Source organism: Rhizobium sp. GW821-FHT14E12 (assembly GCF_058803745.1).
On record NZ_JBXAPH010000001.1, the window covers coordinates 1,332,986 to 1,444,882 of the forward strand.

Below are 111,897 nucleotides of genomic sequence, written 5' to 3' on the forward strand. Positions count from 1 at the left end.
GCGATTGACCGGCGTTTAGCCTGATAAGCTTACGCTTCGGCATTATCTTCCCCCAGATCGACCACGACGATTTCCGGCGGTACGCCGAAGCGAACAGGCACCACCGAACAGCCGAGGCCGCCGGAGACGATGAGATGACGGCGCTCCTCGATGATATGGCCATAGACGTACCGATCGCCATAGCGCGACGGCAGATAGGGCGACCAACCGAGAATCCGGACCTGCCCGCCATGCGTATGGCCGGACAACGTCACCGACACCCGCGACGGCACGGTCGGGAAGATATCGGGCTCATGGGCAAGCAGGATAATGGGCGCAGCGTCATTGACCTGCGCCAGCGTGCCGTCGAGATCATCAAGCCCCGTGGTCACTGGACGCCTCCAGCGGATGCTCCGGCGCAGAGCGAGCTGATCTTCGAGACCCGCCAGCCAGAAGCCGTGTCCATCCTTTTCCAGGCGCGCCGCGCGATTGGAATAGACCGGAATTCCGACATCGGCCAATGCTTTATGGCTGAAGGTCGGGCCATGGCCACTCTTTTGCGCGGCCGCGTCATGCCACCAGTCATGATTGCCGATAATGGCGTGCACGCCGAGCGGTGCCTTCAAGGCCGCCAGTTCCGCCGACCAAATGCGATGGTCGACGCGGCCGGTCACAAACTCCGTCCCGGAGGTATAATCGCCAAGCAGGACGATCATGTCGCCGCCAAGACTATTGGCATGTTCGCAAATGGAGGCGATGCGATCGGCTGTCATCCACGGCTCGCAGGCATGAAGATCCGTGAGGACGACGATCTTCAGCTTCAGCCCCGGCGTCCAGCCCGGCGGCGTCAACTGGTAGCGGGTCACGTTCAGACGGACGATCGGCTCAAATCCGAAGGCATAGCCGCCAAGTGTCATCAGCCCGGCGATACTGCCGCCGAAAAGCTTCAGGAAGCCGCGACGGCTGATCACTCAGCGTCCCCTTGGAACAGCCCGAACTGCGCCGCTTCCAGGTCCCTCGGCGGCTGCATATCAAGATGTTTCCAGGCAATCGCCGTCAGCACGCGGCCGCGCGGCGTGCGCTGGATGAAACCCTGCTGGATCATATAAGGCTCGATAATATCCTCGATCGCGTCGCGCGGTTCGGAAAGGCCCGCGGCGATGGTTTCGATACCGACCGGGCCACCGCCGAAATTCACAGCGATCATGTTGAGATAGCGCTTGTCGAGCTGATCGAAACCGACATTGTCGACCAGCAAACGCGTCAGGGCTTCGTCTGCAATCTCGCGGGTCACGGCTTCGGCTTTCGCGACCTCGGCGAAATCGCGCACGCGGCGCAACAGACGACCGGCGATGCGTGGCGTGCCGCGAGCGCGCCTGGCAATCTCGCGCGCGCCCTCTTCGGTGATGCCAAGCCCCATCAGCCGCGCACCGCGCCTGACGATCAGTTCCAGTTCCTCGACCGTGTAGAAGCTCAGGCGGACCGGAATGCCGAAACGATCGCGCAGCGGCGTCGTCAGCAGGCCGAGACGGGTGGTGGCGGCGACCAGCGTGAATTTCGCCAGATCGATCTTGACCGAGCGCGCCGCCGGGCCTTCGCCGATGATCAGATCGAGCTGGAAATCCTCCATGGCCGGATAGAGGATTTCCTCGACGGCCGGATTGAGGCGATGGATTTCATCAATGAAGAGCACATCACGCTCTTCGAGATTGGTCAGCAGCGCGGCAAGATCGCCCGCCTTGGCAATGACAGGGCCGGAGGTGGAGCGGAAATTGACACCGAGCTCCTTGGCCATGATCTGCGCCAGCGTCGTCTTGCCGAGACCAGGCGGCCCGACGAACAGCACATGGTCCAGTGCCTCGCCACGCCCCTTGGCGGCTTCGATAAAGACCTTCAGATTGGCGCGTGCCTCCGCCTGGCCGGTGAATTCGTCCAGCGACTGCGGCCGGAGCGTCACATCCAGGTCTTCGCCCCGCTTTTCCGGCGATATCAGACGCGCGGCTTCACTCATGTCAGACGTTCCATTCCCGGTATGCGTTTCGCGGCTTTAGTATCGAGAGTCACGGCGACGGCACCATGGTCTACCCCTCCGTGATCATCGTTCTGCAAAAGAGCAGCACGAGTCGATCCCCTTACTTTGAGACAATAGTAAGGAATGGGGAAAGGTGCAAAGAATCACCGCGACAGTTCCTTCAAACCCAGCCGGATCAGCTTGGCGCTATCGGCCTCGTCTCCGGCCACCTTCATCGCTGCCGCGATGGCATTCGCGGCCTGATCGCGGGAATAACCGAGATTGGTAAGCGCTGATACGGCATCGGATACCGGCGCCGAGGCGACGCCCTCGCCCAACTCCTGTTTGAAGCCGATATTCGTCGCCTCGCCGGCAAAGGCCGGCACCTTGTTCTTCAGTTCGGTGACAATCCGCATGGCCACCTTCGGCCCGACGCCCGGCGCCCGCGATACGGCCGTGCGATCCTGGAGCGCGATGGCATTGGCAAGCTCCGACGGCGTCAGCGTCGACAGTAGCGCCAGCGCCACCTTGGCGCCGACGCCCTGCACGGTCTGCAGAAGGTTGAACCATTCCCGCTCCAGCACCGCCATGAAGCCGAAAAGCCGGATCTGGTCCTCACGGACATAGGTCTCGATGAACAGAATGCAGGCCTCGCCGACCGAGCCGAGCTTCGACAGCGTCCGCGCCGAGCAATAGGCGACGTAGCAGACACCATGCACATCCACGAGCGCATAGTCCTCGCCGATCTCTTCGATAGTGCCTTTCAACTTGCCGATCATGAATAATGTCCGTCAGGGATGGGTTTCGGGAGTGATGAGGTCAAGTGAAGGAAAGTAGGAACGATAACGAGAGGCATCCCGCGTCAACAGCCTGTGCCTTCGCCACTCGGCATGGGCACCAATGAGGAAGTCCGGAAGAGTCCGCTCCCGCTGACCGCCGGCAAGCCGATAAAGCCGGTGGGCCTTGCCGGCACGAAAAGCGGCTTCAAAGGGCATGGCTTCGCGCTTCATATCGAGCCAGGACAAAACAACCGTCAACTCCTCCTCGCTCAAAGGCGAAGCGGCGAGTTCCGACCAGACGATCGGGCTCATAACGAGATCCCCTTCGCCGACACATTGCTTCAGCAACTTCGCGGACCACTGCCGATGGTTCGATGCCGGACCAAGAATATCGATGAAGATGTTGGTATCAACGAGGGTCGACGTCGTCACGCGGACCTCTCAGAAACTCCATAAATTCATCCGTCGTCATGCCACCCAGGTCCATCGTACCCCCGACACGCTCCAGCCAGTCGTCGAAATCACGAATAGCCGGATCCGATGCCTCGGCGATCTTGACGAGCATCGCCCCGCTGCCGGAAGCGATGAAATCAACTTCCGAGCCTGGACCGATGCCCAGCCTGTCTCGAATTTCCTTGGGGATGGTCACCTGACCTTTTTCCGTAACACGCATGGTAATACCTCTTCAGTATTACTTAGCGATCAAAACAGAACAAGTCAAGAACAAACTACCCTGCCAACGCCGCCTGCCGTAGCCGGTTGGCACCGCGATTGTGGGCGTGACAGATAGCAATCGCGAGCGCATCGGCGGCGTCGTTGCCTTTGAACTCCGCTTTCGGCATCAGGATCTTCAGCATCATGTGGATCTGCTGCTTCTCGCCGTGGCCAACACCGATCACCGCCTTTTTGACGGCATTCGGCGCATATTCGGCGACCGGCAAGCCGGCGCGCGCGGGCACCAGCATGGCAATGCCGCGCGCCTGGCCGAGCTTCAGCGTCGCCACCGCATCCTTGTTGACGAAGGTCTGCTCGACCGCCGCCTCGTCCGGCTTGTAGCTATGAACGATATCGGCAAGTCCGTCGTGAAGCTGGCAGAGGCGAGAGGCGAGATCCATATCGCCATCCGAGGTCACCGTTCCCGAGGCAACGAAGCGCAGCGAATTGCCGAGCGTGTCGATCACGCCCCAGCCGGTGCGGCGCAGGCCCGGATCGATGCCGATGATGCGAATCGTGTTTTGCATGGGGTCAACCTATCTTTCGAGGTTGAGATGTGCCAGCAAAATGTGAACAAAACAAAAACATCTCACAGCCAAGTACCCAATTCCGGTACTTTGAAAGCGCGGCAAGAAAATCGGCAAGGCGGGGTTTGGAATGACGTGTCCGCGCTCCTACATGGGAAGCATCAAACCTCCCTTTCACCACGCAGGTCTCTTGCCATGGTCCCCTTTTCGATTCTCGATCTTTCGCCCGTTGCCGAAGGCAGCACCGTCAGCCAATCCTTCGAAGGCTCGAAGCGCATGGCACAGAAGGCGGAGGAGCTTGGCTACACCAGGTTCTGGCTGGCGGAGCATCACGGCATGCCGGGCGTTGCCAGCGCCGCCACGGCGGTCGTGATCGGCCATGTCGGTGCCGCGACCTCACGCATCCGTATCGGCTCAGGCGGCGTCATGCTGCCCAACCATGCGCCGCTGGTGATCGCCGAACAGTTCGGCACGCTGGAAGCCCTGTTCCCCGGCCGCGTCGATCTCGGCCTCGGCCGGGCTCCGGGCACGGATATGCGGACCGCCCAGGCGCTGCGCCGCAATCTCGACGCCGGCGCCCAGAGCTTCCCCAACGATATCATCGAGCTGCAACACCTCTTCAGCCCCGCCGACGAGAACCAGTCGATCCTCGCCGTGCCCGGCAACGGCGCCAAGGTGCCGATCTGGCTGCTCGGATCAAGCCACTACAGCGCCCATCTCGCCGCCATGCTCGGCCTGCCCTATGCCTTCGCCTCGCATTTCGCTCCGGAGGCCCTGCTCGACGCCGTCGCCATCTACCGTGATCGCTTCACGCCCTCGGCAACGCTCGACAAGCCCTATGTCATGGTCGGCGTCATGGGTTCGGTGGCTGATACGGATGAGGAGGCGCAATATCATTTCACTTCCGCGCAGCAGCAATTCGTCAACCTGCGTCGCAACATCCGCGGCCCCTTCCCCCGCCCACGCAAGGACATGGACGACTTCTGGACGCCGATGGAAAAGCTGAACGTCGAGCACACGCTGCGCTACGCCGTCGTCGGCTCGCCCGCAACGGCAGAGGCCAAGCTCTCGCAGTTCATCAAGGATACGGAAGCCGACGAGGTCATCATTTCGATGCCGATCCACGATATCGAGGCGCGGCTGAAATCGGTGGAGCTGTTCGCCACCCTCCCGAGTTTCAGACAAGTCTCCTGACTTTCCGTAGCAGACAAAACACCCGATGAGCCGACTTTGCTTGGTGGCGGCTCCTCGGGTGTTCTCAGTCGATCAAGATGCGAGATTCATCTTCCAGTAGCGTTGGATGACCGTATCCAGAGACAGCTTGCCGGCGCCGGCGACGATCAGCACAAGCATTCCGCCTGATATCGCCAGATCCTTTTCGAAGTGCAGGAGTTCATTGTGGCTGGCGAAGTTCGTATGAAACAGTAACGCCGTCAGCACGCAGAACAGGCAGAGGCCGAGCGCCGCCAACCGGGTCAACAATCCGGCAACAATGGCAAGGCCGCCGGCAATTTGCAGCAGGATGGTCGCCGTCGCGACGGGTGCGGCAACGCCAAGCTTAGCCATGGCCTCCAACGCATTGTCGAAATGACTGAGCAGCTCGATACCCTCCTGCAGGAAGAGCAACGACAGCAGCATGCGGCCGAACAGCAGCCCTATGTCAGCCAAATTGACGAGAACGGTACTTTCCTCTTCGAATTCCATGGATGATCTCCCTTGTAACCAGCGCCCAGATATCTTTCGGGGCGGTACCTCCGTGGCTTGAGCCGAACGGAAGCGCCGCCTCGATGATCGGATAACGAGTTCTAGCTTCCTCCCTTGGCAGCGATCGCCTTGGTCAGATCTTCCAGCTCCTCGCAACCGGCCGGGCAGAGCTTGGTGAGTGTGGCAAGCTGCTCGCGAGCCTTGGGCATGTCGCCGGTCTCGACGTAGAGTTCGCCGAGATATTCATGCGCGCCCTTGTGATCGGGCTGCAGTTCCAGCGCCTTGGTGTAGTATGTCAGCGACGTCCGGAAATCACCGGTCTTGCGCAGGGTGAAGCCCATCAGATTGTAGACATCAGCTTGCTGATGCTCCTCGGCGATGTCGCGAAGCTCGGCAAGCGCACCGGCATAATCCTTCGCATCGATTTTGGCGCGTACCGAGGTTAGATCCGGCGCATCGGTGGATTCCATATTATCGACGGCGAAGGCGACCCCGGCCGTGGCGGCTGGAATGACGATGACGGCACACAGGCCGGCAATTCCGATAATGGCATGTTTCAACATGGCTTCTGCTCCTTCTTTGGCCGTTCAGGCCTGAATGGTGGGGGTAAATCCGTAGGCATTGCCGTCCTTGACGAAGGTGCCGGAGCCCGGGAATGGAAAATGCGAGCCGCAGATCCTGATCTTGTCGGCGATGACGCGGTCGATCAGCCTGCGGCGGGTGGCGACGGCCCTCGGGCCGTCCTGGTCGTAGCTGCCCTCCCATTCGGGATGGGGAGCCAGCAATGCCGGCACGTACATGATGTCAGCGGAAACAAGCAATTGCTCGCTGCCGCCATCGATATGGAAGACCGAGTGGCCAGGTGTGTGACCATACGCCGCCATGATGCGCACGCCCGGCACGACTTCGGCGCCGTCGTCCACCAGTTTCCAGTTCTTCCACTTCGGGAAGACGGAGGCGATGCGTCTGCCGGCGTCCTTCCGCCCTTCTGCCAGCTTGTCGACGCGGCTGGGATCGGTCCACCAATTGTATTCGGTGGCGTTAACGATCAGCTCGGCATTGGGAAAGACCGGCGCATTCGTCCCCTTCTCCATCAGGCCCCAGACATGGTCGGGATGGAAATGTGAGATCATGATCGTGTCGATCTTCTTGTAGTCGATGCCGGCGGCGGCCATGTTGGCCGGAAGATGTGTGGCATTGGTCTGCCATTGTCCGACGCCCGAACCGGCATCCATCATGATCTTGCGGCCGCCAATATCGAGAACGACGACGGTCAGCGGAATGGGCATGAAGTCGGTCGTGAGGCCGGCCTTGGAAAGCGCCTCCTTGGTGTCGTCGACGGAAGCGTTCTTGATAAAGGCCGGATCGTGCGGCTTGTGCCAGATACCGTCATAGATGGCCGTGATTTCGACCGAACCGACCTTGTATTTGTAGAAGCCGGTCGTCGGCTCCAGCGGGGTTGCGGCAAAGGCTTGCGGAATGAATTCAAGTTTCGACGACAGTCCGAAGGCTGCCGCGGCAGCGGCCGTTCCGAGCACGGCACGGCGGGTCATGTCCAACATCGCAATATCTCCTCAGGGTGCTGGCTTTTCAGCCAGACGGAGGACGCTGCAGATTGCTGCCCCCGCTGAGGAAGAAGATCGACGGTCGTGGGGACTTATTCCTAGTCGCAAGAGGAATTCGTTCAAGTATCTGAAAGAAAACGAGCATTTTAAGTGTGAGCTGAGAGGTCGGGCCACAATCCACCGGATGCTGGCCGGCTGGATGCATCGCCTTCGATTTTTTTGCATGCCTACGGGAATAAAATCCGCGCGAGCGTGATCTAGGTCCTAGGCAACATTGCAAGCGCCGGAACCGAGGCTTAAAGTCGGCATCGGCGTTTCGCGGGGACCATGATGACAGACGCCCAGATGATCAGCTCTATTTCGTTCGACCGCCAACTTAATACAGTGACTTTGAGCTGGCTGCGAACGAGCGCGATACGCAGCCTGCAGCAATTGGCAGCCCGATTGGCCGCCATCCTTGCTGGAGAGAGCGGGCGCGGAAACGCAACACCCGCCTATCCCAGCCTCATGACAGCAACCGAGCTGGGCGCTCCCGCCAAGCCGCATGCGCGCACGATCTCATCCGCCGACGAGACCATGCGCCATTTCCAGCGCACCATTATTCCACATCTGGATGCCGCTTATAATTTTGCGCGCTTCCTGAGCCGGGATGCCGATGCCGCACAGGATATCGTGCAGGAGGCGTTCCTGCGCGCCTATCGCGGCTTTGGCGGCTTTCGCGATGGTGATGCCCGCGCCTGGACCTTCACCATTGTCCGCAACTGCTATCACGCCTGGCTGCAGGAGGGGCGACGCAAGACCCGTTACGAACAACCGATGCCCGATGGCGGTGACTCATCAGAAGACCCGCCTTCGCTGGAGGCGGTTTCCGAGGAAGACACGCCCGAGATGGCCCTTGCCCGCAAGACGGAAACGCTGAGGGTGCGTCAGGTCATCAACATGCTGCCCGACACCATGCGCGAAGTCCTGGTGCTGCGGGAGCTCGAAGACCTCTCCTACAAGGAGATCGCCGATATCATCGACGCCCCGATCGGCACCGTCATGTCGCGTCTTGCCCGCGCCCGCCGCGATTTCGGCGCGGCATGGCACAGCCTCGATGAAAAAGGGACTGCTCGATGAGCGAGGAGCAAACCAATGATCACGGCGAGTGGAACGACCTGCTGCACGGCTTCATCGATGGCGAGCTCGATACCACCAACGCCGCCCGTTTCGAGGCGCATCTTGCGACCTGCGCGAACTGCGCCCACGAGATGGAAGAGGCTCTCATAGTAAAGCGCCTTGCCGGCCGTGATGGCGTGAAATGGCAGGCGCCGGATGCGGTCCGCGCACGCGTTCAGACCGCGCTGGCGCTGGAACAGGCGATGATGGCGCGCGCCATGACCGCGACGACCAGCACGGAGAGCCCATGGCGCCGCTTCTGGCGGTTCGTCCGGCAATGGAGCTTCATACCCTCCCTCGCCGTGCTGGGAGCCAGCCTCATGCTGGTCTTGAACGTGCCGCAGCAGAGCCAGACGATCGAAGATCAGCTCCTTGCAAGCCATGTGCGCTCGATGCTCGCCGATCACCTGACGGATGTGCTGACCTCGGATCAGCATACCGTCAAGCCATGGTTCAACGGCAAGATCGACTTTTCTCCGCCGGTGGTTGACCTGGCGACACAAGGCTTTCCCCTTGTCGGCGGCAGGGTGGATTATCTGAATGGCCGGGTTGTTGCGGCACTGATCTACCGCCGGCATGGCCATACCATCAATCTCTTCATCTGGCCCGGCGCGTCCGCAACCCGCAGCATGGCTGAGAAGGAAGGCTATAATTTCGCCGAATGGTATGCGGATGGGCTGGTATTCTGGGCGGTTTCCGATGTTAGCGCCCCCGATCTCATTGCCTTTCGTGATGATTTCACGCGTGCCACCACACCCTAAGGCAAACAAAAAGCCGGCCGCATCGCTGCGGCCGGCTTTTTTAATCAATCACACCGATCAGGCTGACAGCTTGGCCATCACTTCTTCGGAGACTTCGAAGTTCGAATAGACGTTCTGCACGTCGTCGTCGTCTTCAAGGCTATCGATGAGCTTCATCAGCGACTGCGCCTTTTCTTCGTCGACCGGCACATTGTTTTGCGCACGCCAGATCGCCTTGACGGTCTCGGCGTCACCAAGCGTTGCTTCCAGCGCCTTGGCGACTTCGTTCATCGCCTCGAAGCCGCAGATGATGGTGTGGCCGTCTTCGTCGCTCTCGACGTCGTCGGCACCGGCTTCGATTGCCGCTTCCATCACCTTGTCGGCATCGCCGACTGTCGGCTTGTAGGTGATCTCGCCGACATGATCGAAGGAGAAGGAGACCGAGCCGGTTTCACCGAGCGCGCCGCCTGCCTTGGTGAAGATCGAACGAACATTCGAGGCCGTGCGGTTGCGGTTATCGGTCAGAGCCTCGACGATGATCGCCGTGCCGCCGGGGCCATAACCCTCGTAGCGCACTGCATCGTAGTTTTCACCGTCACTACCGGCCGCCTTCTTGATGGCGCGGTCGATATTGTCCTTCGGCATCGACTGTGCCTTGGCGTTCTGGATCGCCAGGCGCAGACTCGCGTTCATGGTCGGGTCGGGCAGACCTGCCTTCGCGGCGACGGTGATTTCACGCGCCAGCTTGGAGAACATTTTCGAACGCACCGAGTCCTGACGACCCTTGCGGTGCATGATGTTTTTAAACTGTGAATGGCCAGCCATGGCACCCCTGTTCACGTCTTTTGTTGGGAATGGGCCGCCTTATAAGAGCGAAGCCGCTTTCATTCAAGCAAAAAGCCAGAAAGAGGCGCCTGGTCCGGCTGTGAGCCCTCGCAAGCCAGGGTTACGCTGATCGGCTCAGAGCCCCTTCAGCACATAGATCAGCGGCTTGCGCGGCAGTGTCTTCAACGACACCGTGGTCGTCGCGCCCGGCGCATAGGCGACATCGAAATCAGGACCGAAAAGAGCCAGGAACTGATCGACCGGCGGTCCCCAGCGGTGCATCGGCAGGATTAGCGATGAGCGCAACCGCTTCACCACCCGGCTCATGCTGTCCGCCCCCATGGTCAGCCCGCCGTCGACCGGAACCATCACGACATCGAGCCGACCGATTTCGGCATATTGCTTGTCGTTGAGCTCGAAATGCAGATGTCCCAGATGGCCGATGCAGAGCCCCGCCACTTCGAAAATGAAGATGGAATTGCCGTTGGGCTCGATGCCACCGGACCACGAGCGGATATCGGTGACCACATTGCGGATCAGCGTATCGCCGACAGTCAAATGGACCTTCGCCGGCTCGCCGGGCGTATCGCTCCAGCCATGCAGTACATATTGGATCGCCGGATCCGGCGCCAACGTGTAATGCGTCGGATGCGCCTTGTTCATGGTGACGGCGGTCGGCGTATAGGGCGGTGGATAGGTGCCGCTGAAATCCGTCGCGATCGAGACGCCACCGGGCGTTTCGATGAAGAAAGTCGCATGACCGAGGAAGGTGATCTTCACATCACCGTTGAGCACATCCTTGGCAAGTGTCGCTTCGGGAGGCGAGAAACTCGCGAATGTCGCCTTCGGCAAAGACTGCGCAATCGCCTGGCATTGGCTGGGCTGCGGGCGGGAAGGTTTCTCCTGAGCGTTCGCGACACTCCAACCCGCCAAGGTCAGCAGGAAGAGCACGGCGAAGACAGGAAATCGCAACATCATGCCACCCCCTCAAGCCTTACGGAAGCGGAGAGGATGCGGCACGGTTGGAGGCAGGTCCAGCGGCAATCCGATGGGGATTGCTCACAATCGCGTCATTGCGGCCGGACGATGAATGATTGGGCAGCAGCTACCGCCAGAACTCCGGAATGGTCTCGGCCAGGCGCGGCCCGAGCCGCAGCGGGGCGATCTTTTCCGCAAGCCCGGTCGCATCCGAAATCTCCACGCCGACACCGCAGATGGTGGCTGGGCCGGAGGCGGCCTCGAAACGGCCCTTCGGCATTTTCGAGATGAAGCGATTGAGCGGCTCTTCCTTCTCCATGCCGAGCGACGAGTCGTAGTCGCCACACATGCCGGCATCCGACATATAGGCAGTGCCGCCGTTCAGGATCTGCGCGTCGGCGGTCGGCACATGTGTATGCGTACCGACAACCAAGCTGGCGCGGCCATCGACGAAATGCCCGAAGCATTGCTTCTCGCTGGTCGCCTCTGCGTGGAAATCGAAGACGATAGCATCGGCCTGTTCCTTCAGCGGGCAGGCATCGAGGATCGCTTCCGCCGACTTGAATGGATCGTCCAGCTCCGGATGCATGAAGACGCGGCCCATAATGTTGGCAACAAGCACGCGGGCGCCGTTGCGGGCATAATAGATGCTCGAGCCGCGACCGGGCGTGCCAGCCGGGTAATTGGCCGGCCGCAGGAACTGGTCGTGGCGCTCGCAAAACACCACCGCTTCCTTCTGGTCCCAGACGTGATTGCCCGTGGTCACCACATCGGCGCCGGCATTGATCGTCTCAAGGAAGATATCCTCGGTGATGCCGAAGCCGCCGGCGGCATTTTCGCCGTTGACGATGACGAAGTCGAGCTTCAGATCGGAAACCAAGCCCGGCAAGCGATCCCATACCGCAACCCGTCCGGTCTTTCCGACCATGTCACCCAGAAAAAGCAGCCGCATTCCCTATCCAATCTCCACGGAAACAAAATTGAGCCCACTCTCGGTCAAAATCGCGTCCAGACGGACATCATGCGGCTCAGCCGGTACTGATGGCACTTCCTGGCAGTCGAATGCAATGCCGATCAGCCGTGGATTCAAGCCTTTTTGATGCAAACGATCGATGGCGCGGTCGTAATGGCCGGCGCCGTAGCCGATGCGATGGCCGGTGTTGTCGAAAGCCGAAAGCGGCACCAGCATGACCTCAGGGTCCAGAACGGCGGCATCAGGTCCCGGCCCCGCCGTACCGAAACCGCTGGGGATCAGCGGCGTACCGGGCACGAGTTCGCGAAAGACGATAGTGAGCTTGTCGAGAATGACCGGCACGCAGAGCCGAGCCCCTCGTTCCCGCAACCGCGCCATCAGCGGCCGAATGTCGGCCTCCGACCGGATCGGCAGGAAGCCGGACACGATCGTCCCCGGCTCGACGTCGATCGCATCACCGGCATAGGCAAGCATCGCCAGCCCCTTCTCGATGCGCTCATCGGGCGGGATCGCGTCGCGGGCGGCAAGGCGCTCGTTGCGATAGCGGGCTTTCAGCTCTTTGGGGGTCATCAGGCTTTCATACATTGGGACAATATCAGGAAAGCATAATGAGCCTGCGGCCTAATGCAATGCGCGAAAGCGACATGGGGTTATCGCCTGCCCGCCAGCGGCTTCAGCCGGCCTTGCGTACCACCGAAAGATGGCCGTTCCCGTCGACATGCGCCCGAACATTCTCATAATTCGGCAGCGTCGGATGACTGGTTTCGAGCGGGTGGGAATGCGTCGCCGTGATCACCACGACATCGGCGCCGGCGGCTTCGCCCGCCTTGATGCCGGCCATCACATCCTCGAAAACGAGGCAATCGGAGGGCCGCAGTCCGAGGCGTTCGGCACCGAGAATGTAGCATTGCGGATCGGGCTTGCCGACCTTGACGTCTTCGGCCGTGACGATTAAGCGCGGAACCGGAATGCCGGCGGCGGCGAGACGCGCATGGGCAAGCCGCAGTGGCGATGAGGTGACGATCGCCCAGCGGTCCGGCGGCAGCGAGGCCAGGAATTCGATGGCGCCGGGCAACGGCACGACTCCTTCCAAATCGGTAATTTCCGCCTCCATGATCAGTGCCGACTCCGCGACCGGATCGACGCCGGGCAGGTTGAGCTTGCCGATCGTGTCGATGCCACGCGCGCCATGCATGGTCGGCATGAACTTCTCGACATCCAGCCCCTTGCTGCGCGCCCAATCGCCCCAGACACGCTCGGCGGCGGCGATCGAGTTGATGATCGTGCCATCCATGTCGAACAGGAATCCGGAATAGCTTTTGTCGAAGACGGAAGACGATATGGCGGACAAGGTTCAGTCCCCTCTCGGGTTGGCGGGATCGGGTGGGCGAGCCGGAAGCGACTCGGCGCCGTCTTTCTTCCGACTACCGGCAGCCACGCCAAGAAGCAAACGAATGCTGGTCGGCGGACATGGAAAACAGCGGCGCGTATGGCTGAATAGCTGTTGGAATGTGCGCGGCGGAACAAGCCGCCGCGCGATCAGTGCATCACTCGCCGAGCCTGCTCTTCAGGCCGTTGATGATGTGATTGGCCAAGGCCTGGTAATCGTCGTCGAAATGATGGCCGCCATCCATGGCGATGACTTCGGCGCCCGTACCGGTCAAGACCGGGCAGGCGACATCCTCGTCATCGTCCTTGCCGTAGATGCATTGCACCATCTTCGGATTGATCGACTTGAGGTCATTGGTGGGATCGCCGCCCTTGCCCGCGCTCGTGGCGCCCAGCCAACCCATGACCGAGATCACATAATCGACCTTGCGCGACAGCGACAACAGCGAGATCTGCACGATCTTGTCCTTGTCGGCCTGCTTCAGACGGTTATAGCTCGCCGGCAGCACGTCGGCGCCAAAGGAGTAGCCGACCAGCACCACATGCTTCACCTTGAAGCGCTTGGTGTAATACTGGATCATGCGACCGAGATCGTCGGCGGTCTGCTGCGGATCGCGCTCCGTCCAGAAGTAGTGCAGCGTGTCGACGCCGACCACGGGGATGCCCTGGTCCTGGAGATAGCTGCCGACTTCCTTGTCGATATCGCGCCAGCCGCCATCGCCGGAATAGACGATCGCCAGCGTGTCTTCCGTGGGCTTGGTGTCCATGACATCGACAGGCAGGCCGAGCGGCGATTTTTCACTGTCGATCGTCTTCATCAGATCCGCCAACCCGGTGCTAAGGGTGGCATAGGTGTCGTCATCGTCGGAATCGGTAACCTGAACATCGGGATGATCCTTCTGGATCTCCTCGACATGGTCACGTCCGTCCTTGGGAGCGTTCGACGTGAATGTTGCGACGATCGGGTTCGGCAGCGCGCCTTCCTGCAGGCCGAAGGACACCATGTCGCCGTCGCTCTTCTTCTCGGCGGGCGTGCAGAGCTCCTGCTTCAGCGCAATGCCGGAGGTCGGATCGACGGCGAGCGTGCCGGCGACTGTGGCATCCGGGGTTTGCGCGGCAATCGTCAACGCCATGGCGCCACCCGCGCCGACACCGGCGATGATCGGCAGCTGATAGGTGCTGTCGGCAAAGGAGCGCTGCACCTGCTGGCTGAGCGATTCCAGGTCCGAGACCATGTAGATGCAACCGTCATTCTGACTGACATCATATTTGTTCAGCGACGCCAGGAAGGACGGATAATCGATGCCGATGACCAGCGTGCCGTTGGCGACAAGCTTGTCGGCGACGCCCTTTTCCTTGTCGCCCCAGCCGGCGACATCGGAGATCAGGATGACCTCGCTGGTCACCTTGCCCTGCGGACGCAGGATATGCGGCGGAGAGATCATGCCGAGATCGTATTTGGTATCGTCCTCGTCCGCCCGCGCCGCACCGGATACCAGCAGACCGGCAGATAGCAGCAAAGCGGAAGCCAAGGATGTTGCGTATTTCAAGATCATTTCCTCACGACCCCCTTAAGTCCGCCCCCGATGAGGAATGTGGCATCCATCAGCGCGATCATTGGACTGACACCTCCCGAAACGGCCAGATAGCGTGGCTGCCATTCGGGATGAAACTTGGATTTGAAGGCACGAAGCCCTTTGAAATTATAATAGCGTTCGCCGTGCTCGAACACGGTTCCCCCGACCCTGTCCCACACCGGCGCCGATTCCCGTCTCGACATGCCCGATAGCGGCGCCATGCCCAGATTGAAGCGCTGGAAACCCTGCTCCTTCAGATATTCGAGGATCTGCACGAACAGAAAATCCATCGATCCCTTCGGGGCATCCGGTGAAAAGCGCATCAGGTCGACAGAGCCCTCCTCCCTGGTCTCCGTCATCAGGATATTAGCGAAAGCGACGATCTTACCATCCTTTTTCAGCACGCCAACCGATTGCGAGGCAACATAGTCCGGATCGAAGGCCCCCAGCGAGAAGCCCTTTTCCTTGGCGTTATGATCGGCAAGCCACGATTCCGAAACCTCGGCAAGCTGATCCATGATTTCAGGCACATGCTGCGGCTCGATAACGGCAAATTCTAGTCCGTCGCGCACAGCGCGGCTCGCGGTCTGGCGAAGATTGGCCCATTTGCCGCCCTTCAGCTCGAAATTGGTAAGATTGACCACCGCCAGCTCGCCGAGCTTGAAAGCGCGCAAACCGGCATCGGCGCAATAGGACAAAAGCGCCGGCGATATCTGATAGAAGACCGAACGGCAGCCTGCCGCACGGGCGGTTTCGACAAAGCGCCAGACGAGTTCCGGCAGGGCGTGCTTGGGGCCGATCGGATCGAACAGCGCGATCCAAGAGCGGCCCTGTTTGCCATACATGATGAAGGCATCGCCCTTTTCCGAGAACATGATGCTTTTGTCGCCCATGCGAACCAGATTGGCGTCGGCGACGCCTTGGTTGCGGACGATTTCGACAGCCCGCTCCACGGAATCTTCGGAAACCGGGTCCAGTCGCGGCGTCGCCGGCCGCAACAGGCTAAAGATCGCGATCGCCGACGAGACGATGGAGATACCGAGCACGGCGCGAAGCCCGCGCGGCGCTTCTCCGGTAAATTCGAACTCCCACCAGAGCTGGTTGCTGTATTCGACGTCACGATAGACGAAGAACAGAATGACGATGGCGCCGATGCAGATCACCGCGATCGCCGTCAGCCAGCCCCCTGTCAGAGCCTGGTTCAGCAGCGATGCCGGCCGGGTGAAGAGCTGACGGCTGACGACGAGGCCGAAGATGAGGAAGCCGAGCAACCCGGCCTCGACAATGGCGATGGCCTTCAGCAGCGACAAGAGCAGCGCGAGGACCGCCGAGAAGATCGAGACCCACCAGGCACCATCAAGACGCTGGCCAAGGCCGCGGGCGGCAACGATCATCGCCAGCCCAAGTAGGCTGGACAGGAAATGTGCTCCTTCAACGATCGGCAATGCCAGATAATCGCGGAGGAATTCGAGATTTTGATCCGGTGTCGGCGTCACGCTCGAAAAGACCAGCATCATGCCGAGCAGCAGCGCGAAGGTCGACAGCAGCTGCGGCATGAGGCGGCCGCCGATGCGGCGCATGCTGGAGGCGGCCGGATGATCGACGAAGCGGCGCAGTTCGGCCACGGAGACGGCCAGGATCGCGATCGCCAGCGGGATGACGTTGTAGATGACACGGTAGAGAACCAACGAACCGAGGACCGCGTCGGCATTCACCGAGCTGCCGAGCCAGGCGATGATGATCGTCTCGAACACGCCGAATCCGGCCGGAACGTGGCTCAGCACGCCGAGGCCGACGGCGATGGCATAGATGGCGAAGAAGCCCGGCCAGCCGATGGCCGTATCCGGCAGCAGCACATAGAGCACCGAGGCCGAGGCGGCGATATCGAAGGCGGTCACCAGAAACTGCCGCGACCAGGTGCGCGAATCCGGCAGGCGAACGGCGATCGGCCCGATCTGCACCTCGCGGCCATTGCGGCCGATGACGATCACGACGGCGAGCGCCGCGAGAATGGCGCCGGCGATCAGGCGCAGCCACAGGCCATTGACATTGATCAGCGGGCCGATTTCATCGGCAATGACCAGCAGCGCGATGGCACCGACAGCGGCAAGGCCAAGGCCGAAGGCGAGCGTGACGAAAGCGATGACGCGGGTGATGTCATCAGGCGACAGCCCCATCCTCGTATAGGCGCGATAGCGGATGGCGCCGGCGCTGAGCGCGCCGAAACCAGCCGTGTTGCCGACCGCATAGGCGCTGAAGGAGGTGAGCGCCACATGCGGAAACGGCAAGCGCTTGCCGATATATTCCAGCGCATTCTGGTCGTAGAAGATCAGCGAGGCGAAGCTGAGGCCCGTGAAGAACAGGGCCAGCAGGATGGACGAGAGCTTGGTCGTCTCGAGCGCGTGCACGACATCGTCATAGCGGACTTCGTTCGTCAGATCGAAGATCGCATAAGCGGCGATGCAGAAGACGGCGACGGTGAGGACGGCAACGATCAGCGTGCGATTGCTGTTCAAGAACCCGCTTATCCCACCGCGCTCGCTCAGTTCCTCATCGGCTTTTTCCAGATCGATTGGGGTCGACATGCTCTACCTGTTTGAATTGGCTTTCGCCGGTCCCGTTTGCTCGGATGTGCAGTAACGCTAATATTGCATCTTTATGGTGTCGCCTGCACTTCTGTCCACGGGCTCTTTTTCTCGAGCGCTCCCATGTTTCTAAATTTGGGCAATTTTGGCGCAGGCCGCGTTCCTCTAACAAGGAATCCGTTATTATTAAAAGGAATTTGTCATTCACCAGGAATTTGAGCTTATCCACACAGAAAAGTGAACTGCGTCGCCGGCAAGCAGCGCAGTTCACGATCAGGACATTCAGGCGGGGTCATATTCTCTCGAACCGCACAGCGCGAGGCGCATCAGCCTCGCCTGACCTTCTCAGCGATCCGGCGCCTCGGCGGGCACACCACGCATTTCGCTCAGGAAGAACCCTTCCCGCAGATTGATGCCATATTCGACGAAGGCCTTCATGCAGCAGAGCATCTGGGTCCAGCCTTCGCAATTGAGATAGGTGCCATGACGGCCGGCCACATCCTCACGCCAACCGGATTCCGCGATCGTCACCAGGGTACCACCGTCGTCGAGCGCTTCGAACGTCATCTCCACCTTGGTCCTATAGCGCGCGCCCTCCTCGTCGGCGCCACCATCCCAGTGAAAGACGATACGGCGATTGGGCTCGATCTCGCTGACCTCGACCGGCGCCTTCTCCCACCAGATGACCGTCGTCCCGGCAACGAGCGGCGCGCTGGCGCCGCCGACGGTGGTGAAATAGCTCGAAAGCTTCTGCGGATTGACGACCGCGTCGAAGACCTCCTCCACCTTGCGGCCGATGCGGCCCGAAATACGGATATCCAGCGTCATGGCTTTTCCTCCTCTTTCTGATCGGAATTGTTTCTCCATTGCGATCGACGCCATTATGTTATAAAAACATAACATGTCAAGCGAATCGGATAGCGACCTCATTTTCAAGGCCCTGGCTCACCGTCGCCGGCGCGAAATCCTCGACATGCTCAAGGACGCACCGAGAACCACTGGCATGCTCTGCGAGACCTTCCCGGACATGGACCGCTGCACGGTGATGTTGCACCTGAAGGTGCTGGAGGAAGCCGGACTGGTAATCGCCAAAAAGGAGGGGCGCGAGCGCTGGAACCACCTGAACAGCCTGCCGATCAAACAAATTCACGACCGCTGGATCAGCGCCTATGCCGGCCACGCCCTATCCATTCTCGATAGGCTCAGGAGCAATCTCGAAGGCTGAGATGATAAGAGCTGATGACGCTCGTGAACGGGACGCTATACTGCGCCGCTCCGCCCCAGCAACCCCCTGAGCTTCTCGCTAGTCCCATCGTCGTCGAGCGGTGTGTAAACCACCAGCTTCATGTCGGGCCGGTCGATGACGGCGAGTGCGGTATATTCGAAATTCATCAACCCGCCCAAGGGATGGCGCAAGCGCTTATGGCCCGCCAGCGGTCGCAACACGTCCTGCCGCGGCCACCAGGCCCGAAACTCCGGGCTCGCCTGGGTCAAAGTGGCAATCAACCGTTCGAAATCGGGATCGCCGGCATAGCGTGCGCTATCGGCGCGGAACATGGCGAGCGAGTTTGCCGCCACGATCTCCCAATCGACCAGGAGCTGCCGGTGCGCGGGATCGGTGAACACCCGATGGACGGTGTTGCGCGCATCGCCCTCAAGCAGACCGTAATCGCCGAAAAGCGCGACGGACGCCGCATTCCAGGCAAGCACATCCCAGCGGCGGCCAAGGACATAGGCCGGCTGGCCGGTGAGGCTGGCCAGCATGCGCCGCAGCGCGTCCGGCACATCCTCCGGCCCATGTATCGGAAGTTCCGTCGATGGCCGATCGCTCAAGGTAAAGAGATGCCGTCGTTCGGCTGGATCGAGCAGCAGGGCATCGGCCAGCGCCGACAGCACCTCCACCGAGGCGCGCACGTCCCGCCCCTGCTCCAGCCATGTGTACCATGTGGTGCCGACACCGGCGAGAAGCGCCACTTCCTCACGCCTGAGCCCCGGCGTTCGCCGGCGAAATCCGTCCGGAAGCCCGACGCTCGCTGGCGTCAGCTTCTCCCGCCGAGAGCGCAGGAAAGCCCCGAATTCACGGCGCCGGGCATCTAGAATGGTTTGGTTCTGGCTGATGGTCATGGCTCATCATAGCAGGATGAATACTAGGATAAAGTCAGAACTGTTTGCCGCTTCCACGAACTGCCAAATATCACTCCAGAAACGAGATAGAGGCGATTGCAATGGAGCTGAGCAGCAAGACGATCCTGATTACCGGCTCGACAGACGGTGTCGGCCGCCGGGTTGCCGAGAGGCTGGCGGCAGCGGGCGGAAAGGTGCTGGTGCACGGCCGCGACCAGGCGCGCGCCGAAAGCCTGCTTGCCGGCATTCACGACGCTGGCGGACACGCAGCCTTTTACCCCGCCGACCTTTCCTCGTTGGACGAGGTTCGCGCACTCGCCGACGCCATCGAACGCGATCACGGGCGCCTCGACATTCTGATCAACAATGCCGGGATCGGCACGAGCGGCGGCGAGCCAGGGCGCCAGGTGAGCCGCGACGGATATGAACTGCGCTTCGCGGTGAACTACCTCGCCGGTTTCCTGCTGACACGCCGCCTGCTGCCGCTGTTGAAGGCAAGCGGCCCCGCCCGCATTGTCAATGTTTCCTCGGCCGGCCAACAGCCCATCGACTTCTCGGATGTCATGCTGATGCGCGGCTATAGCGGCGTGCGCGCCTACTGCCAGAGTAAGCTGGCTCAGATCATGTTTACCTTCGAGCTCGCTGAGGAACTGGCCAGCTCTGGTATCACCGCCAACTGCCTACATCCCGCGACCTACATGAACACCACCATGGTCCGCCAGGCGGGCGTCGCGCCGATGAGCACGGTCGACCAAGGCGCTGATGCTATCCTCAATCTGGCGGTAGGCAGCGATCTCGAGGGACACACCGGCCTCTATTACAACGGGCAGCACCCTTCCCGCGCCAATGCGCAGGCCTATGACGCAACCGCGCGTCAGCGCCTGCGCCTCCTCAGCCAGGACCTTACCGGCCTGAGCTGAACACCTTCCACGACCACATCATTATCAACCCAACAAGGAGACAGATCATGTCATCCCAACACGTCGTCATTGTCGGTGGCTCCTCAGGCATTGGCCTCGCGACCGCCGCTCACCTTCTCGAAAAGGGCTATCGGGTCACGATCACCGGCCGCGATGGGGCGAAGCTGCGGGCTGCCGCCGAAAGCCTCAACGGTGATGTCGCCACGGTCATCATGGACGCGGCCGACCTCACCGGCCTTGCCAAGACCTTCGAAACGATCGGACGCCTCGATCATCTCGTTCTGGCGCTCGGCGGCGGCAATGGCGGCGGTCCCTTCGCCACTGTCGATCTCGCCGATCTCAGGAAGGGTTTCGAGCAAAAGACGATGGCGCATTTCGCCTGCGCCCAGGCTAGCCTTCCCTATCTCTCGAAAGACGGCAGCATCACCTTCGTCTCCGCCGTCTCGGCACAGGCAGCCATGCCGGGAACGGCGGGGCTCGCCGCCGTCAACGCGGCAATAGCCGCTCTCGCTCCGGTCCTTGCGGTCGAACTGAAGCCGATCCGGGTAAACTGCGTCTCGCCCGGCGTCGTCGACACGCCCTGGTGGGATTTTCTCGGCGAGGATCAGAAGGCGCCGGCCTTTACCGGATTTGCCGCGCGCACCCCGGTCGGGCGCGTTGGCCGCCCGGAAGACATCGCGGACGCCATTGGCTTCCTGGTCGGCAATGGCTTTATGAGCGGCCACACGCTGATCTGCGACGGCGGCATCCGGCTCGGCCAATAATCTGCAATACGCCATTGCCGGTCATGTCGGCAGCGGCCCCTTCATTTGCCACCAACGCCTGCCTGCAAATGCGTCAGGATATCGATCAACTCTGGCGCCATGTCTCGAATTTCCTGAAGGTGAATGGCGCTAAGTCTGCGCAGGACATCCTCGGATTTTTCCGTCAACTGCAGCGTCTGGCGGCGTTTGTCTGCCGGATCGGGGTGGCGGGTGACATAGCCGGCGTCGATCAGCCGACCGACCAGCTCGGTCGCCGTGTGCGGCGCGACCAGCAGGCGCTCCGCCAGCATACCGATGGTCATTGCCTCGCCGTGCGGATTACCCTTGATCGCCAGCAGCGCCTGATGTTGCTGGGGCGGCAACCCCTCCTGATGGGCAGCGGATGTGCTGAAATCCATGAATTTTCGGAGCGTATAGCGCAGCGTCGCCAGAGCTTCGTAGTCCGCCTGCGACAGCGTCTCCCCCAAATTCTGCGTCACGCTCATCGTCCTCATAAACACAGTTTGTTTTCTGTCGTTGATTTATATCGCATTACGATATAAATGCCATGGCAACGCAATTCCAACCACTTTGCCCGCGCGCTTTAGCACAGAAAGCATCCCATGCAGGATATCAACGCACATCATCGGCCCGCCCATGATTTTTCGGGCGGCGCCTCTCGCAAAGACAATGGCGACTTCACAACGGACAAGCGCGTTCTGGTTCTTGCGGCCATGGCGCTGGTCGTCGGCACCGGCGGCGCCCTGTCCGCCTGGGTGCTGATCAACCTAATCGCCCTCGTCACCAACGCCGTCTGGCTATTCAAGATCAGCGTCGAACCGCTGTCGCTGGGCACCCTCGCACGCTCGCCCTGGATGGTGGCCGCGCCCATTATCGGCGGCATCGTCATCGGCCTGATGGCCCGCTTTGGCTCGGAAAAAATCCGTGGCCATGGCATTCCCGAAGCGATCGAGGCGATCCTGATCGGTGGCAGCCGCATGTCGCCCAAGGTGGCGGTCCTGAAACCGCTCTCCTCCGCCGTCTCGATCGGCACCGGCGGTCCGTTCGGCGCCGAAGGGCCGATCATCATGACCGGTGGCGCCATCGGCTCGCTGTTCGCGCAATTCTTTCATCTAAGCGCCGCCGAACGCAAAACCCTGCTGGTCGCGGGTGCCGCCGCCGGCATGACCGCAATCTTCGGTTCGCCCATCGCCGCCGTTATGCTCGCGGTCGAATTGCTGCTGTTCGAATGGAAGCCGCGCAGCTTCATTCCGGTGGTGATCGCATCCTGCGTCTCCATCGCCTGGAGGCCATTGCTGATCGGTAGCGGTCCACTCTTCCCGGCCCATTTTGACATGCAGATGGGCTGGTGGGGCATCCCGCTCACCGCCGGCCTCGGCATCCTATCCGGCCTGCAATCCGGTCTGCTGACAACGCTGCTCTACCGCATCGAGGACGCCTTCGAGAAACTGCCCATTCATTGGATGTGGTGGCCAGCACTTGGCGGCCTCGTTGTCGGTCTCGGCGGATTGATCGAGCCACGCGCGCTCGGCGTCGGCTACGACATCATCTCCGACCTGCTGAGCGACCATATCGTGGCAGGCACCGTGCTCTCCATCCTCCTGGTCAAGGCCGGTATCTGGCTCGTGGCCTTGTCATCGGGAACGTCGGGCGGCGTCCTTGCCCCGCTGCTCATCCTTGGCGGCGCGCTCGGCTGGCTGGTCGGTCTCGTCCTGCCTGGCGATCCCGGTTTCTGGGCGCTGCTCGGCATGGCTGCGATGATGGGCGGCACGATGCGCGCGCCGCTGACCGGCACCTTCTTTGCCATCGAGCTCACCGGCGACATGCAGGCGCTGGTGCCACTGCTGGCCGCCACCGTCGCCGCCTACGCCGTCACCGTCTTGCTGTTGAAGCGCTCGATCCTGACCGAAAAGATCGCCCGGCGCGGCCAGCACATCACCCGCGAATACGGCATCGACCCGTTCGAACTGACCCGCGTTGCCGATATCATGATCGCCAAGGTGGACACACTCCCCGCTGCCATGCCGGCCGCAGAGGCATTGGCGCAATTGACCGAGAAGACGGATGCCCATCGTTTCTACCCGGTTGTCGAGACCGATGGCCGTCTGGTCGGCATGATCTCGCGAGCGGATGCCCTGCGCTGGCAGAACGAACCTGACCTCGCCGGCCAGACGCTCTACGACCTGATCTCGGACACCTCCATTCCGGTTGCCCATCCCGAAGACACGGTTGGCCGCGTCGCCGACATCATGATCCAGGCCGATACCGGCCGCGTTCCCGTCGTCGACGAACGGACCGGCGTTCTTATCGGCCTCATCGCCCGCAAGGACCTGCTACGCCTGCGCAGCGCCGCCAACCGCTCGGAATTCGAGCGCGGCGCCTATCTCAGAGCAAAACGTTAAGGGGAGGAGGAGCGGCGTCAGCGGGGCAACAATAATCCCGCGACGCTGTCTTTCTTTACTCAGCCGGGAAAAGAGAGCGATCCACGACGACCGATGGATTTTTACGATCCTGGGTGCCTACAAACGTAGGTGGGCGCCATATGACCAAGCCCACGGGCCTGGCCAGGGACAGCTCCCTTTGGATCGAGTATGGCCCCAGGGATTGTGGTTCCTGTCGGGAAGCGCAGACCGCACCTCTATATAAAGAGAATTCTTGCCTTGTACCAGTGGGCGCGGTGCCCAGCACGAGAAATAAACGAAAGTCTTAGTTCGGCTCCGCACCCGGACGCGCCGTCAGCTTCTCGGTGATGCCGCGAATGCGGGTCGCCACCTCGTCGATCACGGTAGCCAGCGTCTCCTCATTGCGGGTGTTGGCCGCAAGCGCGGTGTCACGATTGCTGCGCAGGGTTTCGAGTTCGGCCTCGAGCGCCGAAACACGCCGCGTCAATTCCGACACTTCGTCCATAATCATGATGCCGGCCATCACGGTGACGCGCAGATCGCCGATCTCGCCGAACTGGCTCTTCAGATGCATGACATAGCGGTCGAAGCGGGTGGCGAGATCCGTCAGATGCGCTTCCTGGCCCTCTTCACAGGCCATCCGGTAGGCTTTGCCGTCGATCGTTACCGTTACCTGCGCCATTCGACTTTCCGATCATTGCCGCTGAACGCGACGGCTGCGTCCCAAAGGGGATCAGCGGTCGAGCACGGCTCTTATGGTTTCCATCGCCGTCACAAGCCGGCGCGACACTTCGCGATTGACTTCTTCAAGCCGGTTCGCTCGAAACTCCGCCTGGTCGAGTTCCTGAGCGAGCCGCGAACGATCGGCATGCACCCGGCGAACTTCGCCTTCAACATCGCTTTGCGCGCGCTCGCGTTCAAACCGTCCATCGACGGCACTCTCCAAAGTCGAAAGCGCCTGGCGCAAATGAGTGAGCGCCGCATCCACCGTTTTGCCTGAGGGCTCCATGCCTTTCGAGTCTCCGCGCAAGGCCCGAATCAGAATATCCGGCCACTTGTCTGATTTCCCAACAATATTCAACTCAGCAACTGAACGTCAATAAAGGCGGCCATGCGGCAGGTGGCCTAATCTGTGGATGACGGTCACCTTTGCGACTTACACAGGCCTTGTCTTGCCATTGTCGTCTTTTGTCAAAGTCGACAGGCAAATGTCAAAAAAATGCCAAACCACCCCCGGATCGGCCTGTGGATTTATTGACTTGCGCGCCCTAACTGCTATGTCTCAGCCGCCTGAGGCAGCGCTGAAAGTGGAGTTAGCAGAAGCTTCTCCGCTGCAGCCGCCTTTCAACCGGTGACCCTGCTTTTCAAGCGTGTGGCCATCCCTCGAACCCGGAACATTGCGGAAAAACCCATGATCTCTCGCGAACAACACGACCGGATGGCGAATGCGATCCGTTTCCTTGCCATGGATGCTGTCGAGAAGGCCAACTCCGGTCATCCCGGTCTGCCGATGGGGATGGCCGATGTCGCCACGGTTCTCTTTAGCAAATATCTGCGTTTCGATCCGAAGAACCCGCGCTGGCCGGACCGCGACCGCTTCGTGCTGTCGGCCGGCCATGGCTCCATGCTGCTCTATTCGGTTCTATACCTGACCGGCTACCCCGACATGACGGTCGAGGAACTCTCGCGCTTCCGTCAGCTGGGCTCCAAGACCGCCGGCCATCCGGAATATGGTCACGCTACCGGCATCGAAACCACCACCGGTCCGCTCGGCCAGGGCATTGCCAATGCCGTCGGCATGGCGATCGCCGAACGCAAGCTGCGCGAAGAATTCGGCTCCGATCTTCAGGATCACTACACCTACGCCATGTGCGGTGACGGCTGCCTGATGGAAGGCATCAGCCACGAAGCCATTGCGCTCGCCGGCCACCTGAAGCTCAACAAGCTCATTCTCTTCTGGGACAACAACTCGATCACCATCGACGGCGCTGTCTCGCTCTCGGATTCGACCGACCAGGTCGCCCGCTTCAAAGCCGTTCACTGGAACACGATTGAAGTCGACGGTCACGACCAGGCCGCGATCGCCGCCGCTATCGAAGCCGCTCACAAGTCCGACCGCCCGACGATGATCGCCTGCAAGACGATCATCGGCTTCGGCGCCCCGAACAAGCAGGGCACCCATAAGGTCCACGGCTCGCCGCTCGGCGCCGAGGAAATCGCCGCGACCCGCGTCGCACTGAACTGGCCCTACGAGCCCTTCGTCATTCCGAACGACGTTCTTGCCGATTGGCGCGCAGCTGGCGAACGCTCGGTCGGCACGCGCGAAGCCTGGGAAGGCCGCCTTGCCGCTGCCGAAGTGGGCAAGAAGGGTGAATTCACCCGCCGCTTCGCCGGCGAACTGCCTGCCGGCTTCGACGCCGCCATCAGCGACTACAAGAAGAAGCTTGCCGAAACCAAGCCGACGCTTGCCACCCGCAAGGCTTCGGAAGATGCGCTCGAAATCATCAACGGCTTCATTCCGGAAACGATCGGCGGCTCCGCCGACCTGACGCCGTCGAACAACACCAAGACCAGCCAGATGAAGTCGATCACCTCGACCGATTTCTCCGGCCGTTACATGCATTGGGGCATTCGCGAGCACGGCATGGCGGCAGCCATGAACGGCATCACGCTGCATGGCGGCCTGATCCCTTACTCCGGCGGCTTCATGATCTTCTCGGACTATTGCCGTCCGCCGCTGCGCCTGGCTGCCCTGATGGGCATCCGCGCCATCCACGTTCTGACGCATGACTCGATCGGCGTCGGCGAAGACGGCCCGACGCACCAGCCGGTCGAGCAGGTCGCCAGCCTGCGCGCCATCCCGCACTTCCTGCTGTTCCGTCCGGCGGACGCTACTGAGACGGCGGAATGCTGGCAGATCGCGGTCAAGACGGCCAATCGTCCGTCAGGCCTCGCGCTTACCCGCCAGAACCTGCTCGCCGCGCGTACCGAATACAGCGAGAAGAACCTCTGCGAACTCGGCGCCTATACGCTCGCCGGCAATGCCGACGCCAAGGTGACGATCTTCGCTTCGGGCTCCGAAGTCGAACTCGCCGTTGCCGCCCGCACGGAACTCGAAGGCAAGGGTATCTCCACCCGCGTCGTCTCCGTTCCCTGCACGGAACTCTTCTTCGAACAGCCGGACGCCTACCGCAAGGAAGTGCTCGGCAACTCGCCGATCAAGATCGCCGTCGAAGCCGGCGTTCGCGAAGGCTGGGATGCCTTCATCGGTCCGGAAGGCGCCTTCATCGGCATGAAGAGCTTCGGCGCTTCGGCACCGTACAAGGACGTCTACAACCATTTCGGCATCACCAAGGAAGCGGTTGTCGCCGCCGCCGAGGCAAAGCTTTCCTGAGGGCGCTGACAAGCGCTCTCATTTCCGCTAGATAACCGCCCTGAGTGAACGGGAGTGAATTAAATGACTGTAAAAGTTGCCATCAATGGCTTCGGCCGCATCGGCCGCAACGTTCTGCGCGCCATCGTCGAATCCGGCCGCACCGACATCGAAGTCGTTGCCATCAACGACCTCGGCCCGGTCGAGACCAATGCCCACCTTCTGCGCTACGATTCGATCCACGGCCGCTTCCCGGCTGAGGTGAAGGTCGAAGGCGACACGATCATCGTTGGCGGCGGCAAGCCGATCAAGGTCACGGCGATCAAGGATCCGGCAACGCTGCCGCATCGCGATCTCGGCGTTGACATCGCGATGGAATGCACCGGCATCTTCACGTCTCGCGACAAGGCTGCCGCACACCTGACGGCCGGCGCCAAGCGCGTCATCATTTCGGCTCCTGCTGACGGCGCCGACCTGACCGTCGTTTTCGGCGTCAACCACGACCAGCTCACCAAGGAGCACCTGGTCATCTCCAATGCGTCCTGCACCACGAACTGCCTGGTGCCGGTCGTTAAGGTTCTCGACGACGCCGTCGGTATCGACCATGGCTTCATGACGACCATCCACTCCTACACCGGCGACCAGCCGACGCTCGACACCATGCACAAGGACCTGTACCGCGCCCGCGCCGCAGCCCTGTCCATGATCCCGACCTCGACGGGCGCCGCAAAGGCCGTTGGTCTCGTTCTGCCGCACCTGAAGGGCAAGCTCGACGGCACGTCGATCCGCGTTCCGACCCCGAACGTCTCGGTTGTCGACTTCAAGTTCGTGGCCAAGAAGGCAACGACGGTCGGAGAAATCAACGAAGCCATCAAGGCTGCATCAAACGGCAAGCTGAAGGGCATCCTCGGCTACACCGACGAGCCGCTGGTTTCCCGCGACTTCAACCATGACAGCCACTCGTCGATCTTCGCGACCGACCAGACCAAGGTCATGGAAGGCAACTTCGTGCGTATCCTCACCTGGTACGACAACGAATGGGGCTTCTCCAGCCGCATGTCCGACACGGCCGTCGCGTTTGCCAAGCTGATCTGATCATGGCCTTCCGCCCTCTCCTTCCGACGACAGTTCGCTGGCGTCCGCTGGAAGGAGACGGGCTGGAGCATCTGACGATCGCTCCCATCAATACTGCCACCGGCGTGGCCATTCGCGCCTGTGGCACCATTATCGGTGGCCGTGGCGGCTCGCCCTACGGCGTCTTCTACCGCATCGACTGCACGGCTGAATGGGCCGTCCTCTCTTTCTCGGTCGAAACCACAGACGGCCGGCGCCTCGCCCTCGTCTCGGACGGCAAGGGCCATTGGCAAACCAAAGACGGTCTTGCCCTGCCGCAATTCGACGGCTGCATCGACATCGATCTCTATGGTTCGCCCTTCACCAACAGCCTGCCGATCCGCCGGCTCGAGATGATGCCGGAAGACGGAACCGTGAAGCTCTCGATGCTCTACATTCCCTTCGACAGCTTCGAGCCCGTGCGTGACGGCCAGCGCTACACCTGTATCACCCCGGAAAAGCTCTATCGCTACGGCGCCGAAGACAGGGTTTTCACTGTCGACCTGCCCGTCGATGCGGACGGCCTGGTGATCGACTATCCGATCTATTTCAAGCGCGTGGATCTTTGAGACAGCCGATCAAGCCGCCGCCTCGATATCGAACTCGACGTGGATCCGGTCGTAAGGAAAGACGATCCCACCGTTCGTTTTGTCGATCACTCCATTGCGCAGCAAAAGCTCGACATCCGCATGAACACCCTTGAAGTCTCGCTCCACGCGGCGCGCGACTTCGCGCATGCTGATAGGCCCCTGGCCACTCATGGCCCGCAGGATTTCAAGACGCTTGGGCGCGAGAACGCGGTGCATCATGTCCCATGACGCGAAGGCAAGACTTTCATCCGCCGCAGCCTCCTGACCGGCCTCCACGGTTTTCCATGCCTCCGTCGCACGGGCCAACGTCTCTTCCAGCGTCTCTATTCTGACCTTAAGCGTTGTCATCGAACCATCCTTTCACGTCCTGCATGAAATCGGCGAGCAACTTGTCAACATTCTCGAAGACATATGGCACCTCGACGGCGCCCAAATGTTTGTGATCGCCTTTTCCCGCCTCATTGTCGTAGCGCAAAACACAAACGCCTTCGACGACGAGTGCCAAACGGTACTTCATATTATGGAGGCTTCCGCGTAGAGGAACCGGCACTTGCCAGATCACAATTTCGAAGAATGCCCCATCGCGGAGTTGGCGCCTTATCTTCTGTATCAGCTTCGCTTCCATGATGGAATCCATACCATCAGACAGGCGTGATGTAAATCACTACATCACCTTAAAAACATCTCAAATCTTTCCCTCTCCTGCCCTGCTATGGTCCAGATTTACCTATAAATTTTTGATAGGAATTCTCCCTAGGCATTCCGGAGCCGATTCGTCGTTCTGGCGAAGCGCATCACACCATGAAGTCGCAGTCATCGGAGCGGGTTTCGATCCTAGCGCCCTCCCCGACAATATTTGTTTTACTAATTTCAAACTGCGCGACAGCATACTGGATGGTGGGGGAGAATTGCGATCGATCCGGGCTTTCAGCCCGTGCAGGGGCATACGGGAAAGGGGAAGACCGAGTGGAGGCATTTTACGTCATCGTGCTGGTGTGCACGGTTCTGATCCTGATCGCGGCCTTCTCGAGCCTGCTTGCCTTCCGTTTCGGCGCGCCGTTGTTGCTGCTCTTCCTGGTGATTGGCCTGCTGGCCGGCACGGACGGGCTCGGCATTGAATTCTCCAACAACTATCTCGCCTATATTCTCGGCTCCCTCGCCCTTGCCGTTATCCTCTTCGATTCCGGCTATGGCACGCCAATCCAGGCCTTCAAACTCGCCGCCGCCCCGGCATTGACCATAGCGTCGCTCGGCGTTGTCGTGACGGCGGCATTGTTCGGTCTCGCGGCCACCTGGCTTCTCGGCTTCACCTGGCTTCAGGGCCTGCTGCTCGGCTCGATCGTCGCTTCGACGGATGCGGCCGCCGTCTTCTTCCTGCTGCGCATCGGCGGTATCAACATCCGTGACAAGGTGCGCTCCACGCTGGAGGTCGAATCCGGCACCAACGACCCGATGGCGATCTTCCTGACGCTGGCGCTCGTCGAAGTGCTGGCAAACGGCGAAGGCTATCACGGCATCAATCTTACCATGCTCGCCACCTTCATCCAGCAGATGGGCCTCGGCGTCATTCTCGGTCTGCTCGGTGGCATGATGATCGTGCTGATCGTCGGCAATCTGGAGACCGATCGCGGCCTGACCCCGATCTTCGTGCTGGCGCTGGCCCTCCTCGTCTTCTCCTTCACTGGTGCTGTCGGCGGCAGCGGTTTTCTCGCGGTCTATGTCGCCGGCATCTATGCCGGCAATCGCAAGATGCCCGCTTCGGCCTCGATCAAGCGCTTCCAGGACGGCATGACGTGGCTGGCGCAGATCATCATGTTTCTCGTTCTCGGCCTGCTCGCGACGCCATCGCAATTTCCGGCGATCGCCATTCCCGCCGTGGCGCTGGCCCTCTTCCTGATCTTCGTCGCCCGGCCGATCGCCGTCTGGCTTTGCCTCCTGCCTTTCGACTATACGCAGCGAGAGACCGGCTTCGTTGCCTGGGTCGGCCTGCGCGGCGCCGTCTCCATCCTCCTCGCCATCATGCCGATCCTCGGCAACCTCGAAGCCGGCCAGACCTATTTCAACGTCGCCTTTATCGTCGTACTGGTGTCGCTCCTCCTCCAGGGCTGGACGATCAAGCCGATGGCGCGTCGCCTCAACCTCATCGTGCCGCCGCGCATGGGTGCGGTCGACAAGGTCGAGGTCGACCTGCCGGGCGCGGCCAATCATGAGCTGCTCTCCTACCGCGTCGTCAAGGACAGCCCGGTCCTGCGCGGCGAGCGCATTCCGCGCTGGGCCATGCCGTCGCTCGTCGTGCGGGACGGCAAATCGATGCGCTATCAATATGCCGGCCGGCTGCGCGAAAACGATCTCGTCTATCTCTTCGTCACCCCCAGCTATTCACGCCTGCTCGACCGTCTCTTTGCCAGCCGCGCGCCGGTCGATCCGGAAGACACTGATTTCTTCGGCGCCTTCTCGATCTCACCACTGCGCCCGGCCTCCGACCTCGACGCCGCCTACGGGCCGGGACTTCTGAGCGAGCAGGAAAAGGGCCTGACCATCGCCGAGTTGATGCGCCAGCGCCTCGGCGGCAAGGCAGACTATGCCGACCGCGTCCGTCTCGGCCAGATCATCCTGATCGTCCGCGATCTCGACGAAAACGACCATATCCAGTCCGTCGGCATGTCGCTGGAAGCACTGGAACCGGCAACGGCTCTGCCGATTTTCGTCAACCTGCACGACATCCTGGACGGCATTCGCGGCTACCTGCGCAAGCGCCGGGAGCGCACCGAAGAGGTCGGCAAAAACGACGCCTGACCGCCTTGCGTCTCACATCATCCGTAGTATGGTCGGCGCACTTTACGCCACCAACAACATTGGATTCCTACCCATGGCAGCCTTCAAAACCCTCGACGATCTCACCGACATCACCGGCAAGCGCGTGCTCGTGCGCGTCGACCTCAATGTGCCGGTCAAGGACGGCAAGGTCACCGACGCGACCCGTATCGAGCGCGTCGCCCCGACGATCCTCGAATTGTCCGGCAAGGGCGCCAAGGTCATCCTGCTCGCCCATTTCGGCCGCCCGAAGGACGGCCCCTCGCCGGATCTGTCGCTGTCCCTGATCATCCCGGCCGTCGAGGAAGTGCTCGATCACGCTGTCCTCTTCGCCTCCGATTGCGTCGGCGCGCCGGCAACTGAGGCCGTCGCCAAGATGGGCAACGGCGATATCCTGCTGCTCGAAAACACCCGCTTCCACAAGGAAGAAGAGAAGAACGACGCGGCCTTCACCAAGGCGCTGGCCGCCAATGGCGATATCTACGTCAACGACGCCTTCTCTGCCGCCCACCGCGCCCACGCCTCGACCGAGGGCCTCGCCCACCTCCTGCCCGCCTATGCCGGCCGCACCATGCAGGGCGAACTGACGGCGCTGGAAAAAGGTCTCGGCAATCCGGTCCGCCCGGTCGTCGCCATCGTCGGCGGCGCCAAGGTCTCTTCCAAGATCGACCTCCTGAAAAACCTGGTGCATAAGGTCGATGCGCTGGTGATCGGCGGCGGCATGGCCAACACCTTCCTTGCCGCCAACGGCATTGATGTCGGCAAGTCCCTCTGCGAGCATGATCTCGCCGAGACCGCCAGAGAGATCATCGCCGAAGCCAAAGCGTCGAACTGCCAGATCGTCCTGCCGACGGACGGCGTTGTCGCCCGCGAGTTCAAGGCAGGCGCCACCAACGAGGTGGTCGCGATCGATGCCATTCCGGCCGATGCCATGGTGCTCGATGTCGGCCCGAAGTCGGTCGAAGCCGTGAAGAAAATCATCGAGGGCTCCACCACGCTGGTCTGGAACGGCCCGCTCGGCGCCTTCGAAATCACCCCCTTCGACGCCGCCACCGTTGCGGCCGCCCAGTATGCTGCCGAACGCACCAAGGCCGGCAAGCTCACCTCGGTTGCCGGCGGCGGCGATACCGTCTCCGCGCTGAACCATGCCGGCGTTGCCGACGACTTCACCTATGTTTCGACGGCAGGCGGCGCCTTCCTCGAATGGATGGAAGGCAAGGTTCTGCCGGGCGTAGCCGTTCTTCAGGCCTCTAAGTAAGCAGCAGCATTTGACGACGGGAAGGGCCGCGAAAGCCAAAACTTTCGCGGCTTTCCACAAGATGGTAGGATCACCACACAAACTTTCAAACGTTTGAAATCAATTCAATCGTTTCAATAGCTTAGCTGAGCATTTCCCTCCTTATATACTTCTGTTATCGCCGACCTATATTGATCTCGACGCCGACAGAAAACGCCTTGGAGAACGAAAAATGAGCGAAAGACTTGAAGACATTGCCGTAAAGATGGTTGCCGATGGCAAGGGCCTCTTGGCGGCCGACGAATCCACCGCCACGAACAAGAAGCGCTTCGACACCATCGCTCTCGTTTCCACCGAGGAGAGCCGCCGCGACTATCGCGAAATGCTCTTCCGCGCCGACGACGCCATGAAGAAATACATCTCCGGCGTCATCCTCTATGAGGAAACCCTCTTCCAGAAGGCTGCGAACGGCACGCCCTTCGTCGACATCATCAAGGCCGCTGGCGGCATTCCCGGCATCAAGGTCGATACCGGCGCCAAGCCGCTGGCCGCCTTCCCGGGCGAAACCGTCACCGAGGGCCTCGACGGCCTCGCCGACCGCCTGGCGAAATATTATGACGCCGGCGCCCGCTTCGCCAAGTGGCGCGGCGTGATCTCCATCTCCGACGCGCTGCCGACCTATGGCGCGATCAAAGCCAACGCCCATGCGCTCGCCCGCTATGCTGCTCTTTGCCAGCAGGCCAAGATCGTGCCGATCGTCGAGCCGGAAGTGCTGATGGACGGCGTTCCTGGCACGCACGATATCGACCGCAGCGAGGAAGTCACCCGCTGGACGCTGCAGGTCGTCTTCCAGGAGCTCGCCGAAGCCCGCGTCAGCCTCGAGGGCATGATCCTGAAGCCGAGCATGGTTATCGACGGCAAGAAGCTGCGTAAGGCCTCGGTCGAGCAGGTTGCTGAGCGCACCGTCAAGGTGCTGAAGGAAACCGTTCCTTCCGCCGTTCCGGGGATCGCCTTCCTCTCCGGCGGTCAGACATCGGAAGAGGCAACCGCGCATCTCTCCGCCATCAATGGCTACGACCTGCCCTGGCACGTCACCTTCTCCTACGGCCGCGCCCTGCAGGACGCCGCGCTGAAGGCATGGGATGGCAAGCCGGAAAACGTCGCCGCCGGCCAACGCGCCTTTACCCACCGCGCCGAAATGAATTATCTCGCCGCCAAGGGCAGCTGGACGAAGAACAGCGAAAAGGCTGCTTGATTTAGGTCGATGGTTTGAATGATTGGAAGCCCCGATCGCGATGCGGTCGGGGCTTTTTGCTTTTCGGATACCCCAACTCTCCAAATTGTCACCGCCACAAGTTCCGGCTTTCAGCCACAAACCTCCTGCGGCTAAATCCTGCAAACCTATCCGAACTGGCAGGAGTTACCCATGAACACCGTCGCTTACGTCACCACCGATGTCTTCACCTCCGAGCGTTTCGCCGGCAATCCGCTGGCCGTCATTCCCGATGCGCGTGGCTTGAGCGGCGAGACGATGCAGAAGATCGCGACCGAGTTCAACTATTCCGAAACGACCTTCGTGCTGCCGCCGGAAAATCCCGACAATACGGCGCGTGTTCGTATCTTCACGCCGACCAAGGAAATCCCCTTCGCCGGGCACCCCAATGTCGGCACGGCCTTCGTTCTCGGCCGGCAAGCGGAGATCTTCGGAAAATCGCCGGGCGATAGGTTGATCTTCGAGGAGAAGGCCGGGCTTGTGGATGTACAGCTTCTTCGCACTGGCAACGACGTCAGTGGCGCGAAAATACGAGCACCGGGGGAACTGCAACTCGGCGACACCATCGCCGACGACCTTATTGCCCGCTGCATCCAGGTCGATCCCGCATCCATTCGACATGCCACACATGCCCCGACCTTTGCCTCCGTCGGTTTGGCGTTTGCCTTCGCGGAATTGGATAGTCTCGAGACGCTCGGCGAAGCACGCCCGAACGCCGCCGTCTTCACGGAAGCGGCAGCCCTTCACAAGGAAGACAAGACCGGCTTTTCGCTCTTTCTCTATACCCGCTCGGTCGACAAGCCCTGGCATATCCGCGCCCGCATGTTCGCGCCGCTCGACAACGTCACCGAAGATCCGGCAACCGGCAGCGCCTCGGCGGCCCTCGGCGCCTATCTAACCTCGCTTCTCCCCGCTGCCGATGCAAAGGTGGAAATCACCATCGAGCAGGGCGTGGAAATGGGCCGGCGCAGCCTCATCGGTCTCGATATCAGGAAATCCGGCGGCATTGTTACGGACGCCTTCCTCTCCGGCCAGTGCGTCAGCGTCATGCGCGGCGAAGTCGCATTTTGATCGGCGGATAGGCCTTTGCGAAAATCCATGCCGGCTTTCGGGATAGTGCGCTAAAACGTCTCGTTGATGATCAGCGCGATCGTCCAGACCGCAAAGGCGATAATGGCGATCTTCCAGAAATCAACACGCCGTCTGAGGCCCGGGAGCCCGAGCGGCTTGATGATCTGCACCGCCATGGCCAGCATCAGCAGCACCGCGATCACTTTTGTCACGGTATTTTTCCCCGTTTGCGCAAGAGTGAGCAAGATCCCTTCAAAAACCACTGCGCAGTTTTCGCGATCATGCTCTATTCGTCATAGGACGGACATCTTTCCGCGCCAACAGACTGTTTCTACACGCCGATAGCGGCAATCCGGGGCACAATCAATAGCGAAAACTGGCAGGACTCAGTTCCTGCCTTATCGGTTCTTTAAGCGGAGCCGCATGAAAGTAGGGACATGAAAAGAAATATTCTGCCCGTTCTAGCCCTGCTTTTCGGCACGCTCTTCCTGTTTACGGGAAATGGCCTGCACGGCCTGTTGCTGCCGGTACGCGGCACCGCCGAAGGCTATGCCACGACGACGCTCGGCCTCTTGGGTACGACCTGGGCCACCGGCTTCGTGCTCGGCTGCCTGACGGCGCCGAAGCTCGTCCGGCGCATCGGTCATGTTCGCGCCTTTTCCGGCTTCGTCTCCGTCATCGCCATCATCGCGCTTCTAACCGGCATCATCGTCGATCCCGTCTGGTGGGTGGCCTTGCGCGCCGTCACCGGCTTCTGCACCGCCGGCACCTCGATGATCATCGAAAGCTGGCTCAACGAGCGCGCCACCAATGAGAGCCGCGGTGCGATCTTCTCGCTCTATATCGGCATCACCCTGATCGGCGCCGTTGCCGGCCAGATGATGGTTCCCTTCGCCGACATCCACACGCCCATCCTCTTCATGGTCTGCGGCATTTGCTACTGCGTCGCCATGCTGCCGACGACACTGTCGACTGCCGCATCGCCGCAGCCGCTGAAAACCGTCAGCCTTGACCTCAAGGCGCTCTATCGCAATTCGCCGGTCGCCTCCCTCGGCATCCTGCTGGTCGGCATCGCCAACGGCGCCTACGGCACGCTCGGCGCCGTCTTCGGCGCCAATGCCGGCCTCTCCGATAGCAATATCGCGGTGATGATGAGCTCGACCATCTTTGCTGGTGCAGTGATGCAGTTTCCGGCCGGACGCCTATCGGACCGTATCGACCGCCGCTACGTGCTGGCCGGCATGGCCGCCATTGCCGCGCTCGATGGCCTGCTGCTCTTCCTGATAAAGCCGGGCAACCCGCATTTCCTGATTGCCATGGTGATAATCTATGGCGCCGTCGCCAACACGCTCTATCCGATCGCCGTCGCCCACGCCAACGACTTCGCCGCGCCGGAGGAATACGTCAAGGTTTCCGGTGGCCTACTGCTGCTCTACGGCATCGGCACCATCATCGGCCCGACGCTCGGCGGCCCGGTCATGTCGACGATCGGCCCCTACGCACTGTTCTTCGTCACCGCTATCGCGCATGTGCTGATTACGGCCTATGCGGTCTTCCGCAGTCGACAGCGCGCGGCAAAGCCGGCGGGTGACCGGGACGCCTATACAACCATGCCGTCGGCGAACGCACAGATGATTACGCCGGAGAGCATGTCGCTTGCACGCAGCGAGGCTTCAAAAAAGGATGATAACACTGTAAATTACGGCACCTGAGCCCAAACAGAGGGCAAGGAGGAGCCGAAATGAGCATTTTCGACGACGACCAACCGAAGCAGCCGTCCGCCCACGAGATCGGCAGCGATCTTTCGCTGCTCTCCGTCGACGAGCTCAAATATCGCGTGACGTTGCTGCAAGCGGAGATCACTCGCCTCGAAGACGAGATCACCGCCAAGGCATCGGGCAGGAAGGCCGCTGAAAACCTCTTCCGTTTCTAGAGCAATTCCAGGAAAAGTGCACAGCGGTTTTCCGTCCGGAATTGCGCAACAACAGTCCGCTACCGACGCAAAACCAATGCGCCAGAAACAGGCGCACCGGTATGCTCAACGGAATATTAAGCTTTACGACTTATTACTACATCATCCAGATTTGCTCTGGACTCAGACAGTTCCTCCACTTGTCGAATTGGTCTGATTTTTCTCCCTGTTTTACCTTGAGAGCCGCTTTTGCGGCTCTTCTTTTTCCCCTGTCCCGCGGGCTTTCGACGAAACTGTGGAGATTAACCCTTTCTTAAGAATCGTCTTGCGGATTTCAGTTAAAATCATCATCTTGAAGTCATAAGAACGGATGCCGAGAGTCCTTCTGGACTTGCCCGGTCTTTCCTGAACAAAAGTGTTGCGTGAAGCAGGGATTTCTTCGATGTCAGAACTTGGGTTGAACACGATCAGCTTTGCTGGCCATGCAGCGTCGTCGGCACAGTTCAGGATGCTGTATTCCGAAGGCATGTCGCTGGTCGAGGAAACCGCCGGCTATCTCGATGGCCAGGGCCGCACCGCCTCCAAGGTTCTGCCGCGCATGGCTTCCGTGCTCTACGCCGCCGAATCCATGCGGCTCACCACCCGCCTGATGCAGATGGCCTCCTGGCTGCTGCTGCAGCGCGCCGTCAACAATGGCGAAATGTCGCGCGATCAGGTGCTGGCCGAAAAGAACAAGGTTCGCCTCGACGGCTTCAACGTCGACCGCAACGCGCCCGGCTGGAACGACCTGCCGGAAGCCTTCCGCGACCTCGTCGAACGCTCGCTGCGCCTGCAGAACCGAGTCGCCCTGCTCGACCGCGAAATCTACCGCCCGACGGAACCCCAGATCGTTCCGGACAACCAGAACAGCGTCAAGGCGCAGCTCACCCTGCTGCAGACGGCTTTCGGGGAATAACCGAGAAAACATCATTTTGCGGACGAATTGAACCGGTCGTGCCTTGCGCGGCCGGTTTTGTTTTGCCGAGGAAAGCGATTACCGTGGCAGCTTCATCCTAAAGAGGTGATCATGCGTCCCGACGATGTCCTGAAGCTTTACGAAACCAAGATCAAAATGCAGCGCTTCGACGAGTTGGTGCCGCTGATAGCCGATGATGCCGTCTTCTGGTTCTCCGACGGCTCTCATTGCGGCCTAGACGAGATCCGGGCAGCGTTCGAAAGAACCTGGGAGAAAGCTAAGGATGAAGCCTATTGGCTCGAGGATCTCAGGTGGATCGCTGTCGGTGACAACGCCGCAAGCTGCATCTACACTTTTCACTGGAAAGGATTGTGGGACGGCAAAGCCTTCGAAGGCAAAGGCCGGGGCACGACAGTTCTCCAGAAGAGATCCGGCGAATGGAAAATCACCCACGAGCATCTGAGTCATTTCCCGCGTTAAAAAACGATACAATGCTGGGCCAACGCACCTCAAACCGCGTCGCGCTGCTTCAGCCAAAGTCCGAATTCCTGAATAACGGAGACGATGTTCTTCAGCCTCTTGCCATCCTCCGTCAACGCATACTCCACCTTGACCGGCACTGTGGGATAAACGGTGCGCAACACCAGGCCAGCCTCTTCAAGGGCGCGGAGGTCCAAGGTCAGCATCCTCTGTGATATCCCCGGCACATCACGCCGGAGTTCGTTGAAACGCTTCGGACCATCGACCAGATAGGACACCAGAAGCAGACGCCAGCGCCCACCCAACAGGTGCATTGCTTCCTCGACGGAACAGCCGCTTACATTTTTTCTCATAGACACATCTCCGGACCGCGCTTAGGTATATTTTATGTACCTAGATGTCAAACTAGTGCCTTCTTACTTTTCTATACCACTTCGACTACATGGCCCGAAGCCGCCCTTCAACGTGAAGGCAGGCAATCGAAAATCCGCCATGGAGATTGCAAGTGAAGCTTTATTACATACCCGCCAGTTGCTCCCTTTCCCCCCATATCGTCATCAATGAACTCGGTCTCGATGTGACGCTGCTCAAAGTCGATCATAGCAAGCATACGATCGAAGGCGGTGGCGACTATTACGGTATCAATCCCCTTGGCTATGTTCCTGTCCTCGAACTCGACGACGGAACGAGGCTGCGCGAGGGACCAGTGATCGTGCAGTATCTGGCCGATCTCAAGCCGGAACGAGGTCTGGCTCCGCCAAACGGCACGATGGAACGCTACCGCCTGCAAGAATGGCTCAATTTCCTGGCAACGGAGATTCACAAGGGCTTCATCCCGCTTCTCTATGCGAGGCTGGTTGGCAAATACGTGGAGACCGCGACACCTTCACCGTGGCCGACGCCTATCTGTTCGCGCTCACCGGCTGGGGCCAGGCAGATTGGTTGAAGTCCTACTACAAGGCAGACATCCATTTCGATCGGCTGAACAATCTTAAGGCCTGATATGGCCGCGTGCGTGAACGCGATTCAGTCAAGAAGGCTCTTCGGGAAGAGGGACTGGAATAGCCCTGTCATTGGGCAACCGTGTGCCGTCGCTCATCCGACGGCATTCCCCCGCGAGAAGACAACAAAAAAGCCCGGCAAAAACCGGGCTCTTGTCAAAACGTCGTATCGCGAAGCGATTAGACGCCGAGGCTGCCGAAGCGCTTGTTGAACTTGGAAACGCGGCCGCCGCGGTCCATGAGCTGCTGATTGCCGCCCGTCCAAGCCGGATGCGACTTGCTGTCGATTTCGAGATTCATGGTAGCGCCTTCAGAACCCCAGGTCGAGCGGGTTTCGTATTCGGTGCCGTCAGTCATGACTACCTTGATGGTGTGGTAGTCGGGATGGATGTTGGCCTTCATAACAATCTTCCTGTCATGCCAGGGTCCATTTGTCGCAAGCCATTGCGGCAACCGAACCGATTGAATAAATGAAGCCGCAGTCCGATTAGGCTACGGCTTCCAATTAAGATGGCGTGCCTATACATGAAGGCGGCAAGGATAACAAGGGGCGAAAAAGCGAAGTCCCTTGCTGATATGGGGATTGGAGACGACTTGTCAGAGACTGGCCAGACAGACGACAAAAAACGCGGATCCATCCGCCCCCTCGGGCGGCTGACGCCCTATCTCAAGCGCTATCGCGGCATGGTGGCAGGCGCCCTCATTGCCCTGATCGCTGCCGCCGTCACCTCGCTCGCCCTGCCGCTTGCCGTCAGGCGCATGATCGACCATGGCTTCGATCAGGCCGACCGTGGTCTCATCGACAGCTATTTCGTCGCGATGATGCTCATGGCCGTCATCCTCGCTGTGGCAAGCGCGATGCGCTACTATTTCGTCATCACCATCGGCGAGCGCATCGTCTCGGACATGCGCCGAGAGGTCTTCGACCATGTGACGCGGCTATCGCCCTCCTTCTTCGACGTCAACCAGTCCGGCGAGATCGTCTCGCGGCTGACGGCCGACACGACGCAGATCAAGTCCGCCGTCGGCGCGACAGCCTCCGTGGCATTGCGCAATCTCATCCTCTGTCTCGGCGCTGTCGGAATGATGATCGTCACCAGCCCGAAACTGTCGAGCATCGTGCTCATCGCCATTCCGATCATCGTGCTGCCGCTCGTCAGCTTCGGCCGCTCGGTGCGCAAGCGCTCACGCGCAGCACAGGATACGCTGGCCCAGGCATCGGCCTATGCCAACGAAACCATTGCCGCCAGCCGCACCATTCAGGCTTTCAACGGCGAAGACGCCGCCGCAGAGCGCTATGGCGCCTCGGTCGAAGATGCCTATCAGGCAGCACGCGCCGCGATCAAATCCCGCTCGCTGCTCACCGGCTTTGCCATCACCATGATTTTCGGCAGCATCGTCGCCGTGCTCTGGGTCGGCGCCGAGAACGTGCTTGCCGGCACGATGACGGCCGGAACGCTCGGCCAGTTCCTGCTCTATTCCGTCATCGCCGGTACCTCGCTTGGCTCCCTGTCCGAGGTCTGGGGCGAACTGTCTCAAGCCGCAGGCGCGGCCGACCGGCTGGGCGAGCTTCTGGCGGAGGTATCGCCGATTGCCGCTCCGCCCGATCCCCTGCCCTTGCCCCAGCCGCCGCAGGGCCGCGTCGATTTCTCGGACGTGCATTTCTCCTATCCGTCGCGACCGGGCAGATCGGCGCTGCATGGCCTGTCGCTGTCCGTCAAGCCGGGCGAGACGGTGGCCATCGTCGGCCCCTCCGGCGCCGGCAAGAGCACGATCTTCTCCCTGCTCCTGCGCTTCTACGATCCGCAACAGGGCAGCGTCGCCATCGACGGCATCGATGCCCGCCGGGTCTCCCCGGACGACTTGCGCGACCGTATCGCCATCGTGCCGCAGGACACGACGATCTTCGCCGCCACCATCCATGACAACATCGCCTTCGGCCGACCAGGCGCATCACGCGACGAAGTGCGCGCCGCGGCGATCGCCGCCCAGGCGGATGAGTTCATCCTGCGCCTGGACCAGGGCTACGACACGCAGGTGGGCGAGCGCGGCATCACCCTTTCCGGCGGCCAGCGCCAACGCGTCGCCATCGCCCGCGCCATCCTGAAGAATGCGCCGATCCTGCTGCTCGACGAAGCGACCTCCGCACTCGACGCCGAAAGCGAGACGCTGGTGCAGAAGGCGCTCGACGGCCTGATGGAAACGCGCACCACCCTCGTCATTGCCCATCGCCTGGCGACCGTGCTGAAGGCCGACCGCATCCTGGTGCTCGATCAGGGCCGCATCGTCGAGGAGGGCACGCATCAGAGCCTCATCCATCACGGTGGCATTTACGCCAAGCTGGCACGGCTGCAATTCGACGCCGGCGTCGAAGATCGCATGCTCGTTGTGAAATAACGATAGATTGATCAAGTCATTGCGAATGCAACAGGTGGAAATGGCTTTGAAGTTGCGCTAGATTTCCAATGTTATCTCGCACTGATGCGATTCTAGGAGACGGGAACGATGTATAAATTTGAAGTCTACAAGGATAAGGCTGGCGAATTCCGATTCCGGTTCAAGGCCTCGAACGGCGAAACCATGTTTGGCTCCGAAGGCTACAAGGCAAAGGCTTCGGCCCTGCACGCCATCGAATCGATCAAGTCCCACGTCGGCGCCGCAGTCATCGACGACCAGACCATCGCCACCGCTTAAGACTTCACGTCGAGCGTCTGCTACAACAGTCTTCCACGGCCGGTCGCCTTTTGGTGTGCCGGCCGTTTTTGTTTGACCGCCGGAAAACTTCTGAAAATTTCGCTCCGATCTGTCGAAATCGACCCGGCTCGCGGCTCATTGTATCGGAACGGCATGAAGCCGCTTCACCGGCGGCGTTGCGTATCTTGAGATTTGCTTCTTAGATGCAGCGTCCAGCCCGGAAAACCGCCAACACAGCGAGCAGGAGTTTCCCATGCAATATGCCTTGATCATCCGTGAATCGGCCGAGGATTTTAAGCGGCGCGAGGATCCCACCTACAAAAACGGCTGGATCGCCTACACGCAGGCGCTCGTTCAGGCCGGTATCATGACCGGAGGCGCCGGACTGACAGCGCCGGAAACCGCAACGCTCATCCGCCACCGCGGTGACAATCATGATGTGCAGGACGGCCCCTTCCCGGAGGGCAAGGAGCAACTCGGCGGCTTCTACCTAATCGATGTGCCGAATCTCGACACAGCCCTGGAATGGGCCGTGCGCGTGCCGGTTTCCCAGCAGGGCTCCGTCGAGATACGGCCGCTTCTGCACATGTGAGACGACCATGAACCCCGACGTCGGGCGCGCTACCGAACGGGTGGCGCGTCAATCCTATGGCAAGTTGATCGCCTTTCTCGCGGCACGCTCGGGCGATGTGCCGTCGGCGGAGGATGCGCTCTCCGAGGCGCTTACTGCCGCGCTGAACAGTTGGCCGGGACGGGGCATCCCCGACAATCCCGAAGCCTGGCTGCTGGTCGCCGCGCGGCGTAATCTTTATCGCGCGGCAAGGCATGCGAAAGTCAAAGCCGCCGCCCGCGATACGATCACCGTGGCATTCGAGGAAGCGGAGGAACGCATGAATGCGGATGGCCCAACCTTCCCCGACGAGCGGCTGAAGCTGTTGTTCACCTGCACCCACCCCGCCATCGACCGCTCGGCGCACACGCCGCTAATGCTGCAGACGGTGCTTGGCATCGACGCCAAAACCATCGCGCGGGCCTTTATCGTCTCGCCCGAGACCATGAGCCAGCGGCTGGTGCGGGCAAAGACCAAGATCCGCGAGGCGCACATCCCCTTCACCGTTCCCGATCGCTCCATGCTGCCGGAACGGCTGGCGGGTGTGCTCTCGGCAATCTATGCCGCTTATGGTCTCGGCTGGGACGGGCTTGATGGCGAAGACGGCAAGCGTAGCTCGCTGGCGGACGAGGCCATCTGGCTCGGCCGCGCCCTACTCGCCATCCTGCCGGAGGAGCCGGAAGCAGCCGGCCTGCTGTCCCTGATGCTCTATTGTGAAGCCCGACGCAACGCTCGCCGCAATGCCGAAGGCTGCTATATACCGCTCGACGAACAGGACACCACACGCTGGAACGCCATCATGATCGCCGAAGCTGACAATCTGCTGCGGCAGGCAGGCGCTTACGACCGTTTCGGCCCGTTCCAGTGCCAGGCGGCAATCCAGTCCGTCCACGCCCAACGCCGCCGCTCCGGCGTCACCGACTGGGCGGCGCTCACAACGCTTTATGACGCGCTTGTTCAGATGACACCAACCGCCGGCGCCCACGTCAGCCGGGCCGCCGTCATCGGCCGGGCACAAGGCGCGACTGCGGGATTGCATCATCTGAACCAGATGGTCGAGCGCGATATCGCCAGCTATCAACCTTACTGGGCTGTGCGCGCGCATCTATTGGTAGAGGCGGGAGATACGGAAGGTGCCGTCACTGCCTATCGGACAGCGATCGGTCTCAGCGACAGCGAAGCTGTTCGCGAGTTTCTTTCAGACCGGCTGGCTGCTCTCGAGACATATTGACGTTGAGCGTTCGCCATCTCCACCCCCGGCAGGAAACCCCTCACTTCTCCGTCAGCTTCAGCTCAATACGCCGGTTCGTGGCGTGAGCTTCCGGCGTGTCGCCGGGGGCGATCGGCTGGAACTCGCCGAAGCCGGCTGCAACGAGCCGGTCGGCGGGAACGCCCTGGGCGATCAGGAACTTGACGACGGCGATGGCGCGGGCAGACGACAGCGCCCAGTTGTCGGGATAGCGGCCGTTGCCCGAGAGCGGCACATTGTCCGTATGCCCGTCGACGCGCAGCACCCAGTTGATCTCCGGCGGGATTTCCTTGGAAAGGTCGATCAGCGCGGCGGCGAGCTTGGCCATCTCCGTCTGGCCGGCCGGATTGAGATCGGCAGCGCCTGAGGGAAACAGCACTTCCGACTGGAAGACGAAGCGGTCGCCGACGATGCGGATATTGTCGCGGTCCGAGAGGATTTCGCGCAGGCGCCCGAAGAAGTCGGAGCGATAGCGGTTGAGCTCCTGCACACGCTGCGCCAACGCCACATTCAGCCGCCGGCCGAGATCGGCGATCTTCACCTGCGACGACTGATCCTTGCTCTCCGACGCCTGCAGAGCGGCTTCGACAGCGGCGATCTGGCTACGAAGTGCCGCAATCTGCTGATTGAGGAGTTCAACCTGGCTGAGCGCCCGAGCGCTTGCCTGCTTCTGTTCATCAAGCTGCTGCGTCAGCGTCCCGACCTGCTGCTGGGCGGCTTGGCCATTGCCTGAACCGGCGGTGAGCAAGGCTTGCAGGCGCGAACGTTCGTTCTCCGCCATCGACAGCGACGCTTGCAGATTGGCAACCGAATCCTCCAGATCCTGCTTGCCGTTCTTCTCCAGCGCCAGCTGCTCTACCAGATCGTTGATACGGCTGTTGAGCCGATTGAGCGCCTCGTCTCGGCCGGAAATCTCACGGCTGAGGATGAACTGGCCGAGGACGAACACCGTCAGCAGGAACATGATCGCCATCAGCAGCGTGGACAACGCATCGACGAAGCCTGGCCAATAATCGACCGTTCGCTGATGGCGGCGGTTTCGCGCGAGCGCCATGGCTTACTTGCTCCCGGTCTTCTCGGAATGGCTGATGCGGTCGGCGAGCCGATCGAGCGTCCGGCGCATCGACTTCGCCTCATCCTGCTGCGCTTCGATCCAGTCGCGCAGCATCTGCTGCTCGTTGCGCATGTTCTTGACCAGGCCCTGAATGCCCTCAGCAAGGTTCGCCATCGCCGTCACCGAACGCTGGCCACCACCCTCGTCCGCGATCTTGCGCAGATAGTCCGACAATGCGCGCACATCCTCCGAGGAAGCACCGTTGGTGGCGTCAATGACCGGGCCGAGGTCGGAGCCAACATCGGTGACGGAGGAAAGCCAGTTTTCCAGCTCGGTATAAAAGCGGTTCTGCGCACGGCCGGCCTGCAGGTCAAGAAACCCGAGAATCAGCGAGCCGGAAAGACCGAGCAGCGAAGAGGAAAACGCCGTGCCCATGCCAACCAGCGGGCCGGAAAGACCGGACTTCAGCGCACTGAGAATATCGCTACTGTCGCCCGAGCCGGCATCGAGGCTCTGGATGACGTCGTTGATCGAGCCGATCGTGCCGATCAGGCCCCAGAAGGTGCCGAGCAGGCCGAGAAAGACCAGCAGGCCGATGAGATAGCGCGAGGTGTCGCGCGACTCGTCGAGGCGGGTGGCGATGGAATCGAGAATCGAGCGCAGCGTCGCCGTCGAAAGCTGCATGCCGCGGCGGTTGCCGATCAGCGCCCGCATCGGCGCCAGAAGCCGGGGATTGCGGCCGACCTTGTCGGCGGAATTGCCGACGGCGCGAAAATGATTGAACCAGCGAACTTCCGGCCGCAACATCAGCACATGGTTGAAGACCAGCAGGATGCCGACGGCGAGAACGCCGAGGATCAGGCCGTTCAGGCCGGGATTGTGCATGAAGGCGACTTGAGCCTGACGAAACAGGATCGCCACGATAAAGCCGACGATGACCAGGAAGAGGATCATCGTCCAGAAGAAGGCCATTGGGCTGGAGAGCTTGTAGGTATATCCGCCCGACGCATTGTCGGTCGACCCCAGATCCCCCAGGTTCACATTTTCCATCGCACACTCAGCCTCCGGAGTTTCCGCAGGCGGAGACTAGAGCAACATTGAGCCGAATTGAAGAGATGGAAAGCACAAAACAGCCCGTTGGCAACAGGCAGTTTTGCAACAGGTGATTGGGCTAAGGTCGACCTTACTTCGTCGGGATCGGCCGCTTGACGACCTCGGCGAGCGCCTTGTGAATATGCTCGTTGCCGCAGATGATCGAGCTGGTGGCGAGCATGTCGTTGCCGCCATCGAAATCCGATACGAAACCACCGGCTTCACGCACCAGCAGAATGCCGGCGGCCATGTCCCAAGGCGACAGGCCCACTTCCCAGAAGCCGTCGAAACGGCCGGCGGCGACATAAGCGAGATCGAGGGCTGCCGAGCCGACGCGGCGCACACCGGCGACTTCGCCCATGACATGGCGCAGCTCGACGAGGAACTTGCCGTGATTGCCACGGCCAAGATGCGGAACGCCGCAGCCGATGACGCAGTCCGACAGCACGCGGCGCGAAGCGACGCGCAGGCGGCGATCGTTAAGGAAGGCGCCGCCGCCGCGCTCGGCGGTGTAAAGCTCGTCGGTTGCCGGATTGAAGACGACGCCGGCGACGATCTCGCCGTTGCGCTCAAGCGCGATCGACACGGAGAACATCGGAATGCCGTGCAGGAAGTTGGTCGTGCCATCGAGCGGATCGACGATCCAGCGATGCGCGCCGTCGGTGCCCTTGATATCCTCGTCGGCCTCTTCGCCGAGGAAGCCGTAGGTCGGGCGTGCCTTCAGCAGCTCGTCGCGGATGATCTTCTGCGCCTTCAGATCGGCCTGGCTGACGAAATCGCCCGGTCCCTTCACCGAAACCTGCAGGTTCTGCACTTCGCCGAAATCGCGGCTGAGCGACTTGCCTGCCTTGAGGGCAGCCTGAACCATGACATTGAGAAGAGCAGAACGGGCCATCGGTTTTCCTTGGGTAATATAGAAGGCACTGACCGGACCCGGAGAAGGCCCCGGCGGAGCGGGATCGGCAGCGCAATAAAGATTGGCGGCCTCAAGACCACAAAATCGGGGGAATTTCAAGTGCTGAAGCGAATGCTGACATTGTGGGGCGCCGGCGAGACCGCAACACGCCCGGCGCGCTACCGCGCCCGGCGGAACTTGTTGGCCGCGTCGATCGCGGCCTTCTGCTGATAATCCTCGATGCCCTGGTAGAAATCCTCGAGCTCCGGATCCTTCAGGCCGGCGCGGCGGGAGATGACGTACCATTTGGCCGCCGCCACCGGATCCTGCTTCGTGCCGAGGGCATTGATATAGAGATGCGCCAGCTTGTTCTGGGCGACGACATTGCCGCGATAGGCGGCAACCCGCATCCAGCCGAAGCCCTTTTCCAGATCCTGCTTGCCGCCGGTGCCGTTGATCAGCCAGACGCCCATATCGAGCTGCGCGGTGTCGAAGCCGGCATTGGCGGCGCGCGACAACCATTCACGGGCGCGCTCCTTCTTTTCCGGCGGCAGGTCGGGCATGTTGAGATAGAGCTGCGACACGGCGTACTGCGCGTCGGCAATGCCTTGCTCGGCGGACTTCTCGTAATAGGGAAGAGCCAGTTGCAAACCCTTGATGCCGGGATTTTCGGCCGTCAGCAGCTGGCCTAAGTTGAATTCGGCGGATGCCTGGCCGGCATCGGCTGCCTTCTTCATCCATTCATCCGCCTTCTTCCGGTCGCGCGGCACGTCGCGCCCTTCCATCAGGATGAGTGCATATTTGAACATTGCGGTGGCGTCGCCGCCCTCGGCCGCCTTGCCGTACCAGAAGGCGGCATCCTTGGTGTCGCGCTTGACGCCGAGACCTTGGGTCATCAGTTCGGCAAGCAGGGTCTGTGCGGCCGGATCGCCAAGCTGTGCCCGCGGCAGTGCCCGCTGGAACGCGGTCAGATAATAGCCGCGCTGGAATGCTCCATAGGCTTCATCAACCTTGCCCTTGAAGGGCTTGTCCTTTGGCAGGTCGGGCAGATTAGCGCCCATGCGCTCAAAGACCCCGACACCTTCCGACGGCTTGACATTATCGGCCTTCGGCTCCGCGCCAGGCTGGATCTTCTCGGTCTTGAAAGTGTTGGCCCCCGCATCGAGAGGACGCGTCACGACGCTTTCGCCACGCGCCGAGGCGCCATCGTCCAGCGGCACGTCGGTATCGTCGGCAAGCCCGCCTTCGGCAGGTTTGGCATTCTGGTCCGAGTTATTAGGCTGCGCGGTAATGCCGGGCAGCGCCGTATCGCCCTTGCTCGACTGCGCCACCGCCAGCAACGGCAATGCCGTCAGCCCGACGGCGAGCGCGGCAAGGAAGGAATGGTGACTGAATCGAGGCGTAAACGACATGGTTTGCTATCAATCTTCAAACCGTGGCGCTTTTTCGTCGAGAAGTGCATTCACTTCCGCGACGATGGACGGCGCCGACGCAGGATCGGCAAAAACTGCCATGCGCAGCGCCACGAATTCGGCACCCGACAAAGCCACCTCCAGCGCCGACTTCGGATCGGTGCCACCCATGACGATGCAGGGAATAGCGATCATCGAGGCCCACCACTCGCCGAGCGCCACGTTCTTTGGGTGCGCCTCCGGCTTGATGTCACCGTCGAGCTTGCCGAAGAAAATGTAGTCTGGCCGCAGCTCGCCGATCTCCAGCGCATGGTGCCTGTCCGTGGCATTGCCGCCACCGACGATCAGCTTCGGCACATGTTTTTCCACCGCCTCGGTGAATTCCGCAAGGTTGCCGGTGACGTGCAGGCCGTCGGCCTTGGCGCGGCCGGCCACGCGGCTGTCGCCGGCGATCAGCGCTGCGGCACCTGCCTCCTGCACTAGGGGCACCAGCTTTTCCGCGTGCTTCTGGAAAGTGCTGTCATCAAGCCCGTATTGCGGGATGATGACCGAGGCCACATCCCCGCCCCTCAATGCATCGGCCACCACCTTCGCCTGCTCATCGACATCGGCAATATCGGGAACGATGAGAACGAGGCGGCAGCGATCTTCGGGCGAGGTCATTGAGAGTTTCCATAATTTACGGGTTCATTCGTCAGGGATGGCGCACCCGTTCGATGTTTGTGAGTAAATCCGTTAGGACGGTCTGACAAGGGGCAGGCCGCCGAAACCGCTCCGCAGCCTGAACACCATATCTGTTACGAGGACCCTGCGGAACCTTCCGGCCGGGGTCGGAAACAAAGCGCAATCCATCATTGCATCGCACAATTGACTTGCCGGTCCCCTAGGTTTGACGTAGCTTTTTGCCATGTCGACCATGGACCCCTTCGCTGCCATCGCGGATCCGAACCGGCGCTATCTGCTGGAAGAGCTGCGGCGCGCTCCGAAAACGGTCAACGAACTGGCGCGGGGCTTGCCCATCAGCCGTCCCGCCGTGTCGCAACATCTCAAGGCGCTGCTCGACAGCAATCTCGTTTCCGTCACCTCCGAGGGCACGAAGCGCATCTATGCGGTCAACGGCCCCGGTTTCGACAAGCTCAATTTGTGGCTGGATCAATTCTGGGCCTGAGGGCGGCCCTTAGCGCCTTGAGGCGAACTCCCGTTGCTTCACAAAAAAATGCGCCAGCTTCCACTCGCAACGTGTTGAAGCCGGCGCATTGGTTTTAGCTGGAATGGTTCCCACCTGCGACCGGGGATTTCCCCGGCGCCTTTTTGGCCAGCCTGTCCTCCCAGGCCGTAATCGGTGGTTTTGTCCCTTATGAAAGAACGTTGCGTCAGTGAACTGACGATTTCAGACGGTGGATTTCATCCTTGAGGCGCAGCTTCCGGCGCTTGATGTCGGCTATTTCGGTATCATTGATAGAGGGAGATGTCAGTGCAGAATGCAGCGCCTCCTCGAGAGCGACATGTTTCTTTTCGAGCGATTCAAGATGTGCTTGAACAGTCATATGACCCTTCCTTCCTCTTACGATCCCCGGCTATCCGTCGCCAGAGCTCTAGGTGTCAACCCTACCAGTGTGACATAATATTGAACCCTTGTCGAAGGCGAAAACGTGGCCTTTGGGCGACAAATTCATGATGATGGATAACTTCCCGTCCTCGCCATTTGGTGATAGGAGCTTGCGGAATTCATGAGGCGGGACGAACGCGATTCCGCAAGCATTGGGGAAATAAGCATGGCCGATCAGGAACAGGCGGAAATCAGGCTGATCGTGGCGCGGTTGCGTCAGGAACACGAGGATTACGACGCCGCGATCAATGCCATGATCCAGACGGGCTGCGAAGCCCTTCGCATCCAGCGCATGAAAAAGAAGAAGCTTGTCATCAAGGACAGGCTGACCAAGCTGGAAGACCAGATCATCCCCGACATTATCGCCTGAGGAGCAAGACGCGACGATGATGACAGAAAGACCGCCCGTTGCCATTATCATGGGCAGCCAGTCCGACTGGGAAACCATGAAGAACGCCGCGGATACGCTGGAAGCGCTGGAGATCACCTATGATGCGCGCATCATTTCCGCGCACCGCACCCCGGACCGGCTGGCAAACTTCGCCAAGAGCGCACGCGACGAAGGCTTCAAGGTCATCATCGCCGGCGCGGGTGGTGCTGCCCACCTTCCGGGCATGGCTGCCTCGATGACGCCGCTGCCGGTCTTCGGCGTGCCGGTACAGTCTCGCGCCTTGTCGGGCCAAGACAGTCTCCTTTCCATCGTGCAGATGCCGGCCGGCATTCCCGTCGGCACGCTGGCAATCGGCAAGGCCGGCGCCATCAATGCCGCGCTTCTGGCCGCCGCCGTCCTCGCTCTCAGCGACGAAGAAATCGCCGACCGGCTCGACGAATGGCGCGCCCGGCAGAGTGCCGCGGTTGCCGAATATCCGATGGACGACCTATGACCGCAAAAACGATCGGCATCATCGGCGGCGGCCAGCTCGGCCGCATGCTGGCCATGGCCGCGGCCCGGCTGAATTTTCAGACCCTGATCCTGGAGCCGCAGACAGATTGTCCGGCAGCCCAAGTGGCAAACGAGCAGATCGTCGCCGCCTATGACGATCCCTCCGCCCTTGCCGAACTGGCGAAGCGCTGTGACGTCGTCACCTACGAATTCGAAAACGTGCCGGTCATCGCCGCCGAAAGACTGGCCAAGGATGTCCCGGTCTATCCGCCGCCGAAGGCGCTGGAAATGGCGCAGGACAGGCTGACCGAGAAGCGCTTCATCAACGATTGCGGCATTCCGACCGCTCGCTTTCACGCCGTCGACAGCCAGGCCGATCTTGAAGCCGCCCTGGCCGATTTCGGCGGACAGGGCGTGCTGAAAACCCGGCGCCTCGGCTATGACGGCAAGGGGCAGCGCGTCTATCGCTCCTCCGCTGACAGTGCCGAAGGCGGTTATGCGGTACTTGGCAACGTGCCGCTGATCCTCGAAAGCTTCGTGTCCTTCGAGCGGGAGATTTCCATCATCGCCGCCCGCGGCCTGGATGGCGCGATCGCCTGCTACGATCCGGCGGAGAATATTCACCGCGACGGCATCCTCCACACCTCCACCCTGCCCGCGAGCATCGCCGCTGAAACGGCCGCCGCCGCCCGCGAGGCCGCGGAGAAGATCTTGGCCGAGCTCGGCTATGTCGGCGTTATCGGCATCGAGTTCTTCGCGCTGGCCGACGGCAGCCTGATCGCCAATGAAATGGCCCCGCGCGTGCACAATTCCGGCCACTGGACGGAGGCTGCCTGCGTCGTCTCGCAATTCGAGCAGCATATCCGCGCCGTTACCGGCCTGCCGCTCGGCAATCCCGCCCGTCATTCCAACTGCGTGATGCAGAATCTGATCGGCGACGACATACTTTCGGTCCCCGATTGGCTACGCCGTGACGATGTGCTAGTGCATCTCTACGGCAAGACGGAGTCCCGTCCCGGCCGCAAAATGGGCCATGTCACGCAGCTTCGCCGCTAACAGTACAGGGAAAAAGCCCCTGACGTGGTTGACAGGACCCAGGCGACGAGGTATTTGCTCCCCACCCTAAAGAGCGCGCCCTGAGCGCGCTTTTGATTGTTAAAAGATACGGGCGAATGTGACATTCCCCCTCAGAGATCGCGGATCAGAAAAATGAAGATCAAGAATTCGCTCAAGTCGCTCAAGGCGCGTCACCGTGACAACCGTCTGGTTCGCCGCAAGGGCCGCATGTACATCATCAACAAGCTGAACCCGCGCTTCAAGGCTCGTCAGGGCTGATTTCGCGTGGAGCTCGGTTTGCGAACCGGGCCGGTCGTCAGACGGCCGGATTATGATCTCGCATCATAATCGTTCGGGATGATCACATCAAAATTGTTTTGATCTTCGACATTGGCGGGCTACTATGCCCGCCATGCGCGTTTTTGCTTTGCCATATCCGGCCCTGCCGATTCTCCTTGCCCTGACCGTCGTCGCACCGCATGTCGCGATGGCCGATGATTCTGGTATTGTTGAGAAAAAAGATCCGGGCACCGCCGCTGCCAGCCTGTCGCCGAAGCAGCAGATCGACAATCTCTTCACAGCTCTTAAGCGCCAGCGTGATCCCGATCAGGCAAGCCAGATTGCCGACCAGATCCGCATGGAATTGAGTGATTCCGGCAGCGCCACCATCAATCTTCTGATGCAATGGGCCGACAAGGCCATTCAGGAAAAGCGCAATGCGGCGGCCATGGATTTCCTCGACCAGGTCATCTCGCTGAAGCCGGACTATGTCGAAGGCTGGAACCGGCGTGCGACGCTGAATTACGCCATCGGCGACTATCGCAAGTCGATGGAGGACATCAATCAGGTCCTGCGGATAGAACCACGCCATTTCGGCGCGCTGGGCGGCATGGCCGCGATCCTGAGCGAGACCGGCAAGGACGAGATGGCGCTGAAGGCCTGGGAACGCTTCCTCGAGGTCTATCCGGCGAATCGCGCCGCCCAGGAGCAGGCGAATACGCTCTCGGAAAAGATCGCCGGGAGCCGAACGTGAGATTTATCAACAACGGGCAAGCCTGCGACGGACGAGAGGTCATAAGTGTCGGATAGGCTGACGCCCCAATAGCTGCATCATACCGCAATGATCAATGTGCTGCTCTACGCCCTTGTTTTCATTCTCATCGTCGCCGCAGCTTTCTCGGCCTTCAAGACGCGCGCCATAGAACAGGCCCATCCCAATATCGGCGAGCTGACCGATATTGGCGACCTCCGCATCAATGCCCTGCATCTGCCGCGCCCGGCCACAGCCGACCTGCCGCCCCTGATCTTCATCCATGGCGCCAGCGGCAATCTGCGCGACCAGTTCGAAGCCTTCGCCGGTCCGCTTGCCGGCCGCGCCGAAATGCTGTTCGTCGATCGGCCCGGCCACGGTTATTCCGAACGCGGAGGCCCGGAAAACGCCCTGCCCTCCGGACAGGCCGACGCGATCGCCAGACTGATGGAGAAGCTGGGCATCGAAAAGGCCATCATCATCGGCCATTCCTTCGGCGGCGCGATCGCCGCTTCGTTCGGCGTCCGCCACCCCGACAAAACCGCCGGTCTGCTCTTCCTCGCTCCGGCGACGCATCCTTGGCCGGGCGGCATCGACTGGTACTATACGCTTGCCGCCATGCCGGTCCTCGGCTGGCTTTTCTCGCATCTGCTTGTGATACCGATGGGGCTGCGGCGGGTGGAAAGCGGCACGCGCAATATCTTCCGCCCCAACGAGCGCCCAGTCGACTATGTCGAAAAGACCGCCCCGGAGCTGGTGTTGCGGCCAAAGACCTTCCGCAACAACGCTGCCGATGTCGTCAACCTCTTCGCCTATGTTTCGGCTCAGGCGCCCCGTTATCGCGAGATCCAGGCGCCGACCGTCATCATCACCGGCGACAGCGACGATATTGTTCTGGAGGAGCTGCATTCGCGCGGTCTGGCGCGCGACATCCCCGGCGCGGAACTCATAACCATCCGTAATCTCGGCCACAAACCGGATTATGTGGCAACCGACGTCGCCATCGCCGCGATGGAACGCCTCGCGGGCGCATCACGCGATCTCCAGTCGCTCGCCCGACAGGCGGAAGCGCGCATCGCCAACCTGACGCCGCAACCGTCGACCGAAATCGCCGCGCCGTCTCAGGCGGTCTCGACCTCGTAATCCGGCCTGTCAGCAAAGACCCGCCCCTGCGGCATGGCCTCTACCGTCTGCCGCACCGCTTGCAGCATGATCGATGCCAGCCGTTCCGTCGCCGGACTGGCCTCCGCCTCGGCGCGATGCAGTACGAGATCGAGCTTCGGCAACGGCGGCAGCCCGGCTTCACCAGGCATCAACGGCCGCACTTTGTTCGGCAGGCCCAGCGGCGTTCTCACCGTCACGCCCAAGCCCGCCGCCGTCGCGGCCCAGAGACCGCCAAGGCTCGGGCTAACGAAGGAAATCCGCCAGCCGATGCCGGCGCGATCCAGCACCTTCGTCGCAATCGACCGCAGCAAGCAAGGCGCTTCCAGCGATGCCAGCGGCAGCGGCTCACCACCAATGGCATGCCAATGGATAGGCCCCTCCGCCGGGCCGACCCAGCACATCGGCACCTCGGCGATCCGCTCGCTATGGACGGTGCTAAATCCGTCGCTCCAGGCAAGCGCCAGATCGAGCTTGCCGGATGTTACCCGTTCGACCAGCTCCGCATTGCGAACCACGCGCGCCTCGATGCGGACCTTCGGATGGGCACGGGCGAAACGCCCCAGCACCTCCGGCAACAACGTCTCGCCAAAATCCTCCTGCAGGCCGAGCCGCACCCAGCCCTCCAGATCCCCGCCATGGATCGCGGTTGCCGCCTCGTCGTTGAGATCGAGCAATCGTCGTGCATAGGCGAGCATGGTCTCGCCAGCTTCGGTCAACGCCAGCCCACGCCCGGCCCTGCGAAAGATCGGCGTGCCCGCCTGCTCCTCCAGCTTCTTGAGCTGCGCACTGACAGCCGATGTCGAGCGCCCGAGCCGGTCAGCCGCCTTGGCGAAGCTGCCAAGCTCCATGCCGGTGACGAAACTGCGCAGGACGTCGAGATCGAATATGATTTTCCGCACGACTAACCATCCATATTTTTGGGACTATAAGTCCAATATTTTCTGATTTTCGGCATGATTATCCCGTGACATGGTGAGATCGTCAAGTAGACAGAGAACAGGAGCACATCATGCCCTTCACCAATATCTCCCTTCTCCGCGGCAAGTCGCCTGAATATCTGAAGGCACTCTCGGACAATTTCCACCGCGCCATGGTCGAGACCTTCGACGTGCCGCCCACCGATCGTTTCCAGGCGATCCACCAGCTGGAACCGAACGAACTGATCTTCGACCGCACCTATTTCGGCGGTCCGCGCTCGGACGATTACGTCTTCTTCCACATCACCATCGGCAAGCCACGCTCGACCGAGGTCAAGAAGGCCTTCTACCGCCGTCTCGTCACTCTGCTTGCCGACGCGCCGGGCATGCGGCCCGAGGATGTCATGATCAACATCACCACCACCACGCGCGAGGACTGGTCCTTCGCGGACGGCATCGCGCAGATGATCGAGCAGGATTGACCACGATGAGCCCGAAAACCGCTCAGCGGTCACCCGCGACCCATCGCGCCGGCGCGAGCACCCAACGTTCTCCCGAAGGCATCGCCAGCGCACCCTTCTGGGTGGAGATGCTGGTCGAAAGCAGGGAGGATGGCGGCCTGACCGCCATGCGCTGCTCTCTCGAACCCGGCACCATGACGCAGTGGCATACGCATCCGCACGGCCAGATCCTCTACGTTCTCTCGGGCGTCGGGCTGGCCGAACGCGATGGCGAAGCGGCCGAGGAACTGCGTGCCGGCGACTGCGTCACTTTTGCGCCTGATGAGCGCCATCGCCATGGTGCTACACTGCATAGTACCTTCGCCTATATCAGCATCCAGGCTGTCCTAGGTGGCAGCGCCGTGACCTGGCTCGAGGATTGAACCATGATCGCCATGCAATACATCTTCACCCCGCCCGCCGACTACGACATGACGATCATCGATCGCCGCATTCGTGAGAAAGGTCCCTTGCTCGACAATCTGCCCGGTCTGAAATTCAAGGCCTATCTCACCGCCCGGAAAGGCGATGCGATAACTGACAGCAAGGACAATTTCTACGCTCCCTTCTATGTCTGGAACAAGGACGAGGGCCTGAGTGATTTCCTCTGCGGCCCCGGCTTTGCCGGAGTAACCGAGAGCTTCGGCTGGCCACAGGTAAAGACCTGGGTGGTCTGGCGCGCCGACGCCTCGCCGGATATCCGCAAGGCCCGCTTCGCCACAAGGGAGATCATCCAGACCGAACCCTATGCGCCGCTTGCCGAGATACGCCGGCAGGAGAGCGAGGAAGCAGCCGCTGAGGTGGCCGGTGGCGAAGCGCTCGCCTCCGTCGCCGCCTTCGAGCCGACGAGCTGGACGCGGGTGCGTTTCCGGCTGCTTGCCGATCTGCCAAAGGACGTGCTGCGGTCGGGCGTGCAGGCCTATAATGTCGGCCACCTTTCCGCGCCGGGCGTCAGCTGAAGTGTCACGGGGACAAAGTCGTTGTTTTAAAGCGCTTCGCGGCGTTTTATGGATGGAGAGACTTTCCGCAGCAGAAGAGTGATCCCTCCATGGTCGATATTGCAATGATCGAAGCCGCTCGCGCTCGCATAGACGGGCGCGCGCGGCGCACGCCCCTTCTCTCCTCACCCTTCCTCAACGAGATCGCCGGGCGGCGGCTATTCGTAAAGGCGGAGTGCCTGCAACATACGGGATCGTTCAAGTTCCGGGGCGGCTGGTCGGCGGTTTCGGCGCTGGAACCCTCGGTGCGCGCCAGGGGCGTCATCGCCTTTTCCTCCGGCAACCATGCTCAGGGCGTGGCGCTAGCCGCGCAACTTCACGGCATTCCCGCCGTCATCATCATGCCGTCCGATGCACCGAAGCTGAAGATCGCCAATACCCGCGCATTGGGCGCCGAAGTCGTGCTTTACGACCGCGTGCAGGAAGATCGCGACGAGATCGGCGCACGGCTTTCTAGTGAGCGCGGCTTGACGCTGATCAAGCCTTTCGACGAACCGCAGGTTATTGCCGGCCAGGGAACGACCGGGCTGGAAATCGCCGAACAGGCGGCAGAAGAGGGCATCGATATCGCGACCGTACTCGTCCCCTGCGGCGGCGGCGGCCTGACATCGGGCATCGCGCTGGCGCTCGAAGCGCGCGCGCCCGGCTTCAAGGTCCGCCCCTGCGAGCCCAAGAATTTCGAGGATACCACCCGTTCGCTGGCCTCGGGCCGGATCGAGCGCAACGCCGCGCTGCAGGGTTCGATCTGCGACGCCATCATCACGCCGCAGCCCGGCAACATCACCTTCCCGATCCTGAAGCGCCTCTGCGGTCCCGGTCTGGTCGTGACCGATGAAGAAGCGCTGGACGCCATGGAACTCGCCTTCAAGCGCCTGAAGATCGTTGTCGAGCCTGGCGGCGCCGTGGCGCTGGCCGCCGCCCTATTCCATGGCAAGGAGATCGACGGCGATACGCTGATCGCTGTCACCTCCGGCGGCAATGTCGATACGGATGTCTTCGAGGCGGCTCTGCGCCGTCACTAACCCTTAGTTTGCAGCGCGACGATAAAGCGCCAGCGAACCCGCCAAGGCCAGAAGCGCGCCGCCACAGACGCGCTCCAACCATTTTGCGCCTTCCGCTTTCAGGAACCGCACGGCCTGCGAGCCGAAAACGGCGTAGCCGAACATGATCGCGAAATCGAGCGTGGCGAAGACCAGCGCCAGGATGGCATATTGCGCCATCAGCGGCGCGGTCGGATCGATGAACTGCGGCAGGAAGGCCGAGAAGAACAGATATCCCTTGGGATTGGTCACCGCCACCATGAAGCTCTTCAGCCCGATGGAGAGCACCGTGCCCTTCGGCTGCTCGGCATTGGCCCTCAGCATACCGTCGATCGTTCCCTTGGAGCGCAGCATCATGATCCCAAGGAAAGCGAGATAGGCCGCACCCGCCCATTTCAGCGCCGAAAACCAGAATTCCGATGCCGCCAGCAGCGCACCGAGCCCGATCGCAACCGCGCCGATCAGCACGAAATCCGACAGCACGGCGCCGACCATGCCGGCCAGCGCGCGACGCACGCCGAAGCGGGAACCGTTGGTCAGGGCCAAGAGCACCGTCGGCCCCGGCGTCGCGATACCGATGAAGGAGACTGTGATGAAGGCAAGCAGAGTGGTGGCGTGCATGGTTTCCTCCCCTATGGTTGTCGGAAAGTTACATGCGATATCGCGCTTGGCAAGTGGGCACCCTTCCCACCGATGCGGCAATCTGCGCGCAGCAAAAAACCCGCTATCTTGCGACAGCGGGTTCAGGATGTTCTCAAAGGGGACGTCGGTAGACGTTATACGCCGGACTGGCCGTCCGAGCCGATATAGGCAAGGCGCAGCATGTTGGTGGCGCCGGGCGTGCCGAGCGGCACACCGGCCGAGATGATGATGCGGTCGCCGGGCTTGCCGAAGCCTTCCTCGGCAACGATGCGGCAGGCGTTGTTGACCATATCGTCGAGGTCGGTAGCGTCATGGGTAACGACGCAGTGCATGCCCCAGACCACCGACAGGCGGCGGGCCGTCTGGATGATCGGCGACAGCGCCAGGATCGGAACCTGCGGGCGCTCGCGCGAAGCGCGCAGGCCCGTCGTGCCCGACGACGTGTAACAGACGATGGCGGAAAGCTTCAGCGTTTCGGCGATCTGCCGGGCGGCGAGCGAAATGGCGTCGGCACCGGTTGCTTCCGGCTGGGCGCGCTGCGCGTAGATGATGCCCGAATAATGCGGCTCGCGCTCGATCGTGCTGGCGATCGACGCCATCATCGACACGGCCTCGATCGGATAGTCGCCGGAGGCGGATTCGGCCGACAGCATGACGGCATCGGCGCCTTCGAAGACGGCGGTGGCGACGTCGGAGACTTCGGCGCGGGTCGGAACCGGCGCGGAGATCATCGATTCCAGCATCTGCGTGGCGACGACCACCGGCTTGCCGGAACGACGGCAGGCACGGATCAACTGCTTCTGAATGCCGGGAACGGCTTCAAGCGGCATTTCGACGCCGAGGTCGCCACGGGCGACCATCAGAGCGTCGGAAAGCTCGATGATTTCCTCGATGCGCTCGACAGCCTGCGGCTTCTCGATCTTCGACATCAGGCCGACGCGGCCATGCGAGATCTTGCGGACTTCGGTCAAGTCTTCCGGACGCTGGATGAAGGAGAGCGCCACCCAGTCGATTTCATTGGTGGCAAGCACGGCGTCGAGGTCGACGCGATCCTTCTCGGTCAGCGCGCCAACGCCAAGCAGCGTATCGGGCAGGCTGACGCCCTTGCGGTCGGAAATCTTCGTGCCGGAAATGACGGTCGTGACGATGCTCTTGCCGTCACATTTTTCAGCGCGCAGTGCCAGCTTGCCGTCGTCGATCAGCAGGCGGTGGCCGGGCTTGACCGATTCCAGGATTTCCGGATGTGGCAGAAACACGCGGGTGCTGTCGCCAGGCGTGTCGTTATTGTCGAGCGTGAAGGTCTGGCCGGGCTTGAGATCGACCTTGGTATCGGCAAACTTGCCGACGCGCAGCTTGGGACCCTGCAAGTCGGCGAGAATACCAATCGGACGACCACAGCGGGCCTCAACGGCGCGAATGCGCTGGATCAGCATGCGCATCACATCATGGCTGGCATGGCTCATGTTGATGCGGAACAAGTCTGCACCGGCCTCATGGAGCTTCTGGATCATCTCCTCGGAGGAGGAGGCCGGGCCTAGCGTCGCTAGGATTTTGACTTTTCGGTTGCGTTTCATCAGTTCTGGCTCTCTTGGCTGCCCGGAGTATCGGAAAGCTGAACCATCCAGCTCGCCTGACGCCCCGTGTCGTATTCCTTGAATCCCATTTTCTGGAAGCCGCGCGCGTAGCAATCCTTCACACCTGGGATTTTGAATTCATTTTCCGCCACGCACATTTCGACGTCACCCGTCCAGCGACCGCCACGGGCCGCGTCTTCTGCGTAGAGGTAATAATAGCGGGACTGAAGTGGCCCCTCGATCAATGTGGCGCAGGTAGTGGCCGGAACCTGCCACCATCCTTCGGTGGCCCAGCCTTCCTTCGCCCGGTAGCCGATCGCCACGCCCACGAGATTCTGCGTACCGTTGCAGACCCGGAAGTCGGCATGGGCTGCATTCGGCGCAAAGAAAAACGGCGCGGCGGCGGCAAGGATGAAAAAAGCGAATCGGGCGAGCGGCCCTGACCGCGTAACGAAACTTGGCGCGACTTGGCTGAACACGGCTTCCAATGGGCTCCCGATTATTCGTTGTTGCGTCTTCTTGCGCCGCCATCCTACGAATGTCAACGCAACTCTAATCGATTATATTTTCTTCACGGGATGGTGACGACGCCCTCCAGCGCGCCCTTCGCCCGATCAATCAGGCGAGCCTTGCACCTTCCGCCCTCGCATGCAATCAAACAACGAGTTGAAAATGCAATAATCGACAATCCACATGAACGACTTCAAATCCTTCGAGACCATATTGGGCAATCGTGACAAAGGCATGGTCATTCTCGGCGATCATGCAATGCGTCACCTTCCTGAGGCTTATGGCCGGCTTGGCTTGCCCGAAACCGCCTTTGCACGGCACATCGCCTATGACATCGGCATAGAGGGTCTTTGCCGCCAGCTTGCCGCGCGGCTCGGCGTCCCGGCCGTGCTCGGCGGCTTTTCCCGCCTGCTGATCGACCCCAATCGCGGCGAGGACGATCCGACGCTGATCATGAAGATTTCCGACGGGGCGATCATCCCCGGCAATCACCCGATCACCGACGAAGAGTGGAATTATCGCATCGAGACCTTCCACCGGCCCTATCACCACGCCGTCGAGGAGACGATCGCATCCGTCGCAGATACGACTGGCAAGGCACCGCTGGTGCTGTCGCTGCATTCCTTCACGCCGGCCTGGAAAGGCGTTCCGCGCCCCTGGCATGCGAGCGTACTCTGGGACAGCGACGAGCGCGCCGTCTTGCCGCTTCTTGCAAAGCTTGGTGCCGATACCAATCTCGTCATAGGCGACAACGAACCCTATGATGGGGCGCTGAAGAACGACACGCTGTATCGCCATTGCATGATAAAAGGCATTCCGCACGCCCTGCTGGAAGTCCGCCAGGATCTGATCGGTGACGAGGCCGGCATTGCCGAATGGGCCGAGCGGCTGGCGCCGATCTTTTCAGCGGTGAACGACGATCCCGCGCTGCACGAATACAAGATCTATCCGTCGCGCACCGGCCCATACGAAAAGAATTGAGGAAGAAGTCACGATGAGCGCGCTCAGCAAACAACAACAGACCGAATTGGAAGCCGCCGCCTTCCGACGTCTCGTCGCGCATCTGCGCGAACGCAGCGACGTCCAGAATATCGACCTGATGAATCTCGCCGGCTTCTGCCGCAACTGTCTGTCCAACTGGTATCGCGAGGCGGCCGAAGAAGCGGGCCTGCCGGTGACCAAGGACGAATCGCGCGAGATGGTCTACGGCATGCCCTATGAGGACTGGAAGAATCTGCATCAGGCCGAAGCCTCGGCTGTGCAAAAAGCCAGTTTTGAGCAGAACAAGCCGAAAGAATAGACCGGCTTTCGCCAAGACGGCTTGACCTCGCGCTCCATTCGCGGCACGTCAACGGCCCGATCGAATTCGAAACCCCACGCACTCCGGAGACGATGTATCCGAGGCCTCTGGCGTCACCCGCGATCCGCTTTGCGCTTCCATGGAAGCGGATCGAGCGGATGGACGCGCAAGACAGGCGCATGGGATTTCGGCCAGGAATTTCGTAGTTCCCGCCTTTAAACAGGGAATTGCATGAACCACAGAGCAGCGCAGGCTGCTGCCTTGAAAGGAAAAGAAAATGGACGACACGACGAGTGTTGAGAATGTCGCCGCCGCCGAACTGCGGGCGTTCATTGAGCGTATCGAACGGCTTGAAGAAGAAAAGGGCGCCATCCAGTCCGACATCAAGGACGTGATGGGCGAGGCAAAGGGTCGCGGCTACGACACCAAGGCGATCCGCACCATCATCCGCCTGCGCAAGAAGGACGCCAACGAGCGCCTCGAAGAAGAATCCATCCTGCAGACCTATATGGCCGCGCTCGGAATGGAATAGGCCGCAGCCCGCCTTCGGGCACGGCGCTGAAAGTCTATGATCAACAAACCTCGACGGCCGGCCATTGTCCGGCCGTTAGTCATTCCGCCTGTCCGGCGGATCAGGCGCGCATACCAAATTGCCGCATTGAGCTCATCCAACGAATGTCGTAGGTGCTTTGCCTGCAAGAGGTGATGGGGACGGCGGTGGGGAAGACAATCTCCGGGACAACACAGTGGCTGCTGCGCATTCTATGCGCCTTCGCGCTGTTGTCGGTCGGCTTTGCCCATCAGCCAGCCGTTTCCAGCGCCGATGAACTGACACCCGCGGCACTTGCTCAATATAGGCTGCCGGACGGAACCCTGCCGGTTCTCTGCGTCACCGAAAAGACGGCGGACGGCAAGGAACACAGCAAGGCGCATGTGCCAAACTGCGAGTCCTGCCGGATTTCTGCGGCGGCCCTGCTTCCGCTGCCGCCGACGGATATCTGCGAGCATCTCACCTTCGCAAGCCAGGATGATATTCCGGCCCCGAAAACCAAAGCCTTCCACCGCCAGCTCTATCCGCCGAACACTGGCCCCCGCGCGCCACCCCTCCTCCGCATCACCATTGCCTGAGCCTGCGTTGCGGCCCGCGCCGTGACGCTCGTCGTCAAGGGCGGCCGGACCATGCACGAGATTGATCGTGCCGGCTGCGGGCGGATTGCCTCCATGCTGATCATCACTGCGCGAAACGGGCCGCCCCTGCATCCCGGCCGTGTATGCTGATCCTCATAAGGCAGCGACCGAAACGGTCGGCACCTCCCCGCAGACAGGCCCTCCCGCCGCCAGCCGGATTTCCGGAGGATTTTTCATGTCTGCCTTCACCGCGGCCGAACCAGCCGCAGCAACCACCGACACCATCTCGCTTTATCGCGCGATCTGGCGCTGGCATTTCTTCGCCGGCCTGCTCGTCATCCCCTTCATGCTCAATCTGGCGATCACCGGATCGCTCTATCTCTTCAAGAACGAGATCGACACCACCTTCTATAGCCATCGCCATGTCGTCGCAGATACCGGACCTGCGTTGGCGCCGCAGCAGATCGTCGATGCGGCAACCGCCGCCCTGCCGGGCGCCAGGGCTACCTCCTATCGCGAGGCCCCGGCCGGCGATCGCTCGGCGGCCGTCACCGTATCGAAAGGCGGCCAGTCGACCGTCATCTATGTCAATCCACACAATGGCGAGGTGCTGGATTCGGTCGGTTCCAAGCAGGATTTCGGCTGGGTCGTCCGGCGTCTCCACAGCCTCGACTATTTCGGGACATGGACCAACCGGCTTATCGAGATCGTCGGCGGCTTCGCGCTCGTGCTCGTCGTCACCGGCATCTATCTCTGGTGGCCGCGCAAGCAGACCGGCGGCGTCCTCACCGTACGCGGCACACCTTCGCGCCGCGTCTTCTGGCGCGATCTGCATGCGGTCACGGGTGCTGGCGCTGGCGTCCTCATCTTCTTCCTCGCCCTCAGCGGCATGCCGTGGTCGGGCTATTGGGGCGCCAATGTCAAAACCTGGTTGACGGAGCACGATCTCGGCTTCCCCGCCGCCCTCTGGGACAATGTGCCGACATCGACGAAAGTCACGGACGATATCCTGCCGGCGCCGGGCTGGATTGTCGAAAAGGCACCCGTTCCCCTCTCCAATGTGGCCGCCGCGCAATCGGCCGGGCCGATCGGCATCGACAAGGCGGTGGAGATCGCCAAGGGGCTCGGCATGGCGCCGGGCTTTGCCACCGCCATCCCTTCCGACAAAACCGGCGTCTACACCGCCGCACTCTATCCCGCCGACCTCGCCGACGAGCGCACCATCCACATCGACCAATATTCCGGAAAGCCGCTCGTCGATCTCTCCTTCAGCCAGTACCCCGCTCTCGGCAAGGCGATCGAATGGGGGATCAACGTCCATCTTGGCCAGGAATGGGGCCTCTTCAACCAGCTCCTGATGCTGGCGACCTGCCTGGCGATCATTCTGTCCTGCGTGACGGCTGTCATGATGTGGTGGAAGCGCCGTCCGACGGGACGCCTCGGCGTTCCGCCCATGCCGCCACGGAAGTCCGTTTATATCGGCCTATGGCTGATCGTGATCGCCTTCGGTGCCGCCTTCCCGCTCACCGGGCTCGCCATCGTCGTCATGCTGCTCTTCGACCAGATCCTGCTGCGCTTCGTGCCGCCGTTCCGGCGCTTCTTCTCATGACGGCCGCTCCCCCATTTCCAAGAAAGATATCGATCATGCTGAAACTCGTCACAACCTTTGCCGCTTTCGGCCTTGCATCTCTCCTGTCCCACGCCGCCTTGGCCGAAGACTTCGCCATCGGCGACCTCCGCATCTCCGATCCCTATGTACGGGCGATGATACCCGGCGCTCCGGTCGGCGGCGGCTACATGACCATCACCAACACCGGCTCCACCGACGATCGGCTGATCGCGGCCAGTTCGCCGCGCGCGAGGATGGTCCAGATCCACGAGATGACGATGGACAAGGACGTCATGGTCATGCGCGAACTCGCGGATGGCTTGCCCATCCCCGCCGGAAAGACGGTCGAGCTGAAGCCGGGCGGCTATCACGTCATGTTCATGAAGGTCGAAGAGGGCTTCAGAGAAGGCCAGACGGTGAAGGCCACGCTCAAGTTTGAAAAGGCGGGGTCCGTCGATATCGAATTCCCGGTCGGCCCTGCCGCCGGCGGCAAGGATAAAAGCAAGGACATGGGCGCGATGACCATGCCCGATGCGGTTATGGGAGGCGCACATGCCGACCAGACGAAGTAGAGCCGCTGGCGGTATCGAGGTGATCTCCTGCAAACCGCTAAAACCACTGGTCCTCACACCCCTCCTGCTGCTTTCGGGTTGCAACATGGTCGTGCTGGCGCCGTCCGGCGATATCGCGATGCAACAGCGCAATCTCATCGTTATCTCCACCGTATTGATGCTGCTCATCATCATCCCGGTGATCTTCCTGACCCTGTTCTTCGCCTGGAAATACCGTCAATCCAACACGGAAGCAGCCTACGATCCCGAATGGCATCATTCCACACGCCTGGAGATCGTCATCTGGTCGGCGCCACTGGCGATCATCGTCGCGCTCGGGGCCGTCACCTGGATCAGCACGCATCGGCTCGATCCCTACCGGCCACTGGACAGGATCGATGCCTCACGGCCTATGCCCGCAGGTACCAAACCCCTGACGGTCGAAGTGGTGGCACTCGATTGGAAATGGCTGTTCCTCTATCCCGATCTTGGCATCGCAACGGTCAACGAACTGGTCGCGCCCGTCGATATCCCGATCAACTTCAAGATCACCGCCGCCTCGGTGATGAACTCCTTCTTCGTTCCCGCCCTTGCCGGCCAAATCTACGCCATGCCGGGCATGGAGACGAAGCTGCATGCGGTCATCAACCATGAGGGCGAATATCAGGGCTTCTCCGCCAATTACAGCGGCGCCGGCTTCTCCAACATGCGGTTCAAGTTTCGTGGCCTCGACAAGGCGGATTTCGAAACCTGGGTAAGCAAGGCCCGCTCACAAGGAACGCCCCTCGGCCGCCTCGAATATCTGAGGCTGGAGCAGCCGAGCGAGAAGGAGCCGGTGCGCTATTTCTCCTCCCTCGATCCCGCGCTTTACGACGCGATCCTCAACATGTGCGTCGACCAGGCGAAGATGTGCGTCAGCGAGATGATGGAGATCGACGCAAAAGGCGGCGGCGGCATGGAAGGCATCAACAACATCATGCGGCTGACCTATGACGACCGTCTGGGCGGCCGGCAGACGAAGCGGCCGCCCGCGCCTTTCGTCGCCGCACTCTGCATCCCCACCGGCAAAGGTCCGGGCGGCAGCGTCGCCATCGCTGCGCCGGCGCAAAAAACCAACCTCGAATGAAGACACAAGCGACGTGGCGGCGGCAATCGCGCCGCCGCTCGGCACGGACCCAACACATAAAGGAGAATCCAATGTTCACGAGAGAGTGGACCATCCCCGCCATCCTGGGCGTCGTCTTGCTGATCGTCTGCGGCGCGCTCGGTTATTTCACATGGAGCCTGATGCCACAGGCGGACGCGGCGGAAACCAATATCGGCGCCACGTTCAAATTGACCGACGACCGCGGCCAACCGATCACAGAGCAGGTGCTCAAGGGCCATCCTTCGCTCATCTATTTCGGCTACACCCATTGCCCCGAAGTTTGCCCGACCACGCTTTACGAGATGGCCGGTTGGTTCAAGGCGCTTGGGGACCAGGGCAACGTGTTGAAGGCCTATTTCTTCTCGGTTGATCCCGAGCGCGACACGCCACAGATCATGCGCAACTACACCGGTAACTTCACCGACCGGATCACCGGGATCACCGGCGACCCGAACGAGATGCAAAAGGCGATCAAGGGCTGGCGCATCTATGCCAAGAAGGTACCGACGCCGGACGGCGACTACACCATGGATCACACCGCTTCGGTTCTCCTCGTGGGTGCCGATGGCAATCTCCGGAGCATGATCGCCTATGGAGAGGATCCGAACACCGCTTTGCAGAAGATCCGTAATCTTCTGAAATGAAGGCCGCGATTACCCGGCCGGACAGGATCCGGACGGACTATCCCGGCGACCGCGATCCGTCGCCAAAACCTGCCGCGGGAGCCCCTGCGGATTATCAACCTGAAAGGACAATCACCATGCCCCAGATGAAGAAACTCCTTGTCGCAGCATTCGCAGCCAGCCTCGCCTTGGCGGGCCAGGCCTTCGCCCATGCTCATCTCAAATCAGCCGTTCCCGCCACCGACGGCACCGTGAAAGAGGCGCCTTCCGAACTCGACCTTACCTTTACAGAAGGATTGAATCTCAAATTCAGCGGCGTGACCGTCACCGGCCCGAACAAGGCGGCGGTGAAGACTGGCGAAGCCATGCTGATGAAGGGCGATACCACGCTGATGATCCCGGTCACGGAAAAGCTGGCGACCGGCAAATACACGGTCGAATGGCACGCTCTCTCGACCGACGGCCACAAGACGAACGGCACCTATAGCTTCACCGTCGCACCGTAAAATCCCTCTGATCGCTCCTTGCCGGAGGTAGGGAGCGATCAGCTTGCAATTCCATTGCCGTTGCGCGCCAACCTAACCGGAGACACATTTCTTGACGAAATGCAGCCAGCTGTCGTTGCGGCGAACCGTGGCTCGCGGCAGGCCAAAAGGATCATGATCCTGCCGCGCCCTGCCGCGTCGTGTCGTCGTTGCGGCGCTGTAGCCGGCCTCATAGGCTAGAACCCGATCGAGCGGCATTTCATCCCCATAGGGGAAACAGAAGGAAGAGACGATCTCGTCAACCATGTCCTCCAGCACCTCCCGGGAATGGGCGATCTGGCGGCGGGCTTCCTGCATCGGCAACTGAGGGAGATGCACATGATCGAGCGTATGCGAACCAACCTCATGGCCGAGGGCGACCCACTCGCGCAACTGCTCCAGCGACATGCAGGGCGTATGCGCCACGCCGTTGGGAATATCCCAGACATTGCTGCCGCCGACCTGATTGGCGACCACGAAATTCGTAGCGGTGAAGCCGAACTCCTGCAAGACGGGCAATGCGTTCTCATAGACGTTGGCGTAGCTGTCGTCGAAGGTGATGGCGGCGACCTTGCCGGTCTTGGCGCCCTGGATGTAGGGGAGTGCCTCACGTAGCGAGAGACCCTGCACGCCCAGTCTTTTCAGCCAGGCCATCTGGTTATGAAAAGCCTCCGGATGCACCGCCATGCTTCTGAAAGGCGCGCGCCGCGAAGGTGGCACCGCGATCTGATGATATAAGAGAATTGGAACGGCCAATGTGTATGGTCTCAGCTTGAGCGGCGGGAGCGTATTGCGATTTTCGCACGATAGAGCGGCCGCAGGATCTCTCTGGACAGCTTCTCAAACACGGTCTTCCGGCTCTTGATGGTGCTGCCGCCGAGTTGCGCGGATATTTCATGCACGCCGCCCGGCAGGACAGCGAGAGGTGACAGACCCGTCATCCAACTCATCTGGACGGTCGTGTCGACCGGACGGTCAAACAAGGCTGTCGCCTCCAGCAACCGGATGGCGGCGTCTCGACTGACGAGCTGCGCGACCATGCCAAGACCGACGCGGCCTGGCTGGATGACGCTGGCCTGGCCATGCGTCAAAACGCACTCACCATGTTCCTTGCCCATCCGGAAGGGAAAGCGAATGAAGGCGCCCGGCGTGAGGCATGCCTGTGCGGCGGCAAAAGCCGCATGAAACGAGGCGTCGATCTCTACATCATCTTCAAACACCAGGCCGGCATCGACACCTTGCTCGACGATCGCCGCCCATGCCTTGCGATGCGAGAGGAAACAGGCGATCTCGCCGACACTCATCTCGAAGGGATAACGCGGCTTGTGCAGATGTCGACGATAGACGAGGTCTATGTCGGTGTCGGGCAAAGCGCTGGCGTCAACGGCCTGGATGATTTCGCTTCGAACCGGAAGCATGGCCGCGAGCCTTTCCACCTGGGGCAGACGATCGCGCGCGCGATCCAGATGAATGATGAAGCCGCGTATGTTCGCCTGATCCGATTGCGCGTTGATCGTGCCCAAAGGAGCATGATCCAGCTCCAACCCGGCATGAGCTCTTTCAAGCGGCGCGGCAGCCGAAAAGCCGATTTTATAGGTCTGCATTTAAGAGATCTCGGTGTCGTATCCGGGACCCCGTAGCAATCGTGAATGAAGGCGAACTTAGGCAAACCTGACGCGAAACTGAAAATGAACAGTTTCAATGATTCCGCGCAGTCGCATCTGCCCGCACATGGCGATGTCCTAGGCAAGCATGCTGATACGACCGCTCGCTATCTGATCCTCGACCCAGCGGCGCTCCTCCTGCCAGGCATGGCGCTTCCATCCCTCCCAGGTGAAGCCGCATAGTTTCACGTCCCATTCGCCTGCGGGAAAGTTTGAAAGAACATGGCAGATGCCGAGAAATCCCGTGCTCGGAAAGACCTCGCGCATTCTGGAGCCCGTCAGCCCCAGAGCCGCACAACCGTCAAGGTAGAATTGCGGCGGCATGATGCGGATCTCCTTCCCGGCACTGCCGATCAGTTCGATCGCCTGCATCGTCCAATCGGCCCGCCTTCCCTTCATACGCGAGAGGATATTCGGTCTGGGATGATATTTGCGGATGATGCCCGGGTGATAGACCAGCACCACCTCTTTCACGGCCCTGAAAGCAGCACTTTCCAGAAAGGCCGGGTCGACCAATCGCCGCTGCATCGCCTTACTCGAGGCAGCCAGCAAGAGCATATCCGTGCGCGTGCCGCTCATCCCGTCGGATAGGTTCGGCGCGTTGAAACGCATCACGAATTCCGCATCGTCCACGATCCTCGAGAGATCGCGATGCAGTTTTGCGTTGCCGATGATAACAGCCGTCTTGCGCGTCAATAGAGGATATCCAGCCCTGTCGCTGTGACGGACTAGCAGCGCTTGCTGAGCCAAGAATGAAATTCCCGGAAGTTATAAGAGGCGACGAGGCGTCATTTCACCTGACCTGGGTGGAATGATCCCGGCCTTGCTCACAATGGCAACGAGAGCTCGCCTGCCGCTATTCTTTGCACCGTTTGGACGAAGAGATCGCATTCCGCCTGCATCACGCGGCACTCGATGGCTGCTACATCGTCCGAGGGATTTATGCGGACTTCCGTCGAGGCAATGATCCGGCCGTGATCGTATTCCGCGTCCACCAGATGGATCGTGGCCCCGGTCACGGGCTCCCGGGCGTCAAGAACAGCCTGATGTACTTTTCTGCCATACATGCCCACCCCGCCATACCTTGGCAGAAGTGCCGGGTGAACGTTCAAGATCCTCCCCTCGAAAGCGGCGAGGGTCTTCGGACCCAGCCTTCGCAGATAGCCCGAGAGAATGACCAACTCGACACCAGCCTCGACAAGAGCTGCATGCAGCTTTTCGTCAGCCTCAGATTCGGCTCCCTTTGTCGGAATGCACAAGGCGGGGATACGGCAAGCGACGGCATAATCGAGCGCAGAGGCGCTCAACCGATTGCTCACCAGAAGCGAAATGCTCGCATCGAGCTTGCCCGCGACGATCGCCTCGGCGATGGCACGGAAGGAGGAACCATTGTTCGAGGCCAGAGCTGCGATACGAAGCGTTTTCATTGACGTTGATGCTCAACCGGTGTTCTCAACATCACGGACGATGTCGAAACAAAAAATCGCCCGCAGCGCCATGCTGCAAGCGATCTCATCTCTAATGCGACATTTCCGAAGAACTGACGTCGCCCAAACTATTCGACCGAATTGAACTTCTTGACCTGCAGGAAGTTCACGGCCGTGCCGCTGAAGCGCTCAGGATCCATGGAGGCCGTCTGCACCTTGAAGCCCTCCGTGTAGACGGCGGTCGGCTGGGCGCGGAGCGTCGGGCTGACGAAGCGCGGTGCCTTCACGGGACGATTGACGATCTCGACGCGGGCATTGGCGATAGCCCATTGCGAAATCATCTTGTCCGTCAGCTTCGGCGGGGTGGTCACCGCGGCGCGGCCGGAATCGGCCACCACGGCATCCTGCTTGTTCGGACGGCCGCCCTTCGTCGCGACGCCAGCGGCAATCGGACGTTCTTGCGGCGCCATCACTTCAAAGCTGTCGTTAAAGCGGCGACGGCTAGCCTTGGTTTCATTGGCAGTCGGCGCAAGCGCCGCCACCTGCATCGGCATCTGCTGCATCGGCCGCTTCTGCGGCAGGACAGCAGCAATAGCGCGCACGGCATCATTGTCGGCGGCGACATTATTCGCCGGCGGCACCTCATCCTTTGAGGCAACATTGTTGGCGACCGTATTGACGGCAACGCCCGCATTCGCATCCGCCTGATCGGCGCGGCGCTGCTCGAGTGCGGCAACGATCGCGGGCGAAAGCGTACCCTGATCCGCCGCATCGTCGATCGCATCCGGATCTGCATCGGCGGAAGCCAGAAGATTTTCGGCAATTTCCGGACGCTCGACCGGCACCGGAACGCCGACAGCCTGATCCGTCACGGCAGATTCGGCAGAGGCCATTTCGGCATCGCCAGGCGTGCGACGGTCGAGGAGGGCCGGAACCGGAACACGATAGTCGCGCAGATCGGCATATTGCTGTTGCTGGGCATCCGTTGTCGGCATTGCGGCGGCAAGCGCATCCTGAGCAGCATTACGCGGCGGTGACATCAAAGCCGAAGCAACCTCGCTGCCGGCCTGGTTTCCGAAGGCCGGACGAACCTGCGGAACGGGCGCATTGACGCTGGCAACCTGCGTCACCGGCTGGCTGTCATCGCCATCATCCGTTGCTACAGGAGCCCGCTGGGTGTTCTTGGCAACCAATGTGGTCGGCGCGGCCGCTGCCGGCGCACCGGTATCCGCATTGTCCTCTTCCTCATCAGCGCCACCGCCAAACAACCGGGCGAAGAAGCCACGGCGCGGAGAAGAAGAGCTGGCAATCTGGATGTCGTCGGAAGACATGCGGCGCTTGTAATCCGCAACTGCCTGCTGATAGCCCGGCAGCGGACGGCCGTCGGCCGGAATATGCATGGTCTTGCCATCGGGGAACAGACGGACGAGTTCCTGGCGATCCATGCGCGGCCATGCGCGCACGCCACCGACGTCCATATGCACGAAGGGCGATCCGGAGGTCGGATAATAGCCGACGCCGCCGACCTGAAGCTTCATGCCGATTTCACGCAGCTTGGTAAGCTTGACGTCGGGAATATAGAAATCCATCGCATTGCCGAGCATATGCTGGCTCTTCTTAGCGACGCCCGTATGGGCCGTGCGCGTGCGCAGCATCTCGTTGGTTCCCGGCGAACGGAAACCACAGACGACATAGATGAAGTCGCTCGAGCCGCTGTTGCGATAGACCTGCCAGATCAGGTCAAACAAATGCGGATTCATTTTGGTCGGCTGGTTCTTGCGCCAGTCGCGCAGGATGCGGTTCAGCTTCTCCAGACCGGCCGGATCGAACTTGCCATCGCGCTTGTAGGTGATGACGGCCTTTTCGCCCGTATGCACGAAATAGATCTTGAGGCTGCGGGTCTCCCCGCTCGCCTTCGACGGCGAACCAACGAAAATAGGAGTAGAGACGGCCAGCGCCAGCAGGCCAACGGCAACAACCTTGGCCACCTTGCGAAATATCTCAGAGCACGCAGAATGCCAGCTCAAGCTATTAGGCTTGGTATTTCCACTCAGATTCGGCAATTCGATCCCCGTCCGACAGACAATGTCGCATCGTGTTCCAAATGGCTGTCAATTGCGGTGACACGATGGCAAAAATGCCACACATGGTCGCCCTCTTCATACATGGTGAACGATGCACTAACAAGTGCTTTACGACAGGTAACAAAATATGCTTGCCTAAACGTTAAATCGTGCTCAGGCCGCGTTTTTTTGCGGGTCATCCGGGTCTATCCCATAGTCTTTCAACTTGCGATAGAGCGTCGAACGGCCGATTCCGAGCTTCCTTGCCACCTGACTCATTTGCCCTCGATAGAATTTGAGAGCGAACCGAATGAGCTCTTCCTCGACATCCGCAAGCTTTCTGACATCGCCGGACGTGTCGGTGCTGACGATGACATTATCCGATGTTTGCGCGGATGACGTGTCCACGATCGAGAGCGGCGGGGTTGCAGTTTCGTCCGATGACGCGACCCGCAAGCCACGCTCAAACCTGTCTGCCGCGACGCTGTCGGCGCCGTGGGTCTGGGAATTATCCACAACTAACGTCGGGTGCTCGCCGGTGAAATAGCCGGGCAACTGCGCCGCGATCTGCGGAAAATCGGTTTCCAGCAGCTCCGGCCCTTCCGACAAAACGACCGCGCGGAAGACCGCGTTTTCGAGCTGGCGGATATTGCCTGGCCAATCATAAGAGGTCAGCAGCGCTAGCGCGCCATGGCTGATTGCCAGCGAATGACCGAGCTTCTGTTCGAACGCAAAGCGATCGGCAAATGCGCGGGCGAGGTGCGGAATATCCTCCTTGCGGCGACGGAGTGCCGGCATGGTGATCGGGAAAACGTTGAGGCGGTAGTAGAGATCCTCACGGAACCGTCCGGCTTTCACCTCTTCGATCAGATCCTTGTTCGTCGCCGAAATCAGCCGGACATTGACCTTCTGCGCCACGCGGGCGCCGACCGTCTCGATCTCGCCCTGCTGCACGGCGCGCAGGAGCTTGACCTGAACCTCCAGCGGCAGATCGCCGACCTCGTCGAGGAACAGCGTGCCGCCATCGGCTTCCATGAACTTGCCGACATGCCGCTCGGTGGCGCCAGTGAAAGCACCCTTCTCATGGCCGAACAGAATGCTCTCGACCAGATTATGCGGAATAGCACCGCAGTTGACCGTCACGAAAGGCTTGCCGGCGCGGTCGCTGGCAGCCTGGATGGCGCGGGCCACCAGTTCCTTGCCAACGCCGGATTCGCCTTCCAGCACCACGGGGATATTCGATTGCGCGGCGCGATGCGCGAGATCGAGCACCCGCATCATCGCCGGGCTCGCCGAAACGATGTCGTCGAAGCTGATCGCACTCGAGCGCGATTTGCGTCCCGCGCGGGCCTTGGCCTCGCGCTGATCGAGTTTCAGCGCGTTGGCGATCGACGCGGCTATCCGTTCCGGCGAAACCGGCTTGACGACGAAATCAAAGGCGCCGGCCCGCATGGCCTGCACCACGGTCTCGATACCGCCCTGCCCGGTCTGCACGATCACGGGAATATCGGTGCCCATGTCGCTGAGAGCGCCGAGAAGCTCGAGACCGTTCATCTCCGGCATCATCAGATCGAGCACGATCACATTGATCTGATCACCGTTGCGCTTCAGAAACTCAAGGCCGAAGCGGCCGTTTTCTGCCAGATGAGCAACGTGTCCGTGCCGCTCGATGGCATTTTTTAGCAGGCGTCGTTGGATCGGATCATCCTCAACAACGAGAACCTGCGCGCCCCCCTTGGCGCTATTCAATATGGTCATTGGTGCCTCACTTCATGCGAAACCTGGGGGAACCTTCGCAGAAAGGCTTGAACACGAAGTTTTGCCAAACCATCGTATTTTAATCATTATGACGAATGTAACGTCGTCTATGACTCCATTGTCCGACCCCCGAAAATCCGCGCTTGCAGCGACCTTTTCGGCCGAATAGACACGGATTGACCGGATCGTTCCGAAAAGAAAATAGAGGAAATACCGTCCATGAGCCCGACCTCGCTGCATTCGTCCCTTAAGTTTTCCACCGGCCCTGCCGCTGCCGCGACCAATGCCGCGCTTGGGGATCTGCCCGCCTGGAAGCTCAGCGACCTCTATCCCTCCGCCACCTCGACCGCTTTCACCGGCGACATGGAAAAGGCCGGCAAACTGGCCATCGCCTTCGAAGAGAAATGGAAGGGCAAGCTGGCCGAGGCCGCGACCAAGACCGGCGACGCCGGCATCGGCGCGGCGCTGAAGGAATATGAGGCCCTCGACGACATCATCGGCCGCCTCGGCTCCTTCGCCGGTCTCACCTATTTCTCCAACACCAGCGATCCGGCCAACGGCAAGCTCTATGGCGACGTACAGACCAAGTTGACGGACTATGCCGCCCATCTGCTGTTCTTCCCGCTGGAACTGAACCGCATCGACGATGCCGTGGTGGATGCCTGCATGGCGAACGACCCCGCCGCCGGCCACTACCGCCCCTGGCTCGTCGACCTACGCAAGGACAAGCCCTATCAGCTCGACGACAGACTGGAGCAACTGTTCCTCGAAAAATCCATGACGAGTGCGGCCGCCTTCAACCGCCTGTTCGACGAGACCATGGCGGAGCTGCGCTTCGAAGTCGACGGCGAGAAGCTGCCGCTGGAAGTCACCCTGAACATGCTGCAGGAAAAGGATCCTGAGGTGCGCCGCAAGGCGGCCGTGGCTTTGACCACGACCTTCAAGGCCAATCTGCGCGTCTTCACGCTGATCACCAACACGCTCGCCAAGGACAAGGAGATCGGCGATCGCTGGCGCGGTTTCGAGGACATCGCCGACAGCCGCCATCTCGCCAACCGCGTCGAGCGCGAAGTGGTCGATGCGCTGGCCGCCGCCGTGCGCGATGCCTATCCGCGCCTCTCGCACCGCTATTACAAGATGAAGGCCAAGTGGCTCGGCATGGAACAGATGAATTTCTGGGACCGCAATGCGCCACTGCCGGAAACCTCCAACGCGCTGATCCCCTGGACCGAGGCCAAGGAAACCGTGCTGTCCGCCTACGGCAATTTCGCCCCGGAAATGGCCGATATCGCCAAGCGCTTCTTTGACGAAGAATGGATCGATGCGCCGGTGCGCCCCGGCAAGGCACCGGGCGCCTTCGCCCATCCGACCGTGCCCTCGGCGCATCCTTACGTGCTCGTCAACTATATGGGCAAGCCGCGCGACGTGATGACGCTGGCCCATGAACTCGGCCATGGCGTGCATCAGGTGCTCGCCGGCGGACAGGGCGCGCTGATGTGCCAGACGCCGCTGACGCTGGCCGAAACCGCCTCGGTCTTCGGCGAGATGCTCACCTTCCGCGCCCTGCTCGACAAGACCACCGACAAGCGCGAGCGCAAGGCGATGCTCGCCCAGAAGGTCGAGGACATGATCAACACGGTCGTGCGCCAGATCGCCTTCTACGAATTCGAGCGCAAGCTGCACACCGCCCGCAAGAACGGCGAGCTGACCTCCGACGATATCGGCGAGCTGTGGCTCTCCGTGCAGTCGGAAAGCCTCGGACCGGCGATCAAGATTTCCGAGGGCTACGAGACCTACTGGACCTATATCCCGCACTTCATCCACTCGCCCTTCTACGTCTACGCCTATGCCTTCGGCGACTGCCTCGTGAACTCGCTCTACGCCGTTTATCAGAATGCCGAAGAGGGCTTTCAGGCGAAATATTTCGAGCTGCTGAAGGCCGGCGGCACCAAGCATCATTCGGAGCTCCTGAAGCCTTTCGGCCTCGATGCCACCGATCCGTCGTTCTGGAGCAAGGGACTGTCGATGATCGAAGGGCTGATCGACGAGCTTGAGGCGCTTGATAAGAGCGCTTGATGCCCATTGATGAAGACCCGCGCATGGCCGATGCCCAACCCTATGTCCTCTTTAGGGACGACAGCACAGGACAGGTAATGCTCTTCGCCGAACCGGCGGAGATCATCATTGCCCGAACGCGCGCGGAATTCTTCTATGCCCTCGACCGGATGGAGAAGGCAAAGGCCGAAGGGAAATGGCTGGCCGGCTATATGGCCTACGAAGCCGGCCATCTCTTCGAGGAAAAACTTGCACCCTTCGCCAATGAAAATCGCGAAACGCCGTTGCTCTGCTTCGGCGTTTTCGACGCGCCAGCAACGGACGGCCATCCCCTCGCTCAGCCGCTGCAGCGCCTTGAAAATCAGGAGTTCCTGACCGAGCCAACGGCCGCCTGGAATCCCGCTATATATAAAGAGAGATTCGACCGGCTGCATGGGCATATCCGCCAGGGCGATTGCTATCAGGCAAACCTCACCATGCCGATCTCGGCGCGCTGGAATGGCGATATCAGGGCCGCCTTCTGGTCGCTGATCGAGCGTCAACCGGTGAAATACGGCGCGCTGGTCGATCTTGGCGGCCCGGTCATCCTCTCACGCTCGCCGGAACTCTTCTTCCGCACAGACGACGACGGCTGGATCGAGACGCATCCGATGAAGGGCACGGCCAAGCGCGGCGCGGATGCCACCGAGGATGCCGAGATCATCAGCGCCATGCTCGCCGACGAGAAAACGCAGGCCGAAAACCGCATGATCGTCGACCTCCTGCGCAACGATATCTCCCGCATCACCGAGGTCGGCACGCTCGACGTGCCGAAACTCTTCGAGATCGAGACCTATCCGACCCTGCACCAGATGGTCAGCCATGTGCAGGCAAAGCTGCGCCGCGGCATGACCATCCGCGATATCTTCGCCGCGCTCTTTCCCTGTGGCTCGATCACCGGCGCGCCGAAAATGCGGGCGATGGAAATCCTGCATGATCTCGAAGACGGCCCGCGCGATGCCTATTGCGGGGCAATCGGTATGATCTCGCCCACGGGCGCCATGCGCTTTTCCGTGGCGATCCGCACCATCACACTGTTTGACGACGGCCGCGCGGTGTTCAATGTCGGCGGCGGCATTGTTTTCGATTCGACGGCGGAAGCGGAATATGAAGAATGCTTCCTGAAGGCACGCTTCGCCGTGGGGGATCGATGGATCAAGCGTTAGAGGATTTTTCGCTGATCGAAACGCTGCGTTACGAGCCGCAAACCGGCTTTGTGCGCCTGCGCCTGCATCTTGCCCGGCTGCAACGCTCTGCCCGCCGGCTAGGCTTTCCCGCGCCAAAGGATGCGCTGGCGAAACTGGACGCCGCCGTCGCCGGCGCGACGATACCCTTGCGGGTGCGCCTGACCTTCGACCCCACCGGACAAACCGACGTCACCACCGCCGCTTTCACGCCTCTTGCTCCCGACACTGTCTGGCGCGTCCGTCTCGCCGAGACCCGGATCGACTCCGCCGACACGCTGCTGCGGGTCAAGACCACCCGCCGATCGGTCTATGAAACCGCGCGCGCCGAATACGCACCGATCGAGGCAGACGAAGTGCCGTTGCTGAATGAAAGAGGCGAGGTCTGCGAGGGCACCATCACCTCGATCTTCCTTGACGACGGCTCCGGCCCGTTGCGAACACCGCCCATCTCTTGCGGCCTGCTTGCCGGTGTCTTGCGCACCGAACTCATCTGCCAGCGCACGGCCCGCATCGGCCGGATCAGGCTGGACGATCTGGAAAATTCCACCCTTTATGTCGGAAACTCCCTGCGCGGTCTGATCCGCGCGCAACTCCTATGGAATTGACGCAATGCTCATCCTTTCTCTGACCTACCTCAAGGGCAATGACGAAGCCGACAAGCATATGGAGCCGCATATGGCCTGGGTGAAAGAAGGCTATGCCAAGGGCTGGTTTCTTGCCTCCGGCCGCAAGGTGCCACGCACCGGCGGCATCATCTTCGCCCGCGGCGACCGCGCCGAACTCGAAGCCTACGTCGCCGCCGACCCCTTCACCATCCATGGCGTCGCCGCCTATGAGGTCACGGAAATCGCCCTGACGACCGTGACTGAGGGGCTGGAGACGTTGAAGAGCTGAGAGACGGATGTTGGCAGAAGGCTCTCTCCATGACACAACTGACCTACACACCCTATGACGGTTCCGCCAAACCTTTCACCATTGGCCTAGTGCCGCTGGACCTCACCCGCTGGATCGAGCCCGATGCCGATCTCGGGCGTTATCTCGATGAGAAGCAGCGCCTCTCCCGTGATTATCTGAGCGAGATCTTCGTTGCCGAGCACGATACGCAGGTGGCGCAGCAAGAGGTGCTCGACCTGCTGACGGCCTATCTCTGCGAAAGCCATCCGGCCATCTGTCGCCGCGATGGCGATACCGTTTCCATCGCTGGCCATTCGGTCGATCTCTCTGACGCCTCTGTTCCGCCGTTGCTGAAGGCCGGATCGCTGGTCGCCGACGATCTCGTCATCATGCGACGCAAGGCCGATGGCTGGCATCTTGTCGCCGGCCATGTCGCCTTTCCTTCCTCCTGGTCGCTCCAGGAAAAATTCGGCCGGCCGATGCAGGCGATCCACGCCGATGTGCCCGGTTTTGGCGAGGGCACGCGCAACGCCACACTGATCACCCGCATCTTCGACAATCTGCAGGTGTCGCAGCCCGTCGAGCGGCTGAACTGGTCGGTGAACACAACAAGCGAGCTGTTTCTCTCAGCCTCGAAACATCGCCGCCCGCCAGTCACTACGGCCCCTACGCTTGAAACCCGTTTCGCACGCGTCGAGCGCCAGACGCTGCGCAAGCTGCCGGTCTCGGGCGATATCCTCTTCACCATCCGCGTCTATGTCGACCCGATCGCCGCGATCGCCAACCATCCCAGAGCCCCGGAGCTGGCATCGAGCTTCGCCGCGCAGCTGGATGCGCTCGATGAACATCAGACGACGTATAAGGGGCTGATCCATCAGAAAGCCGAATTGGCGAAGCAATTGCGGGTGTTGGCTGGCATTTAGCAATGCGATAAGCAACAAACTCGTCGCAAACCGCGTGTATGGTGCCATTCTATTGACTTTCCCCGACGTAGCCCGGAGAGCTCTTTATTGTGACATCAATTTGTGATTAGAGCCGTCCATCTCGCGTTTTCACGCAAACATTGATTGAATTTCATAGGCCGAACGGCGTCCTGCCTTTCGAAGGAGACAAGAATGACGAAACACAAATATCCGGTATATGCCGAAATTACCGGCCCGATCGTGATGATCGGCTTTGGCTCCATCGGCCGCGGCACCCTGCCCCTGATCGAGCGCCATTTCAAATTCGACAAGAGCCGGATAGTCGTCATCGACCCCCGCGAAGAGCCCGCCGACATGGAAATCCTGGCGAAGCACGGCGTTCGTCATATCAAGGAACATGTCACCAAAGAAAACTACAAGGAGCTGCTGAAGCCGCTTCTGACGGAAGGCGGCGGTCAGGGTTTCTGCGTCAACCTCTCGGTCGATACCGGCTCGCTCGACCTGGTCAAGCTGTGCCGCAAGCTTGACGTGCTCTACATCGACACCGTCGTCGAGCCCTGGCTCGGCTTCTATTTCGACAAGAGCCTGAAGAATGCCGACCGCACCAACTACGCACTGCGCGAAACCATGCGCAAGGAAAAGGCGAAGAACCCGGGCGGCACGACGGCCGTTTCCACCTGCGGCGCAAACCCGGGCATGGTCTCCTGGTTCGTCAAGCAGGCACTGGTCAACCTTGCCAACGATATCGGCGTGAAGTTCGAAGAGCCGGATCAGCATGACCGCGAAGGCTGGGCCAAGCTGATGAAGAAGGTCGGCGTCAAGGGCATCCACATCGCCGAACGCGACACGCAGCGCACCAAGCATCCGAAGCCGCTGAACGTCTTCTGGAACACCTGGTCCGTCGAAGGCTTCATCTCCGAAGGCCTGCAGCCGGCCGAGCTCGGCTGGGGCACGCACGAAGAGTGGATGCCGAAGAACGCCAAGAAGCACAAGAAGGGCTCCAAGGCCGCCATCTATCTGGAACAGCCGGGCGCCAACACCCGCGTTCGCACATGGTGCCCGACGCCCGGTCCGCAGTACGGCTTCCTGGTCACGCACAACGAATCGATCTCGATCGCCGACTTCTTCACGGTCCGCGACAAGGACGGCGACGTTACCTTCCGTCCGACCTGCCATTATGCCTACCATCCCGCCAACGATGCCGTGCTGTCGCTGCACGAAATGTTCGGCAATGGCGGCACGCCGCAGCCGGTTCACCACGTCCTTGACGAGCATGAGCTGGAAGACGGCGTCGACGAACTCGGCGTCCTGCTCTATGGCCACGACAAGAATGCCTATTGGTACGGTTCGCGCCTGTCTCTCGAAGAGACCCGCCGCATCGCTCCCTACCAGAACGCGACCGGCTTGCAGGTAACCTCCGCCGTTCTTGCCGGCATGGTCTGGGCGCTGGAAAATCCGACCGCCGGCATCGTCGAAGCCGACGAGATCGATTACAAGCGCTGCCTCGAAGTGCAGCTGCCCTATCTCGGTCCGGTCGAAGGCCACTACACCGACTGGACGCCGCTCGACGGCCGTCCGGGCCTGTTCCCGGAAGACATCGACACGAAGGATCCCTGGCAGTTCAAGAACATTCTCGTTCGCTGATTGACAGAGAATTAGAATAATCGGAAATTAAAATGCTCGCACAGGTCGTGCGGGCATTTTTGTTACGCTCGTCAGATAAATCAAGGTGATGAGGTCCTGAAGCCTTGCTTTCAACAGATGGTCGCGCCATGTTTCTTGCAATCGCCACGACGCCAATCCGCCTTCAATCGCGGGAGACATTCATGAAGATCAAAACCAGTCTTGCCCTTGTCACCGCTGCGGCAGCGCTCTCCGCCTGCGTCGATTTCGGTGGATCGAGGCCGCCGCCGGTCGTCATGGGCGGGGGGGCACAGCCGCGTGCAACAACGGTGGACGGCAACTGGAGCGATGCGAACGGGCTGAACTCGTCATTTTCGGGCGGCAGGTTCGAGACGCACACGACGGACGGTACGAACACGCAAATGGCTTCTGGAACCTACACGACGGATCCGTCCGGCGTAATCCAGATCAATCTGTATTCGAACATCAAGCGCACCAGCTCCAAGGTCAATTGCTTCCTGGCCAACCCCAGCCAGCTCAATTGCACCGCTGAAGGCGGCGGGCACTTCTCGCTCAACCGCCAGGGCTGAGACCGGCATCGCGGGCGGGTAGGACGCCATGCGCAGAGTGGCGCTTTATATCATTCTCGTTATCGGCTTGCCGCTCGCCGTTCTGGCGGCGGCGCTCCCCGCCAACAGCTTTAAGGCCCAGGGCATCGCCGCGCTCGATTGCGATGGGCCGGCGAGCGTTCTGATCATCGCCATACCCACCTTGTTGCTCTATGCCGGCGGCATGGTCCTGCTTTATCGCGACAAGAGCCGGCGCTTTCATCGCATCGCGGCAGTTTGCTGCCTGCTCGTATCCCTCGTCATCGGCTGGAACATCATCGCCGCCGTGCGGGAAGCCTATGGCGACGCCTCGATCGAGGCCTGCGCCTGATCTCACGGCATCACGCCTGTGGATTTGTAAAATCCGAATGAACCCAACAGCTTTCGCTTGCGCTCGTCCCGTCGTGATGGAAACATCGTCGTGGGGGCCGCCGTGGGGCACGGGCGGATCGGATTGTGAAAAATAACAGGAGAGAACGATGACGAAGCCCTTCGGAGTGGGCCTTTTGGCTGCAGCCGCCTTGGCGCTCAGCACAAGTGCCGCTTTCGCGGACTATCAGCTCAACATTCTGCACTTCAACGACTTCCATTCGCGCGTGGAATCGATCAACAAATTCGACACCACCTGCTCGGCGGCGGAAGAAGCCAAGAATGAATGCTTCGGCGGCGCGGCGCGGATGAAGACCATGATCGACCAGCGCCGCGCAGCCCTTGCCGGCCAGAATGTGCTGGTGCTCGATGCCGGCGACAACTTCCAGGGCTCGCTGTTCTATACGACCTACAAGGGCGCGGCCGAGGTCGAGTTCCTCAACGACATGAAGATCGACGCCATGACCGTCGGCAACCACGAATTCGACGATGGCGAAGGCCCGTTGGCGGCTTTCCTCGACAAGGCGCAATTCCCCGTCGTCACCGCCAATATGGTCGTCGATGGTCAGTCGAAAATCGGCGACCGCATCAAGAAATCCATCGTGCTCACGATCGGCGGCCAGAAGATCGGCATCGTCGGCGCCGTCACCACTGAAACCCCGGAACTCTCCTCGCCCGGCCCGCATGTCAAGATCACCGACGATGCCGCTGCCATCAGTGCCGAGGTGGATGCGCTGAAGTCGCAGGGCGTCAACAAGATCATCGCGCTCACCCATGTCGGCTATCAGCGCGATATCGAGAAGATCGCCAAGATCGCCGGCGTCAGCGTCGTTGTTGGCGGCCATTCGCACACGCTGCTGTCGAACACGGATCCCAAAGCCGCCGGCCCCTATCCGACCATGGTCGACAACCCGGCCGGCTATAAGGTCCCGGTCGTCCAAGCCGCCTCCTACAGCAGATACCTCGGCGATGTCGTTGTCACCTTCGACGATAACGGCGCCGTCAAGGACGCCAAGGGCGACCCGATCCTGCTCGATGCCTCGGTGAAGCCCGATCCGGTGATCGCCGCCCGTGTTCAGGAGATGGCAAAGCCGATCGAGGAACTGCGCCATAAGGTAATCGGCAGCTCCGAGGGCACGATCGAAGCCGCGCGCGAAGTCTGCCGCGTGCAGGAATGCTCCATGGGCAACCTCGTCTCCGACGCCATTCTCGACCGGACGAAGGGACAGGGCATCAGCATCGCCATCCAGAACGGCGGCGGACTGCGCGCCTCGATCGGCGCTGGCGACGTCAGCATGGGCGGCGTGCTGACCGTGCTGCCGTTCCAGAACACCGTCGCCACCTTCCAGTTGACGGGTGCGGACGTAAAGGCGGCGCTGGAGAACGGCCTCAGTCAGATCGACGAAGGTGCCGGCCGCTTCCCGCAGGTTTCCGGCCTCAAATATAGCTTCGACAAATCCAAGCCGCCCGGCAGCCGCCTGGTCTCCGTCACGGTGCAGGAGGGCACGGAATTCGTGCCGCTCGATCCCGACAAGACCTACGGCGTAGTCAGCAACAACTACATGCGCGCCGGCGGCGACGGCTACTCCGTCTTCGCACAGAAGGGCAAGAACGCCTATGACTTCGGCCCCGATCTGGCGGGCGTGGTGGCCGACTATCTCGCCGCGCACAATCCTTACAAGCCTTACACGGACGGCCGCATAATCCAGATCGCCGCCGCACAACCGGAGGCAGCAAAACCCGCGCAAACACAGGAGCCAGCAGCCGCACCGGATCAGAAATCTGCTCCGGCGGCAGCCAATACCAGCGCAGCACCCGCGACCACCACCACGGCGCCGGCCACACCAGCACCTGCCGCATCCGCGCCTGCAACCGCCGCACCGGCCACCAGTGCTCCGGCAGCAACCGCTCCCGCGACAACAGCAACCTCACCAGCCGCAACGGCTCCAGCAACGACGACGGTCGCCCCGGCAACCCAAACCAATGAACCGCCGAAGACACCGACGACCCATGTCATCGTCGCCGGCGACACGCTTTGGGATCTCGCCAAGACCTACTACGGCAACCCCAACGACTGGCACAAGCTGCTGGCAGCCAACCGTAATCTCAAGCCGCACCGCCTTCTGGTCGGCGAGGAATTGAAGATTCCGGCCAAGTAAGGACGATTTGTCTCGCAGGACTTCGCCGGTCCGGGCTTTCCCGGGCCGGTTTTTGTTCCTATGTGAGGGGCTTCGTTTCGTTGAGAGGACATGATTGATGACAGCAGAAGCCGCGACCGGCCAATTACAGCAAAAATCCGGCAGGATCGGCGTCCTTCTCGTCAATCTCGGCACGCCCGACGGCACCGACTACACATCGATGCGGCGTTATCTGCGCGAATTCCTCAGCGACAAGCGCGTCATCGAATTGCCGCGATGGAAATGGTACCCGGTTCTCTTCGGCATCGTCCTCAACACGCGTCCCCAAAAAGTGGGCAAAGCCTATGAGACGATCTGGAACAAGGACAAAAACGAGAGTTACCTGCGCACCTATACCCGCAACCAGTCGGACCTGATGGCCGAGCGGTTGGCGGACCTGCCCGCTGTCGTCGTCGATTGGGCAATGCGCTACGGAACGCCTTCGATCGGCGACCGCATTCAGGCGCTGAAGGATCAGGGCTGCGACCGCGTCGTGCTGTTTCCGCTCTACCCGCAATATGCGGCGGCAACCACCGCCACGGTCAACGACAAGGCTTTCGAGAAGCTGGTGAAGATGCGCTGGCAGCCGGCCCTTCGCACGGTGCCGGATTATCACAGCGATCCCACTTATATCGACGCGCTCGCCAAATCCGTCACCCGACATCTCGCCACGCTCGACTGGCTGCCGGAAAAGATCCTCGCCTCCTTCCACGGCATCCCCCTTTCCTATTCGGAAAAGGGTGATCCCTATTACGCCCAATGCATCGAGACCGGCCGTCTCCTGCGTGAGAAGCTCGGTCTTGCCGAGGATCAGTTCATGGTCACCTTCCAGTCCCGTTTCGGCCCGGAGGAATGGCTGCAGCCCTATACGGACAAGACGGTGGAAAGCCTCGCCAGGGAAGGCACCAAGCGTATCGCCGTCCTCAACCCCGGCTTCGTCTCCGACTGTCTGGAAACACTCGAGGAAATCGCCGAACAGGCGGCCGAATCCTTCCACCATAATGGCGGCGAGAAGTTCACGCATATCCCCTGCCTCAACGATGGCGAGGACGGCATGAGTGTACTGGAGGCGGTGGTGCGGCGGGAGCTGTCGGGCTGGGCCTGATCTGAACGGCCCAACGCCGCCTTATTGCAGATGCGGCTTCCTCAGAAAGCTGCTGCGGTCGGCCGACTTGACCCTCAGCCATGCCTCACGGCCATTGCGCAGGACCCGCATGGGGATTTCCGCTCCGGCGGAGCCGCTCTCCCATATCTTGCGGTAAAAATCGGCAAGGCCATCCACCTCGTCATCACGGATTTCGGAAATGACATCGCCCCGACGCAAGCCCGCCTGTTCGGCGGGACCACCCTCGGCCACACTCATGACCACGACCTCGCCGTCGCTTTCGGCGGAGAAGGCCCCAAGCCAGGGTCTCGGCGGCTTGTTGACCTGACCGCGATTGAGCAGATCATCGAGAATGGGCGGCAACAGATCGATCGGTACGACCATGTTGATATCGGCGCTTCCGCCGTCTTTTGCCGCCATCTGCAGATGCAGCGAGCCGATACCCAGAAGCTTGCCGTCGGCGTCGATGAGGGCAGCACCTCCCCAGGATGGATGGGCGGGCGCGGTGAAGATCGCTTCATCCAGCAGATATTCCCAATAGCCGGCGAATTCCTGCTTGGCGACGATGTTCGCCTGCACGAACTGGCCGATACCATCGGCCATCATGACGGGATCACCAATATCGGCTTTGGCAACATTGCCGAAATCCAGCGGGGGTACATCCAGCCGTCCGAGCGCCTGCACCAGGCCGAAACCGGTTTCCTGATCATAGGCCAGCGCATGGGCAGGAATCACACGGCCATCATTGGTGGTCAGCCAGACCTCCTCGGCCTCCGTGATCAGATAGCCAATAGTGAGTACGAGCCCGTTATTCCGGATGACCACGCCGCTGCCCTCCCGGCGCGTGCCGAGCGATCCCGCCGTAAAGGCATCCTCCGGAATTTTGGAATGCACGGCCACGACCGAGCGCAAGGTCCTATCGATATTCATAGCTTCACCTGCTGATGCGCAATACTTTGGCTCTGAAGACTGCATGGCAGCCGAGCCGGATCTTTCCTTCCCTTAAGGTATGAACATGCGGAGCCGGAGGCAAGGCCTTGGCGAGATTGAATATCCTCGCCGCCAGGCGCGAAAGGTTGGATGTCGCAGACCATTTCACCCTTGCCGAGAACATGGTAACCCACCACATCTGATTGAGCTGCTTCGCGAGCCACTCGACCGTGGCGTCAGAGATACAGCAACGCTTGGGAATGACGTCAGCCTCGCATCGTCCGGGGAACGTCGATGGAGGATTTTATGGTCATCGGTGGATTCAGCATCTTTGTGATTGCATTGGTTGTTTTGATCATCCTGGTGCTATTTGCCGGGATCAAGACCGTGCCGCAGGGATATCGTTACACGGTCCAGCGTTTCGGCCGCTACACCCGCACACTGGAACCGGGCCTCAATCTGATCGTGCCTTTCATCGACACGCTCGGCGTGCGCATGAATGTGATGGAACAGGTGCTGGCAGTGCCGACCCAGGAGGTCATCACCAAGGACAATGCCAGCATTTCCACCGACGCCGTCGCCTTCTTCCAGGTGCTGAATGCGGCCCAGGCGGCCTATCAGATCACCAATCTCGAAAGTGCGATCCTCAACCTCACCAAGACCAATATCCGCTCTGTTATGGGTTCGATGGATCTCGATGAGCTGCTGTCCAATCGCGACGCCATCAATGAACGGCTGCTGCGCGTTGTCGACAACGCGGTCGAGCCATGGGGCATCAAGGTGACCCGCGTCGAGATCAAGGACATCCAGCCGCCGAAGGATCTGGTCGACGCCATGGGCCGGCAGATGAAGGCGGAGCGCGAAAAGCGCGCCCAGGTTCTCGAAGCTGAGGGCTTGCGCGCCGCGCAAATCCTGCGTGCCGAAGGTGCAAAGCAATCGGCCGTGCTCCAGGCCGAGGGCCAGCGCGAAGCCGCCTTCCGCAACGCCGAGGCCCGCGAACGTCTGGCCGAAGCCGAAGCCAAGGCAACCCGCATGGTCTCCGAGGCGATCGCCGCGGGTAACGTGCAGGCAATCAACTATTTCGTCGCACAGAAATACACCGAGGCGCTGACCGCGATCGGCACCGCCGGCAATTCCAAGATCGTGCTGATGCCGATGGAAGCTACCTCCATTCTCGGTTCGCTTGCCGGTATCGGCGCAATCGCCCGCGAGGTGTTCGGCGAAAACAGCGATGGCAGCACGTCGCCGCAGCCTCCTCGTCCGCGTCCCGGCCCGACGCGCACCACACCCTCCATCAATCCGCTGACACCACGGGAGAGCTGATCCATGTTCGACAATCTCGTCGTTCAACTCGGTCCATGGAGCTGGTGGGTACTGGGACTGGTGCTGCTCGCCGCCGAACTCGTATTGCCCGGCTTCTTCCTGATCTGGATCGGCCTTGCCGCCATTATCGTCGGCGCGCTCTCGCTGCTTCTCTGGGACAGCGCCTTCTGGATCTGGCAGGTGCAATGGCTGATCTTCGCGGCATCCGCCGTCATCGTCACCCTGCTCGGCCGCCATTATATCTATAATAACAGCCAGGTAACGGACGAACCGTTTCTCAACCAGCGCAGCGCCAGCCTTGTCGGTCGCACGGCAACGCTTGCCGAACCGATCACTGAAGGCCGTGGCCGCATCCGTCTGGAGGATACCTATTGGATCGTGGCCGGGCCGGATCTGCCGGCCGGCACCCGCGTCAAGGTCGTCGCCAGCAATGGGCGCGACCTGACCGTCGAAGCCGCCTGATCAGGCGACGCCGATCCGCAGCAGGTCGTGGAAATGGACGATGCCGATCGGCCGTTTGGTTTCGTCGACAACCATCAGCGCCGAGATATTGTAGCGGTTCAGCAACGCCATCGCGCCGGTTGCCAGCGTCGTTTCCTTCACCGTCTTCGGATTGCGCGTCATCACCTCGTCCACCCGCATCTCCGCAAGGCTGCGCCCAAGATTGCGGGCGATATCGCCATCGGTGATGATGCCGCACAGGCAGCCATCGTCATCGATCACGCCGACACAGCCGAAGCGCATGTTCGAGAGCGTCATCGCCGCCTCCTGCATGCCCGTGCCGAGATTGACCAGCGGAACGCGATCGCCCTTATGCATGATATCGACCACATGCGAGAGGCTAGCACCGAGCTTGCCGCCCGGATGGAAGGTGCGGAAATCCTCGGCGGTAAAGCCCCGCGCTTCCAATAGCGCCACGACAAGCGCGTCGCCGATCGCGAGCTGCAACAAGGTCGAGGTCGTCGGCGCCAATCCGTGCGGGCAGGCTTCCTGTTCCTTGGGCAGCAGCAGGACCACATCGGATTCACGCGCCAGCGTCGAGGTTTCGCCAGCGGTGACGGCGATCATCGGGATCGAGAAACGGCGGGAATAGCTGATGATGCCGCGCAGTTCGGCGCTTTCGCCGCCCCATGATATGGCGATGATGACATCGTCCTGGGTGATCATGCCGAGATCGCCATGATTGGCTTCGACCGGATGCACGAAGAAAGACGGCGTTCCCGTGGAGGCGAACGAGGCGGCGAGCTTGTTGCCGATATGGCCGCTCTTGCCGACGCCGGTGATGATAACGCGCCCGTCGATGCCGCCGATCACCTCCACTGCCCGGCTGAAAGGCTCGGCCAAACCATCGGCCAATGCGCGCTCCAGCGCTTCCAGCCCCTGCCTTTCGATCTCGATCGTCCGCATCGCGGATTCGATCGCACCGTTCTCGATGAATTTCACTGCTCTCTTATTCATGACGGAGGCCTACCGCTTTTCTCCATTTCTGTCCACCGGAGATCGTTTTCGCACAGCAGGGACCAAGCCTATCATCTCCCACTCCTTATAATTCTCTGGCAAGGAAGCGTTAACCATGAGGCTTTAGGATTGGGTAAGACTTTAAGGCATTTCCAGTAAGATCAGACATAGGATCAAATGGACATCGGCAAACACAAGGCGGGTGGACGCTCCCTCCGGCTGACGGCATGCGCTGCATCCGCTCTGCTGGGCTGGGGCGTATTCGCCATGCCGATGCCGGTCCACGCACAGTCGGCCGATACCAGTCAGACAGGATCAAGCGACACCGACAGCCTCGATCTTCCGGTGACGACCACAACATCCGCCAAATCCAAGACGACCAAAACCGCAAGCCAGAGCTCGACGGATACGGACGCGCCTGTCAACGGTCGCCTGCGGCTCGGAGGCATCGACCCGACGACAACAGGCTCGACCCTCGACGACGATCTGCGCCGCGTCAATCTGCGCGAGACCGGCGTCGATGATCTGAGGGCTCGGCAGTATCCGGACCGCGAGGATGCGCAGGGCATACCGCTCGGCACCTTTACCCTGCGTCCCTCCATCAACCAGTCCGTCAATGTCGAGCGCAACCGCACCGGCTCCACCAATGACGACCGCAGCTTCCTGCAGACCGATCTGCGCAGCACGCTTACCTCGGATTGGGACCGCCATGCGCTGACCATCACCGGCGAGGGCGTCTGGCAGAAGAACCTCAGCGGCAGCGGCGCGGAGCAGCCGACCGTCAATCTCAACGCCGACCTGCGCCTCGACCTTCCCGCCGACACCGTCGCCCACATCACCGCCGGCTATCAATTCTTCCGCGAGGACACCAGCGACCCGAACGCGATTGCCAACGCCTCGAAGCAATCGGCCGTCAACCAGTTCAATACCGGCCTATCGTTGGAGCGTGATTTCGGCGTGCTGCGCGGCACGACAGCCGTGGCCCTGACCCGCACCATCTATTCCGACGCCGTGCTCTCGGACGGAACGCCGGTAACACTCAGCGACCGCAACCAGACGGCCGGCACCTGGCGCGGCCGGATCGGCTACGAGCTGTCGCCTGCCCTCATTCCCTTCCTCGAAGCCGATCTCGGTCTCACCGTCTACGACCAGTCGCATGACAGCAACGGCTACGCCCGCTCGAACCAGAGCTTCGGCGGCAAGGCGGGCGTCGAGCTCGATCTCGGCGAGAAGATGAAGGGTGAGCTCGGCTTCGGCTATCAGCACACGGAATTCGACGATTCGCGGCTCGCCGCAATCGATTCGCCGACCATCGACGGCAAGCTCGCCTGGTCGCCGCAGCGCGGCACCGATGTCAGCATAGGGCTTGCGACTACGGTCCAACCCTCCACGACGGCGGGCGAAAGCGGCTATACCGCCTATCAGCTTAGCAGCACCTTGAGCCACCAGCTGCGCGACGATCTCACCGCCAAACTGACCGGCGGCACGATCTGGCGCAATTATCCCTCCGACAGCTCTTTCGCCGACGAAACGGAATATGACGCCGCCCTCGGCTTCACCTGGGGCATCAACCGCTACCTCGATCTCACCAGCAACGTCGGCTACCAGCTGACGTCACGAAAGACGGGCGATGACACACGGCAGGTCCAGGCGGGCGTGGGATTGACGGTGAAGAGGTAAAACTCTCCCCGCCCTTTCGAAACTCTCAGAGCGGGGAGAAGAGACTTTGATCGCCGTTACTTCAGCGCCGCGACCAGCGCCTTCAGGCCGTCTTCGACGGTCGGGCGGATATCCGCGCGGGCGAGCGCGAAGGCGACGTTGGCGAGGATGAAGCCATCCTTGGCACCACAGTCGAAGGTCTGGCCCTGGAAGTGATAACCGGCGAAATCCTGCTTCTGCGCAAGCTTCAGCATACCGTCCGTCAACTGGATCTCGTTGCCCGCACCACGTTCCTGGCTCTCCAGGATCTCGAAAATCTCCGGCTGCAGGATGTAGCGGCCGTTGATGAAGAAATTCGACGGGGCAGTGCCCTTGGCCGGCTTTTCCACCATCCCGGTGATGCGGAAGCCATTGCCGATGGTGTCGCCGACGCCGACGATGCCATATTTGTGGGTCTGATCCGGCGTGCATTCCTCGACCGCGATGACATTGCCGCCGCTGGTTTCATAGAGCTCGATCATGCCCTTCATGCAGCCCTTTTCGGCGCTCATGACCATGTCGGGCAGAAGCAGCGCGAACGGCTCGTCGCCGACGATCTCGCGGGCGCACCAGACGGCGTGGCCGAGGCCGAGCGGCTCCTGCTGGCGCGTGAAGCTCGCGGTGCCGGCCTTCGGCAAGAGGCCGCTCAACAGCGTCAGCTCGGCATTCTTGTTGCGCTGGCGCAACGTCTGCTCGAGCTCGAACTGAATGTCGAAATAGTCTTCGATGACATGCTTGCTGCGGCCGGTCACGAACACGAAATGCTCGATGCCCGCCTCCATCGCCTCATCGACGACGTATTGGATCACCGGCTTGTCGACGACGGTCAGCATTTCCTTCGGCACCGCCTTGGTTGCCGGCAAGAATCGCGTCCCGAGCCCAGCGACCGGAAATACTGCCTTACGCACCTTTTTATGCTGTCCCACTCATACCTCCTGGGGAATTAAATCGTTCTGCGCCAACATTATTTGAGGGTCAGTAGAATAAATTTGCGACTGTTTTGCAATGATGACTGACCCCGGCTTCCATGGTAAACAATTTGTTGACTTCATTCCTGTAATGTCATGCTTGGGCGACTGCTACGCGCATCGCCGCTCCGAAATCCAAGTATTGATGGACACGGCTGTAGATGACTTCAAACCGCAAACACTCCCTTCTTGGTCTCGCTCTGGCGCTCGCGCTCGGCGCCTTTGCGGGATTGACCCCCATTAACGCCAATGCGGACCCAGGGTTCCAAAAATGGATTGCGGGTTTCTACAGCACCGCCGCTAAAAGCGGCATTACGCAGTCGACCTATCGCAATGCATTTGCTGGCGTGACGGACCCCGACCCCACGGTCCTCGAAAAAGCGCAATACCAGCCGGAATTCAAATCCCAGATCTGGGATTACCTGGATTCCCGCGTCAACCCCTATACCGTCGATGTTGGCCGCAAGATGGCGACCAAATACGGTTCCACACTGCGTTCACTTGAACAGCATTTCGGGGTGGACCGCAATATCATGCTCGCCATCTGGTCGATGGAATCAAATTACGGCGCGGTGCTCGCCAAGGAGGAGAAGCTGCATTATGTGCCGCGCGCGCTGGCAACGCTTGCCTATGCCGACCCGAAGCGCGCCAACTACGCCAAGAAGCAACTGATCGCGGCGCTGAAGATCCTGCAGAATAGCGACATATCGCGCAAGGAGCTGACCGGCTCCTGGGCCGGCGCCATGGGCCACACGCAATTCATCCCGACCAGCTACCTGCTCTATGCCGTCGATGCCGATGGCAGCGGCCATGCCGATATCTGGAATTCCATTCCCGATGCACTGGCGACAACGGCAAACCTGCTGGCCAAGAACGGCTGGAGCACCGGACACACCTGGGGCTACGAAGTCACCGTGCCGCCGGGCGGCAGCGCGCAGGTCGGCAAGACCCGCACGCTTGCCCAATGGGCAGCCCTCGGTTTCGCCCGCCCGAGCGGCAAGGGCTTCCGCCTGAACTCCGAACGCGCGCAACTGAAGATGCCAGGTGGACCTAATGGACCGGGCTTCCTGATGACCAGCAACTTCTTCACCATCAAACGCTACAACGCCTCCGACAGCTACGCCATCGCCGTCGGTCTGCTTGCCGATCAACTCGCCGGCTATGGCGGCATGCAGCAATCCTGGCCGCGCCCAAGCGGTACGCTGGATGTAAAGCAGAAGTTCGAGCTACAGACGCGGCTGAAGGAACTCGGCTATTATGACGGCGTCGTCGACGGCAATTTCGGCTCCGGCTCCAAGGCCGCCATTGCAGCGATTCAGCAACGCATCGGCATGGAGGCCGATGGCGAGCCCTCGATGAGCCTGTTGAACAGGCTGCGCAAATAGGTCGCCGCCGTCAATCATGAACCTTGGATCGGCTGGACGGCGGTGCCGTCCTCATGCGACCATGGGGCATTGAGCGGAAAAGAGCCCGATGAAAAACCGACCTGCCCGCACAATCATGGCTGTCGCGAAATCGACCCTCGCGGCGTTTCTTGCCCTCTGTTTTACCCTTGCCTGCCTGCTGACGACTGCCGAGGCGCAGGAGCGGCCGCGCAAAACTCTGCTCGACATATTGTTCGGTCGTTCCGAGCCCAATATTCCCGACCAGCCCTATGATCAGCCGGCGCCGAGGCGCTCGACGCAGCCGCGCAAACGGGTCGCGCCACCGCCGAAGCCGCGTCAGGTCGTGGTTCAACCGGATACGCCGCCACCAGCGGAAAAGCTGCCCGACGCCAAGACGATCCTCGTCGTCGGCGACTTCTTGGCAAGCGGCCTCGGCGACGGGCTGGCAGACGCCTTTTCGACATCGCCCGGCGTCGTTGTCCAGACCCGCGGCACCGTCGCCTCCGGTCTCGTGCGCCAGGACTATTACAATTGGCCGCAGCAACTCCCCGCCATGCTGGATCAGCTGAAACCGGCGGTCGTCGTTGTCATGATCGGCGCCAACGACCGCCAGCAGATCATAGGCGACGGCCTCAACGAAAAATACGGTACCGACCCCTGGTTCCTCGCCTACGAGGAGCGCGTGCAGCAATTCGCCAAGCTGGTGACGAACCGCCACATCCCGCTACTCTGGGTCGGCCTGCCGGCCTTCGGCTCGGATCAGCTGACCGAAGGCGCGGTGAAGCTCAATCAGATTTACCAGAGCCAAGTCGTAAGCGTCGGCGGCGAGTTCATCGATATCTGGGACGGCTTTACCGACCAGAACGGCGAATTCATCGTCACCGGCTCGGACATCAACGGCCAGCAGGTGCGGCTCAGAACCGCCGACGGCGTCAATCTGACGGCGGCAGGCAAGCGCAAGGCCGCCTTCTATGTCGAAAAGCCGGTGCGCCGCCTGCTGGGCGATCAGGCAAGCCCCGATATCACACGCCTCGATACCGGCAATCCGCTGACACCCGAACAGGCAAACCTGCCGGCGACGGAGACGGAAAAGATCACCCGCACCCAGCCAATGAGCATCTCCGACCCCAATCTCGACGGCGGCGCGCAGCTCCTCGGCGGCACTCCCGCCCCGCCGCCTACGACGCCCTCGCCCCGCGACCTCCTGGTCGAAAAAGGCCAGATGGCCCCGGCCCCGACGGGACGCGTCGACGATTATCGGCTGCCGGGGGCTGCTCATTGAAAAAATGTTATGTAAACACGCTTGATCAAGATAACGATTCGAAACTAAATCACCCCTCCGAACGAGACAGGCTCAGGCCTATTTATCGTGTACAGGGCAACGTCAATGGATACTCTGAGCCCCACCGCACGCAGCGCTAGAATGGCGCGTATCCGAAATCGTGATACGAAACCCGAGATGGTTGTTCGCCGTCTTTTGCATCGTATGGGCTACCGATACCGACTGCATCGGAACGATCTTCCAGGTAGACCGGATATTGTCTTTGGAAAACGTCGGAAGGTGATTTTCATCCATGGTTGTTTTTGGCATCGTCACAATGACCCAGAATGCCGCCTCGCCCGCCTTCCAAAGTCTCGACTTGATTTCTGGGAACCGAAGCTGAAAGGGAACGCTGAGCGCGACTCGCAGCGTCAAAAAACCCTAAACCAGCTCGGATGGGACATATTGATTGTATGGGAGTGTGAATTGCGGCAAAGTGAACAATTGCAGAACAAATTACAAGAATTCCTAGAGGAAAAGACTGTATGAAAGCGATCGAGCTTTTCGCGGGCGCCGGTGGGCTGGGCCTAGGAGTCAGTCGAGCCGGATTCTCTCCACAAATGATTATAGAATGGGATCGATGGTGTTGTGACACCATTCGTGAGAATCGCCGAGATGGTTTCGGCTTGATAGGAACGTGGCCGGAGCCGACCGAAGGTGACGTGCGCGGCGTCGATTTCAGAACTTTGGAAGGTAAGATCGACCTGATCACCGGGGGGCCTCCGTGCCAACCGTTTTCGCTGGGTGGGAAGCACCGAGCCCATGCTGATTCCAGAGACATGTGGCCAGAGGCCGTGCGTGCTTTACGCGAAACAAAACCCAAGGCTTTCATTTTTGAGAACGTTAAAGGCCTTACTCGCGAGAGTTTCGCCACCTACCTGTCTCATATTGTTTTACAGATGACTTATCCCGAATTGACTGCCAAGTACGGTGAAGACTGGGAAGGTCACTTAAGTAGACTTGAAAAGCACCACACAGGGCATCGCGGATCAACGGGATTGGAATACAATGTCGTCTATCGTGTACTCAATGCCGCGAATTACGGCGTGCCACAGCGCCGCGAACGGGTGGTATTCGTCGGCTTTCGCAATGATCTCGATATCGAATGGTCGTTCCCTCGCGAAACTCACTCCCACGACGCTCTCCTCTCGGATCAGTTGAGGGGGAATTATTGGGAGCGCCACAAAGTGCGAAAAGCCGATCGCATAGTCGATGACCGCCATTGGGGCCGGCTAGATCGTCTCACCAAAAAGACGGACGCACTTCCTTGGCGAACAACACGCGATGCCATCAGCGATCTACCCGATCCAGAACTCGAGCCATTAAAAGCTAAAAAGCATCACGATCATCGTTTCCAAGCCGGCGCGCGTACTTACCCTGGCCATACTGGCAGCCCATTGGACGAGCCAGGAAAGACCTTAAAAGCCGGTGTCCACGGCGTACCTGGTGGCGAGAACATGCTTCGGCGGCCAGATGGCAGTGTGCGTTACTTTACGGTGCGAGAGAGTGCGCGCTTACAAACGTTTCCAGACGAATTCCGATTTCATGGTTCATGGACTGAAACCATGCGGCAGCTCGGTAACGCGGTGCCCGTTGAACTGGCTAGCGTGATAGCTCGCAGCGTAAAACACCACCTAACTTTTGGGGGATCGGACTTTTTGAAATGAAAGGATATGTTGAATTCGAGTTTGACCTTCCGGGCGCGCTATTGACCCGGCTCATCGAGGTACTCGACGCATTAGAGGCCGCTCCGCTCAACACCGCAAGTTTGCTGACGATACCTGAAGAACAAGGTGTTTATCAGCTTCTCCTCGATGACCGCGTTGTCTATATCGGCAAAACCGATGCCGAGGCAGGTTTGCATAAGCGACTGTCCCGCCACGCGCGGAAAATCATGCATCGCGTTGGCCTCGATCCAACGCGTGTCAGCTTTAAGACGGTACGCATCTTCGTTTTCACTGCAATGGATTTGGAGTCTGATCTCATTCGGCATTACGGCGGAGTGAAAGCGCTTGACTGGAACGGAAGTGGTTTCGGCTCCAATGACCCCGGGCGAGAACGAGATACCACGAAGGTCGATCCCAAGAATTACGATGCAAAGTTTCCAATTGATATCGATCGAGAAATAGCGTTTGCGATCGAAACGAGTGAGGCCGCAGCGAGCGCCCTAGCTCGATTAAAGGAAGCTTTACCCTATACATTCCGCTATCAAGGAAAGGGCGGTGGCGGCAGAAAACCTCACATTGATATGGAACTAACTGGACTTAGCGCGCTAAGCGGCCCTATTACTCCGCGCAAGGCAATCCAGCACATTGTCAGTGCTTTACCGATCGGATGGCAAGCAACTGCCCTACCGGGCTACATTATCCTCTATAAGGAACCGCCTCGCGATTATCCTCAAGCGGAAGTCATCGCCACATCAACCATCGCGAGTTGAAAGCGGAGCCTTGTTTGTATTAAACAAGGCCCCACTTGGTATTGACTGGCCTTTTACCGCGGCAACACCGTGGCGCCCATCAGGGCCTCGTCGATCGCGCGGGCGGCCTGGCGGCCTTCGCGGATGGCCCAGACGACCAGGGACTGGCCGCGACGGACGTCGCCGGCGGTCCAGAGCTTGTCGACCGAGGTCTTGTAGCTCTTGTCGTCAGCAACCACGTTGGTCGAGCCGCGCTTGTCGGTATTGAGCGTCAGCTTGCCGTCGAGGTCCTTGAGCACGCTGTCGGTGAACGGGCCGCGGAAGCCGATAGCGATGAAGGCGAGGTCGGCGCGGATAACGAATTCCGTGCCGGCGATCGGCTTGCGGCGCTCATCCACTTCGCAGCACTTCACGCCGGTCAGCACGCCGTCTTCGCCGATGAACTCGAGCGTCGCGACCTGGAATTCGCGCACCGCACCCTCGGCCTGCGAGGAGGAGGTCCGCATCTTCGTCGCCCAGAACGGCCAAACGGCGAGCTTGTCTTCCTTTTCCGGCGGCTGCGGGCGGATGTCGAGCTGGGTTACCTTGACGGCGCCCTGGCGGAAAGCCGTGCCTACGCAGTCGGACGCGGTATCGCCGCCACCGACGACGACGATGTGCTTGCCGCCGGCGAGGATCGGGTCGGACGGCCAGCCGATGCTGTCGATGTTCTCGCGGCCGACGCGGCGGTTCTGCTGCACGAGATAGGGCATGGCGTCATGGACGCCGGCAAGCCCGACGCCGGGAATGCCGGCCTCACGCGGAGTTTCCGAGCCGCCGCAATAAAGAACGGCATCATAATCGGCCAGAAGCTGTTCCATCTTGACGTCGACGCCGACATTGACGCCGCAATGGAAGGTCACGCCCTCGCCCTTCATCTGCTCGACACGACGATCGATGAAGTTCTTCTCCATCTTGAAGTCCGGAATGCCGTAACGCAGCAACCCGCCAGCCTTCGACTCGCGCTCGTAGAGATGAACCTCATGGCCGGCGCGGCCAAGCTGCTGGGCGGCCGCCATGCCGGCGGGGCCGGAGCCGATGACGGCGACCTTCTTGCCGGTATGGACCGTGGCCGGCTGCGGACGGATGAAACCGAGCTCATAGGCCTTGTCGGCAATGGCCTGCTCGACCGTCTTGATCGCGACCGGAGCATCCTCGAGGTTCAGCGTGCAGGCTTCCTCGCAGGGCGCGGGGCAGACACGACCGGTGAACTCCGGGAAGTTGTTGGTCGAATGCAGGTTGCGGATCGCCTCTTCCCAGTTGTTGTTGTAGACGAGGTCGTTCCAGTCCGGGATCTGGTTGTGCACAGGGCAGCCGGTCGGGCCGTGGCAATAAGGAATGCCACAGTCCATGCAGCGCGCGGCCTGTTTCTGCACTTCCGGGTCCGACATGGGGATCGTGAATTCGCGGAAATGCCGGATACGATCCGACGCCGGCTGATACTTGCCAACCTGCCGGTCGATTTCCAAGAAGCCTGTTACCTTGCCCATGCTTTCGTTTCCTCACTCTAAAGAGAAGCCCGATGGCTCCTGTGCCTGAAGGCAAGTCCCGCTGCCTTGTCTGGCACTGTAATTCAAATCTGATTCCGCTATTCGACAGTCGCGATCGCCAATCGGGCGATCGCAATCAGGCGCGAAACCCTCGAATGGAAAGGGCGTTGCCGCGGATCACTCCGCCGCCACGCTCATCCGGTTCCGCTCCATGTCCTCAAGAGCGCGGCGGTATTCAACCGGCATGACCTTGCGGAATTTCGGACGGTAATCGGTCCACTGATCGATGATTTCCTTCGCACGCGTCGAACCGGTGTAGTGGAAATGGTTCGAAATGAGCTGGTAGAGCCGCTCCTCATCGTGGCGCGTCATGTCGTCGGAGACGTCTACGCGTCCCTTATGCATGAGGTCGCCACCATGATGGTGCAGTTTCTCCAGCAATTCGTCCTCTTCCGGAACCGGTTCCAGCTCGACCATCGCCATGTTGCAGCGGCGGGCGAAATCGCCCTTCTCGTCGAGCACATAGGCAACGCCGCCCGACATGCCGGCTGCGAAGTTGCGGCCGGTTTCGCCGAGCACGACGACGACACCGCCGGTCATGTATTCGCAGCCATGATCGCCCACGCCTTCGACAACGGCGACGGCACCGGAGTTGCGCACCGCGAATCGCTCACCGGCAACGCCACGGAAGTAGCATTCGCCTTCGGTCGCGCCGTAAAGCACGGTATTACCGACGATGATCGAATGCTCGGCCAGGATCTTCGAGTTCTCCGGCGGACGGATGATGATGCGGCCGCCCGACAGGCCCTTGCCGACATAGTCGTTGCCGTCACCGATAAGGTTGAAGGTGACGCCCCGCGCCAGGAACGCGCCAAACGACTGTCCGGCGGTGCCGCGCAGCGTGACGCTGATCGTATCGTCCTTCAGACCACGGGCACCGTAACGCTTGGCGACTGCGCCCGACAGCATCGCGCCGGCCGAACGGTCGACGTTCTTGATGTCCACTTCGATCGCAACAGGCGTCTTGCTGGCAAGCGCCGGCTCGGCCTGCTCGATCAGCTTGCGGTCGAGAATGTCGTCGATCGGATGCTTCTGCAAGGACGTCCAATAGGTCGCTTCCTTCGGCGCATCGACCTTGTGGAAGATGCGGCTGAAATCGAGCCCTTTCGCCTTCCAATGGGCGAGCATGTCGTCCTTCTCCAACAGCTCCGAAGCGCCGATGACATCATCCAGCCTGGTAAAGCCAAGCGAGGCGAGGATTTCGCGCACTTCCTGCGCGACGAAGAAGAAGTAGTTGATGACATGCTCGGGCGTGCCCTTGAAGCGCTTGCGCAGGACCGGATCCTGCGTCGCAACACCCACCGGACAGGTGTTGAGGTGGCACTTGCGCATCATGATGCAGCCGGCCGCGATCAGCGGTGCGGTGGCAAATCCGAACTCGTCGGCGCCGAGCAGCGCGCCGATGATGACGTCGCGCCCGGTCTTAAGACCTCCGTCCACCTGCAGGGCGATGCGCGAGCGCAGCCCGTTCAGCACCAGCGTTTGCTGTGTCTCGGCAAGGCCGATTTCCCAGGGCGAACCGGCATGCTTCAGCGAGGTGAGCGGCGAAGCGCCCGTGCCGCCGTCGAAGCCCGCGACGGTGATGTGGTCGGCGCGCGCCTTGGCAACGCCTGCGGCAACCGTGCCGACGCCGACTTCCGAGACGAGCTTGACCGAGACATCGGCGGTCGGGTTGACGTTCTTCAGGTCGAAGATCAGCTGCGCCAGATCTTCGATCGAGTAGATGTCATGATGCGGCGGCGGCGAGATCAGGCCGACGCCCGGTGTCGAATGCCGGGTCTTGGCGACGGTCGCGTCGACCTTGTGGCCGGGCAACTGTCCGCCTTCGCCGGGCTTGGCGCCCTGTGCGACCTTGATCTGCAGCACGTCGGCATTAACAAGATATTCGGTGGTGACGCCGAAGCGGCCGGAGGCGATCTGCTTGATCGCCGAACGTTCCGGGTTCGGCGAACCGTCGAAGAGCGGCATGTAACGGTCGGACTCTTCGCCGCCCTCGCCGGTGTTCGACTTGCCGCCAATCCGGTTCATGGCGATCGCCAGCGTCGTATGCGCCTCGCGGCTGATCGAGCCGAAGGACATGGCGCCTGTCGAGAAGCGCTTGACGATATCGACGGCAGGCTCGACCTCATCGACCGAAATCGGCTTGCGGCCGAGCGCTTCCGCGCTCTTGATCTTGAACAGGCCACGGATGGTGTTCATCCTGAGCGCCGAGTCGTTGACCATGTCGGCGAACTCGCGATAGCGGTCCTCGGCATTACCACGTACGGCATGCTGAAGAGCAGCCACCGCATCCGGCGTCCAGGCATGGCTTTCGCCGCGCATACGGTAGGCATATTCGCCGCCGATCTCGAGCGTGCTCGCCAGGATAGGGTCGGCACCGAAGGCCGACTTGTGACGGGCGACGGTTTCCTCGGCAATGGTCTCGAGGCCGATGCCTTCGATCATCGTCGCCGTGCCGAAGAAATACTTGTCGACCAGTTCTTCCTGCAGGCCGATCGCGTCGAAGATTTGCGCGCCGCAATAGGACTGATAGGTCGAAATACCCATCTTCGACATGACCTTGAGGATGCCTTTGCCGACCGCCTTGATGTAGCGGTAGACGACTTCCGTGGCATCGACTTCCTTCGGGAATTCGCCGCGCTGATGCATGTCGAGCAGCGTGTCGAAGGCGAGATAGGGGTTGATCGCCTCGGCGCCATAGCCGGCGAGCAGGCAGAAATGATGCACTTCGCGCGGCTCGCCGGTTTCGACGACGAGACCGACAGAGGTGCGCAGCCCCTTGCGAATCAGGTGATGGTGCACGGCGGCGGTCGCCAGCAGTGCCGGGATCGCGATGCGGTCCGGTCCGATCTGGCGGTCGGACAGCACGATAATGTTGTAGCCGCCGCGAACCGCCGCTTCGGCGCGCTCGCAGAGACGGTCGAGCATCTCGGGCATGCCTTCGGCGCCGCGATCGACATCATAGGTGAAGTCGAGCGTCTTGGTGTCGAAACGGTCTTCCGTGTGGCCGATCGAGCGGATCTTTTCCAGATCGCCATTGGTCAGGATCGGCTGGCGCACTTCCAACCGCTTGGCGTTGGCCATACCGGTATGGTCGAGCAGGTTCGGGCGCGGGCCGATGAAGGAGACGAGGCTCATCACCAGCTCTTCGCGGATCGGATCGATCGGCGGATTGGTCACCTGCGCAAAGTTCTGCTTGAAGTAGGTGTAGAGCAGCTTCGGCTTGTCGGACATGGCCGAGATCGGCGTATCCGTGCCCATGGAGCCGATCGCCTCCTGCCCCGTCGTCGCCATCGGCGACATCAGAAGCTTGGTGTCCTCCAGCGTATAGCCGAAGGCCTGCTGGCGATCGAGCAGCGACACGTCGCGGCGCAGCGCCCGCGGCTCCACCGGCTTCAGGTCTTCCAGGATCAGCTGCGTGCGCTTCAGCCAGCTCTGATAGGGATGCTTGCTGGCAAGCTCGGACTTCACCTCGTCATCGGAGATGATGCGGCCCTTTTCCATGTCGATCAGCAGCATCTTGCCCGGCTGCAGGCGCCACTTCTGGATGATCTTCTCTTCCTCGACCGGCAGAACGCCGGCTTCGGACGCCATGATAATGCGATCGTCGTTGGTGACGAGATAGCGGGCCGGACGCAGGCCGTTACGGTCGAGCGTCGCGCCGATCTGCTTGCCATCGGTGAAGGCAACGGCAGCCGGACCATCCCACGGCTCCATCAGGGCAGCATGATACTCGTAGAATGCCTTGCGCTCGGCAGCCATCAGCTGGTTGCCGGCCCATGCCTCAGGGATGAGCATCATCACGGCATGCGCCATGGAGTAGCCGCCGCGCACGAGGAATTCGAGCGCATTGTCGAAACAGGCTGTGTCCGACTGTCCTTCGTAGGAAATCGGCCAGAGCTTGGAGATATCGTCGCCGAACAGTGGCGAAGACACCGACGCCTGACGCGCCGCCATCCAGTTGACGTTGCCGCGCAGCGTGTTGATTTCGCCGTTGTGGGCGACCATGCGGTACGGATGCGCAAGCTTCCACGACGGGAAGGTGTTGGTCGAGAAGCGCTGGTGCACGAGGGCGACCGCCGATTCGAAGCGCGGATCGGCCAGGTCCTTATAATAGGCGCCTACCTGATAGGCGAGGAACATGCCCTTATAGACGATGGTCGAGTTCGACAGCGAGACCGGGTAGAAATTGCTCTCTTCGCCCTCATATTCCGCATAGATGCGGTTCGAGATCACCTTGCGCAGGGTGAACAGGCGGCGCTCGAATTCGTCATGCGTGCCGGCATCGCGGCCGGCGCCAATGAAGACCTGCACATGATGCGGCTCGGTGCCGGCGATATCCGGCGCCTTGGAGAGCGAGGAATTGTCGACCGGCACGTCACGGAAGCCGAGCAGAACCTGGCCTTCCTCGGTGACGACCTGCTTGATCGCGGTCTTGAAATGCTCGATCAGCGTCTCGTCGCGCGGCAGGAAGAAATGGCCGACGCCATACTCGCCCGCTTTCGGCAGGATGACGCCCTGAAGCGCCATTTCCTCGCGGAAGAAACGGTCCGGGATCTGCACGAGAATACCCGCGCCATCGCCCATCAGCGGATCGGCGCCGACGGCACCGCGATGCGTCAGGTTCTCGAGAATGAACAAGCCGTCGCGCACGATCTGGTGCGACTTCTGGCCCTTCATATGCGCGACGAAGCCGACGCCGCAGGCATCGTGCTCATTGCGTGGATCGTAGAGGCCTTGCTTCCGTGGGATGCCGGCGGCGCGTTTCGACGTTTTGGCCGCGGCGACAGCATTGGCTGCAGCGATCTGGTCAAAAGTCATGGACGGCGTCCTGTTCGTCATCGTCTTCCCTCCGGTAAGGCCCGCGGCGCGGGCGATCCTTCGTCCCGCGTCGCCCCGTTACCCGGTCCGACGCGCGACAGCGCTGTTGCATTGTGAAGATCCGGTCGCAAACCTGGCCCACGGTGGAGCCTGTCGTCAGCGTTCCGCGCCTTGCTATTCCACCGCCGCTCCACCCCGTCGCCTTGAAAGCTTAAAAGGGCGTGCTCCCGGTAACTATAGCTCGAAATCCCGACATCGTCAGGACCCCTGGCGCATCTTCGGCCTCGGCGGCCAAAATAGGACAGCAACCCTGTCCTAATTCACCAGTTCTATGACAGAAAGCTTTTGCCTTCGCAAGAGCAAAAGGGCAAAATTTCATCAACGCGCGACGGAAGATTGCCGATGTTGCAAATTTCAAGCAAGAAAGTTTCGCTGCAGCGCATCATTTTGTTTGTTGATTGCTTAGATCAATTTCTGTGATGAGTCCTTCAGCACTGCACTCTTGATAGCCCGCACCATTGGATTAATGTCCGGTAGACCTTAACTACCTTTCCCGCAAACCTATAGTCTCAGTTGGTGCCATCAATGTTTTTTGCTTCCGATAATTGGGCCGGCGCCCATTCCAAGATCGCCGAACGTCTGCTTGCCGAATCCGGCGGCTTCGCCTCGGCCTACGGCGCCAGCGATCTCGACCAGAAGGTTGAAGCCAAGTTCGCCGAGATTTTCGAGCGCGAGGTCTCCGTCTTCTTCGTCGCAACCGGCACCGCCGCCAATTCGCTGTCGCTCGCCAGCGTCCAGAAGCCGGGCGGGATCAGCTTCTGCCACAACGAGGCGCATGTCGCCGAAGATGAATGCGGCGCGCCGGATTTCTTCAGTGGCGCAAGGCTCGCGACCGTTGAAGGCGCTCTCGGGAAGATCGATCCGAAGGCGCTCGCCACCAAGGTCGCCCGCTTCCCGCAGGATGCCATCCATCATGGCCGCGCCACCGCCGTGACCATCACCCAGGCGACGGAGATCGGCACGGTCTATTCGCTCGCCGAGATCGACGCCATCGCCGCCATCAGCAAGGCGAACGGCCTGCCGCTGCACATGGATGGGGCACGCTTCGCCAACGCGCTGGTCGCGCTTGACGCCAGCCCGGCGGAGATGACCTGGAAGCGCGGCGTCGATATCCTCTCCTTCGGGGGCACCAAGAACGGTTGCTGGTGCGCCGAGGCGATCGTCTTCTTCAATCCGGAGCAGGCCAAGGAGATGCATTTCATCCGCAAGCGCGCCGCCCAGCTTTTTTCCAAGTCGCGCTTCATCGCCGCCCAGTTCGACGGCTATTTCCAGGACGACCTCTGGCTCGACCTCGCCCGCCATTCAAACCGCATGGCCGACCGCCTGCGCGCCGGTATCCAACAGAACCCTGACGCACGCCCCGCCTGGCCGACAGCCTCGAACGAGGTCTTCGCAATCATCCCGAAATCGGCAGCCAAGAAAGCGGAAGACAAGGGCGCAAAGTTCTACGAATGGCCGATCCCGGAATCACAGCCGGAACTGGTGAACGAGGACGAAGCCTTGATTCGCCTCGTCACCAGCTTTGCCACGACCGAGGACGACGTCGCCAGCTTCCTGGCCTGCCTTGCTTGACGATTGAATAAAAGAGAGCGCCGAACTGGCTTTCGGCCAGCCGGCGCTCAGTCTGGCGACAAAAGCCTAGTTCTGATTCCGATGCGTGAACATCGTGAAGTTCGATGCGCCGTCATAAGGGGGCGCATGATGAACGATCATCGTCATTGCCATTACGCATGCTACAAGTCCGGAAATGAAGATGGCACCATAGATCATGGAGGCTGATACCCTCGCTTCAGCTCATTCACTGCAAAATACGATAGCAGCGTAAGCTGACTCGAACCTGAACCGCGTGCACTTCCGAATCGGGACACGCGAAAAGGGAAACGACAGCCGGCGAAGGAATCTTAACAAATCCTTTACGCCTATTCACATGATCGGCTCGAAACAAGCCCGACATGTCACATCGACCGCAATCCCCTCACCTTCGCCAGGATATCCTCCGAGAGGGCACTGACCAGCAGCTGATCAGCCCCCTTGCGCGGCACCAGCACGAATTCGACATCCTCCAGCGCCGGCAGCCAGCCCGGCGCGATTTCCGACAATCCTGCCGGCGCCATGCTGCGCGGCTGGACAAGGACGCCCATGCCGGCGCGGGCCGCGGCCGTCAATCCGCTGAGGCTGCCGCAGGTGCAGACGATGCGCCACGGCACTTGCTGGCGGCGTAGCGCTTCCAGCGCCACTGCGCGCGTAACACTCGGCGCGGGAAAGGCGATCAGCGGCAGAGGCCCGGAGAGCGCCCGGATACGGGCAGGATCGCGCGCCAGCCAGACCAGCGGCTCGCGATAGACCAGCCTTCCCCTGACATCGCCAAGACGGCGTTTGGCGAGCACGAGGTCGAGATCGCCATTGTCCTGCATTTCATAAAGTGTACCGCTGAGCGCAACTGTCAGCTCGAAATCGACGGAGGGATGCGAGCGGACGAAATCCTCCAGCACGTCTGGCAACTGGCTGGTGACGAAATCCTCGGAAACGCCGAGCCGCAGACTGCCGCGCAGGCTATTGCCGGCAAAAAGCTGCTGTACCTCGCCTTCGATCGACAGCATCTGCCGGGCATGACCAAGCAGCGCCTCGCCGTCGCCCGTCAACACCACCCGATGCGTGTCGCGAGCCAGCAGCCTGCGCCCGAGCGTGGTTTCCAGCCGCTGGATATGCTGGCTGACCGTGGATTGGCCAAGACCGAGGCGCTCGGCAGCCAGCGTAAAGCTACCCATCTGCTCGACGGCGACGAAGCTGCGCAATTGCGTGAGATCGAGCATCGCTTTTATCCTGAATTGCGATAACTGTTATTCCTTGCATCGTGGATCACGATAGGTCTATCTGCAAGGACTATTCTTACGGCTTGTAATTGCGATTGGGGTTGGCACGATGCGCCGCTTTCTTCCAGACACCTTCACCATGCTGCTCGTCCTGACGGTCCTGACGGCTTCCTTCTTTCCCGTTCAGGGAGCGAGCGCTCACTATTTCAGTATCGCCACGAACTTCGCGATCGGCCTGCTGTTCTTCCTACACGGCGCGCGCCTGTCGCGCGATGTCGTCATTGCCGGCATGCTGCACTGGCGGCTGCATCTCATCATCCTGCTGACGACCTTCGGCGTCTTCCCGCTGCTGGTGCTCGGCATCGGCCAGGTCGTCCCGAACAGCATTCTGCCCGTATCGCTCTATACCGGCCTGTTGTTCCTGAGCGTGCTGCCATCGACGGTGCAGTCGTCCATCGCCTTTACGTCGATCGCCGGCGGCAACGTTCCGGCCGCCATCTGCTCGGCTTCGGCTTCCAACATCTTCGGCATGTTCCTGACGCCGCTGCTCGTCGGCGTGCTGTTTTCGGTCGGCGGCCAGGGCGGCGGCTTTTCCTGGGATGTGCTGTGGCAGATCATGTTGCAGTTGCTCGCCCCCTTCATCGCCGGCCAACTGTTGCAGCCGTGGATCGGTGACTGGATCCGCTCAAAGAAGAAGATCCTGATGCCGGTCGATCGCGGCTCGATCCTGATGGTCGTCTATTCGGCCTTCAGCGAGGCTGTCGTCGAGGGCCTGTGGCACACGTTTTCGGTGATCGACATCGCCACCGTCATCGTCGCCAACATTGTGCTTCTGGCCATGGTGCTCTGCATCACCATGTTCGGCAGCCGTGCGCTTGGCTTCTCCAAGGCCGACGAGATCACCATCACCTTCTGCGGCTCGAAGAAATCGTTGGCAAGCGGCGTACCGATGGCCAATGTCATCTTCGCCGGCCAGGGTATCGGCGCCATCGTCCTGCCGCTGATGCTGTTCCACCAGATCCAACTGATGACCTGCGCCTTCCTTGCCCAGAAATATGCCGATGCGGCCAAGAAGCGGGAAACGGCCAAGGCCGAAACCCAGGCCAACGGGGCTACGAACGCAGCCTAGCCACATCCCTGACAGTACCAAACACAAAAAGCGGCGCCCCGATGGAGCGCCGCTTCTTTTTGATCTTGGGAGGATCTGTCCTCAACCTGTCGGCTGACGACGGTTAGCTGATATGAGCTTCGATCGCCTTCGGGGTATCGACCGGCTCGGCGGCGATGGAGATGCGGCGGGGCTTCATGGCTTCGGGAATGTTGCGCAACAGATCGATGTGCAGCAGACCATTCTTCAGCGAAGCCGCCTGGACCTCGACATGATCGGCGAGCTGGAAGCGACGCGCGAAGGCGCGCTTGGCGATACCGCGATAGAGATATTCGCTGGCTTCCGCCGGCTCTTCGCTCTTTTCACCCTTGACCTGCAGAACATGGGCGTGAGCCTCGATGCTCAGTTCCTTTTCGTCGAAACCGGCAACGGCCATGGTGATGCGATAGGTGTTCTCACCGGTGCGCTCGATGTTGTAGGGCGGATAGGTCTGACCCTGATCCGGCTGCGCAAGGCTGTCGAGCATGGTGAAGAGACGGTCGAAACCGACGGTGGAACGGTAAAGGGGAGTAAAGTCTACGTGACGCATGGTGTCCTCCTGTGAGCGACGATTGCGATTTATGATTTGCCCCGCGACCCCGCTCTGGGCGGCCTCGGGACGGTTTTGCAGGCCCGTTTGGCACCCGCAGAATGGAGATGGTGATCGCATTTCAGGAGTTCAAGGCCCCGATGGCTGGCCTCGGATTTCGGCGAAAAGCCGCGTGAACCGCAGATGAACGCCCGGTTCGGCACCCGTTCAGGCTGGCGGGGCTATCAATATAACCGTCGGATGCATCAAATACATCCGATGACTGAAGCATATCGTCCCTTCTTCTTCAGTCCTTACTCGGCCGGCTCAGCGGATCTCTCTATCTCCGCAAGCCGGCCTTTTTTATGCAATCGGTGGCGATCAACCTACCGCAAAAGCTTCAACGATCCCGTCAGCGATTTCACCCATTTCGATGGACCTGCGAGCCCCAGGCCGTCGATCACCTCTTCCGACAAGTCTCGGCCGGGGAATGTCGCCTCATAGTCCGCATAGGCGTGCAGCGACCGCGCGAAGGCTGGGAAAGGCACGATTGCCCGCTCGTTCGGCTGCGGCAGGGCCTTCAGCATCAGCGCCCGGATCGTATCCGCATCCGCCTGCAGGATCGGAACCGGCAGGTTGGAGCTGATGTCGATGGCGCGATCGTCGCGATCGGCAAGCTGGCGGGCCGCAAGACCCGGAAATCGGGCGCCGAGACCAATGGCGATCGCGCCCGCCGTGTTGGCGATCAGGCCGAGCGGCAGTTCTGGGTTTATGACAATGGCGAGGCGGGTATCGGGGAGCATGGGAACCTGCGGCAAGAGTGAATTTGCACTGCAGGATATATCGCTCCCCACGAATGATCCTGCCTTTCATTGCTTAAAAATTGCCAATTATGGTAGGGTCTACCCAATTTAACTCCCCAGAAGGTGAAACATGCCATTTCCGCTCGAACCTGTCGATACACGCATCCTGGGCGCCCTCCAGAACGATGGCCGCCTGACGAATCAGGCACTCTCCTCCGAAGTCGGGCTTTCGACCTCGCCCTGCTGGCGGCGGGTTCGGCAATTGGAGGAGAGCGGCGTCATCCAGAGCTATACGGCGGTTCTCGATCGGCGGCAGATCGGCCTTGGCGTTCTCGCCTTCATCCGGGTCAAGATCGACAGCCACAGCGAGGCGGAAGCGGAAGAATTCTCGCAGGATGTCCTGAAACTGAGCGAGGTCGTCGCCTGCTACAGCATCGCCGGAGACGCTGATTTCCTGCTGCAGGTCGTGGCGGCGGACCTCGACAGCTACGCCGACTTCGCCATGCGGGTGGTGCGCCGCCTGCCCCGGATCAAGGAAATGCAGACGACGTTCGTTCTGAAGGAAATCAAGCCTTTCAAGGGTTTTCCGCTGGATGTCGGACAGCAATAAGCGCCTAGGACGTGGAACGTCGGGCACGGCATGGAGATGGTCGCTCGTCATGCCGAGAAAAGCAAAAATCTATTGCAACTCCCCCAGCGTCTCGCGCGACCTCATGATTACCTCAACCAGCTAGTCTTCCGCGATAGCAAGGAATGTCCGAGACGATTGAAATCTGATTGAAAAGTCAGCCATAAATCGCTTATTTCACTGGTCAACACTTGGCTGCCATACCTGTCCCGCAAGCCCTTTACGTTTGGACCGAAGGCATCCTATTCTGGGAGAGTGGCTGCCCAATCGGGGTATTGAATGTCGGCGCTCTCTTTCTCGAAGATTTCCGCATCGCTGAACGCGCTGCTCGCTGCAGTCGGTCTGTTGACGGTGGCTGCGCTGACGACGCCTGATATAGCCGGACAGACCAGGCTCGTCTTGGAAGTGCTGCTCGCCAGTGTCTGGGCCGCCTATGTTCTGCAATTGATCGAGACGCTGTTCATGCAGCGGTCGAGAGAGGCTCGTGGCAAGGCGCTGGAAACCACCGTCGACGTGCTTGCGGTTTTGGTCCCCGTGATCGCATTGCTTTTCGTCCGCGGGCGCGACCAAAGCCTCTATTGTGCCATCTGGCTGCTGAAGCCACTGCGTGGCTCGACCTTCTTCCGGCTGTTGGGCAGGGTGCTGACCAAAGAGGCGCGCAACCTGATCGGCGTCACCTCAATCTTCGGCATCGTTCTGTTCGGCGCGGCACTCGCAGCCTATATCATCGAGCGCGACGTCCAGCCTGACAAGTTCGGCAGCATCCCCCTGGCGATGTGGTGGGCGGTGGTCACGCTGTCGACCACCGGCTATGGCGACGAGATTCCACAAAGCTTCGCCGGTCGCGTCCTTGCTGGGCTGGTCATGATGAGCGGTATAGGCATCTTTGCGCTGTGGGCCGGCATCCTCGCCACCGGCTTCTACGAAGAGGTTCGTCGCCAGGACTTCGTGCGCAATTGGCAGCTGGTTGCAGCAGTACCGCTGTTCGAGAAGCTTGGTTCGGGTGCGCTCATCGAGATCGTGAGAGCATTGAGACCTCGTGTCGTGCCGGCGGGCGGCATCATCTGTCGCAAGGGCGAGGCTGGCGACCAGATGTTCTTCATCGTCGAGGGCCGCGTCACCGTCGCCACGCCGAACCCTGTGGAGCTCGGCTCCGGCAGCTTCTTCGGCGAGATGGCGCTGATCAGCGGCGAGCCGCGTTCGGCGACCGTCAGCGCCGCAACTGAAGTCTCGCTGTTGTCGCTCTATTCGTCGGATTTCCAGATGCTGTCCAGCAGCAGCCCGGAAATCGCCGACATTATCCGCAAGACCGCACTCGAACGACGCGGTGCGACACCAAAGGCCTGATGAAGACGATGTTTTGAGAAGGCCGTATTTGGAAGCGCCTTGGGTACCAGCGCTGCCATCGGAGAGGCTGATGGAGGACTATATCGGCACCGGATATTCGACCACAAGGATCGCCAATAAACCTGTTGCAATTCCCCCTGCCTGCGCTATCCCCTTCAGAAGAACAACCCGCTAGCGAGGCGCGACATCGCCATGGATTCGATCCTCTATTCCACGCCAGACAATCCGGTGCCGGAAAACCGCATCGAGGGGTTTTTCGAGAGCTTTGACGGGCGCAAGCTGCGCTATGCCGTCTTCCGCAGCGAGCAGCCTGTCGCCAAGGGAACCGTGGTGCTGCTGCAGGGCCGCAACGAGTTCATCGAAAAATATTTTGAGACGATCCGCGATCTCACCGCCAAGGGCTTGTGGGTCGCGACCTTCGATCTGCGCGGCCAGGGCGGATCCGAGCGGCTGCTGAAGGATCCGCGGCGCGGACATGTCCGCCATTTCTCCGATTACGAACGCGATCTCACCGCCTTCCTCGACAAGATCGTGCTGCCGGACACGCGCCTGCCCTTCTTCCTGCTGGCGCATTCGACCGGCGCGCTGATCGCGCTGTCGGCAGCACCCCGGCTTGCGAGCAGGATCGAGCGCATGGTGCTGCTAGCGCCCTTCGTCGGCCTCATGGGCCAGGGAGCTTCGCCTGGTCTCGTGCGTGCTATCTCAAGCACAGTCAGCGCGATCGGTCTTGGCCGGATCCAATTCAGCAAGAAAAATCTGGAACGGCCCTTCTCCGAAAACCCGCTGACCGGCGACGAGCAGCGCTATCGGCGCAACACGGAAATCGCCGCCGCCTATCCGCAGCTCGTTCTCGGCCCGCCGACGGCGCGCTGGCTGTCGGAAGCCTTCCGTGCCATCGATCACGTCACAAGGCCCGAGCATCTGTTCTCGATCAGCATTCCGACCGTGCTGATCGCTCCGACCCGCGACGGCATCGTGCCCTATGCCGATCAGGAGCGGCTGGCGCGCTACTTCCGAGCAGCCCAGCTCGTGCCCATTTATGGGTCCAAGCATGAAATCCTGCAGGAGCGGGATATTTACCGGAACGCGGCGCTTGCCGCCATCAACGCTTTCATTCCCGGCAGCGACGCCGAAGCGAGTGCGCAGACGATGGAAGTCGAAAGCTAGCGCGACAGGACGGCCCGCGCCTGATCATAGACCGCGCGGCTGCCGGCAGCGATGATGGAGCCGCCCATTTCCGGCCGGCCGCCGTCCCAGGTGGTGATGATGCCACCCGCCTGCTCGATGACGGGGATGATGCCGCCGACATCATAGGGCTTCAGCGAATTTTCGATGACGAGGTCAATATGGCCGGCGGCAAGCAGCGCATAGGCGTAGCAATCCGTGCCGTAGCGGAAGAGCCGCACCTGGCTCTCAATCTCGCGA

General features: G+C 60.9%; 117 protein-coding genes, 1 other RNA gene and 1 pseudogene (2 of these 119 only partly in view). 66 read left to right on the forward strand and 53 right to left on the reverse strand.

The features are described from left to right. From AC1RO0_RS06550 to ruvC, 7 genes are all read right to left on the reverse strand, one after another. Positions 1-43: the 5' portion of an NUDIX hydrolase gene (locus AC1RO0_RS06550; RefSeq protein WP_498592075.1), read on the reverse strand. It extends 467 nt beyond the left edge of the window; only the first 43 of its 510 coding nucleotides appear in the window; its start codon is at positions 41-43; its stop codon lies off the left edge, out of view. Beyond that, positions 30-950: a metallophosphoesterase gene (locus AC1RO0_RS06555; protein WP_498592076.1), complete on the reverse strand. Its 921-nt coding sequence runs from the start codon at positions 948-950 to the stop codon at positions 30-32. The genes AC1RO0_RS06550 and AC1RO0_RS06555 overlap by 14 nt, the downstream gene beginning before the upstream one ends. Further along, positions 947-1,990, reverse strand: a complete 1,044-nt coding sequence (ruvB, locus tag AC1RO0_RS06560; RefSeq protein WP_498592077.1) for a Holliday junction branch migration DNA helicase RuvB — start codon at positions 1,988-1,990, stop codon at positions 947-949. Before ruvB ends, AC1RO0_RS06555 begins: the two co-directional genes overlap by 4 nt. Before the next feature lie 164 nt (positions 1,991-2,154). Next, positions 2,155-2,769, reverse strand: coding sequence for a Holliday junction branch migration protein RuvA (ruvA, locus tag AC1RO0_RS06565; RefSeq protein ID WP_368512218.1), 615 nt, complete (start codon positions 2,767-2,769; stop codon positions 2,155-2,157). Positions 2,770-2,781: 12 nt separating this feature from the next. Beyond that, positions 2,782-3,201, reverse strand: a complete 420-nt coding sequence (locus tag AC1RO0_RS06570) for a type II toxin-antitoxin system VapC family toxin (protein ID WP_498592078.1) — start codon at positions 3,199-3,201, stop codon at positions 2,782-2,784. Continuing rightward, complete coding sequence (locus tag AC1RO0_RS06575) at positions 3,179-3,442, reverse strand: AbrB/MazE/SpoVT family DNA-binding domain-containing protein (RefSeq protein ID WP_047555377.1); 264 nt, start codon at positions 3,440-3,442, stop codon at positions 3,179-3,181. Before AC1RO0_RS06575 ends, AC1RO0_RS06570 begins: the two co-directional genes overlap by 23 nt. 55 nt (positions 3,443-3,497) lie before the next feature. Beyond that, on the reverse strand, positions 3,498-4,010 hold the full coding sequence (gene ruvC, locus AC1RO0_RS06580) for a crossover junction endodeoxyribonuclease RuvC (RefSeq protein WP_007701350.1): 513 nt from the start codon (positions 4,008-4,010) through the stop codon (positions 3,498-3,500). Between the two features lie 195 nt (positions 4,011-4,205). Here ruvC and AC1RO0_RS06585 point away from each other — a divergent pair, with 195 nt between their 5' ends. Beyond that, a complete protein-coding gene (locus AC1RO0_RS06585; protein ID WP_498592079.1) occupies positions 4,206-5,204 on the forward strand; it encodes an LLM class flavin-dependent oxidoreductase in 999 nt (332 codons plus the stop codon). 72 nt (positions 5,205-5,276) lie between these two features. Here AC1RO0_RS06585 and AC1RO0_RS06590 read toward each other — a convergent pair whose 3' ends face one another. The 3 genes from AC1RO0_RS06590 to AC1RO0_RS06600 all read right to left on the reverse strand — a co-directional run bounded on the left by AC1RO0_RS06590 (position 5,277) and on the right by AC1RO0_RS06600 (position 7,276). Next, positions 5,277-5,714 (reverse strand): DoxX family protein, encoded by a 438-nt coding sequence (locus tag AC1RO0_RS06590; RefSeq protein WP_498592080.1) that lies wholly within the window; start codon positions 5,712-5,714, stop codon positions 5,277-5,279. Between the two features lie 101 nt (positions 5,715-5,815). Beyond that, a complete protein-coding gene (locus AC1RO0_RS06595) occupies positions 5,816-6,277 on the reverse strand; it encodes a tetratricopeptide repeat protein (protein ID WP_498592081.1) in 462 nt (153 codons plus the stop codon). 24 nt (positions 6,278-6,301) lie between these two features. Continuing rightward, positions 6,302-7,276, reverse strand: a complete 975-nt coding sequence (locus AC1RO0_RS06600) for an MBL fold metallo-hydrolase (protein WP_498592082.1) — start codon at positions 7,274-7,276, stop codon at positions 6,302-6,304. Positions 7,277-7,609: 333 nt separating this feature from the next. On the opposite strand from AC1RO0_RS06600, the gene AC1RO0_RS06605 reads away from it, so the two are divergent. Then, positions 7,610-8,398: a sigma-70 family RNA polymerase sigma factor gene (locus tag AC1RO0_RS06605; protein ID WP_498592083.1), complete on the forward strand. Its 789-nt coding sequence runs from the start codon at positions 7,610-7,612 to the stop codon at positions 8,396-8,398. Then, positions 8,395-9,198, forward strand: a complete 804-nt coding sequence (locus AC1RO0_RS06610; RefSeq protein WP_498592084.1) for an anti-sigma factor family protein — start codon at positions 8,395-8,397, stop codon at positions 9,196-9,198. Before AC1RO0_RS06605 ends, AC1RO0_RS06610 begins: the two co-directional genes overlap by 4 nt. Before the next feature lie 57 nt (positions 9,199-9,255). Here the strand turns inward: AC1RO0_RS06610 and AC1RO0_RS06615 are convergent, their stop codons facing one another. The 8 genes from AC1RO0_RS06615 to AC1RO0_RS06650 form a co-directional block, all read right to left on the reverse strand. Next, the gene (locus AC1RO0_RS06615; RefSeq protein WP_498592085.1) at positions 9,256-10,002 is read right to left on the reverse strand and encodes a YebC/PmpR family DNA-binding transcriptional regulator; all 747 of its coding nucleotides are present in this window, start codon (positions 10,000-10,002) and stop codon (positions 9,256-9,258) included. A 135-nt stretch (positions 10,003-10,137) separates the two neighbouring features. Beyond that, positions 10,138-10,980, reverse strand: a complete 843-nt coding sequence (locus tag AC1RO0_RS06620) for an MBL fold metallo-hydrolase (protein ID WP_498592086.1) — start codon at positions 10,978-10,980, stop codon at positions 10,138-10,140. A 127-nt stretch (positions 10,981-11,107) separates the two neighbouring features. After that, positions 11,108-11,932 carry a TIGR00282 family metallophosphoesterase gene (locus tag AC1RO0_RS06625; RefSeq protein WP_371108785.1) on the reverse strand — a complete coding sequence of 275 codons (825 nt, stop codon included), beginning with the start codon at positions 11,930-11,932 and terminating at the stop codon, positions 11,108-11,110. 3 nt (positions 11,933-11,935) lie between these two features. Further along, on the reverse strand, positions 11,936-12,523 hold the full coding sequence (locus tag AC1RO0_RS06630) for a 5-formyltetrahydrofolate cyclo-ligase (protein WP_498592087.1): 588 nt from the start codon (positions 12,521-12,523) through the stop codon (positions 11,936-11,938). Positions 12,524-12,626: 103 nt separating this feature from the next. Beyond that, positions 12,627-13,304: an HAD family hydrolase gene (locus AC1RO0_RS06635; protein WP_498592088.1), complete on the reverse strand. Its 678-nt coding sequence runs from the start codon at positions 13,302-13,304 to the stop codon at positions 12,627-12,629. Between the two features lie 196 nt (positions 13,305-13,500). Beyond that, positions 13,501-14,898, reverse strand: coding sequence for a virulence factor (locus AC1RO0_RS06640; protein WP_498592089.1), 1,398 nt, complete (start codon positions 14,896-14,898; stop codon positions 13,501-13,503). After that, entirely contained in the window at positions 14,895-17,504 is a 2,610-nt protein-coding gene (mprF, locus tag AC1RO0_RS06645; protein ID WP_498592090.1) for a bifunctional lysylphosphatidylglycerol flippase/synthetase MprF, read from the reverse strand. The genes AC1RO0_RS06640 and mprF overlap by 4 nt, the downstream gene beginning before the upstream one ends. Positions 17,505-17,849: 345 nt before the next feature. Continuing rightward, positions 17,850-18,332, reverse strand: a complete 483-nt coding sequence (locus AC1RO0_RS06650) for an SRPBCC domain-containing protein (RefSeq protein ID WP_498592091.1) — start codon at positions 18,330-18,332, stop codon at positions 17,850-17,852. A gap of 73 nt (positions 18,333-18,405) precedes the next feature. On the opposite strand from AC1RO0_RS06650, the gene AC1RO0_RS06655 reads away from it, so the two are divergent. After that, positions 18,406-18,729, forward strand: coding sequence for an ArsR/SmtB family transcription factor (locus tag AC1RO0_RS06655; RefSeq protein WP_498592092.1), 324 nt, complete (start codon positions 18,406-18,408; stop codon positions 18,727-18,729). A 35-nt stretch (positions 18,730-18,764) separates the two neighbouring features. Here the strand turns inward: AC1RO0_RS06655 and AC1RO0_RS06660 are convergent, their stop codons facing one another. Beyond that, on the reverse strand, positions 18,765-19,628 hold the full coding sequence (locus AC1RO0_RS06660) for a helix-turn-helix transcriptional regulator (protein WP_498592093.1): 864 nt from the start codon (positions 19,626-19,628) through the stop codon (positions 18,765-18,767). Between the two features lie 101 nt (positions 19,629-19,729). Between AC1RO0_RS06660 and AC1RO0_RS06665 the strand changes: the two genes are divergently transcribed. Both AC1RO0_RS06665 and AC1RO0_RS06670 read left to right on the forward strand, forming a co-directional pair. After that, complete coding sequence (locus tag AC1RO0_RS06665; protein WP_498592094.1) at positions 19,730-20,548, forward strand: SDR family NAD(P)-dependent oxidoreductase; 819 nt, start codon at positions 19,730-19,732, stop codon at positions 20,546-20,548. Between the two features lie 47 nt (positions 20,549-20,595). Further along, the gene (locus tag AC1RO0_RS06670; protein WP_498592095.1) at positions 20,596-21,312 is read left to right on the forward strand and encodes an SDR family oxidoreductase; all 717 of its coding nucleotides are present in this window, start codon (positions 20,596-20,598) and stop codon (positions 21,310-21,312) included. A gap of 41 nt (positions 21,313-21,353) precedes the next feature. On the opposite strand, the gene AC1RO0_RS06675 is transcribed toward AC1RO0_RS06670, so the two are convergent. Further along, entirely contained in the window at positions 21,354-21,791 is a 438-nt protein-coding gene (locus tag AC1RO0_RS06675) for a MarR family winged helix-turn-helix transcriptional regulator (RefSeq protein ID WP_498592096.1), read from the reverse strand. A gap of 123 nt (positions 21,792-21,914) precedes the next feature. Here AC1RO0_RS06675 and AC1RO0_RS06680 point away from each other — a divergent pair, with 123 nt between their 5' ends. Next, positions 21,915-23,714 (forward strand): chloride channel protein, encoded by a 1,800-nt coding sequence (locus AC1RO0_RS06680; RefSeq protein WP_498592097.1) that lies wholly within the window; start codon positions 21,915-21,917, stop codon positions 23,712-23,714. A gap of 74 nt (positions 23,715-23,788) precedes the next feature. On the opposite strand, the gene ssrS is transcribed toward AC1RO0_RS06680, so the two are convergent. The 3 genes from ssrS to AC1RO0_RS06695 form a co-directional block, all read right to left on the reverse strand. After that, positions 23,789-23,947, reverse strand: a non-coding RNA gene (ssrS, locus tag AC1RO0_RS06685) — 6S RNA. Between the two features lie 71 nt (positions 23,948-24,018). After that, positions 24,019-24,396, reverse strand: a complete 378-nt coding sequence (locus tag AC1RO0_RS06690) for a cell division protein ZapA (protein ID WP_498592098.1) — start codon at positions 24,394-24,396, stop codon at positions 24,019-24,021. Positions 24,397-24,447: 51 nt separating this feature from the next. Next, entirely contained in the window at positions 24,448-24,723 is a 276-nt protein-coding gene (locus AC1RO0_RS06695) for a DUF4164 domain-containing protein (protein ID WP_007701292.1), read from the reverse strand. A gap of 402 nt (positions 24,724-25,125) precedes the next feature. On the opposite strand from AC1RO0_RS06695, the gene tkt reads away from it, so the two are divergent. The 3 genes from tkt to AC1RO0_RS06710 all read left to right on the forward strand — a co-directional run bounded on the left by tkt (position 25,126) and on the right by AC1RO0_RS06710 (position 28,769). Beyond that, positions 25,126-27,108, forward strand: coding sequence for a transketolase (gene tkt, locus AC1RO0_RS06700; protein ID WP_498592099.1), 1,983 nt, complete (start codon positions 25,126-25,128; stop codon positions 27,106-27,108). A 63-nt stretch (positions 27,109-27,171) separates the two neighbouring features. After that, positions 27,172-28,182 carry a type I glyceraldehyde-3-phosphate dehydrogenase gene (gap, locus tag AC1RO0_RS06705; RefSeq protein ID WP_498592100.1) on the forward strand — a complete coding sequence of 337 codons (1,011 nt, stop codon included), beginning with the start codon at positions 27,172-27,174 and terminating at the stop codon, positions 28,180-28,182. A gap of 2 nt (positions 28,183-28,184) precedes the next feature. Then, positions 28,185-28,769 carry a putative glycolipid-binding domain-containing protein gene (locus tag AC1RO0_RS06710; protein WP_498592101.1) on the forward strand — a complete coding sequence of 195 codons (585 nt, stop codon included), beginning with the start codon at positions 28,185-28,187 and terminating at the stop codon, positions 28,767-28,769. A 9-nt stretch (positions 28,770-28,778) separates the two neighbouring features. On the opposite strand, the gene AC1RO0_RS06715 is transcribed toward AC1RO0_RS06710, so the two are convergent. Continuing rightward, positions 28,779-29,138: an HVO_A0114 family putative DNA-binding protein gene (locus AC1RO0_RS06715; protein ID WP_498592102.1), complete on the reverse strand. Its 360-nt coding sequence runs from the start codon at positions 29,136-29,138 to the stop codon at positions 28,779-28,781. Beyond that, positions 29,125-29,415, reverse strand: coding sequence for a toxin-antitoxin system TumE family protein (locus tag AC1RO0_RS06720; protein ID WP_498592103.1), 291 nt, complete (start codon positions 29,413-29,415; stop codon positions 29,125-29,127). Before AC1RO0_RS06720 ends, AC1RO0_RS06715 begins: the two co-directional genes overlap by 14 nt. Before the next feature lie 341 nt (positions 29,416-29,756). Between AC1RO0_RS06720 and AC1RO0_RS06725 the strand changes: the two genes are divergently transcribed. The 4 genes from AC1RO0_RS06725 (at position 29,757) to AC1RO0_RS06740 (ending at position 35,185) form a co-directional block, all read left to right on the forward strand. After that, the gene (locus tag AC1RO0_RS06725) at positions 29,757-31,586 is read left to right on the forward strand and encodes a potassium/proton antiporter (protein ID WP_498592104.1); all 1,830 of its coding nucleotides are present in this window, start codon (positions 29,757-29,759) and stop codon (positions 31,584-31,586) included. Between the two features lie 16 nt (positions 31,587-31,602). Continuing rightward, the gene (locus tag AC1RO0_RS06730) at positions 31,603-32,862 is read left to right on the forward strand and encodes a phosphoglycerate kinase (RefSeq protein WP_498592390.1); all 1,260 of its coding nucleotides are present in this window, start codon (positions 31,603-31,605) and stop codon (positions 32,860-32,862) included. 211 nt (positions 32,863-33,073) lie between these two features. Continuing rightward, complete coding sequence (locus AC1RO0_RS06735; RefSeq protein WP_368510272.1) at positions 33,074-34,096, forward strand: class I fructose-bisphosphate aldolase; 1,023 nt, start codon at positions 33,074-33,076, stop codon at positions 34,094-34,096. Positions 34,097-34,267: 171 nt separating this feature from the next. Next, a complete protein-coding gene (locus tag AC1RO0_RS06740) occupies positions 34,268-35,185 on the forward strand; it encodes a PhzF family phenazine biosynthesis protein (protein WP_498592105.1) in 918 nt (305 codons plus the stop codon). Positions 35,186-35,235: 50 nt separating this feature from the next. Here AC1RO0_RS06740 and AC1RO0_RS06745 read toward each other — a convergent pair whose 3' ends face one another. Continuing rightward, entirely contained in the window at positions 35,236-35,397 is a 162-nt protein-coding gene (locus tag AC1RO0_RS06745; RefSeq protein ID WP_498592106.1) for a hypothetical protein, read from the reverse strand. Positions 35,398-35,622: 225 nt separating this feature from the next. On the opposite strand from AC1RO0_RS06745, the gene AC1RO0_RS06750 reads away from it, so the two are divergent. The 4 genes from AC1RO0_RS06750 (at position 35,623) to AC1RO0_RS06765 (ending at position 38,532) form a co-directional block, all read left to right on the forward strand. Beyond that, entirely contained in the window at positions 35,623-36,897 is a 1,275-nt protein-coding gene (locus AC1RO0_RS06750) for an MFS transporter (RefSeq protein ID WP_498592107.1), read from the forward strand. A gap of 29 nt (positions 36,898-36,926) precedes the next feature. After that, positions 36,927-37,118, forward strand: coding sequence for a DUF1192 domain-containing protein (locus AC1RO0_RS06755; protein ID WP_498592108.1), 192 nt, complete (start codon positions 36,927-36,929; stop codon positions 37,116-37,118). A 421-nt stretch (positions 37,119-37,539) separates the two neighbouring features. Next, a complete protein-coding gene (gene rcdA / locus AC1RO0_RS06760) occupies positions 37,540-38,052 on the forward strand; it encodes a protease adaptor protein RcdA (protein WP_153364722.1) in 513 nt (170 codons plus the stop codon). Between the two features lie 111 nt (positions 38,053-38,163). After that, positions 38,164-38,532: a YybH family protein gene (locus tag AC1RO0_RS06765; RefSeq protein WP_498592109.1), complete on the forward strand. Its 369-nt coding sequence runs from the start codon at positions 38,164-38,166 to the stop codon at positions 38,530-38,532. Positions 38,533-38,561: 29 nt separating this feature from the next. On the opposite strand, the gene AC1RO0_RS06770 is transcribed toward AC1RO0_RS06765, so the two are convergent. Beyond that, positions 38,562-38,885 (reverse strand): winged helix-turn-helix transcriptional regulator, encoded by a 324-nt coding sequence (locus tag AC1RO0_RS06770; protein ID WP_498592110.1) that lies wholly within the window; start codon positions 38,883-38,885, stop codon positions 38,562-38,564. A 152-nt stretch (positions 38,886-39,037) separates the two neighbouring features. On the opposite strand from AC1RO0_RS06770, the pseudogene AC1RO0_RS06775 reads away from it, so the two are divergent. Then, positions 39,038-39,531: pseudogene (locus tag AC1RO0_RS06775) on the forward strand (glutathione S-transferase N-terminal domain-containing protein); the annotation flags it as partial. A 182-nt stretch (positions 39,532-39,713) separates the two neighbouring features. On the opposite strand, the gene rpmE reads toward AC1RO0_RS06775, so the two are convergent. Continuing rightward, positions 39,714-39,935 carry a 50S ribosomal protein L31 gene (gene rpmE / locus AC1RO0_RS06780; RefSeq protein WP_007701269.1) on the reverse strand — a complete coding sequence of 74 codons (222 nt, stop codon included), beginning with the start codon at positions 39,933-39,935 and terminating at the stop codon, positions 39,714-39,716. A 174-nt stretch (positions 39,936-40,109) separates the two neighbouring features. Here rpmE and AC1RO0_RS06785 point away from each other — a divergent pair, with 174 nt between their 5' ends. From AC1RO0_RS06785 to AC1RO0_RS06800, 4 genes are all read left to right on the forward strand, one after another. Next, positions 40,110-41,930 carry an ABC transporter transmembrane domain-containing protein gene (locus AC1RO0_RS06785; RefSeq protein ID WP_498592111.1) on the forward strand — a complete coding sequence of 607 codons (1,821 nt, stop codon included), beginning with the start codon at positions 40,110-40,112 and terminating at the stop codon, positions 41,928-41,930. 108 nt (positions 41,931-42,038) lie between these two features. Next, on the forward strand, positions 42,039-42,227 hold the full coding sequence (locus tag AC1RO0_RS06790; RefSeq protein ID WP_368510278.1) for a YegP family protein: 189 nt from the start codon (positions 42,039-42,041) through the stop codon (positions 42,225-42,227). A gap of 253 nt (positions 42,228-42,480) precedes the next feature. Then, complete coding sequence (locus tag AC1RO0_RS06795) at positions 42,481-42,819, forward strand: YciI family protein (protein ID WP_498592112.1); 339 nt, start codon at positions 42,481-42,483, stop codon at positions 42,817-42,819. Between the two features lie 7 nt (positions 42,820-42,826). Next, positions 42,827-44,068 carry an RNA polymerase sigma factor gene (locus tag AC1RO0_RS06800; protein ID WP_498592113.1) on the forward strand — a complete coding sequence of 414 codons (1,242 nt, stop codon included), beginning with the start codon at positions 42,827-42,829 and terminating at the stop codon, positions 44,066-44,068. Between the two features lie 40 nt (positions 44,069-44,108). Here the strand turns inward: AC1RO0_RS06800 and AC1RO0_RS06805 are convergent, their stop codons facing one another. From AC1RO0_RS06805 to AC1RO0_RS06825, 5 genes are all read right to left on the reverse strand, one after another. Continuing rightward, on the reverse strand, positions 44,109-45,140 hold the full coding sequence (locus AC1RO0_RS06805; protein ID WP_498592114.1) for a peptidoglycan -binding protein: 1,032 nt from the start codon (positions 45,138-45,140) through the stop codon (positions 44,109-44,111). 3 nt (positions 45,141-45,143) lie between these two features. Next, complete coding sequence (locus tag AC1RO0_RS06810) at positions 45,144-46,190, reverse strand: flagellar motor protein MotA (RefSeq protein ID WP_498592115.1); 1,047 nt, start codon at positions 46,188-46,190, stop codon at positions 45,144-45,146. Positions 46,191-46,323: 133 nt separating this feature from the next. Beyond that, positions 46,324-47,127, reverse strand: coding sequence for an inositol monophosphatase family protein (locus tag AC1RO0_RS06815; protein ID WP_498592116.1), 804 nt, complete (start codon positions 47,125-47,127; stop codon positions 46,324-46,326). 179 nt (positions 47,128-47,306) lie between these two features. Beyond that, complete coding sequence (locus AC1RO0_RS06820; protein ID WP_498592117.1) at positions 47,307-48,539, reverse strand: tetratricopeptide repeat protein; 1,233 nt, start codon at positions 48,537-48,539, stop codon at positions 47,307-47,309. A 9-nt stretch (positions 48,540-48,548) separates the two neighbouring features. Continuing rightward, entirely contained in the window at positions 48,549-49,202 is a 654-nt protein-coding gene (locus AC1RO0_RS06825) for a thiamine phosphate synthase (RefSeq protein ID WP_498592118.1), read from the reverse strand. Positions 49,203-49,446: 244 nt separating this feature from the next. Here AC1RO0_RS06825 and AC1RO0_RS06830 point away from each other — a divergent pair, with 244 nt between their 5' ends. Beyond that, a complete protein-coding gene (locus AC1RO0_RS06830) occupies positions 49,447-49,707 on the forward strand; it encodes an ArsR/SmtB family transcription factor (protein WP_007701221.1) in 261 nt (86 codons plus the stop codon). A gap of 205 nt (positions 49,708-49,912) precedes the next feature. Here AC1RO0_RS06830 and AC1RO0_RS06835 read toward each other — a convergent pair whose 3' ends face one another. Then, positions 49,913-50,086 (reverse strand): YdcH family protein, encoded by a 174-nt coding sequence (locus AC1RO0_RS06835; RefSeq protein ID WP_007701218.1) that lies wholly within the window; start codon positions 50,084-50,086, stop codon positions 49,913-49,915. Positions 50,087-50,314: 228 nt separating this feature from the next. Between AC1RO0_RS06835 and AC1RO0_RS06840 the strand changes: the two genes are divergently transcribed. The 6 genes from AC1RO0_RS06840 (at position 50,315) to AC1RO0_RS06865 (ending at position 54,260) form a co-directional block, all read left to right on the forward strand. Then, positions 50,315-50,518 (forward strand): YdcH family protein, encoded by a 204-nt coding sequence (locus AC1RO0_RS06840; protein ID WP_012652299.1) that lies wholly within the window; start codon positions 50,315-50,317, stop codon positions 50,516-50,518. 19 nt (positions 50,519-50,537) lie between these two features. Then, positions 50,538-51,032 (forward strand): 5-(carboxyamino)imidazole ribonucleotide mutase, encoded by a 495-nt coding sequence (gene purE, locus AC1RO0_RS06845; RefSeq protein ID WP_498592391.1) that lies wholly within the window; start codon positions 50,538-50,540, stop codon positions 51,030-51,032. Beyond that, entirely contained in the window at positions 51,029-52,087 is a 1,059-nt protein-coding gene (locus AC1RO0_RS06850; RefSeq protein ID WP_498592119.1) for a 5-(carboxyamino)imidazole ribonucleotide synthase, read from the forward strand. Before purE ends, AC1RO0_RS06850 begins: the two co-directional genes overlap by 4 nt. Before the next feature lie 153 nt (positions 52,088-52,240). Beyond that, positions 52,241-52,366: a type B 50S ribosomal protein L36 gene (ykgO, locus tag AC1RO0_RS06855; protein ID WP_003542835.1), complete on the forward strand. Its 126-nt coding sequence runs from the start codon at positions 52,241-52,243 to the stop codon at positions 52,364-52,366. A 124-nt stretch (positions 52,367-52,490) separates the two neighbouring features. Then, positions 52,491-53,120, forward strand: coding sequence for a hypothetical protein (locus tag AC1RO0_RS06860; RefSeq protein ID WP_498592120.1), 630 nt, complete (start codon positions 52,491-52,493; stop codon positions 53,118-53,120). An 87-nt stretch (positions 53,121-53,207) separates the two neighbouring features. Then, a complete protein-coding gene (locus AC1RO0_RS06865; protein WP_498592121.1) occupies positions 53,208-54,260 on the forward strand; it encodes an alpha/beta fold hydrolase in 1,053 nt (350 codons plus the stop codon). On the opposite strand, the gene AC1RO0_RS06870 is transcribed toward AC1RO0_RS06865, so the two are convergent. Continuing rightward, entirely contained in the window at positions 54,239-55,180 is a 942-nt protein-coding gene (locus AC1RO0_RS06870; protein WP_498592122.1) for a LysR substrate-binding domain-containing protein, read from the reverse strand. The genes AC1RO0_RS06865 and AC1RO0_RS06870 overlap by 22 nt on opposite strands. Positions 55,181-55,290: 110 nt before the next feature. Here AC1RO0_RS06870 and AC1RO0_RS06875 point away from each other — a divergent pair, with 110 nt between their 5' ends. From AC1RO0_RS06875 to AC1RO0_RS06890, 4 genes are all read left to right on the forward strand, one after another. Next, complete coding sequence (locus AC1RO0_RS06875) at positions 55,291-55,680, forward strand: tautomerase family protein (RefSeq protein WP_498592123.1); 390 nt, start codon at positions 55,291-55,293, stop codon at positions 55,678-55,680. 5 nt (positions 55,681-55,685) lie between these two features. After that, a complete protein-coding gene (locus tag AC1RO0_RS06880; RefSeq protein WP_498592124.1) occupies positions 55,686-56,081 on the forward strand; it encodes a cupin domain-containing protein in 396 nt (131 codons plus the stop codon). Between the two features lie 3 nt (positions 56,082-56,084). Then, positions 56,085-56,657, forward strand: coding sequence for a DUF4865 family protein (locus tag AC1RO0_RS06885; RefSeq protein WP_498592125.1), 573 nt, complete (start codon positions 56,085-56,087; stop codon positions 56,655-56,657). Between the two features lie 89 nt (positions 56,658-56,746). Beyond that, the gene (locus AC1RO0_RS06890; RefSeq protein WP_498592126.1) at positions 56,747-57,718 is read left to right on the forward strand and encodes a threonine ammonia-lyase; all 972 of its coding nucleotides are present in this window, start codon (positions 56,747-56,749) and stop codon (positions 57,716-57,718) included. A gap of 3 nt (positions 57,719-57,721) precedes the next feature. Here the strand turns inward: AC1RO0_RS06890 and AC1RO0_RS06895 are convergent, their stop codons facing one another. The 3 genes from AC1RO0_RS06895 to AC1RO0_RS06905 form a co-directional block, all read right to left on the reverse strand. Then, complete coding sequence (locus tag AC1RO0_RS06895; RefSeq protein ID WP_498592127.1) at positions 57,722-58,357, reverse strand: LysE family translocator; 636 nt, start codon at positions 58,355-58,357, stop codon at positions 57,722-57,724. A 155-nt stretch (positions 58,358-58,512) separates the two neighbouring features. Next, the gene (gene pyk / locus AC1RO0_RS06900) at positions 58,513-59,952 is read right to left on the reverse strand and encodes a pyruvate kinase (protein WP_498592128.1); all 1,440 of its coding nucleotides are present in this window, start codon (positions 59,950-59,952) and stop codon (positions 58,513-58,515) included. Beyond that, positions 59,952-60,440 carry a DUF1036 domain-containing protein gene (locus tag AC1RO0_RS06905; protein WP_498592129.1) on the reverse strand — a complete coding sequence of 163 codons (489 nt, stop codon included), beginning with the start codon at positions 60,438-60,440 and terminating at the stop codon, positions 59,952-59,954. The genes pyk and AC1RO0_RS06905 overlap by 1 nt, the downstream gene beginning before the upstream one ends. Before the next feature lie 205 nt (positions 60,441-60,645). On the opposite strand from AC1RO0_RS06905, the gene AC1RO0_RS06910 reads away from it, so the two are divergent. The 9 genes from AC1RO0_RS06910 (at position 60,646) to copC (ending at position 67,326) form a co-directional block, all read left to right on the forward strand. After that, positions 60,646-61,443, forward strand: a complete 798-nt coding sequence (locus tag AC1RO0_RS06910; protein ID WP_498592130.1) for an N-formylglutamate amidohydrolase — start codon at positions 60,646-60,648, stop codon at positions 61,441-61,443. Between the two features lie 13 nt (positions 61,444-61,456). Continuing rightward, positions 61,457-61,762 (forward strand): DUF1244 domain-containing protein, encoded by a 306-nt coding sequence (locus AC1RO0_RS06915; RefSeq protein WP_153364697.1) that lies wholly within the window; start codon positions 61,457-61,459, stop codon positions 61,760-61,762. Between the two features lie 277 nt (positions 61,763-62,039). Then, positions 62,040-62,294 (forward strand): DUF2312 domain-containing protein, encoded by a 255-nt coding sequence (locus tag AC1RO0_RS06920; protein ID WP_007701156.1) that lies wholly within the window; start codon positions 62,040-62,042, stop codon positions 62,292-62,294. Positions 62,295-62,467: 173 nt separating this feature from the next. Next, positions 62,468-62,890 carry a hypothetical protein gene (locus AC1RO0_RS06925; RefSeq protein WP_498592392.1) on the forward strand — a complete coding sequence of 141 codons (423 nt, stop codon included), beginning with the start codon at positions 62,468-62,470 and terminating at the stop codon, positions 62,888-62,890. Positions 62,891-63,125: 235 nt separating this feature from the next. After that, positions 63,126-64,499 (forward strand): PepSY-associated TM helix domain-containing protein, encoded by a 1,374-nt coding sequence (locus AC1RO0_RS06930; protein WP_498592131.1) that lies wholly within the window; start codon positions 63,126-63,128, stop codon positions 64,497-64,499. 35 nt (positions 64,500-64,534) lie between these two features. Further along, positions 64,535-65,071 (forward strand): copper chaperone PCu(A)C, encoded by a 537-nt coding sequence (locus AC1RO0_RS06935; RefSeq protein WP_498592132.1) that lies wholly within the window; start codon positions 64,535-64,537, stop codon positions 65,069-65,071. An 85-nt stretch (positions 65,072-65,156) separates the two neighbouring features. Then, positions 65,157-66,176, forward strand: coding sequence for a ubiquinol oxidase subunit II (cyoA, locus tag AC1RO0_RS06940; RefSeq protein WP_498592393.1), 1,020 nt, complete (start codon positions 65,157-65,159; stop codon positions 66,174-66,176). Between the two features lie 71 nt (positions 66,177-66,247). Next, complete coding sequence (locus AC1RO0_RS06945) at positions 66,248-66,841, forward strand: SCO family protein (protein ID WP_498592133.1); 594 nt, start codon at positions 66,248-66,250, stop codon at positions 66,839-66,841. A gap of 116 nt (positions 66,842-66,957) precedes the next feature. Further along, the gene (gene copC / locus AC1RO0_RS06950) at positions 66,958-67,326 is read left to right on the forward strand and encodes a copper homeostasis periplasmic binding protein CopC (protein ID WP_498592134.1); all 369 of its coding nucleotides are present in this window, start codon (positions 66,958-66,960) and stop codon (positions 67,324-67,326) included. A 72-nt stretch (positions 67,327-67,398) separates the two neighbouring features. Here the strand turns inward: copC and AC1RO0_RS06955 are convergent, their stop codons facing one another. From AC1RO0_RS06955 to AC1RO0_RS06980, 6 genes are all read right to left on the reverse strand, one after another. Continuing rightward, positions 67,399-68,100, reverse strand: a complete 702-nt coding sequence (locus tag AC1RO0_RS06955; protein ID WP_498592135.1) for a polysaccharide deacetylase family protein — start codon at positions 68,098-68,100, stop codon at positions 67,399-67,401. A gap of 11 nt (positions 68,101-68,111) precedes the next feature. Beyond that, on the reverse strand, positions 68,112-68,948 hold the full coding sequence (locus AC1RO0_RS06960; protein WP_498592136.1) for a glycosyltransferase family 25 protein: 837 nt from the start codon (positions 68,946-68,948) through the stop codon (positions 68,112-68,114). A 138-nt stretch (positions 68,949-69,086) separates the two neighbouring features. Then, positions 69,087-69,704, reverse strand: a complete 618-nt coding sequence (locus tag AC1RO0_RS06965) for a glycosyltransferase family 29 protein (RefSeq protein WP_498592137.1) — start codon at positions 69,702-69,704, stop codon at positions 69,087-69,089. A 131-nt stretch (positions 69,705-69,835) separates the two neighbouring features. Next, complete coding sequence (gene purN / locus AC1RO0_RS06970) at positions 69,836-70,435, reverse strand: phosphoribosylglycinamide formyltransferase (protein WP_498592138.1); 600 nt, start codon at positions 70,433-70,435, stop codon at positions 69,836-69,838. Between the two features lie 128 nt (positions 70,436-70,563). Further along, complete coding sequence (locus AC1RO0_RS06975; protein ID WP_498592139.1) at positions 70,564-72,498, reverse strand: peptidoglycan L,D-endopeptidase MepK; 1,935 nt, start codon at positions 72,496-72,498, stop codon at positions 70,564-70,566. A gap of 174 nt (positions 72,499-72,672) precedes the next feature. Continuing rightward, complete coding sequence (locus tag AC1RO0_RS06980) at positions 72,673-74,256, reverse strand: sigma-54-dependent transcriptional regulator (RefSeq protein ID WP_498592140.1); 1,584 nt, start codon at positions 74,254-74,256, stop codon at positions 72,673-72,675. Positions 74,257-74,475: 219 nt separating this feature from the next. Here AC1RO0_RS06980 and AC1RO0_RS06985 point away from each other — a divergent pair, with 219 nt between their 5' ends. The 10 genes from AC1RO0_RS06985 (at position 74,476) to hemH (ending at position 85,236) form a co-directional block, all read left to right on the forward strand. Continuing rightward, positions 74,476-76,332 (forward strand): M3 family oligoendopeptidase, encoded by a 1,857-nt coding sequence (locus AC1RO0_RS06985; protein WP_498592141.1) that lies wholly within the window; start codon positions 74,476-74,478, stop codon positions 76,330-76,332. A 23-nt stretch (positions 76,333-76,355) separates the two neighbouring features. After that, positions 76,356-77,516 carry an aminodeoxychorismate synthase component I gene (locus tag AC1RO0_RS06990; RefSeq protein WP_498592394.1) on the forward strand — a complete coding sequence of 387 codons (1,161 nt, stop codon included), beginning with the start codon at positions 76,356-76,358 and terminating at the stop codon, positions 77,514-77,516. Then, on the forward strand, positions 77,501-78,142 hold the full coding sequence (locus AC1RO0_RS06995; RefSeq protein WP_498592142.1) for an aminotransferase class IV family protein: 642 nt from the start codon (positions 77,501-77,503) through the stop codon (positions 78,140-78,142). Before AC1RO0_RS06990 ends, AC1RO0_RS06995 begins: the two co-directional genes overlap by 16 nt. 4 nt (positions 78,143-78,146) lie before the next feature. Next, on the forward strand, positions 78,147-78,431 hold the full coding sequence (locus tag AC1RO0_RS07000) for a YciI family protein (RefSeq protein WP_153364682.1): 285 nt from the start codon (positions 78,147-78,149) through the stop codon (positions 78,429-78,431). 29 nt (positions 78,432-78,460) lie between these two features. Next, on the forward strand, positions 78,461-79,354 hold the full coding sequence (locus AC1RO0_RS07005; RefSeq protein ID WP_498592143.1) for a heme-dependent oxidative N-demethylase family protein: 894 nt from the start codon (positions 78,461-78,463) through the stop codon (positions 79,352-79,354). A gap of 192 nt (positions 79,355-79,546) precedes the next feature. Continuing rightward, positions 79,547-80,998, forward strand: coding sequence for a homospermidine synthase (locus AC1RO0_RS07010; protein ID WP_498592144.1), 1,452 nt, complete (start codon positions 79,547-79,549; stop codon positions 80,996-80,998). A 182-nt stretch (positions 80,999-81,180) separates the two neighbouring features. Further along, complete coding sequence (gene omp10 / locus AC1RO0_RS07015) at positions 81,181-81,567, forward strand: outer membrane lipoprotein Omp10 (RefSeq protein ID WP_498592145.1); 387 nt, start codon at positions 81,181-81,183, stop codon at positions 81,565-81,567. A gap of 28 nt (positions 81,568-81,595) precedes the next feature. Then, positions 81,596-81,916, forward strand: a complete 321-nt coding sequence (locus tag AC1RO0_RS07020) for a hypothetical protein (RefSeq protein WP_498592146.1) — start codon at positions 81,596-81,598, stop codon at positions 81,914-81,916. Between the two features lie 148 nt (positions 81,917-82,064). Beyond that, on the forward strand, positions 82,065-84,113 hold the full coding sequence (locus AC1RO0_RS07025) for a 5'-nucleotidase C-terminal domain-containing protein (protein WP_498592147.1): 2,049 nt from the start codon (positions 82,065-82,067) through the stop codon (positions 84,111-84,113). Between the two features lie 97 nt (positions 84,114-84,210). After that, positions 84,211-85,236 (forward strand): ferrochelatase, encoded by a 1,026-nt coding sequence (gene hemH / locus AC1RO0_RS07030; RefSeq protein WP_498592148.1) that lies wholly within the window; start codon positions 84,211-84,213, stop codon positions 85,234-85,236. Positions 85,237-85,257: 21 nt separating this feature from the next. Here the strand turns inward: hemH and AC1RO0_RS07035 are convergent, their stop codons facing one another. After that, a complete protein-coding gene (locus tag AC1RO0_RS07035) occupies positions 85,258-86,166 on the reverse strand; it encodes a S1C family serine protease (protein ID WP_007701081.1) in 909 nt (302 codons plus the stop codon). Between the two features lie 306 nt (positions 86,167-86,472). On the opposite strand from AC1RO0_RS07035, the gene AC1RO0_RS07040 reads away from it, so the two are divergent. Next, positions 86,473-87,489, forward strand: a complete 1,017-nt coding sequence (locus tag AC1RO0_RS07040; protein ID WP_498592149.1) for an SPFH domain-containing protein — start codon at positions 86,473-86,475, stop codon at positions 87,487-87,489. A 3-nt stretch (positions 87,490-87,492) separates the two neighbouring features. Further along, a complete protein-coding gene (locus AC1RO0_RS07045) occupies positions 87,493-87,951 on the forward strand; it encodes an NfeD family protein (RefSeq protein ID WP_498592150.1) in 459 nt (152 codons plus the stop codon). Here AC1RO0_RS07045 and AC1RO0_RS07050 read toward each other — a convergent pair whose 3' ends face one another. Further along, positions 87,952-88,947, reverse strand: coding sequence for a KpsF/GutQ family sugar-phosphate isomerase (locus AC1RO0_RS07050; protein WP_498592151.1), 996 nt, complete (start codon positions 88,945-88,947; stop codon positions 87,952-87,954). A 177-nt stretch (positions 88,948-89,124) separates the two neighbouring features. Here AC1RO0_RS07050 and AC1RO0_RS07055 point away from each other — a divergent pair, with 177 nt between their 5' ends. After that, positions 89,125-90,627: an outer membrane beta-barrel protein gene (locus tag AC1RO0_RS07055; RefSeq protein ID WP_498592152.1), complete on the forward strand. Its 1,503-nt coding sequence runs from the start codon at positions 89,125-89,127 to the stop codon at positions 90,625-90,627. A gap of 56 nt (positions 90,628-90,683) precedes the next feature. On the opposite strand, the gene galU is transcribed toward AC1RO0_RS07055, so the two are convergent. Continuing rightward, positions 90,684-91,571, reverse strand: coding sequence for a UTP--glucose-1-phosphate uridylyltransferase GalU (gene galU / locus AC1RO0_RS07060; protein WP_007701064.1), 888 nt, complete (start codon positions 91,569-91,571; stop codon positions 90,684-90,686). 203 nt (positions 91,572-91,774) lie between these two features. Here galU and AC1RO0_RS07065 point away from each other — a divergent pair, with 203 nt between their 5' ends. The 5 genes from AC1RO0_RS07065 to AC1RO0_RS07085 all read left to right on the forward strand — a co-directional run bounded on the left by AC1RO0_RS07065 (position 91,775) and on the right by AC1RO0_RS07085 (position 96,756). After that, complete coding sequence (locus AC1RO0_RS07065) at positions 91,775-92,998, forward strand: lytic murein transglycosylase (RefSeq protein ID WP_498592153.1); 1,224 nt, start codon at positions 91,775-91,777, stop codon at positions 92,996-92,998. Positions 92,999-93,086: 88 nt separating this feature from the next. Then, positions 93,087-94,280 carry an SGNH/GDSL hydrolase family protein gene (locus AC1RO0_RS07070; RefSeq protein ID WP_498592154.1) on the forward strand — a complete coding sequence of 398 codons (1,194 nt, stop codon included), beginning with the start codon at positions 93,087-93,089 and terminating at the stop codon, positions 94,278-94,280. Between the two features lie 105 nt (positions 94,281-94,385). Then, the gene (locus tag AC1RO0_RS07075) at positions 94,386-94,808 is read left to right on the forward strand and encodes a very short patch repair endonuclease (protein ID WP_498592155.1); all 423 of its coding nucleotides are present in this window, start codon (positions 94,386-94,388) and stop codon (positions 94,806-94,808) included. Further along, positions 94,805-95,986 (forward strand): DNA cytosine methyltransferase, encoded by a 1,182-nt coding sequence (locus AC1RO0_RS07080; RefSeq protein WP_498592156.1) that lies wholly within the window; start codon positions 94,805-94,807, stop codon positions 95,984-95,986. Before AC1RO0_RS07075 ends, AC1RO0_RS07080 begins: the two co-directional genes overlap by 4 nt. Continuing rightward, positions 95,983-96,756 (forward strand): GIY-YIG nuclease family protein, encoded by a 774-nt coding sequence (locus tag AC1RO0_RS07085; protein ID WP_498592157.1) that lies wholly within the window; start codon positions 95,983-95,985, stop codon positions 96,754-96,756. Before AC1RO0_RS07080 ends, AC1RO0_RS07085 begins: the two co-directional genes overlap by 4 nt. Before the next feature lie 53 nt (positions 96,757-96,809). Here the strand turns inward: AC1RO0_RS07085 and AC1RO0_RS07090 are convergent, their stop codons facing one another. After that, a complete protein-coding gene (locus AC1RO0_RS07090; protein WP_034517537.1) occupies positions 96,810-98,264 on the reverse strand; it encodes a glutamate synthase subunit beta in 1,455 nt (484 codons plus the stop codon). Between the two features lie 177 nt (positions 98,265-98,441). Beyond that, positions 98,442-103,166 (reverse strand): glutamate synthase large subunit, encoded by a 4,725-nt coding sequence (gltB, locus tag AC1RO0_RS07095; RefSeq protein WP_498592158.1) that lies wholly within the window; start codon positions 103,164-103,166, stop codon positions 98,442-98,444. Positions 103,167-103,730: 564 nt separating this feature from the next. Here gltB and AC1RO0_RS07100 point away from each other — a divergent pair. Further along, positions 103,731-104,777, forward strand: a complete 1,047-nt coding sequence (locus AC1RO0_RS07100) for a threonine aldolase family protein (RefSeq protein ID WP_498592159.1) — start codon at positions 103,731-103,733, stop codon at positions 104,775-104,777. A gap of 383 nt (positions 104,778-105,160) precedes the next feature. On the opposite strand, the gene AC1RO0_RS07105 is transcribed toward AC1RO0_RS07100, so the two are convergent. Beyond that, complete coding sequence (locus AC1RO0_RS07105) at positions 105,161-106,018, reverse strand: LysR family transcriptional regulator (protein ID WP_498592160.1); 858 nt, start codon at positions 106,016-106,018, stop codon at positions 105,161-105,163. A 109-nt stretch (positions 106,019-106,127) separates the two neighbouring features. Between AC1RO0_RS07105 and AC1RO0_RS07110 the strand changes: the two genes are divergently transcribed. After that, entirely contained in the window at positions 106,128-107,147 is a 1,020-nt protein-coding gene (locus AC1RO0_RS07110; RefSeq protein WP_498592161.1) for a bile acid:sodium symporter family protein, read from the forward strand. A 103-nt stretch (positions 107,148-107,250) separates the two neighbouring features. Here AC1RO0_RS07110 and AC1RO0_RS07115 read toward each other — a convergent pair whose 3' ends face one another. Both AC1RO0_RS07115 and AC1RO0_RS07120 read right to left on the reverse strand, forming a co-directional pair. After that, positions 107,251-107,715: an Hsp20 family protein gene (locus AC1RO0_RS07115; RefSeq protein ID WP_498592162.1), complete on the reverse strand. Its 465-nt coding sequence runs from the start codon at positions 107,713-107,715 to the stop codon at positions 107,251-107,253. Between the two features lie 365 nt (positions 107,716-108,080). Continuing rightward, positions 108,081-108,497 (reverse strand): DUF2000 domain-containing protein, encoded by a 417-nt coding sequence (locus AC1RO0_RS07120; protein ID WP_498592163.1) that lies wholly within the window; start codon positions 108,495-108,497, stop codon positions 108,081-108,083. Between the two features lie 130 nt (positions 108,498-108,627). Here AC1RO0_RS07120 and AC1RO0_RS07125 point away from each other — a divergent pair, with 130 nt between their 5' ends. The 3 genes from AC1RO0_RS07125 (at position 108,628) to AC1RO0_RS07135 (ending at position 111,639) form a co-directional block, all read left to right on the forward strand. Then, entirely contained in the window at positions 108,628-109,107 is a 480-nt protein-coding gene (locus AC1RO0_RS07125) for an Lrp/AsnC family transcriptional regulator (protein WP_498592164.1), read from the forward strand. Positions 109,108-109,404: 297 nt separating this feature from the next. Beyond that, positions 109,405-110,472 (forward strand): cyclic nucleotide-gated ion channel, encoded by a 1,068-nt coding sequence (locus AC1RO0_RS07130; RefSeq protein ID WP_498592165.1) that lies wholly within the window; start codon positions 109,405-109,407, stop codon positions 110,470-110,472. A 192-nt stretch (positions 110,473-110,664) separates the two neighbouring features. Continuing rightward, the gene (locus AC1RO0_RS07135) at positions 110,665-111,639 is read left to right on the forward strand and encodes an alpha/beta fold hydrolase (RefSeq protein WP_498592166.1); all 975 of its coding nucleotides are present in this window, start codon (positions 110,665-110,667) and stop codon (positions 111,637-111,639) included. On the opposite strand, the gene hisN is transcribed toward AC1RO0_RS07135, so the two are convergent. Further along, a protein-coding gene (gene hisN, locus AC1RO0_RS07140) for a histidinol-phosphatase (protein ID WP_498592167.1) crosses the window boundary here: on the reverse strand, positions 111,636-111,897 show its final stretch. It continues 512 nt past the right edge of the window; the window shows 262 of its 774 coding nt (coding positions 513-774); the start codon falls outside the window, past its right edge — the gene reads right to left on this strand; its stop codon occupies positions 111,636-111,638. The two genes, AC1RO0_RS07135 and hisN, sit on opposite strands and share 4 nt — an antisense overlap.

Coding starts and splice junctions, on each gene's coding strand:
- AC1RO0_RS06800 (WP_498592113.1), top strand. CDS start 42,827: ATGAACCCCGACGTCGGGCGCGCTACCGAACGGGTGGCGCGTCAATCC.
- AC1RO0_RS06785 (WP_498592111.1), top strand. CDS start 40,110: ATGGGGATTGGAGACGACTTGTCAGAGACTGGCCAGACAGACGACAAA.
- gltB (WP_498592158.1), bottom strand. CDS start 103,166: ATGACGAACAGGACGCCGTCCATGACTTTTGACCAGATCGCTGCAGCC.
- AC1RO0_RS06935 (WP_498592132.1), top strand. CDS start 64,535: ATGCTGAAACTCGTCACAACCTTTGCCGCTTTCGGCCTTGCATCTCTC.
- AC1RO0_RS07010 (WP_498592144.1), top strand. CDS start 79,547: ATGACGAAACACAAATATCCGGTATATGCCGAAATTACCGGCCCGATC.
- AC1RO0_RS07080 (WP_498592156.1), top strand. CDS start 94,805: ATGAAAGCGATCGAGCTTTTCGCGGGCGCCGGTGGGCTGGGCCTAGGA.
- mprF (WP_498592090.1), bottom strand. CDS start 17,504: ATGTCGACCCCAATCGATCTGGAAAAAGCCGATGAGGAACTGAGCGAG.
- AC1RO0_RS06915 (WP_153364697.1), top strand. CDS start 61,457: ATGAGCGCGCTCAGCAAACAACAACAGACCGAATTGGAAGCCGCCGCC.
- AC1RO0_RS06820 (WP_498592117.1), bottom strand. CDS start 48,539: ATGTCGTTTACGCCTCGATTCAGTCACCATTCCTTCCTTGCCGCGCTC.
- AC1RO0_RS06600 (WP_498592082.1), bottom strand. CDS start 7,276: ATGTTGGACATGACCCGCCGTGCCGTGCTCGGAACGGCCGCTGCCGCG.
- AC1RO0_RS06590 (WP_498592080.1), bottom strand. CDS start 5,714: ATGGAATTCGAAGAGGAAAGTACCGTTCTCGTCAATTTGGCTGACATA.
- AC1RO0_RS06995 (WP_498592142.1), top strand. CDS start 77,501: ATGGATCAAGCGTTAGAGGATTTTTCGCTGATCGAAACGCTGCGTTAC.
- AC1RO0_RS07025 (WP_498592147.1), top strand. CDS start 82,065: ATGACGAAGCCCTTCGGAGTGGGCCTTTTGGCTGCAGCCGCCTTGGCG.
- AC1RO0_RS06620 (WP_498592086.1), bottom strand. CDS start 10,980: ATGATGTTGCGATTTCCTGTCTTCGCCGTGCTCTTCCTGCTGACCTTG.
- AC1RO0_RS06735 (WP_368510272.1), top strand. CDS start 33,074: ATGAGCGAAAGACTTGAAGACATTGCCGTAAAGATGGTTGCCGATGGC.
- cyoA (WP_498592393.1), top strand. CDS start 65,157: ATGGTCGTGCTGGCGCCGTCCGGCGATATCGCGATGCAACAGCGCAAT.
- ruvC (WP_007701350.1), bottom strand. CDS start 4,010: ATGCAAAACACGATTCGCATCATCGGCATCGATCCGGGCCTGCGCCGC.
- purN (WP_498592138.1), bottom strand. CDS start 70,435: ATGAAAACGCTTCGTATCGCAGCTCTGGCCTCGAACAATGGTTCCTCC.
- AC1RO0_RS07065 (WP_498592153.1), top strand. CDS start 91,775: ATGACTTCAAACCGCAAACACTCCCTTCTTGGTCTCGCTCTGGCGCTC.
- omp10 (WP_498592145.1), top strand. CDS start 81,181: ATGAAGATCAAAACCAGTCTTGCCCTTGTCACCGCTGCGGCAGCGCTC.
- AC1RO0_RS06720 (WP_498592103.1), bottom strand. CDS start 29,415: ATGGAAGCGAAGCTGATACAGAAGATAAGGCGCCAACTCCGCGATGGG.
- AC1RO0_RS06650 (WP_498592091.1), bottom strand. CDS start 18,332: ATGACGCTGGATATCCGTATTTCGGGCCGCATCGGCCGCAAGGTGGAG.
- AC1RO0_RS06790 (WP_368510278.1), top strand. CDS start 42,039: ATGTATAAATTTGAAGTCTACAAGGATAAGGCTGGCGAATTCCGATTC.
- AC1RO0_RS07125 (WP_498592164.1), top strand. CDS start 108,628: ATGCCATTTCCGCTCGAACCTGTCGATACACGCATCCTGGGCGCCCTC.
- AC1RO0_RS06740 (WP_498592105.1), top strand. CDS start 34,268: ATGAACACCGTCGCTTACGTCACCACCGATGTCTTCACCTCCGAGCGT.
- AC1RO0_RS06835 (WP_007701218.1), bottom strand. CDS start 50,086: ATGACTGTTCAAGCACATCTTGAATCGCTCGAAAAGAAACATGTCGCT.
- AC1RO0_RS07050 (WP_498592151.1), bottom strand. CDS start 88,947: ATGAATAAGAGAGCAGTGAAATTCATCGAGAACGGTGCGATCGAATCC.
- AC1RO0_RS07105 (WP_498592160.1), bottom strand. CDS start 106,018: ATGCTCGATCTCACGCAATTGCGCAGCTTCGTCGCCGTCGAGCAGATG.
- AC1RO0_RS06695 (WP_007701292.1), bottom strand. CDS start 24,723: ATGGAGCCCTCAGGCAAAACGGTGGATGCGGCGCTCACTCATTTGCGC.
- AC1RO0_RS07130 (WP_498592165.1), top strand. CDS start 109,405: ATGTCGGCGCTCTCTTTCTCGAAGATTTCCGCATCGCTGAACGCGCTG.
- AC1RO0_RS06640 (WP_498592089.1), bottom strand. CDS start 14,898: ATGATCTTGAAATACGCAACATCCTTGGCTTCCGCTTTGCTGCTATCT.
- AC1RO0_RS06985 (WP_498592141.1), top strand. CDS start 74,476: ATGAGCCCGACCTCGCTGCATTCGTCCCTTAAGTTTTCCACCGGCCCT.
- AC1RO0_RS06850 (WP_498592119.1), top strand. CDS start 51,029: ATGACCGCAAAAACGATCGGCATCATCGGCGGCGGCCAGCTCGGCCGC.
- AC1RO0_RS06750 (WP_498592107.1), top strand. CDS start 35,623: ATGAAAAGAAATATTCTGCCCGTTCTAGCCCTGCTTTTCGGCACGCTC.
- AC1RO0_RS06805 (WP_498592114.1), bottom strand. CDS start 45,140: ATGGCGCTCGCGCGAAACCGCCGCCATCAGCGAACGGTCGATTATTGG.
- AC1RO0_RS06815 (WP_498592116.1), bottom strand. CDS start 47,127: ATGGCCCGTTCTGCTCTTCTCAATGTCATGGTTCAGGCTGCCCTCAAG.
- purE (WP_498592391.1), top strand. CDS start 50,538: ATGACAGAAAGACCGCCCGTTGCCATTATCATGGGCAGCCAGTCCGAC.
- AC1RO0_RS06930 (WP_498592131.1), top strand. CDS start 63,126: ATGTCTGCCTTCACCGCGGCCGAACCAGCCGCAGCAACCACCGACACC.
- AC1RO0_RS06920 (WP_007701156.1), top strand. CDS start 62,040: ATGGACGACACGACGAGTGTTGAGAATGTCGCCGCCGCCGAACTGCGG.
- AC1RO0_RS07075 (WP_498592155.1), top strand. CDS start 94,386: ATGGATACTCTGAGCCCCACCGCACGCAGCGCTAGAATGGCGCGTATC.
- AC1RO0_RS07135 (WP_498592166.1), top strand. CDS start 110,665: ATGGATTCGATCCTCTATTCCACGCCAGACAATCCGGTGCCGGAAAAC.
- AC1RO0_RS06670 (WP_498592095.1), top strand. CDS start 20,596: ATGTCATCCCAACACGTCGTCATTGTCGGTGGCTCCTCAGGCATTGGC.
- AC1RO0_RS06825 (WP_498592118.1), bottom strand. CDS start 49,202: ATGACCTCGCCCGAAGATCGCTGCCGCCTCGTTCTCATCGTTCCCGAT.
- AC1RO0_RS06990 (WP_498592394.1), top strand. CDS start 76,356: ATGGCCGATGCCCAACCCTATGTCCTCTTTAGGGACGACAGCACAGGA.
- AC1RO0_RS06945 (WP_498592133.1), top strand. CDS start 66,248: ATGTTCACGAGAGAGTGGACCATCCCCGCCATCCTGGGCGTCGTCTTG.
- AC1RO0_RS06875 (WP_498592123.1), top strand. CDS start 55,291: ATGCCCTTCACCAATATCTCCCTTCTCCGCGGCAAGTCGCCTGAATAT.
- AC1RO0_RS06890 (WP_498592126.1), top strand. CDS start 56,747: ATGGTCGATATTGCAATGATCGAAGCCGCTCGCGCTCGCATAGACGGG.
- AC1RO0_RS06575 (WP_047555377.1), bottom strand. CDS start 3,442: ATGCGTGTTACGGAAAAAGGTCAGGTGACCATCCCCAAGGAAATTCGA.
- AC1RO0_RS07110 (WP_498592161.1), top strand. CDS start 106,128: ATGCGCCGCTTTCTTCCAGACACCTTCACCATGCTGCTCGTCCTGACG.
- AC1RO0_RS07100 (WP_498592159.1), top strand. CDS start 103,731: ATGTTTTTTGCTTCCGATAATTGGGCCGGCGCCCATTCCAAGATCGCC.
- AC1RO0_RS06660 (WP_498592093.1), bottom strand. CDS start 19,628: ATGACCATCAGCCAGAACCAAACCATTCTAGATGCCCGGCGCCGTGAA.
- AC1RO0_RS06665 (WP_498592094.1), top strand. CDS start 19,730: ATGGAGCTGAGCAGCAAGACGATCCTGATTACCGGCTCGACAGACGGT.
- AC1RO0_RS07115 (WP_498592162.1), bottom strand. CDS start 107,715: ATGCGTCACGTAGACTTTACTCCCCTTTACCGTTCCACCGTCGGTTTC.
- AC1RO0_RS06710 (WP_498592101.1), top strand. CDS start 28,185: ATGGCCTTCCGCCCTCTCCTTCCGACGACAGTTCGCTGGCGTCCGCTG.
- AC1RO0_RS06895 (WP_498592127.1), bottom strand. CDS start 58,357: ATGCACGCCACCACTCTGCTTGCCTTCATCACAGTCTCCTTCATCGGT.
- rcdA (WP_153364722.1), top strand. CDS start 37,540: ATGTCAGAACTTGGGTTGAACACGATCAGCTTTGCTGGCCATGCAGCG.
- AC1RO0_RS06765 (WP_498592109.1), top strand. CDS start 38,164: ATGCGTCCCGACGATGTCCTGAAGCTTTACGAAACCAAGATCAAAATG.
- AC1RO0_RS06625 (WP_371108785.1), bottom strand. CDS start 11,932: ATGCGGCTGCTTTTTCTGGGTGACATGGTCGGAAAGACCGGACGGGTT.
- AC1RO0_RS06860 (WP_498592120.1), top strand. CDS start 52,491: ATGCCCGCCATGCGCGTTTTTGCTTTGCCATATCCGGCCCTGCCGATT.
- ruvA (WP_368512218.1), bottom strand. CDS start 2,769: ATGATCGGCAAGTTGAAAGGCACTATCGAAGAGATCGGCGAGGACTAT.
- AC1RO0_RS07090 (WP_034517537.1), bottom strand. CDS start 98,264: ATGGGCAAGGTAACAGGCTTCTTGGAAATCGACCGGCAGGTTGGCAAG.
- gap (WP_498592100.1), top strand. CDS start 27,172: ATGACTGTAAAAGTTGCCATCAATGGCTTCGGCCGCATCGGCCGCAAC.
- rpmE (WP_007701269.1), bottom strand. CDS start 39,935: ATGAAGGCCAACATCCATCCCGACTACCACACCATCAAGGTAGTCATG.
- AC1RO0_RS06840 (WP_012652299.1), top strand. CDS start 50,315: ATGGCCGATCAGGAACAGGCGGAAATCAGGCTGATCGTGGCGCGGTTG.
- AC1RO0_RS06885 (WP_498592125.1), top strand. CDS start 56,085: ATGATCGCCATGCAATACATCTTCACCCCGCCCGCCGACTACGACATG.
- AC1RO0_RS06615 (WP_498592085.1), bottom strand. CDS start 10,002: ATGGCTGGCCATTCACAGTTTAAAAACATCATGCACCGCAAGGGTCGT.
- AC1RO0_RS06925 (WP_498592392.1), top strand. CDS start 62,468: ATGGGGACGGCGGTGGGGAAGACAATCTCCGGGACAACACAGTGGCTG.
- AC1RO0_RS06595 (WP_498592081.1), bottom strand. CDS start 6,277: ATGTTGAAACATGCCATTATCGGAATTGCCGGCCTGTGTGCCGTCATC.
- AC1RO0_RS07085 (WP_498592157.1), top strand. CDS start 95,983: ATGAAAGGATATGTTGAATTCGAGTTTGACCTTCCGGGCGCGCTATTG.
- AC1RO0_RS06830 (WP_007701221.1), top strand. CDS start 49,447: ATGTCGACCATGGACCCCTTCGCTGCCATCGCGGATCCGAACCGGCGC.
- hemH (WP_498592148.1), top strand. CDS start 84,211: ATGACAGCAGAAGCCGCGACCGGCCAATTACAGCAAAAATCCGGCAGG.
- AC1RO0_RS06715 (WP_498592102.1), bottom strand. CDS start 29,138: ATGACAACGCTTAAGGTCAGAATAGAGACGCTGGAAGAGACGTTGGCC.
- AC1RO0_RS06770 (WP_498592110.1), bottom strand. CDS start 38,885: ATGAGAAAAAATGTAAGCGGCTGTTCCGTCGAGGAAGCAATGCACCTG.
- AC1RO0_RS06810 (WP_498592115.1), bottom strand. CDS start 46,190: ATGGAAAATGTGAACCTGGGGGATCTGGGGTCGACCGACAATGCGTCG.
- AC1RO0_RS07045 (WP_498592150.1), top strand. CDS start 87,493: ATGTTCGACAATCTCGTCGTTCAACTCGGTCCATGGAGCTGGTGGGTA.
- AC1RO0_RS07000 (WP_153364682.1), top strand. CDS start 78,147: ATGCTCATCCTTTCTCTGACCTACCTCAAGGGCAATGACGAAGCCGAC.
- AC1RO0_RS06880 (WP_498592124.1), top strand. CDS start 55,686: ATGAGCCCGAAAACCGCTCAGCGGTCACCCGCGACCCATCGCGCCGGC.
- AC1RO0_RS06680 (WP_498592097.1), top strand. CDS start 21,915: ATGCAGGATATCAACGCACATCATCGGCCCGCCCATGATTTTTCGGGC.
- tkt (WP_498592099.1), top strand. CDS start 25,126: ATGATCTCTCGCGAACAACACGACCGGATGGCGAATGCGATCCGTTTC.
- AC1RO0_RS06585 (WP_498592079.1), top strand. CDS start 4,206: ATGGTCCCCTTTTCGATTCTCGATCTTTCGCCCGTTGCCGAAGGCAGC.
- AC1RO0_RS06865 (WP_498592121.1), top strand. CDS start 53,208: ATGATCAATGTGCTGCTCTACGCCCTTGTTTTCATTCTCATCGTCGCC.
- ruvB (WP_498592077.1), bottom strand. CDS start 1,990: ATGAGTGAAGCCGCGCGTCTGATATCGCCGGAAAAGCGGGGCGAAGAC.
- AC1RO0_RS07040 (WP_498592149.1), top strand. CDS start 86,473: ATGGTCATCGGTGGATTCAGCATCTTTGTGATTGCATTGGTTGTTTTG.
- AC1RO0_RS07120 (WP_498592163.1), bottom strand. CDS start 108,497: ATGCTCCCCGATACCCGCCTCGCCATTGTCATAAACCCAGAACTGCCG.
- ykgO (WP_003542835.1), top strand. CDS start 52,241: ATGAAGATCAAGAATTCGCTCAAGTCGCTCAAGGCGCGTCACCGTGAC.
- AC1RO0_RS06795 (WP_498592112.1), top strand. CDS start 42,481: ATGCAATATGCCTTGATCATCCGTGAATCGGCCGAGGATTTTAAGCGG.
- pyk (WP_498592128.1), bottom strand. CDS start 59,952: ATGAAACGCAACCGAAAAGTCAAAATCCTAGCGACGCTAGGCCCGGCC.
- AC1RO0_RS06960 (WP_498592136.1), bottom strand. CDS start 68,948: ATGCAGACCTATAAAATCGGCTTTTCGGCTGCCGCGCCGCTTGAAAGA.
- AC1RO0_RS07020 (WP_498592146.1), top strand. CDS start 81,596: ATGCGCAGAGTGGCGCTTTATATCATTCTCGTTATCGGCTTGCCGCTC.
- AC1RO0_RS06655 (WP_498592092.1), top strand. CDS start 18,406: ATGTCAAGCGAATCGGATAGCGACCTCATTTTCAAGGCCCTGGCTCAC.
- AC1RO0_RS06980 (WP_498592140.1), bottom strand. CDS start 74,256: ATGACCATATTGAATAGCGCCAAGGGGGGCGCGCAGGTTCTCGTTGTT.
- AC1RO0_RS06755 (WP_498592108.1), top strand. CDS start 36,927: ATGAGCATTTTCGACGACGACCAACCGAAGCAGCCGTCCGCCCACGAG.
- copC (WP_498592134.1), top strand. CDS start 66,958: ATGCCCCAGATGAAGAAACTCCTTGTCGCAGCATTCGCAGCCAGCCTC.
- AC1RO0_RS06610 (WP_498592084.1), top strand. CDS start 8,395: ATGAGCGAGGAGCAAACCAATGATCACGGCGAGTGGAACGACCTGCTG.
- AC1RO0_RS06910 (WP_498592130.1), top strand. CDS start 60,646: ATGAACGACTTCAAATCCTTCGAGACCATATTGGGCAATCGTGACAAA.
- AC1RO0_RS06605 (WP_498592083.1), top strand. CDS start 7,610: ATGACAGACGCCCAGATGATCAGCTCTATTTCGTTCGACCGCCAACTT.
- AC1RO0_RS07055 (WP_498592152.1), top strand. CDS start 89,125: ATGGACATCGGCAAACACAAGGCGGGTGGACGCTCCCTCCGGCTGACG.
- AC1RO0_RS07035 (WP_007701081.1), bottom strand. CDS start 86,166: ATGAATATCGATAGGACCTTGCGCTCGGTCGTGGCCGTGCATTCCAAA.
- AC1RO0_RS06690 (WP_498592098.1), bottom strand. CDS start 24,396: ATGGCGCAGGTAACGGTAACGATCGACGGCAAAGCCTACCGGATGGCC.
- AC1RO0_RS07005 (WP_498592143.1), top strand. CDS start 78,461: ATGACACAACTGACCTACACACCCTATGACGGTTCCGCCAAACCTTTC.
- AC1RO0_RS07070 (WP_498592154.1), top strand. CDS start 93,087: ATGAAAAACCGACCTGCCCGCACAATCATGGCTGTCGCGAAATCGACC.
- AC1RO0_RS06630 (WP_498592087.1), bottom strand. CDS start 12,523: ATGACCCCCAAAGAGCTGAAAGCCCGCTATCGCAACGAGCGCCTTGCC.